Origin of the sequence: Nocardia spongicola (assembly GCF_047200775.1) — a bacterium.
Lineage (GTDB): Bacteria > Actinomycetota > Actinomycetes > Mycobacteriales > Mycobacteriaceae > Nocardia.
Genome location: NZ_JBJZOO010000014.1, coordinates 1 through 104,976 on the forward strand (window position 1 = coordinate 1; position 104,976 = coordinate 104,976).

Genomic DNA, 104,976 nt, shown 5'->3' on the forward strand with positions numbered 1-104,976 from the left:
GTATGCGTCACCGACGATCAGATGCAGATCGAACTGCGAGACGTCCAGATCGGCGTCGACACCTGTCACCACCAATCCCGGCAGTTCCAACGTGTTGTGCGCGATGTTCTGGAAGGACAGGCCCACCTGGAACAGCGGATGATGTGCGGTCGAGCGCGGCGGGTTGAGCACCTCCACCAAACGTTCGAACGGCACATCGGCATGGGCGAACGCCTGCAGATCGGTCTCGCGCTGCCTGGCGAGCAGTTCGGTGAACGACTCCCCCGCATCGACCCTGGTGCGGAACACCAGCGTATTGACGAACATCCCGATCAGATCGTCCAGTTCACGCTCACCGCGGCCTGCCACCGGTGTGCCGATAGCGATATCGCTGGTGCCGGACAGCCGGGCGAGCAGCACCGCGAATGCGGTGTGCACCACCATGAACAGCGTCGCGCCATGCGCACGCGCCAGGTCGACAAGACCCGCGTGGGTGGCCGCGTCGATCTCGATATCCACCCGAGCTCCGGCCATCGACGCCACCGCTGGCCGCGGCCGATCGCTCGGCAATTCCAACAGGTCGGGCAGATCGGCCAGCTCCGCACGCCAGAATCCGATCTGCTTCGCGGCAACCGAATCCGGATCGTCCTCCGCGCCGAGTACCGCACGCTGCCACACCGCGTAATCGGCGTACTGGATCTCCAGTGGCGCCCAGGTCGGCGCTTCACCCACCGACCGTGCCGCATACGCCGTCATCACATCCCGCACCAACGGGCCCATCGATGAAGCGTCCGCCGCGATGTGATGGACCACCACAGCAAGCACATACTCCCGCGGAGCCCCTGGCGCACCATCGACGACTTGCAGCAACCGCACCCGGATCGGCACTTCAGCGGTCACATCGAAAGGAGTCGAGGCGAGCGCGTGCACCTGGTCTGCGATCTCAGCCGCATCGACCTGGACCACAGCCGCGTCCAACCGCACCTGCCCTGCAGGCAATACCACCTGCACCGGCGCCTGCGCGGTCTGCGGATACACCGTGCGCAGCACCTCATGGCGTGCGACCACATCGGCCAAGGCCGCGTCCAGCGCCGCCACATCGAGCGCACCGGTCAGCCGCAGCGCGAACGGCAGGTTATAGGCCGCCAAGGCGACCTCATCGAGCCGATCGAACTGGTTGAGGAACCACATCCGCTGCTGCGCCAGCGACAACGGGATATCTTCCGGACGCGCGACAGCACCCAGCGCTATGCCGCGCTCACCATGGGTGTGTGATTCGATCGCCGCCGCCAACCCGGCCACTGTGGATGCCTGGAACACCGTTCGCACCGCGACGCGGGTATCCAATGCCGCGCCGATACGTGCCGCCAACCGGGTAGCGATAAGGGAATTACCACCGAGGTCGAAGAAGTCGTCGTCCGCGCCGACCCGCGCTATACCGAGTACCTCGGCGAATACGCCGGCGACGATCTCCTCCACCGGCGTAGCAGGGGCGCGGAATTCCCGCGCGGTGAAGACCGGCTCGGGCAGCGCCTTGCGATCGAGCTTGCCACTGGAATTCAGTGGGAACGCCTCGAGTACCACGATCGCGGCCGGAACCATATAGACAGGCAGCGTCGTACCGATCGCCGCGAGCAATCCGGTCTGGTCGATCGACCGGCCCGGCACCGCGACCACATAGGCCACCAGCTGATCCCCCAGCGCCGATGCGGCCACCAGCGCCACCGCCTGGCTCACCGAAGGCTGCGCAAGCAACGCTGTCTCGATCTCGCCGAGCTCGATCCGCTGCCCACGGAACTTCACCTGGAAATCGGTCCGGCCGAGGTAATCCAACCGAGGCGGCAGCATATCGGTCTTGTCCCGCCACACCACCAGGTCACCGGTGCGATACATCCGCTGCCCCTCGGCGAACGGATCGGCCACGAACCGGTCGGCGGTCAGATCCGGGCGCCGCGCATAACCGCGCGCCAGCTGATCGCCCGCCAGATACAACTCTCCCGCGACTCCCGCAGGCACCGGCCGCAACCATGAATCGAGCACATATACCTTGGTGTTCCATTGCGGTACACCGATCGGCACCGACCGCTCATCCACCGCCGACGCAGGCCAGTAGGTCACCGAGACCGCGGCCTCGGTCGGACCGTACAAATTGTGCACAGCCGCGTCGGATACCGCGGCCACCGCGGCCACCGTTTCCGGCGGCAACGCCTCACCGATCACGAAGATATCCCGCAACGAGGGGCACGAACCGGCAGCGATATTCGCCGCGAAGACCGACAGCATCGACGGCACGAAGTCGGTCACCGTCACACCCTGCGCGGCAATGGTTTCCGCGACATATACCGGATCGCGATGCCCGTCGTGCGTCGCGACGATCAGTTTGGCGCCTGCCCGCAACGGCAGGAAATAGCCCCACAACGACACATCGAATGTCGTCGCGGTCTTCTGCAGATACACATCATCGTGCCCCAGCGGATATGCCGCCGACATCCACTCGATCTGGTTGTTGATCGCCGCATGCGAGATCACCACCCCCTTGGGCCTGCCGGTCGAACCGGAGGTGAAGATCACGTAGGCCGGATGATGCGGTAATACCGGGCGCACCAGCTCCTCCGCACGCACTGCGGCAGTATCGAACCCGGTCAGATCCACCGTGTCCACCGCGACAACCGGAACCTCGTCCGGCAGGACCGCGGCATCCGAACTGGTCGTCACCACACACGTAGGACGAGCGGTATCCAGGACATGCGCGATCCGTTCCGCCGGATGATCCGGATCCAACGGCACATACGCCCCACCCGCCGTCACGATCGCGTACATCCCGACCACAAGGTCCAATGACCGGCGAATCGCCAATCCCACCAATGACTCCGCGCCGACACCCCGCGAAATCAACAACCGGGCCAGACGATTGACCCTGGCATCGAACTCCGCGTAGGTCAGCTCGACACCCTCATATCCCACTGCGATCGAATCCGGATACTCCGCGACAGTCCGGCGGAAACCATCCAGCAAGAGTTGTTCGGGCAACACATGATGGGTGTTGTTCCACTCGGACACCATGCGCACCCGCTCCGCGGGGGTCAGCAGATCGATCGCGCCGATCGCCCGATCCGGCTCCCCGGCGACAAGCGCGAGCAACTGCTCCAATCGCCCAGCGAAACCAGCGATCGTCGGCTCGTCGAACATGTCCGTGGCGTAGGTGAACATTGCCGCCAAACCCGCTTCCGGGCCCTCCTGTGGCGTCACTGTCAACTGCAGATCGAATTTCGCCACCGCGCCGTCGAACTCCACCGCCTGCGCGGAGAGTCCGGGCAACTCCAGTTGCGCCTGATCCATGTTCTGGAAGAACAACGCTACTTGGAACAGCGGATGATGTGCGGCCGACCGAACCGGATCCAGCACCTCGACCAATCGTTCGAACGGCAATTCCGTATGCGAAAACGCCGCCAGATCTCGCTCCTTGGTCGCCTCTAGCAACTCGGAGAACGACAACGCCGGATCGACCCTGGTCCGCAGCACCAACATATTCACGAACATGCCGACCAGATCATCGAGCTCACGCTCACCACGACCGGCCACCGGCGTGCCGATCGCAATATCATCGGTAGCCGAAAGCCGCGCCAGCAATACCGCGAAAGCGGTATGTACCACCATGAACAGCGAAGCACCACGAGCACGGGCGAGATCATCCAAGCCCGCCCTGGTCTGCGCATCGATAGCGAAGGAGAACACCGCACCACGCCCGGAAGCCGATGTAGGCCGCGGCCGGTCCATCGGTAGATCGAGCCGATCCGGAACTCCGGCCAACGCCGCGCGCCAGAACGCGATCTGCGCCGCTGCCGCCGAGTCCGGATCATCCTCTGCCCCGAGCACCGCGCGCTGCCACAGCGCGTAATCCGCGTACTGCACCGGCAACGGAGTCCAATCGGGCGCCGCGCCGGCGGCACGCGCGACATACGCGGTCATCAGGTCCCGCACCAGCGGCGCGATCGACGAACCGTCAGCCGCGATGTGATGGACCACTACAGCAAGCACATAGTCGTCCGGACCGAGCTCGGCCAGCGCGATACGCAACGGCACCTCGGCCGCCACATCGAAACCGGCCAGTCCGAACCCACTCAGCCAATCCAGCAGCTCGGACTCGTCGACCGGCTTCGGCGCAAGATCGGGGGCAGTTGCCGCCACGGGCACGATCAGCTGATAACCGGTACCGTCCAGCGCCGGATACATCGTCCGTAATGTCTCATGCCGCTCGAGCACATCCGCGACCGCCGACTGCAACGCGACAATATCCAGATCGCCGGACAAACGAATCGCGAACGGAATATTGTTCACCGCGGAACCGGTATCGAACTGATTCAAAAACCACATCCGCTGCTGCGCGAGCGACAACGGAATACGCTCCGGACGCGGACCGGCCACCAATGCCGGTCGCGCCGCACCACCATCGAATTCGGCCAGTCGTGCGGCCAGTTCGTTCACCGTCGGCGCCTCGAATACCGTCCGCGCCGGTATCCGCACACCGATCGCTGCCCCGAGCCGGGCCGCGACCTGTGTCGCGATCAGTGAATTACCCCCCAATGCGAAGAAATCATCATCCGCGCCCACCTGCTCGATACCGAGCACCGCGGCGAAAACCCCGGCCACCATCTCCTCGGCAGGCGTGGCGGGTGCACGGAATTCCCGTGCGATGAGCACCGGCTCCGGCAACGCCTTACGATCCAGCTTGCCCACCGGAGTCAACGGAATCTCCGACAGCACGGTAATCGAATCGGGCACCATATGCGCAGGCAGGCTTTGTTCGGCATGCGCGATCAGCACATCGGTATCGATCGAAAGATCAGTGGCCGCATGCACATAAGACGCGAGAATCGTCGCACCATTGTCCAGCCGATGCCCCACTGTGACCGCGAAATCGACACTCTCATGCGCAGCCAATACCGCATCGATCTCCCCCAATTCGATACGGAACCCCCGAATTTTCACCTGAAAATCATTACGTCCCAGATACTCCAGTTCACCATCCGCGGTCCACCGCACCACATCGCCGGTCCGATAAAGCCGGGAACCATCCCCTTCGAATGGATTCGCCACAAAACGTGCCGCCGTCAACTCCCGCCGCTCGTGGTAACCACGTGCCAACTGCGCCCCACCGATATACAGCTCACCCGCTACACCATCGGGAACCGGCACCAATCGCTCGTCCAAGACGAACTCGGTAACCCCTCGGATCGGCGCGCCGATGGTCACCGGTGCCCCCGCAGGCAACGGTCCACCGATATTCGTCATGATCGTGGTCTCCGTCGGCCCGTAGCCATTGAAGAACTCACGCACACCACCGGTGACCGGTCCCGTCCACCGCCGCACCAATTCCGGCGGACATGCCTCACCACCGACCACAACTACGCGCAGCTGATCCAAGCCCACCGGATCCACCGACGCCAATGCCGCCGGAGTCACGAACGCATGCGTTACCCCTTCCCGGCCCAGCACCGCGGCCAGCTCATCACCGCCGTACACCGACGGCGACACCACGACCATGGTCGCCGCGCCACCCAAGGCCAGCAACAGCTCCAGCACCGACGCGTCGAACGACGGGGAGGCGAAATGCAATGTCCGCGATGCCTCGGTCACCCCATACCGATCCCGCTGCTCGGCGCAGAACCCGGCCAATCCCGCCTGAGTGACCGACACCCCCTTCGGCAACCCGGTCGACCCCGACGTGTAGATGACATACGCCGGATGCTCCGCACGCAACACCCGCACCCGATCGGCATAGGTCACCGGCTCCGCCGAGAATTCCTCCAGCTGCCGCGCGCACTCCAGCGAATCGATCGACACCCACTCCACCGCATCCGGCAGACCAGCACGAGCCCCCGTAACGGTCAACCCGAAAACCACACCTGAGTCGGCGACCATATGCGCCACTCGATCAGCCGGATATTTCGGATCTATCGGCACAAAACCGGCACCGGTCTTGGCCACCGCCCATACCGCGACCACCGACTCCACCGAACGCGGTACACCCACCGCGACCAAATCCTCCGGCCCGATCCCACGATCGATCAACAACCGGGCCAATCGCGTCGACCGGATATCCAGCTCCGCATAACTCAACTCGGCAAGGGTGTCTGCCGCATCAGCCAGGACAACAGCGGTACCGGTCGGATTCTTCTCCACCGCCATCGCCATCAACTGCGGCAACGTAGTAACCCGGGAGCGACGAGTACGCGCGGGCCGCACACGCACCGAACGAGTCATGTGCGCACCGTCCCCCGCGGAATCGTCATGCCGCTGCCCGACCACCCGAACCATCGAGATACCTCACTCTGCCACTCATATGCGCATAACCCACGATGCACACAGTCAAGCTACCTTCCCGAGGAGCATCGACCGCACGCCCGCCGACCGTTACCGAGCCCGCTGACGCCCACGCACGTTCCTCCCGTGAAGTTCACGGTCGGAGCAGGCGTGTGCCGGATACCCGAGATACCCACCGGCCACCGGTGCGCCGCACGGTACGCGACCGTACTGCCACCGCGGCGACGCACCGGAACGCTACGTAGTGCGCATCGCACATCTGGCCGAATACCGTGCGTCCGGTACGCGATCAACTCCGCTCGGCCTGCGCTGTGCGGCGATACTCAACCGCGACGCAGGCCCGAACGGCAGTCACCCTACCGGGTACCACACAACTCGGTGAGTTCGATGAGCGCGGCCGCACCGGCCCATGGGCTCGCGGGAACAGCGGTGACACTGTGGTCGAGCACCACTGCCTGCAGGTCTTCCAGCTCCATCGGGTCGAGAGTGGTCAAACCGGCCTGATCGGTCAGCAAATGGCTCACCCATTCATCGGCGAGTGACTCCGTCAGCACACCACCCTCCTCGACCAGCACCACCGACGCACCCACTGTTCCAGCGGCGACCACCTCGATCAGCGCGGCAAGCGACTGTGGGCTACCGTGCTGGAAGGTGCGGGATTCGAAGGTCAATTCGGTACGCACGCGCAACCGCTCAGCAGCCGCGGCCAGCTCGTCGTAGCTGAGCACCTGTTCCCCTGCGAATGCCGGATCACCGCCACGGAGTGCGCGAGTCCGGTGCGCATAGGTGACCGGGCGGGACGACGCGGCAGCGATCTCCTCGCCGACAGCGGGATCGTCGAGTGCCAGCCAGTCGAGTTCGTCGTCCGAAGGCGCGCTGCCGAGCACGAGTCCGGCCATGATCTCCAGCCCGTCCGGCAGCCGCGCGTCGAGCTCACCGACCGGCACCACCGCGGCACCCGTTTTGAGCACAGCCCAGGTGGCGACAATCGCCTGGATACCGCGATCCAGCCGCATCGCGACCCCGACGCCAGGCCCGCAGCCACGCGCGATGAGCACCCGCGCCAACCGCGATGAGCGGGCATCGAGATCGTGGTAGAACAAGGCGTTGTCGCCGGAAACCACCGCAGGGCCATCCGGATCCGCTTCGACTGTGGCCGCCAGCGCCTGGGCCAATGCCGTACCCGCGGTCGCCGCGGGGGCTTCGACACTCACCGATTCGACCGCCACTGCCATCCGGTCCCGTTCAGCCTGCTCGAGGATATCGATATCACCGACCAGGATCTGCGGGTCGGTAGCCACCGTGGTCAGGATCCGCTCCAGCCGGTGGCCGAACGACCGCACAGTCGACTCATCGAAGATATCGACCGCGTAGGTGAAGCTGGTGACCAGTTCCGCGCACGAACCGTCGTCACGGTGCTGCGGATGCACGTTCACCTGCAGATCGAACTTCGCCGCGACCGCACCCGCATCCAGCGCGGTGATGGTGAGCCCAGGGAATTCCAGAGTGGGCTGTTCGTTGTTCTGGAAAGACAGCACCACCCCGAACAGCGGGTTCTGTGTATTCGCCCGGCCTGGCGCCACTACTTCGACCACTCGCTCGAACGGGATGTCCGCATTGGCGAAAGCGGCCAGATCCGCTTCCCGCGCCCGATCAACCAGATCACCGAAGGGCATGGTCTGCTCGACAGTGGTGCGCAGTGTCAGAGTGTTGACGAACATACCGACCAGATCATCGAGCACTCGTTCACCGCGACCTGCGATCGGGGTGCCGATAGTCACATCGGAAGTAGCGGACAACCTGGCGAGCAGCACTGCCAACGCCGCGTGCACCACCATGAACAGCGTCGAATTGTGCTTACGTGCCAGCGTGCTCAGCGCCTCGTGTACCTCGGGCGAGAGCGTGAGCCCGATATCGGCGCCACGCATGGTCGGCACCGCGGGACGCGGACGGTCCAGTGGCAGTTCCGATGCACCGGACAGCCCGCCGAGCTGATCGCGCCAGTACGCCAGCTGCCGCGCCGCCACCGAGTTCTCATCGTCATCGGTGCCGATAACACGGCGCTGCCAGATCGCGAAGTCCGCGTATTGCACCTCCAGCGGCGACCACCGCGGCGAATTGCCGCCGATCCTGGCCAGGTAGGCGGTCATCAGATCACGGGCAAGCGGAGCCATCGAGGCGCCGTCGGCGGCGATATGGTGCGCGACCACGGCCAGCAGATGCTCATCCGGACCGGATTCCAGTAGCAGCGCCCGCACCGGAACCTGTTCGGTCACATCGAAGCCGGTGCGCATCAACTCGGTGATCCGGCTGATCGGGTCGTCGGTAGCCGCCACTTCCAGACCGCTGGGCAGCGCGTCGGCAACGGACATGATCTCCTGGTAAGGCAATCCGCCCAGCCCGTCGGCCGGATAGCGAGTACGTAGCGACTCATGCCGCTCCAGGACATCCGCCATCGCATAGCGCAACGCGGAGACGTCGAGTACACCGGTCAACCGGATCGCCAGCGGGATGTTGTAGGCGGGCGAAGCCGGATCGAACTGATTGAGCACCCACATCCGCTGCTGCGCCAGCGACAGCGGCACCGGCTCTACCCGTTCGGTGCGAACCAGATGCGGTCGTGCGCCGGGGCCGCCATCGGCACCGGGCACCACTCTGGCAGCCAGCGCGGCGACGGTTGGCGCCTCGAACAATTCGCGCACCGCGAGATTCGCATCCAGCGCTTCATTGATCCGCGCGACCACTTTGGTTGCCAGCAGGGAATTACCGCCGAGCCCGAAGAAGTCGTCGTCGAGACCGACATCGGCCGCACCGAGCACTCCGGCGAAGACCTCGGCGACAGCCTGCTCCACCGGAGAACTCGGTGCGCGGAACTCCGCGGCACCCACGAACTCCGGTGCGGGCAGAGCTCTGCGGTCCAGCTTGCCGTTCGGCGTGAGCGGCAGCATATCGAGCAGCACGATGGCATCAGGAACCATGTAGCCGGTGAGGAACTCCGCTACCTGCGCACGCAGCACCACCGGGTCGAGCACCACGCCGGTATCGGCGACCACATATCCGATCAGGCGGTCACCGGCGTGTTCCTCGGAGCGGACCAGCGCCACAGCCTGGCTTACACCGGGACAGCGCAACAGTGCCGACTCGATCTCGCCGAGTTCGATCCGGAAACCACGTAACTGCACCTGCCGGTCACCACGGCCCACGTACTCGAGAGTGGCCTGACCACCGAAACCGACCCAGCGACCGATATCCCCGCTGCGGTACATCCGAGATCCCGGTGCGCCGAACGGATTCGCGACGAAACGCGCGGCGGCCAAACCTGGACGGCCGAGATAGCCGCGGGACATCTGAGCGCCGGCGATATACATCTCTCCGGCCACACCGACCGGTGCCGGATGCAGCCGGTCGTCGAGGACATAGGCGTCCAGACCTGGCAACGCGCGGCCGATCACACTCGCGGTGCCCGCTGCGTCGGAAGCATCCGCGGTGCTGGCGGTATCGGAAACACCTGTGGTGCTCGCGACGAGCTGCTCATCCAGCGACAGGAACGACACGTGCACTGTGGTCTCGGTGATTCCGTACATATTCACCAGCCACGGCGCGTGCACGGGGTGACGTTCGTACCAGCGTCGCAGCTGCCGCAGATCGAGCGCCTCACCACCGAAGATGATGTAGCGCAGTGCGAAGGTGTCCTGATCGGACGAGTGCGCGGCCCGGTCCACCTCGGCCAGCTGATAGAACGCCGACGGGGTCTGGTTGAGCACTGTGACCTGCTCACGAATCAGCAGCTCGCGGAACTGTTCCGGCGACCGGGAGGTCAGATAGTCGACCACGACCACAGTGCCGCCGCTGGCCAGTGCGCACCACAGCTCCCACACCGAGAAGTCGAATGCGAACGAATGGAACAGCGTCCATACATCCGACTCGTCGAACTCGAACAGCAACTGGGTGTTGGCGAACAACTCGATGATATTGCGGTGCGCGACACCAACGCCCTTGGGTGTACCGGTGGAGCCCGAAGTGTAGATGACATACGCCAGGTTGTCCGGGCGCAGCGGCGCGAGACGCTCAGCGTCGCTGAGCGGGGTGTCACTGAACTCGGTGGCCCTGGTGAGTGCCTCCTCGAGCAGAAGCACCGGGACATCATTCGCGGGTAACGCTTCCCGCTCCGCTGCCGTGGTCAGCACGCAGGTCGGCGCGGCATCGGCGAGCATGAACTCCAGTCGCTGTGCCGGATAGGAGGTGTCGATCGGCAGATACGCCGCACCCGCTGTCAGCACCGCCAAGAGCGCGACCGGCAATTCCTCGGTCCGCGCTACCGCGACGGCCACCACCGATTCCGGCCCAGCACCCTGCGCGATCAGCGCGCGGGCCACACGATTGGCACGGCGCTGCAACTCACCGAAGGTCAGTGTGACCTCGCCGAAACGGACGGCAGGGGCATCCGGCCGCCTGCGTGCCTGCGCACCGAGCAGCTCCACTATGGTCACCTCGGGGACCGAGGCACCTGCGGTGTTCCACTCATGCAGTACCAATTCGCGCTCACCGGGAGCCAGCACATCGATATCGCCGACAAGCACCGTGGCATCAGTGGCGACCGCGGTCAGGATCCGGCCGAAGCGATCCGCGAAGTCCTGCACGGTCGCCTCGTCGAACAAATCGGTAGCGTAGGTGAACGCTGCCGCGATGCCTCGCGCGGTGCCGTGTCCATCCAGGTGCTCCGCCAGGGTCAGCTGCAAGTCGAACTTCGCCAGTGGCACCGCCAGTTCCACGCCAGAGACCGAAAGACCTGGCAGTTCCAGCTCGGGAGCGGCCAGATTCTGGAAGGACAGCATGACCTGGAACAGCGGATGGCGCGCGGCCGACCGGACCGGGTCGAGTAGCTCGACCAGCCGCTCGAACGGGACATCGGCGTGGCCGAACGCTTCGATATCGACCGTGCGCACCGCACGCAAAAGCTCATCGAACTCCGCACCGGGGTCGACCTCGGTACGCAACACGAGCGTGTTGACGAACATGCCGATCAGATCGTCCAGAGCCGCCTCACCCCGGCCGGCCACCGGGGTGCCGATAGCGATATCCCTGGTACCGGACAAGCGGGCAAGCAGCACGGCAAGCGCGGCGTGCACCACCATGAACAACGTCGAATTATGGCGCTGCGCGAGACTGTTCAGCGCAGCGTGGACCTCGGCATCGATATCGAAGGCGAGCGTGGCGCCTTGGTTGGACGCGACCGCGGGACGGATACGGTCCGATGGCAGCTCCAACTGTTCGGGCAACGCGGCCAATCGGGTACGCCAGAAGTCGATCTGCTGTGCCAGGACCGACTCCGGGTCGTCCTCGGCGCCGAGGATCTCCCGCTGCCAGATCGCGAAATCGGCGTACTGCACCTCCAGAGCAGGCCACGCAGGCGCACCACCGCGCGTCCGTTCCACATAGGCGCTCATCAGATCCCGGGTCAACGGCCCAATGGAGAAGCCATCGCCCGCGATGTGGTGTACCACACAGATCAGCACATGCTCGGTGTCGCTCAGCGCCAGCAGCCGCACCCGCACCGGCGGGGCCGTTGTGACGTCGAATCCCTCGGTCACCACGGCGGCAATACGTGCTGGCACCTCGGCTTCCTCGGTCGGCTCGAGCACGAATTCCGGCACGGCACCGGGGTCGGTGGCAGACAGCACCAGCTGGTACCCCTCACCGTCGACTTCCGGGTACACCGTGCGCAGCACCTCGTGCCGCTCAGCGAGGTCACGAACCGCTGCGCGCAGTGCCTCGACCTCGAGGCGGCCGGACAGCCGCACCACGACCGGAATATTGTCGACCGCACTTGCCGGATCGAAGCGGTTCAGGAACCACATACGTTGCTGGGCATAGGACAGCGGCACCCGCTCCGGACGCGGACGTGCTCGCAGCGCCTGCCCAACAGCGGAACCAGCGTGCTGTTCGACACGCTCGGCGAGCGCGGCGACAGTGGTCGCCTCGAACAGCAGCTGCACCGGCACCCGCACCTCCAGTGCGGCGCCGATCCGTGCGGCGGCCTGCGCGGCGAGCAGCGAATTGCCGCCGAGTTCGAAGAAGTCGTCGTCCGCGCCGACGCTACCGTCCGCTTCCGGCACGAGCAGCGCGGCGAATACCTCGGCCACGATCTCCTCAACCGGTGTCGCGGGCGCGCGGAACGCGCGCGCGGCGAAAACCGGTTCGGGTAATGCCGCGCGGTCGAGCTTGCCGACCGGAGTGAGCGGAATCTCCGTCAGCGTCATGATGGCCGCGGGAACCATGTACGCGGGCAACGACTCGGCGAGGAACTCGGCAAGCGTGCCGGTGTCCACGTCGGTTCCCGGCCGCGGCAGCACATAGGACACCAAGGCAGGCGCACCCGACGGCAATGTTTTGCCGAGGGTGGCCGCGAAGTCGATGTCAGGATGGTTGGTGAGCGCGTTGTCGATCTCGCCGAGTTCGATGCGGAAACCGCGGATCTTCACCTGGAAGTCCGACCGGCCCAGATACTCGATGGCACCGCCGTCGTCGCCACCGGACTCGGTACGGCGCACCAGGTCTCCGGTGCGGTAGAGCCGCGTCCCCTGGCTTCCGCCATCGGCACCGAACGGATTGGCGACGAACCGTTCCGCGGTCAGACCTGGTCGCCCGAGATAGCCTTGTGCCAGCGCGGGCCCGGCCAGATACAGTTCGCCGACCACTCCGGCAGGCACCGGACGCAGTCGCGAGTCGAGGACGAACGCACCGATTCCCGGGTTGGTGGTACCGATGGTGATGAGCTCGCCTGGTGTCATCGGCGACGTACCGGTGACGAGGATCGTTGCCTCGGTGGGACCGTAGCAGTTGTAGAACTCACGCCCACCTGCCCAGCGGGCGACCAGTTCCGGCCCCAGCTTCTCCCCGACCGCTATCACGGCCCGGAGGTCGTCCAGACCGGTGGGATCCACCGATTCCAATGCGCCCGGTGTGATGAGCATATGCGTGACGCGCTCGCGCCGTAGCAGGTCCGCCAGCTCGAAACCACCGAACACCTTGGGTGGCGCGATCACCAGCGTCGCACCAGAGGAGAAGGCCAGCAACAGTTCGAGTACCGATACATCGAAGCTCGGCGAGCAGACATGCAGCACCCGCGATTCCTCGGTCACCCGATAGCGTTCGCGCTCCGCGGCCACCAGCGCGGCCAAACCGCTGTGCGGGACGACAACGCCCTTGGGCTTCCCGGTCGACCCCGAGGTGTAGATGACATAGGCCGGGTGCCGCTCGTCCAGCGGGCGAACCCGGTCGGAATAAGAGATGGGATGCCCGGGGCGCGCGTCGATCCGCGCGGACTGTACCGGGTCGTCCAACTCGATCCAATACACACCGGTGCCGAGCGTCGCGCGATGCGCCGAGGTGGTGAGCCCCATCATCGCGCCGGAATCACTGACGATGTGGTTGATCCGTTCCGCCGGGTAGGTCGGATCCACCGGCACATAGGCCGCGCCGGTCTTCGCGATGGCCCAGACCGCGAGCACCGACTCCACGCTGCGGGAGATGGCGATGGCGACCACATCGCCTGGTCCGACACCGCGTTCGATCAGTTCCCTGGCCAGCCGGGCAGACGCCGCGTCGAGTTCGGCATAGGTGAGCTCCCGGCCATCGGCGGGATCTCCGGTCGGGTTGAATCGGATCGCGATCTCGGTAGCGGCGGATTCGACCGCGGCGGTGAGCAACTGACCGAAAAGCGGACTGCCCGACCTGCGGCGACGACTACCACGTGCGGAACGACGGGCGGTTTCCATTCGAGTGCATTCACCTCTCGCATCGAGCTAAGCCCCGGGCTGCCCAGCTGAAAGCATGACGCCTGGGGCCAGCGCGGTCCGAGCAATCATATAAGGGACTGTCCGGTGATCCCGCGCGCTGTATTTGCCTTGCCACGGCTGCCGCTATCGCGGACCGCGCCCCCCGTTGTTTCGTACTTTCCTCTCATCGCACACCGTCCGATCCCCGGATGCGGTGTCCTACCTGATGTCTGTTGTCATAGCGCCACAAGGCCCTATCCTGTTGCCGGAATATCCAAAACAGTGATTTTGCTCATAGCCATCCACGTCGGCCCGCCTGCACCCCCGCCTGGAATCTGGTACTGGCGCCGAGGCGCTCCAGCAGCCGAGCGGTACGACGGACCACAGTGCGCCGGGACATACCGAGCCTGCGCGCGATGGTGTCATCGGTGGCGCCGAGCGACATCATGGTCAGAATCGCCCGATCCCGATCGTCCAATCCCTCCGCGACCGGATTGAGCGAGATGGGCGCAGCCATCGCCCACAGCACATCGAAGGTTCTGATCAGCAATTCGAGTGTGGGCGAACCCGAGATACGCAGCGCCATCGGATCGGGCCTGCGTTCATCGGCGTGCAGCACCAAACAGGCCCGCTCGTCATCACTGATGAGCAAAGTGAACGGCGGATCAGGCAGTGTTCTTGCCTGCGCCGAGCCGCCATTGGCCGACAATGCGTGCTGCAGACGCTCCTGGTCCTGATAAAAAGTGTCCTTATACATCGTCTGATAGCGGATACCTGCGCCGATCCTGGCTCGCTCCAGCTGAACCAGCTGCCGCGCACGCTCGGAATCGCCGAGATGAGCTTCGCGCTCGACACGCTTGACACAGGTGCGCGCGCCCACCTGCAACTCCTCGAAATCCGCGAGCATTTCCAGACGCTCGTACACCGGTACCACCACCCCGTCATCCCGCGCTGAACGACGCACCGAACGGTAGGTCTCGCTCAGTCGCGCCGCGACAGCATGCATCCGGCTGATCTCCTGTTGCCTACGCCGGGCTTCGGCTTCCGACAACGATTCCGGTGCATACGCGTCCCAGACCGGTTCATGCTCGGGCGATTCGATACGCACCGCGGCACGTAGCTCGCACAACACATCCAAGGAATCGGCGACGAGATGCTCCGCGGCTCCCAGTCGCTGAGCGATATCGGCAAGACTCGATCGCGGATGCTGCACCAGCACGGCGTATACGGGTCCGTGCGGTGATCCCGGCTCGAAGATATCGCCCAGTTCGGTCACGATCCGAGCCCGATGATCGACCCTCGCCCATGGGATGAGCAGGCACACAGCGCGCATCGAACGCTCCCCGTCTCACCTGGATACGGGAAGGACAACGGCTCGCGCTCGTGCACCGGCGGCAATAGCACGCGAAACGGAAGAGTCAGTGCGCCGAAGGGCCCCACTGCATCGGCACGCCCTTGGCGGCCAGATACGGCAGTGGATCGATTTTGGTACCGCCCTGATCCCAGATCTCCAGATGCAGATGCGGACCGGTGGACTGGCCACGGTTACCGACAGTGGCGATCACATCGCCCGAGTTCACCCGCTGCCCCTGCCGCACGAATATCTCGTTCACGTGGCCGTAGACCGCGGTGGTGCCGTCGTCCTGCAACACACGCACCCATAAGCCGAACCCGGAAGCCGGACCGGCCTCCAGCACGGTGCCGCTGCTGACCGAGTGAATCGGCGCACCGAGCGCATCGGCGAAATCGACGCCGTAGTGCATCCCGCCCCAGCGGCTACCGAAACCGGAGCTGATCGCACCGGCCACCGGACGCACCGCGGGCGCGGGCGCGACCCGCTGCTGTACGCCCTTGAGGGCCTGCTCGGCCTGCGCCAACGGCCCGGCGATCTCAGGCGGAAGATTCTGGAGGCCGAACGGGGCGGCGATCGGAGCGGCGACCTTGGCCGCGACCGGAGCCGGAGCGGCGACCTGCTCGGCGACGGCCTGCACTTCGGCGACCTGCTGAATCCCCCGGATGCTGTTGCCCTTGGCCGTGGCGGTAGCCGCCTCCTCATCGGTATCGGAGGCGTTGTGCAGCAGCGGGGCTGCCATGGCCGGGGCCATCTGTCCGGCGGAGCCGATCAACGCACCCGTGGCGACAGCGACGCCCGCCGCCACCCGTACCCGATCGATCGCGACGGACCCGGCGCGGTGCCGCGTCGGCCGCCCCGCGGCGGCCTCGCCGATGAGACTGACAACAGTAACGGAATCGGGACCTACCCGGTGCTGCGACAAAACTGCATCCTTGCGTCGAAGAACAGGGCCGGATACCGTTCCCGGCGTCCCGCTCGATAAAAATCTAGTGAAGCTGGACATATAACGGGTTTAGACCCCGTCGTGACGGGAACTCTACCTCGTCGTGACCATTTCGCAACCTACGATCCGAAAAACCAGGTGCGTCCTGGGTCACACACCCCGCCGAGTCACACTGGGACCGTGATCATCGACCACTTGGACGTCCCGATCGCACTTGCCCCTATGGCGGGCGGACCGTCCACACCCGAACTGGCCGTAGCGGTCACCGAAGCGGGTGGCTTCGGCCAGCTGGCAACCGGCTACCTGAGCGCCACCGACACCGCCGCACGCATCGCTGCCACCCGCGCCGCCACCGACAAGCCGTTCGGGGTGAACCTCTTCGTTCCCGGCCGCGCGACCCCCGCCGCGGGCATCGCGGACTATCTCGCCGAACTCGGCACGACCCATGAACTCGGAGAGCCGAAGTTCGACACCGACGACTGGGACGCCAAACTCGACCTGCTCGTGGCCGATCCGGTCGCGGCCGTATCATTCGCTTTCGGCTGCCCTGACGCCGCGCAGATCGCCCGATTGCACGCGGCGGGCTCGGAGGCCTGGGTCACCGTCACGTCGGTGCACGAGGCGCGCATCGCAGTGGACGCGGGTGCCGATGTGCTCATCGCTCAAGGCGCCGAAGCGGGCGGGCACCGCGCCACCTTCGTGGATCAGCCCGCCGACGACCCGATCGACCCGCTGGGCCTGCTGGCATTGGTGCAACTACTGACCACCACCACCGACCTGCCGGTGGTGGCCGCGGGCGGTATCACCACCGGCAGAGGTATCGCCGCGATGCTCGCGGCGGGAGCCGTGGCCGTACAACTCGGTACTGCTTTCTTGCGCTGTCCCGAAGCGGGCACCAACCAGGTGCACCGCGCCGCCCTGACCACAGACACCCCGACCATGCTCACCCGCGCCTTCACCGGGCGCCGAGCCCGCGGGCTCCGTAACCGGTTCCTGTTCGAGCACACCGCCACCGCGCCTGCCGGATACCCCGAAATCCACTACGCCACCGCCCCACTGCGGGCCGCGGCACGGGCGGCGGGCAATCCCGACGAGACCAACCTCTGGGCAGGACAAACCCACACTCTCACCACGGAGCTACCCGCGGGAGAACTGGTCCGAGCATTGGCAGCCGATACGAAAAGTGCACTGGAAAAGGCACTTTCACGCCGAATCCAGGCTTGTTGACAACGACTTCCGATTAGACTCGAGTGGCATCGCACCGACATCCACCCCGGAGGTGAGCGCCATGTCTCTTGATGTCCCCGCCGCACTGCTCGAACGCGCCGAACGCGGCGAAATCGATGACGCCGATTTCGTCGAGGTCGTCCGTACGTCACTGCCCTACGCCTGGGACGTTGTCAGCCGGATAGCCGACGAACTCCGTTCCGGCACCGTGGAATTCGCGGACAATACAGTTCCGCCGCCGGACGAGGCGGCCCGCGGCCAATTACTGCGGGCCATGGCCTCCGATGCCATTCGCGGCGGATTGGAACGGCACTTCGAGGTGAAACTCGCCTTTCAGAACTGCCATCGGGTCGCCGCATTCCCGCTCTCCGCGGTCGGCGGCGAAACCTACACCACGTTCATCGGCACAAGAGCCCAGCTGCTCAACCAGAGCCCGGAACTGCGAAACTGCTGATCAACGCATACGGACCCCCGACGCGGCACACCATTTCGGTCCGCGCCGGGGGTCTGCTCTCAGCAGGATCCGCGCACTCGCACGCCCCTACTGCGCACAGCAGGCCGCAGGCACTACCGTCGTGAGCAGATACCGAGCTCCGCTCAATCGAACGTCTGCACTTCCAGTTCACCGGCGGCGTACTGGGCGCGCAACCGCTTCTTGTCGAACTTGCCCACGCTGGTCTTGGGTACCTCCGCGATAAACGTCCAGCGCTCGGGAAGCTGCCATTTCGCGAACTTGTCGGCCAGGAAGTCGCGCAGCTCTTCCGGGTTCGCCGCAGCGCCCTCGACCGACACGATCGCCGCCAGCGGACGTTCGTCCCACTTCTCGTCCGGAACCCCGACCACCGCTGCCTCGGCGACCGAGGGATGAGCCATGATCGCGTTCTCCAGATCGACCGAGGAGATCCATTCCCCACCGGACTTGATCACATCCTTGGCGCGGTCGACCAGGGTGAGATAACCGTCTTTACTGATCTTGCCGACATCACCGGTACGCAACCAGCCATCGTGGAACTTCTCCGGGTCGACCGGTGTGCCATCCGGTGAGTAGTAGGAACCGGTGATCCACGGGCCGCGCACCTCCAGCTCACCCAATGCCACACCGTCATTGGGGACCACGCTGCCGTTGTCGGCGACCAGACGGGCCTGCACACCGGCGGAGAACTGGCCCTGTGTCACCCGATAGGCCCACTGCTCCTCCTCGGTGCGCGCGCTCGCAGGCGGATGCGCCATACTGCCCAACGGCGAAGTCTCGGTCATGCCCCACGCGTGCACCACTCGTATTCCGTGTTTGTCCTGGAAGGTGCGCATCATCGACGGCGGAACCGCCGAGCCGCCGACCACAACCGCGCGCAGATGCGTGATGTCCTGCGGATTGACCGCCAGTTCCGCCAGCACGCCACCCCAGATGGTCGGCACCGCGGCAGCGAAGGTGGGCTGCTGCGCCGCCATGCACTCCAACAGCGGACCCGGCTGCAGGAATCGGTCCGGCATGAGCAGATTCGCCCCCGACATCAGCGCCGCGTACGGCAGCCCCCAGGCGTTGGCGTGGAACAGCGGGACGATGGTCAAGATCGTATCGCTGTTGAACAGACCCATACCGTTGTTCATGTTGACCTGCATGGCGTGCAGCCAGTTGGAGCGGTGCGAGTACACCACGCCTTTCGGGTCACCGGTGGTGCCGGAGGTGTAGCACATCGCGGCGGCAGTGCGCTCGTCGAGTACCGGGAAGTCGTAGGTGTCCGGCTGTGCGGCGAGCAGCTCGGTATAGGAATGCACCTGAATGCCCTCCGGTGCGGTGAGCGTCGCCGCGTCACCGTTGACCACGATGACGTGGCGGACGGTTTTCAGGTTCGGCAGCAGCTGGGCGAACATCGGCACCAGCGTGCCATCCACCAGCACCACCTGGTCCTCGGCATGATTGGCCACATAGACGACCTGCTCGGCGAACAAACGGATGTTCAGCGCGTGCAGCACCGCACCCATCGCGGGCACCGCGATGTAGGCGACCAGGTGCTCGTTGTTGTTCCACATGAAGGTACCGACTCGATCGCCGACACCGATACCGAGCCCACGCAACGCATTCGCCAACCGTGCCGACTCGGCGCCCACCTCACGGTAGGTCATGGTGCGCAGACCGGTACCGGTCCACGTGGACACGGTGGAATCACCGGCGAACGTCGATGCGTAGCGCAACAACGTGGCCAGCGACAACGGCTCGTCCTGCATAGTGCTCAACATCGGAACTCCTTTTCTTCAGTGACTTCCGCTCAGAAAGCCAAGTCTGTTTCGGCCACTTTCGGGGTCTGTGCGGTTACCCCGTAGAGCAATCCGATCCAGCGGATCGCTTCGGGATACAGAATTGGTTTGCCACTGGTGAGCACTGCACACGACAAGGCACGCTCCGGATCGGCCCATACTACGTTGTTGGTGAAGCCGAGATGACCGAATGCGCGCCGGGTATCCGGGCCGAACAGGCTGATCAGGCGACCACCGAGCATCGGACCGTAGCCGAAGCCGAAGTTCATGCCAAGCATGAGATCGGGCTCGAGGCGAGACTGCGGCACCAGCGCCGCCGCGATGGTATCCGGCCGCATCACCCGCACCCCGTCGAGTTCACCACCACGGCGGAAGATCTCGTAGAAACGGGTGAGTTCGACCGCGGTGCTGACCACATTGGCAGACGGTGCGATGACATCCAGATAGGCCGGGTCGTTGCCGGTCTCGATGGCCTCGGCGAGGCCGACTCCGAGCAGTCGATTCAGCGCGAGGGACAGCGGCGGCACCGGCGGCATCCCGGTCAGGTAATTGCTGGCAATCTCCGGGAAATCCCGCCAGGACGCACCGTAGTTGGTCCACCGGAAGCCCAGCGGACGCAGGATTTCCTCGGCCAAGACGGTACGGATGTCCTTGCCGGTCGCTCGGTGCACCACCTCACCGAGAATGAATCCCCCCGTCAAAGCGTGATAGGACTGGAAGTGCCCTGGCGGCACCGAAGGGCGCACGGCGCACAGATTCCGTACCAGCAGTTCCCGATCCGCGACCGCCTCGGCGGTCAACGCATGTCTCGGCAGACTCGCCACCCCGGACCGATGCGAGAGCACCTGTCCGATGGTGATGGATTCCTTCCCGTGGCAACCGTACTCGGGGATATAGCGGCTGATCGGCGCGTGCAGCTCGAGCAGTCCGCGCTCGATCAGCAGGTGTACCACGAACGCCGTGATGCCCTTGGATACGGAGTAGGTGACGAAAGGAGTACGCGTATCGACCGGCACCTTCGGCGTATCCGGTCCGTCGTCGGGACCATTGCCACGCGCATGCCCCAACGCCCGGTCGAAGACTATCTGCCCGTGTCTGCGCACGCAGACCTGGATGGCTGGGTGGATACCGCTGCGGTACACCAGCCGCATACGCCGCCAGATACGCTCGGCGTAGTCGGGCGCCAGACCTACTTCGGTAGGGGCCACCTCGGCGCCGATCGAGGCGACAGAATCGAGATCCTGGGGAATATCACAGCGGCGGACCAGGTCGGAAAGTTTGGGTAAGACGGATATACGTGTCGGCAAGGTTCAACACACACAGAGCATGAGCCACATCACATCGGGGATGTTACCCAACAGTAGGCCACACTGGGCAAGTCGAGCCGAGATCCATGCCCACGTATTCGACAGCTGATATCGCTGTGTTCCAGCCGGTCAGCTCTGGGTGGTGAGTTCGGAGTGCGCCGGATAGGCGTGCACCACAGCGGTGCGCAGCTTCGGTATCACCCGGGTGAGTGCGCGCTCGGCATCGTGCGCGACCCGATGGGCATCGGAGAGGGTCGTGGTCGGCGCGACATCCAGTTCGACATCCGCGTGCAGGCGATGTCCGATCCAGCGCATCCGCAGGCTGCGCACACACTGCACACCCAATTCCGCGAGCAACGCCTGTTCGGCCGCAGTGACCAACTCCGGCTCCACCCCATCCATCAATCGGTGCACGACCGCACGCGCCGCAGTCCGCAGTATCACGAGGATCGCGAGGGTGATCAGCAGGCCGATGATCGGGTCGGCCAGCGGGAAGCCAAGAGCCACTCCCGCCGCACCGAACAATACCGCCAGCGAGGTGAACCCGTCGGTGCGCGCGTGCAAGCCGTCGGCGACCAACGCCGCCGAGCCGATCCGCCGCCCCACCCGGATCCGATACAGCGCGACCGCCTCATTGCCGACGAACCCGACCGCTCCCGCCGCGGCGACCAAGCCGAGATGATCGATCGGCACCGGATCGAGCAGCCTTCGCACCGCCTCGTACCCCGCGATCAGCGCCGACAGCGCGATCATCGCGACGACGAAGAGCCCGGCCAGATCCTCCGCCCTGCCGAACCCGTAGGTATAGCGCCTGGTCGCGGCTCTGCGCCCGAGCGCGAACGCGATCCACAACGGAACAGCGGTCAGCGCATCGGAGAAATTGTGGATAGTATCGGCCGCCAACGCCACCGAACCGGAGGCCAGGACGATCAGCATCTGGACCGCCGCGGTACCACCGAGGACGATCAAGCTGATCTTGACGGCACGGATGCCGATCGCACCGTCCGCCAGCGCATCGTCCATCCGATCCGCGATATCGTGCCCGTGCGGGACGATGCTGCCGCGCAGCGCGCCGAACCGGCCCACCCGATGCGCATGGTGGTGTGCGGTACGGCCATGGCGCTGCCGCCGGGCCGCTGCCGTATCACCCGCTCCGGAAGTGCGTTTCGCGCGGCTCATAACGTGCTCGCTCGGTCTCCGAGAAGCAGATCCCGCACCGCCCCTTCTCCACGATGATGGGGCGGAACGCCAGGCCCGGCATGCTCCGCGTTGTACACCGCGTCTACCACCAATTGCCGCACATGGTCATTCCCCAGCCGGTAGAAGATCGTGGTACCCGACCGCCTGGTATCGACCAGGCGTGCCATCCGCAGTTTCGCCAGATGCTGCGATACCGAGGGCGCGGGCTTGCCCACCTGGGTAGCCAGCTCGCTTACCGACAGCTCTCGGTCGACCAGCGCCCACAGCACCTGCACCCGCGTCGGATCGGCGAGCATCCGGAACACCTCGACCACCAGCCCCACCTGATCTTCCGCGAGCGGAGCTTGCATTTCCCGATTATCTGCATTCATACGCAGATAATAGAGTAATGAGGTTGTCTACTGCACTACTCATCTCGTACCGGTGTGACGGCAGCACCCCCTGCGTCGCCACCGGCACACCGGCACACCCTGTTCCCAACAGCTCTGTCTTAGCCGAGCACAGTGCGGACATGCCAGCCGAGCAAGCGGATATCACCCGAATGAAATAAACCGAAACTCACAGCCGCACCGACAATTTCGATTCCCATCCCCTGCACACCCGGCCGACCAGCATGAACAGCGAAACATCAGTACCGAAGCCCGGCGCATAGTGTGCACACAGCTGCACGTGCAATCACCCGCCCGACGCGAACACCTCGGATACGGAAGCTCCGCCGGTGCGCGCACATCAGCGGACAATCGGCTCCGCACCCTCGCGCAGCGCACTGGCCGCCCGCCACGGCATACCCACCGCGCCTGCTCCCGGACCGGCAGCAGCGACACCGGACACTACGCAGTTACGGTGAAACAGCAGAAGCACACCGAACGACCCCGCGGGAGTAACCGATATGCCAGTAGACCGCATGCTGCCGACCACGGAGGCGGGGGATCTGCTCGAACTGACCCGCGATATCGCCGATAAGGTGCTCGAACCGCGGGTGGCCGAATGCGAGAAGACCGGGACTTTTCCCGACGGTATCTTCTCGGCCCTCGGTGCCGCCGGCTTGCTCAGCCTGCCCTATCCCGAGGAATTCGGTGGCGGCGCCCAGCCCTACGAGGTGTACCTACAAGTCCTAGAGGAGCTCGCTGCCCGCTGGGCCGCCGTCGCCGTCGCCGTCAGTGTGCACAGCCTGTCCTGCTATCCCCTGTTCACATTCGGCACCGATGAACAGAAACAACGCTGGCTGGGCGAGTTGCTCTCCGGGCAGACCATCGGCGCCTACAGCTTGTCCGAACCGCACGCCGGCTCCGATGCCGCGGCACTGCGCTGCCGGGCCACCCCGGTCGACGGTGGCTACCGGATCAACGGCGCGAAAGCCTGGATCACCAACGGCGGACGCGCCGACTTCTACACACTGTTCGCCCGCACCGGCGAAGGCTCGCGCGGAATCTCCTGCTTCCTGGTCCCCGGCGGCACTGATGGACTCGACTTCGGCAAACCCGAGGAGAAGATGGGCCTACGCGCCGTGCCGACCACCGCCGCGACCTACGACGAGGTATTCCTGCCCACCGAGCGCCGTATCGGCGCCGAAGGCCAAGGGCTGTCGATCGCCTTCAGCGCCCTGGACTCCGGTCGCCTCGGCATCGCCGCGGTCGCCACCGGATTGGCGCAACGCGCCCTCGACGAGGCCGTCGGCTATGCCAAAGAACGCGAGACATTCGGCCGTCACATCATCGACCACCAAGGCCTCGGCTTCGTCCTCGCCGATATGGCAGCCGCCGTCGACTCCGCTCGCGCCACATATATCGATGCCGCGCGGCGACGTGACCGAGGACTGCCCTACTCACGCCAGGCCAGTGTGGCCAAGCTCGTCGCCACCGACGCCGCCATGAAGGTCACCACCGATGCCGTCCAAGTTTTCGGCGGCTACGGCTACACCAAGGACTTTCCGGTCGAACGCTATATGCGCGAGGCCAAAGTGATGCAGATCTTCGAAGGAACCAATCAAATCCAGCGCCTGGTTATCGCCAGGCAACTCGCCGAGAACTGAAAGGCACTAGCGGCCCGCACCACCGCCGTGGCCGAAAATATCGATTACATGACCGCAGTTATCTTCTGACCTGCGAGTACTCTCACGTACGCTGAATGAATGACATCGCCGACCATCATCATCATCGGAGCCGGATTCGGCGGACTCGGCATGGCGCTGGAGCTGCGCCGCGCCGGGGTAGACACTTTCACCATCCTGGAGCGCGCCGATGATCTCGGCGGCGTCTGGCGGGCGAACACCTACCCCGGCGCGGCCTGCGACGTGCCCTCCCCGCTGTACTCCTGGTCCTACGCGCCGAAATCCGATTGGCCACGGCGGTTTTCCGAACAACGCGATATCCACACCTATATGCGCGAGGTCACCACGAAGTACAACCTCCGGCGCTTCATCCGTTTCGGCACCGAGGTCACCGAGGCGCAGTTCGACGCGGACAGCGGCCGGTGGACCGTACACACCACAGACGGCGCGCAGCTGACCGCCGATATCCTCATTCCGGCGGTCGGTCAGCTGTCCCGTCCCGCCATGCCCGCGATCCCCGGCATCGACACCTTCGAAGGGCCCGCGTTCCACTCCGCCGAGTGGAACCACGATATCGATCTGACCGGCAAGCGCATCGCCTGCATCGGCACCGGCGCCAGCGCGATCCAGTACATCCCGCGCATCCAGCCACAGGCCGCCCACCTCACCTTGTTCCAGCGCTCGGCCGCCTGGGTACTACCGAAATCCGATACCGAGTACAGCGCGGGCCATCACGCGATGTTCCGATACTTCCCACCGAGCAGGCTCGCCGAGCGCTTCACCATCTGGCTGCTCTTCGAAGTGCTCGCCCTGGCACTGACCGACATCCCCGCACTACGGAACCCGGTGATCGCGCTGGCCGACCGGCATCGAACCGAACAGATCACCGATCCCGAGCTACGGGCGAAACTGACGCCCGACTATGCGGCAGGCTGTAAGCGAGGACTGTTCTCCAACGACTACTTTCCCGCGCTGACACAGCCTAATGTCACCGTGGAGACCACCTCCATCGAGTCCATCACGCCGACCGGCATTCGTACCGCCGACGGCGTGGAGCACGAGGTAGATGTGATCATCTACGGCACCGGGTTCAAAGGCACCGAATTCCTCGCACCGATGAACATCTACGGCCTCGACGGCCGCAAGCTGGCCGATGTCTGGGGTGAGGCAGGCGCTCGCGCCTATCTCGGTCTGTCTGTCCCCCACTTCCCGAACCTGTTCATCATGTACGGCCCGAACACCAACGTCGGTTCCGGTTCGATCATCTACATGCTCGAATCCCAGGCCCGCTATATCCGTCAGGTGGTGGAGTACCTCACCGGCCGTCCTGGCCACTACCTCGCCGCCCGTGCTGCCGCCGAGCAGCAGTGGGACGACTGGCTGCAACGCCGTTTGAAGGACACCCCGTGGAACTTCTGTTCCAGCTGGTATCGCAATGCCGCCGGGCGGATCACCAACAACTGGCCCGGTGCTACTGCGCTATACCGCTGGAAGACAAGAACTTTCGATCCAAGCGATTATGAACAGTCGCAAGCCGCCACAGCGTATCGGCCTGCCGGGCATTCACTGCCTCGGCGGCCGCGACACACCCCTTCCCGACTGCATTCGGGAAGCGATGCGGCTTCTGAGCCTCCGACCCGGTAGACTGCGGACGTCCCGGGCGGGCCCACAAGCCCACCACGACCAGCCTTCGTAGCTCAGGGGATAGAGCACCGCTCTCCTAAAGCGGGTGTCGCAGGTTCGAATCCTGCCGAGGGCACAGCATTGCCGCATGTCGAGCCATCTTCTTGTCCGCGAAGCGGATCTCCGTACCCGGTTCGGTACGCAATGAGTACACAGTAGCGAAGTCCGCCCGCGCGGCGTACTCGATCAGAATGGCGAGCCAAGGCCGATCTATACGAAAGGGCCGGACCCCTTCTGGGGCCCGGCCCGGAACTTCACCGTCGAATCAACGGGCGTTGCTCGTGCAAACAACCTCGACGATCCGTGCGCCGCTCAGGTTGGCTGAGCCGACATTGGCGAGCGGTGCCGTCGGAGTAATCTCCGCGAGATTCTGATAAGCCTCACGCTCGGCCTCCATGCGGTTCGGGCCCGACCCCGCGGCCACACCCTCGTTGCTCTCGACCAGCGCACCGCAGCCGTTCGCCCACGCCACCATAACCCTGCAGTCGGTGTAACCGCAGTTGGCGAGCGCCACGTTCTCTGCCTGGTCGAAGCCGGCCTCGTCGACGCTCACTCCGTATGTCCAGCCGCCGTTGCCCACAGCGATCGCCGCGTACTGACCCGCCGCGTTCGCCGATCCCGCGCCGAACACCGACCCCACCGCAAGGCTGGTCACCGCGAAAGCGAAGCCGACCTTACCCATCAATCTCATCAAATAATCCTTCTCGTCGGATGCGTCCCGAAACCGGAACCCCGCAATCATTACCGCTGACATCGAATCCGTCCAATGATGAGGCGAGTGATACCGCCCGGCCGAACACACCCACGAGTTCCACCCCATGGATCCGGGTGACCTTTTCATCCCGCCGTCCAAGGGCGTCAGTGGATCAGCAGGGCACTGGACCCGCACGAGGTACCAGCCATCCATGGCGATACCGAGCCACCGACCGCCGACCACCGAGAGGCCTCCTCCCGATACACAGAACTCAACACCCGACCACGAGGCACGAACCGGAATCCTTCCAACCAGCCGACTCATGGCGTACCGATCCCCTGACACCACCGCTCCACCATGCGCCGCCATCAGCGGACAACAGGTCGCGATCCCTCGAAACAAAATCGAGTTCAGGCGCCCATGCAACGCAATAAATTCATCATCAATGACTCGCAAATAAAAACATCCCCACCGACAAGGTTTGTGATAATGCAGAACTCGCACAGTGATTCTATCGAAATCAATTCGATAGAATCATACTATAGTTTACATACATTGCAATGTAGGAATGACTACATACACCTTGGATACGCGACATAATATTCGAGCACAGTAAATTTCTTGTATAGAAGTTGCAAAGCAGGCAAACAGCACAGGCCCCCTCACTGAAAGCGCCTACGCTGGCTGTAGCGTCCACATCATAGATATGTGAAAAAATGCCACCGCGACAGGGATGGAGCGCGTGGTCGACAAAGCGATTTAGCAGCCCAGGAGTCCAAGTGTCTGATATTGCCATTGTCGGTATCGGCTGCCACTATGCCGGTGGTATCGAATCCCCCGAAGCGTTCTGGAATCTCGTGGTCGACAAACGTGACGGGGTGTGTGAGATTCCGCCGGAGCGATGGGATTGGCGACGCTTCTACGATCCTGATAAACAAACACCCGCACGTATGTATGTGAAACGGGCGGCGTTCCTCGCGGGTGATCCCTGGGCGTTCGATCCGGATTTCTTCGGGATCTCCCCACGGGAAGCGGCAGGGATGGACCCCCAGCAGCGGCTGGTCCTCGAAACCGCGTGGGAGGCGTTCGACGACGCCGGGATCGCCGGCCGGATCGCGGGTTCCTCGCTCGGGGTGTACATGGGCGCGTTCACCGTGGACCAGATAGGTGTTATGACGACCCCACAAATGTTGCCGTTCGTCGATATGCATACGGCGTCGGGGGCGTCGTACACGATGATCTCCAACCGGCTGGCCTACGCGCTGAATCTGGTCGGGCCTGCGATCACGGTGGATACCGCGTGTTCCTCGTCGTTGGTGGCATTCCATCTGGCCTGTCAGGGCATCGAGAACGGCGATTGTGAGATGGCCGTGGCCGGTGGAGTGACTGTGCTGGCACAGCCGGAGACGTTCGTGTCGATGTGTAAGGGCGGGTTCCTGGCCGCGGATGGGCGCAGTAAGGCATTCGACGCCTCCGCTGATGGCTACGGTCGTGGGGAAGGTGTCGGGATGGTGGTGTTGAAGAAACTCGACGCCGCCGAGCGGGACGGGGACCGGATCTACGCGGTGGTCAAATCCACCGGCTCGAATCAGGACGGGCGCACCACCGCGATCACGGTCCCGAATGCCGATCTACAGGAGCGACTCGCCAAAGAGGTCACTCAGCGGGCCGGGATCGCCCCGCATGAGGTCACCTATGTCGAAGCCCACGGTACCGGCACCCCGGTCGGAGATCCGCTGGAGCTCAAAGCCATCGGCCATGCCTATGGGGCAGTCGAGGGACGCACCACACCGCTCGGGGTCGGGTCGGTGAAAACCCAGCTGGGGCACACCGAAGCCGCGGCGGGAATCGCGAGTGTGATCAAGTCCGCGTTGGCGATCTCCCATCGCACCCTTCCCCCACAGTTCTGGTTCGACACCCCGAATCCGGATATCCCGTTCGAGGAGCTGAATCTGCGGTTGCAGCAAGACGCCGAGCCGGTAGGGCCGGAGGTCGATCGGGTCACCATCGCGGTCAACGGGTTCGGCTATGGCGGTACCAATGGTCATGCGATCCTGCAGGAATACCGACCACCGGAGCACACCGGTGGCAATGGGCAGGTGCGTACGCCAAGGCATTTCGGGGTATTGCCGCTCTCGGCGCGTAGTGAGCAGGCGGTGCGGGAGCTGGCTGGTGGGTTCGCCGAGCGGCTCGCCGAGGGCGCTGATCCGGGGTGGTTGGCCGAGGCGGCGTGGACCCGGCGTAACCATCACCCGTATCGAGCCGGGATCACCTTTACCGACGAGGCCGAGTTGGTGCAGGGGCTGACCGAGTTCGCCGAGGGTAGCGGGCAGGTGAGCCGGACGATCACCAGTAAGGTGGCCGAGCCGGTGTTCGTGTTCACCGGGATGGGTCCGCAGTGGTGGGCGATGGCCCGTGGACTCCTGCAGGCGAGTGGGATGTTCGCCGCCGAGGCTGCGCGGATCGATACCGAGTTCCAGCAGATCGCGGGCTGGTCGATCATCGAGGAGTTGTTGCGGCCGGAGAGTGAGTCGCGGGCGACATCCACGGTGGTGGCACAGGCGGGCAATTTCCTGGTACAGGTGGCGTTGGTGGCCGAGCTGGAAGCGTTGGGCATCCGGCCGGCCGCGGTGATCGGCCACAGTGTCGGTGAAGTGGCCGCGGCGTATGTGGCCGGGGTGTTGTCGCTACATGACGCGCTACTGGTGAGTTATCACCGAGCGCGGTTGCAGGCCACCACTGCCGGATCCGGGGGGATGCTCGCGATCGGGTTACCGCTGGCAGAGGCAGAAGAACTCATCGCGGGGGATGCCCGGGTGGATATCGCGGCGGTCAACAGCCCCTCGGCGGTGACTTTGGCCGGAGACATCACCCGCCTCGACGAGATCGCCGAAACCCTCGTCGAAGAAGGGGTGTTCGCCAAACGCCTGCAGGTGGAGGTGCCTTATCACAGTCATCTGATGGACCCCATCCTCGACGAGCTGCGCAGCCTGCTGGCCGAACTACAACCCACCCCACCACGGATCCCGTTGTATTCCACGGTCACCGGCACCCGGATCACCGACCCAGTGATGGATGCCGACTACTGGTGCGACAACGTCCGCAGACCGGTGCGCTTCGCCGATGCGACCCGCGAGCTCATCACCGCGGGCAGCCGGATATTCCTGGAGATCGGCCCGCACCCGGTATTGGGTGCCAACATCCGCGAGATCCTGCGAGCGACCGGCGAAACCGGCACCACTCTCGCGACCCTCAATCGCAAACAGGACGACGCCGACAGTATCCGGAAAATAATCGCCGGGCTGTACGCCGCCGGGGTGCTGGATATCGCGGCGCGGTTCGCCGACCTGCCATCCCCGACCCCGCATATCGACCTACCGGTCTACCCCTGGCAACACACCCACCTACGCACCGGAATTCCACTCGAACAGCTCCGTCACCACGGCACCCCCGACGGATACAGCATGCTGGGCGACCAGCAGCCCGACGACAGCCTGAGCTGGCAACTGGAGTTGAGTACGCAGACGTTGCCGTGGCTGGCCGATCATGTGGTGGACGGTGCCAGGCTTCTGCCCGGTGCAGGCTATCTGGACGCCGCACTGAGTGCCGCGGTGCTGCGCACCGAATCCATGGGAGTGGGAGTAGAGGATGTGCGCTTCTTGGCTCCGCTGGTCGTCAAAGAGGGCGAGTTACCACTTATGCGAATGGATCTGGAGGAATCCACTCGCCGCTTCACCATCCGCTCCCGCAGTGCGGTCGGCTCGGTCTGGACGGTCAACGTCACCGGCAGGCTGATCGAAGGCACCTACGAGCAAACCAAAGCCGAGGTCCCGCTCACCACATCGATGGACGAGGTCGACCCGGCCGAGTTCTATACCGAACTGGCCGAGAACGGGCTCGATTACGGGCCTGCGTTCCAACGCATCACCTCACTCTGGGACTCGGACACAACGGCAGTGGCCATTCTGGATGGCACCGGCACCGACGAGGGTCGCTATGCCGCGCACCCAGCGGTCGTCGATTCCGCCTTCCAGTCCGTGGCCAACCTGCTCAGTGACAGCACCCAGGACAGTGCCCGGGTCCCGGTATCGGTCGACGAGGTGCGGCTGCTGGCGCCGCTACCGGATACGCTCACCGTAGTGGCGCGCCTGCGGCGGGATGCCGACCGCCGCGAGAGCGCGGATATCGACCTGCTCGATGCCGACCACAACACCTGCATGCGGATCATCGGGTTGAAGTTCGGTTTTCTCGCGCCGCGCCCGGCCCCGATGCAGCGCATGGCCGACTTCTTCTACCAAGAACTCTGGCAGATGCACGATCCCATCGATCCCGCTGCCCTGCCAACGACCAGAGAACTGTTCACCCTGATCGTGATGCTCGGCGATACGCCGAACCGGACCGCACAGCAGATCCGGCGCATCACTACCCCCGGCTCAGCAGGCACCGAATTGTTCGTCGTCGGCGATTCCGAGCGTGCCGACTTGGAAACCGAACTGGCCGAGCGACTGCGCGTGGCCCGCACCCGCGATGGTGTCGAGCGACTGCATCTGGTGGTAGTCGCGAACACCGACTGCGACGATCTGGACAACCTGTGGACCCTGCGTCGTATCGCGGTGACCGCCGCGCAGTTCCTCGATACTTGGCAGGAAGAACACGGGGTCGAGCGGGGATTCGTCGGTGACCTCGATATCGTCGGCTCCGGCGACGACACCTATTACGCCTCGCTGATCACAGAGAACGCGTTCACCCATCCGGAGACCGATACCGCGCCGAACCCGGGCCAGGCCGCGCTCGTCGGTGGTCGGCGGGTACTACTCAACGAGCAGCCCTCGCTGCGGTGGCGGTTGATCGATCTCGACGGCCATGTGGCTGATGCCGATCTCGCCGCGGAGTTGACGATTCCCGGCGCGTTCACCTACGACCATGCCGACGAAGTGTTCCTGCATGACGGAGCCCGGTGGGTCACGACGGTGAGCCGCCCACTACAGAATCATCTGGATGCCCTCGACGAGCCGATACCGCTCACCGATCCGGAAGCCAATTTCCGTCTGGAACTGCCCAAATCCAAGGCCTTTGCGCACCTGAACTGGCGGCAGTGCGACCGACGCGAGCCAGGCCCCGGCGAAGTCGAGGTGCGGATGGTCGCGATCGGCCTCGCCTACAAAGACGCGATGAAGGTCATGGGTGTGCTCGGCGAACGCGAACTCGCCCCCACCTTCTATGGCCTCGAACCAGGTATGGAAGGCGCGGGCATAGTAGCCCGCGTCGGCCCCGACGTCACCGGTTACGAGGTCGGCGACCGAGTCTCCGCGATCTGCCCGAACATGGTTCGCCGATACAACACGCTGAGCACGGAACTGGTTTCCCTCCTCCAGGAGCACGCCGAACCAGGTTGGGTCAGCAGTTTCACCTCGTTCCTCGCGGCGGAGCATGCGCTGCTGGACTTGGCTCGCCTACAACCAGGTGAGACGGTGCTGGTGCACGGCGCGGCCGGCGGGGTGGGCGCGGCTACGGTACAAGTCGCCAAACTGCACGGCGCCCGGGTGATCGGCACCGCGAGCACCGACGCCCGCCGCGCCTACGTGCTCGAACAAGGCGCCGACCACACGGTGAACTCCCGGTCGCTGAATTTCGTCGACGATGTGCTGTCCCTCACCGACGGTCAGGGCGCGGACGTAGTGATCAACACCGCTCCCGGCGAGATCGCTACCAGGAACTTCAACGCGGTCAAGGAATTCGGACGCATCGTCGAGCTCGGTAAAGCCGATATCTACTTCGGCGGTGCGCTCGAACTGCGGAACTTCGACAAGAACGTAACCTACTCGTCTCTCGATCTCGATCGAATGATGAAGCTGCAGACCAAGCGGGTCGTCGGAGACATCATCAACGTGCTGCACCAGCTGAGCGAGGGCACCTACCGGCCATTGCCCTATCAGATGTACGGCACGGCCGAGGTCGCGCAGGCCTTCGAGGAGGTCGCGCGCTCCACCCGGATCGGCCGCGTCGCATTGGATATGACCGAGCAGACACCATTGGTATGTCAGCGACTCCCGGAGGTGGTCATCGACTCCGATGCGCGGTACCTGATCACCGGCGGATTCGGCGGATTCGGCTTGGCCGTCGGCCGCTGGCTGGTCGATAAGGGCGCCCGTCACCTGACCCTGATCGGCCGACGGGGTGCCACCACCGATGACGCCCGCGACCAACTCACCACCTGGGAAAAGCAAGGTGTCGACGTGGTCACCGAATTGTCCGATGTCACCGATCCGGAGGCGATGGCCGTGGTCTGCGGCCGCGCGCACTCCCCCGAGCATCCGTTGAAAGGCGTCTTCCACGCCGCGGGCGTTCTGGACGACAAGCGCATCGGTGATGTGGAGCTGGCAGGCCTGACCAAGGTATTCCGGCCCAAGCTCACCGGCGCGCGCGCATTGTGGCATGGTGTCGAGGCGGCCGGAGCACGACCCGACCACTTCGTCTTGTTCTCCTCCGGTGCCTCCCTTTTCGGCACCATCGGCCAGTACTCCTACACTGCGGCCAACCTCGCGGTGGAAGCCTATGCGGAGGTGCTGGCTCGGCAGGGCATCCCCGCACAAGCAATCGGCTGGGGGCATATGGTCGGCGCGGGCATGTTGGCGGGCGACGACAATCTCACTCGTTATCTGATCAACATGGGGTTCGACCCCATGGATATGGACGAGGGGCCACAGTATCTGGAACAGGCACTTCGGCTCGATGTCACCAGGGCCGATATCTTCCCTATCGCCTGGAACCGCCTCGCGGCCAGCGGGTTCCAACTGTCGCATACCGGTCGACTCGAAGACATGATCGCGGCGGCGGCACAGCACGGCTCGGCTACGGCCCGGCTGCGGGCCGAGCTCACCGCACTCGACGAGGCCGAACGCACTGAAGTCATCGCGCTGATGCTCGCCAAACAGCTGGCGACGGTCATGGGGGTGGCCGCCGAATCGATCGACCTGGCCACGCAGGTCACGGAATTGGGTCTGGACTCGCTCATGGCCGTCGAATTCAACACCCTGGTCAGCCAATCCCTTGATATCGACCTGACCGCACTGAAACTCGGGCGGTCGTTCACCCTGGAGCAGGCAGGCGCGAAGGCGGCTGAAGTGATCATCGACGGCTCCGGCTCACTGGCAGCGGCCGTAACGACCGATACCGCAGCAACAACGGAGATTACGGTATGACCGAATCACCACAAGAAGTAGCGGACCGGCTCTTGGCTGGGAGCAACTCCGGCAAGGCTGCGCGGGGCATACCGGCACGGAAGGTGACCCCATCGAAACCCGCACGGTCGGCAGTGCCATCGCGCCCGCCAAGAGGCCCTGGTGAGCAGTTCACCGATCACCCGGACTTGGCGCTGGCTCTCCAGCGCAAGAAGATGCTCGCCGAGCTGAGTGAGCAGAACAATATGATGATCCCGGTGTTCCCGACCCGAACAGGGGCGAACAGCGCGACGATCCGGATCACCGACCCGAGACTCGCCGGAACCGACCTGGTGAACTTCAGTACCTACGATTACCTGGGACTGAACAATCATCCTCGGGTGATCGAGGCCTCCGCACAGGCGACCGAGCAATACGGCACCTCGGCCTCGGCCAGCCGCGCCGTCAGTGGTCAGACCCCGCTGCATCTGCAGCTGGAACGACAATTGGCCGATATCTTCGATGTCGGTGACGCGATGGTGACCCCGAGCGGCTACCTGACCAACGCCGCCACCATCGGATTCCTCCTCAAGCCCGGTGATGTCGTGGTCTGCGATGAGTTCATCCACACCAGTGTGGTCGCAGGCGTGCAATGGTCCGGCGCTCGGCGGCTCACCTTCCGGCACAACGACCCCGAATCGCTGCGCTCGGTGCTGCGGGCCTCGCGCAATACCTTCGACCGGGCCTTGGTGGTATTGGAAGGCCACTACAGCATGGACGGCACCGTCGGCCGAGTCGCCGAGGCGGTCGACGTCGCCCGTACCTACGACTGCGCGGTCATGGTCGACGAAGCACACTCCTTCGGCGTCTTCGGCGCACATGGTCACGGCATCCGCGAGCACTACGGCATGCCAGGTGACGCGGTGGACATCTGGATGGGCACCCTGTCGAAGGCACTGGCCGGCTCCGGTGGATACATCGCAGGTAGCACCAAGCTCATCGAAGCGATCAAATACAGTGCGACAGCCTTCACCGCCACCGGCAGCTCGACCCCGGCCAGCCTCGGGGCCGCGCAAGCAGCCCTGGACGTGATGCATGACGAACCGCGACGACTGACCCGGCTATGGGCCAACGCCGAGCAGTTCCACACCCTGCTCACCGAACGCGGCCTGGATCTCGGGATGTCCGAAGGCACCCCGATCTGCCCGGTTATCGTGTCGGGCGAACTGCGCTCCGGCTTCGTCTCCTCCACGCTGCTGCAGCAGGGCGTCTACGCTGCCTTCATCACCGCCCCGACAATTCCAGCGGGCCAAGAACGAATACGGTTCTTCCTGACCTCGGAACACACACCGGAACAACTGCTTTCGACAGCCGACCTGGTCGCGAAAACAGTGGCACAAGCGAAAGAAATCCCGGACCCTACGGCCGACACGTAATCGAAGCCGCACTCAGCATTCGCCACGTGCCCGTGGCTCCCCGGAATCCGCCCTGAGCACATCGCGCGACAGCCGATCCGCCAGCCGCGTGGTCTCGGGCAAGCGATAGCGGGGAGCCGCCGCCAATACCTGACGGCATGCCGTATCCAGATTGGTCCGATGCCCGACCGATACGAAGACCGGTTTGGTCCCGGTCCGAGTCCGTAACGCCCGGCCTACCGTTTCCCCATCGAATCGCAGTGCCGCACTGTCGCCTCGGTGCGGCCCCGGCGGATCGGAAGTCCCGACGAATGCCGTCTTACCGACACCGATACTCGGTAGTCCGGTCAACACCCCCACATGGCACGCCAAACCGAACCGACGCGGATGGGCGATACCGTATCCGTCGCAGATCAAAAGATCCGGCACAGTGGAGAGCCCCTCCAGTGCCCGCATCAGCGTCGGAAGTTCCCGGAACGCGAATAACCCAGGTACATAAGGAAACTCGGCTGTCCCGGTAGCTGTCGCCTGATCGACCACTGCCAATGTCCGCGCATCGAGCACAACCACTGCCGCCGCCACCCGATCGGATTCGGTCGCATAGGACACGTCCAATCCCGCGATCATCCTCGGCTCGTCCGGACCGGCTACATCCAGTTCCAAAAGCGGCCGCAACTGTTCCTGGATGCGCAGCGCCTCCTGCTCATCCGCAGGCCAGCGGTGCGGAACCGATATTTCCATGGGGTGAAACGCCTTTCCGGCACCGGGCATGCGTTCGATCAGTACAGCATTACGGTATGCGGTGACCGGACCACATACCGCATCTGTGTACGTCTCTCCTCATGATGGCAGCCCGAGCTCCCCGAAAGAACGTGGCACAGCGTGGTACGCTGTATACATGGCTGTTCCCGAAATGTCGCAGCCGACCGAGGTCAGCGTGCGCCAGTTTGTGAATGACTCCGGCGGTGTAACCCGCGGCCTGCGGGACGGTCGGCGCTACGTCCTGACCATGAACGGCGAACCGTTGGCAGAGGTGACACCGATCAGACGGCACTGTTTCGTCACCACCAGTCAGGCCCAAGCAATGTTCGCTACGGCTCCGACACTCGACTACACCGACCTACGACGCGACCTGGACGTGACGATCACCGACGAACTTTCCGACGATCCACTCGAAGGAACTGATCTGTGAGCCGTACCGCACGGGGCGTACTCGACACCGGCATCATCGCGGCCCTCGCCTTGTTCGATCCCGCCGAGCTGCCTGTCGAGTCCGCGATTACGGCGGTCACACTAGGCGAACTGTCCCGTGGACCGTATGCGACCGACGATCCGGTCAAACGTGCGCGCTGGATCGTCGTATTACAACACGCTGAGGCGACATTCGGGGAAGCGCTTCCCTACGACAGTGAAGCCGCGCGTGTCTTCGGCCTGATCTGCGCCTCGGTATACGCGGCCGGTCGGCAACCAAGACGGCGGACGGCTGACCTGATGATTGCCGCGATCGCCGCGCGAAACGGTTTGCCGCTGTACACAACCAACCCCAAAGACTTTGCCTGCCTCGACGATCTCGTCACGATCGTGCCGGTCACCCGCCCCGATGGCGCAACCGGCTGATGCCCAATACCGGCGAACGCACCCAATGCAGGTGGCAACTGAGCGTCGACAAGGAACCTGGAGAGGCCGTCCGCAGGATCGGATGATCTATCCACTCCGTGTCTATCGCAAGGGTTCAGGAACCGACCCACCCCCCGGAAAACGCGAACGGCGCCGCTCCCGAAGGAGCGGCGCCGTTCTCAGCGATTCAGTGAATCAACGAATCACTTGATGATCTTCGTGACGCGACCGGCGCCGACGGTGCGGCCACCCTCGCGGATCGCGAAGCGCAGACCCTCGTCCATGGCGACCGGCTGGATCAGCTTGACGGACATCTCGGTGTTGTCACCGGGCATGACCATCTCGGTGCCCTCGGGCAGGGTCACAACGCCCGTCACGTCAGTCGTACGGAAGTAGAACTGCGGACGGTAGTTGTTGAAGAACGGGGTGTGGCGGCCACCCTCGTCCTTCGCCAGGATGTACGCCTGGCCCTCGAACTCGGTGTGCGGGGTGGTGGTGCCCGGCTTCACGACGACCTGACCGCGCTCCACGTCCTCACGCTTCAGACCACGAACCAGCAGACCGACGTTGTCGCCCGCCTGGCCCTGGTCGAGCAGCTTGCGGAACATCTCGACACCGGTGACGGTGGTCTTGGTGGTCTTCTCCCGGATGCCGACGATCTCGACTTCCTCGTTCACGTTGATCACGCCACGCTCGACGCGACCGGTGACCACGGTGCCACGGCCGGTGATGGTGAAGACATCCTCGATCGGCATCAGGAACGGCTTGTCGGTCTCGCGCACCGGGTCCGGGATGGACTCGTCGACCGCGTTCATCAGTTCCAGCACCGCTTCGGACCACTTCGCGTCGCCCTCGAGCGCCTTCAGACCGGAAACCCGGACGACCGGCGCGTCCTCGTCGAACTCCTGCGAAGCCAGCAGCTCGCGGACCTCCATCTCGACGAGCTCGAGGATCTCCTCGTCGTCGACCATATCGGCCTTGTTCAGCGCGACCAGGATGTAGGGAACACCGACCTGACGGGCGAGCAGCACGTGCTCACGGGTCTGCGGCATCGGGCCGTCGGTGGCGGCGACCACCAGGATGGCACCGTCCATCTGCGCCGCACCGGTGATCATGTTCTTGATGTAGTCAGCGTGACCCGGGGCGTCGACGTGCGCGTAGTGGCGCTTCTCCGTCTGGTACTCGACGTGGGAGATGTTGATCGTGATACCACGAGCCTTCTCCTCCGGCGCCTTGTCGATCTGATCGAAAGCGAAGCTCTCGTTCAGATCCGGGTACTTCTCGGACAGCACCTTGGTGATCGCCGCGGTCAGCGTGGTCTTGCCGTGGTCGACGTGACCGATGGTGCCGATATTGACGTGCGGCTTCGTCCGCTCGAACTTCGCCTTCGCCACTTCTTGGTCCTCCTGGACTTGTTGGTGCGTGCAGTTGCAGCAGTGCTGGATCGGGAAAGGGTCTTACAAACGCCCGGGAGTTGTCTACTCGCCGGTCGCCTTGGCGATGATCTCCTTCGACACGTTGGCCGGAACCTCCGCGTACGAGTCGAACACCATGGAGTAGTTCGCCCGGCCCTGGGTCTTCGACCGCAGGTCACCGATATAACCGAACATCTCCGAGAGCGGAACCAGCGCCTTGACGACACGGGCACCACTGCGTTCCTCCATGGCCTGGATCTGACCACGGCGGGAGTTCAGGTCGCCGATCACATCACCCATGTAATCCTCGGGCGTGATGACCTCGACCGCCATCATCGGCTCGAGGATAACCGGACCGGCCTTGCGAGCCGCTTCCTTGAGCGCCTGCGCGCCGGCGATCTTGAACGCCATTTCCGACGAGTCCACGTCGTGGTATGCGCCGTCGAGCAGGGTGACCTTCATGTTCACCAACGGATAGCCCGCGAGCACGCCGTACTGCATGGCGTCCTGGGCACCGGCGTCCACCGAAGGGATGTACTCCTTCGGCACCCGGCCACCGGTGACCTTGTTCTCGAACTCGTAGTGCGCGCCGTCCTCGCCGACGAACGGTTCGAGGGCGATGATGACCTTCGCGAACTGGCCCGAACCACCCGTCTGCTTCTTATGGGTGAACTCGAGCTTCTCGACCTTCTTGGTGATCGTCTCGCGGTAGGCCACCTGCGGCTTGCCGACGTTCGCCTCGACCTTGAACTCGCGCTTCATGCGGTCGACCAGGATGTCGAGGTGCAGCTCGCCCATACCGCCGATGACGGTCTGGCCGGTCTCGGCGTCGAGCTTGACCGAGAAGGTCGGGTCCTCTTCGGAGAGACGCTGGATCGCGGTGCCCAGCTTCTCCTGGTCGGACTTGGTCTTCGGCTCGATGGAGACCTCGATGACCGGGTCCGGGAAGGTCATGGACTCCAGCACGACCTGGTTCTGCGGATCGCACAGGGTGTCACCGGTGGTGGTGTCCTTGAGGCCGATCACCGCGTAGATGTGGCCAGCCGAGGCGGCGCCGACCGGGTTCTCCTTGTTGGAGTGCATCTGGAACAGCTTGCCGAGCCGCTCCTTCTTGCCCTTGGTCGAGTTGATCACCTGGGCACCGGAGTCGACCTTGCCGGAGTACACGCGCACGTAGGTCAGCTTGCCGAAGAATGGGTGCACCGCGATCTTGAACGCCAGGGCCGCGAACGGCTCATCGGCATTCGGCTTGCGGGTCAGCAGCTCCTCTTCCTTACCTGGCACGTGGCCGGTGGTGGCCTCCACGTCCAGCGGCGAGGGCAGGTAGTCGATGACCGCGTCCAACATGGGCTGCACGCCCTTGTTCTTGAACGCCGAGCCACACAGCACCGGGTAGAGCTCGGAAGCCACCGTCATCTTGCGGATGGCGCCCTTGATCTCTTCGATGGTCAGCTCTTCGCCGCCGAAGAACTTCTCCAGCAGCGCCTCATCGGATTCGGCGACGGTCTCGAGCAGTTCCTGGCGGTACTGCTCGGCCTTCTCCTTCAGCTCCTCCGGGATCTCGACGACCTCGTACTGCTCACCGAGCTTGGTCTCGCCCCGCCAGACCTTGGCATTGTTCTCGATCAGGTCGACGATGCCGGTGAAGGTGTCCTCCGCGCCGATCGGCAGCTGGATGACCAGCGGCTTGGCGCCGAGGCGGTCCTTGATGGTCTGCACGGTGAAGTAGAAATCCGCACCGAGCTTGTCCATCTTGTTGACGAAGCAGATCCGCGGCACGTCGTACTTGTCGGCCTGACGCCACACCTGCTCGGACTGCGGCTCGACGCCCTCTTTGCCGTCGAACACCGCGACAGCGCCGTCGAGCACGCGCAGCGACCGCTCCACCTCCACGGTGAAGTCGACGTGCCCGGGGGTGTCGATGATGTTGATCTGGTTGTCTTTCCAGAAGCACGTGGTAGCCGCGGAGGTGATGGTGATACCACGCTCCTGCTCCTGCTCCATCCAGTCCATCGTGGCGGCGCCGTCGTGGACCTCACCGATCTTGTAGGTGATGCCGGTGTAGAAGAGGATGCGTTCAGTTGTGGTCGTCTTGCCCGCATCGATGTGGGCCATGATGCCGATGTTGCGGACCTTGTTCAGGTCGGTGAGCACGTCCTGTGCCACGGAAATCTTCCCCGCTCGTAGCTAGTTGGGATTATCGGGGACGACCCTGTGGTCGCCACTATGTCAACGCAGGAAGCGGCCGATGAGTGCCGCCTTCCGATTGCGCTTCCCGACCCGGACGACGGGCCGGGAAGACGTCACCAGCGGTAGTGCGCGAAGGCCCGGTTGGACTCGGCCATCTTGTGGGTGTCCTCCCGGCGCTTCACCGAGGCACCGAGACCGTTGCTGGCGTCGAGCAGTTCGTTGGCCAGCCGTTCGACCATGGTCTTCTCCCGGCGCGCCCGGGAGAAGTTGACCAGCCAGCGCAGCGCCAAGGTATTGGCCCGGCCCGGACGGACCTCGACCGGAACCTGGTAGGTGGCACCACCGACGCGGCGGGGCTTCACCTCCAGCGAAGGCTTCACATTGTCCAGCGCACGCTTGAGGGTGACCACCGGGTCGGTACCGGTCTTCTCCCGCGCCTGCTCCAGCGCACCGTAGACGATGCGCTCGGCGGTGGACTTCTTACCGTCCAGCAGGATCTTGTTGACCAGCTGCGTAACCAGCGGCGAACCGTAGACCGGGTCGTTGATCAGCGGACGCTTGGGTGCGGGGCCCTTGCGTGGCATATCAGCTCTTCTCCTTCTTGGCGCCGTAGCGGCTGCGGGCCTGCTTGCGGTTCTTCACACCCTGAGTGTCGAGCGAGCCGCGGATGATCTTGTAGCGAACACCGGGGAGGTCCTTCACACGACCGCCGCGGACGAGCACCATCGAGTGCTCCTGCAAGTTGTGGCCCTCACCCGGGATATAAGCCGTGACCTCGACCGCGCTGGTCAGGCGAACACGCGCGACCTTACGCAGCGCGGAGTTCGGCTTCTTCGGGGTGGTGGTGTACACGCGGGTGCACACGCCACGACGCTGCGGGCTCCCCTTCAGGGCCGCGGTCTTCGTCTTGGCGACCTTGTCGCGGCGACCCTTGCGGACCAGCTGGTTGATGGTTGGCATAGACCGGCTTTCCTTGTTGATTAACGCGGTGGCTGGAACTTCATGTCGGTGTTCAATTGGCGGCGCTCTGCGGGCTCGCGGTCGAGCTGCCGTTTCCGGGCCCGGCGTTCACGTCGCTGTCATCGAGCTTTCACTCGCACGTCCGGCCACGTTTCTCGCGTCCCGAGGTCGGGCGTGTCGCGCGCGGCGCGGAGCCCGAATTCCGGGCACGCTGGATTCGTCGGCCGCTCTCGCTGGCCTACGGTCACGCACGAACTTGCCCGCATGCTTCCGGGCACAGCCGTCCACGATACTCCCGGCCGGGACATAGGGTCAAAGCGGGACGGCACGGCGCTGCGCTACCTGGCCAGATTCAAGGTCATCTCCATGAGTTTCGTGGCGGCGCCACAAGGATCGGGATGCGCGGAGCCGGGACGGTAATTGATCCACCAGCCGATCACACCGTTATCCGGCGCACTGGCCGTCACACCACAGGAGTCGGGATCGTCCGGGCGCCGGATCTGCAGCGCGAGCACACTCTGCACGGTGATATTGGTGGTGAGATAGCCGAGTTTGTTGTTCGTCTGCTTCTCGTTGCTCAGCGTACCGTTCTCGTACCAGTTGAGGGTGGCCATGGCATTTCCCCCCGGCGCGCCGATCAGATCCCACATGCACACCGCGCCGAAGAACGAGTCGCGGACCTGGACACCCTCCCCGATGGCCTTGCCGATCTGCCCAGGGGACAGGATCTCACATTCCCGCAGCAGCTTGTCCAGCCTGGTATCGATCGGCCTGCTGCCACCCATCGGCTGCGCGGATCCGGGAATCACATTGCCGCAGCCACCCGCGGACAGCGCGACGACAGCCGCGGCCACCACGACCGCGCCTCGCCCGCCGAACCCTCTGACCTTGTTCATACGCCCCCTCACTGCAGCCGCTGCAGAGTCAACTCGGCGAGAGCACGGCTGCGGTCGCATGGGTTTCCGGATATCGTGGCGAACGTCCCACCATAGGTCGACCATTCGAAGAAATCATCACCGAGCTGTACCGCCAAGTCGCAGATCTGCCCGCTCGGGTCCAGCGCGGCGAATCCGGTGTGCCCAGCCACGGTGATCGGATCCGGCGCGCGGCCTTTGACTGTCACCCAAGCCCGTTCCCGTTCGATCGGACTACCCCGATAAGATGCGAAAGTGATGCTGGCAGAACCGATTCCAGCTGACTGCCAGTTACAGCCCACCCCGTTGCGGAACACTCCGGACAGTTGGCCGAGTCCACCGAGGTCGCGCACCTCCTCGTCGGTCACGTGCCCACACTCCCCGACGAAAGGACCCAAGGGGACCACCTTCGGCGCGGGGCGCGATGCCCCCTCACCCTCGGACTGCGCGCCCGAACCGCATCCAACCAGCGCGAGCACCAGGGCCGTCGCCACGACGATCGCCGACTTGATCCGCATGCCCGAGACTCTACCGAGGTACCGACGGAAGCGGTTCGACGAGATTTCCCGCCCGATCTCACTACGGAGCAGGAAGACGGGAGAATTCGAAGACGAGATAAGCCAGGGAAAACAACCTTGCCGGTGAAAGACTGTTATCTTATGCTGACATCCAACTGAAGCAGACTATTCCATGTCACTCGGATGAGGTGAACCATTTATCCAGGGGAGGGATTCCACACTGCACTCGGATATCACGGCTCGAGTATCACGCCACCACACTCCGGAAAACCGGGACTCGATATGAGCCGGGCATACATATCAGTAGACCATCTTGTACAAGCATGCATGGTGAAGGATTCGAAAATGAGACTCGGATTGACAGCCACTACCACCGGCATCCTGGCAGGTCTGGCACTCGCTGGAACCGCAGCACCAGCATCGGCGACATCTGCCATCATCGGCGTGTATCCGGATCGTTTCGCATGTGTCGAGGCGCGGGCGAAGATGTTCCCCGGACAATACGAAGATTTTTTCTGCGTGACCTACAATTCAGAAGATCCCTATAATCCGAATCAGCCCCATATATTGTATCGCGGAAAACTGCAACCCTGATAAGGGAGAAAATTGCGGTTCCAACGGCCCGCCGCGCAGCCGAATCCACGGCGGGCCGCTCTCCATGAAATATCTTCGGATGCACAGTTCGCAACCGATCATAAATTTCCGCGCGCCGCTTGTTCGATCTCGATGGCCTGGAAAAGGGCCTTGAAATTTCCCTTGCCGAAACCGAGAGAACCATGGCGCTCGATGAGTTCGAAGAAGACGGTAGGACGGTCGGTGAGCGGTTTGGTGAAGATCTGCAACAGATAGCCGTCTTCATCCCGGTCCACCAGGATGCCGCGGCGCTGGAGTTCCGCTACCGGGACGCGGACCCGACCGATGCGAGCACGTAATTCGGGGTCTTCGTAGTAAGCGGCCGGTGTCGTCAAGAACTCGACACCCGCACGGCGCAACGCATCGACACACGTGAGGATGTCACCGGTAGCGAGCGCGATGTGCTGCACCCCAGGACCACGATAGAAGTCCAGGTATTCATCGATCTGCGAGCGCTTCTTCCCGATGGCGGGCTCGTTGAGCGGAAACTTCACCCGGTGATTACCGTTGGCCACGACCTTGCTCATCAGCGCCGAGTAGTCGGTGGCGATATCGTCACCGACGAACTCGGCCATATTGGTGAAACCCATGACTCGCCGGTAGAACTCGACCCACTCGTCCATCTGCCCGAGTTCCACATTGCCCACGACATGGTCGATCGCTTGGAACAGCCGGGCCGGTGCGCCGTCCAGCGGCTGGTAGGTGGAGCGGCGGGCAATGTAGCCGGGCAGATAGGGCCCTTGATATCCGGACCGGTCGACCAGTGTATGTCTGGTCTCACCATAAGTGGCCAGTGCGGCGGAACGGACGGTGCCGAAGTCGTCGGTATCGTCATGTGGTTCGACCAGGACAGTAGCGCCGTGCGCACGGGCCCAGGCCACACAGCGGTCCACATCCGGCACTTCCAGTGCGATATCGACTACGCCATCGCCGTGCCGAGCATGCTGCGCGACCAGCGGGCTGTCCGGGTCCACTGCTCCGGTGATGACGAACCGCGCTGCGCCGCTGCGCAAAACGAACGCCTTGTGGTCGCGGTTGCCGGTTTCCGGTCCGGAATACGCTTCCAACCGCATACCGAAGGCGGATTCCAGGAAATGCGCGGTCTGCGTGGCATTACCCACTACCCAGACCAGAGCGTCCCACCCGATGACCGGGAAGGGGTCGCTACTGGTGTCGTGGTCGACCAGCCCGACGAGGGTGCGTAACTCACTGTCGTCGGGAACGACGCCGGACCGGGTATCAGGCAGGTTCTCGATGGTCATGCTCCAAGGAAAACGGTGACGCCGCGTGGTAGGCAACAACCCTGATTCCCACTAGGCAGTGTGGTGAATCCGGCTAGCAAGGAGGCCGAGATGCTGGACAATTTGAATAGCATCAGCAGGACAGGCAACAAGCCTGGCCGATGCCCGAACGGAGGCCGTCATGCCGGGCACACCCGCGAAGCTCGACGAACTCGATCTCGCCATCCTCACCGCGATGCACGAATATCAGAAGGCGGGCATTCTCGAGCTGTCCCGCCGGACCAAAGTCGCCAGGGCCACAGTACAAGCCCGGATCGCGCGCATGGAGGACTCCGGCGTGATCGCCTCCTATGATCCGCAGATCGACGTCACCGCCGCGGGGTTCGATGTGCAAGCATTCGTCACGCTGGAGATCGCCCAGGGAGCACTCGACACGGTAACGGCCGAACTCGACGCCATTCCCGGCGTGCTGGAGGCCTACGCCACCACCGGCTCCAGCGATGTCCTGTGCCGGATCGGCGCCGACTCACACTCCGGATTACAGACGGTGCTGCTTAGCATCGACCGGACCTCATCGGTCGTGCGCTCACACAGCGTCATTGTGCTGTCCACCGTGGTAGCTCGGCGAACGCTGCCCCTGCTGCGCACACTGCACCGGACCGGAACCACGAAGGCGCCCGCCTATCGGCATGTCCGCGAACCATAGCCGAGCCCGCGCGCATCGCTCGGTCGACCGAGCCGATCGGCGGGTACCTCCGGGATCTCGGCCACGCACCTGCTCGCCCGCCCGGAGAACGGCGCCGCGCCGAGGCGACTCGGCAGGTAGGCGGTGCGGCATCGCGTCCGTCGGCACAGTCGCCGGAGCGAGATCCACGATGCGATGACACGAGTGGGCAACCGTCCGGCGTACTGCTCTCCGCAGCCGTCAGCGCAGCGTGACCACAACCTTGCCGGTGGCGGTGCGGTTGTCCAACGAAGCGACTGCCTCAGCGGCTTTGTCCAGCGGGTACAGCACCGGATCCGGCGGCGCGATCACACCGGCGGCCAGCAGCGGTTCCACCTCGGCCCACTGTTGCTGCAGATAGCCCGGATGCGACATCACCCACTCACCCCATGCCGCGCCGATCACCTCGACGTTCTTCAGCAGCAGCCGGTTGACTTTGACGGTGGGGATCTCCCCCGCGGTGAAGCCGACCACCAGCAACCGGCCCGCCGAGGCGAGCGAACGAATGCTGTCGGTGAAACGATCGCCACCGACCGGGTCGAGCACGATATCGACACCGCGGCCACCGGTCAGCTCCTTGACCGCCGCGAGCCAGCCATCGGTCAGCACCACATCGGTGGCGCCATTGGCGCGAGCCACCTCGGCCTTCGCCTCGGTGCTCACCACCGCGATCACGCGCCCCGCACCGAGCGCGGCAGCCATCCGCAACGTCGAGGTACCGATCCCACCCGCGGCGCCGTGCACAAGCACGGTCTCGCCCGCAGCCAGCCTGCCCCTGGTACGCAGGCAGAAGTGCACGGTCAGGTCGTTGAACAGAATGCCTGCGCCCGCCTCCAGCGAAACATTGTCCGGCAGGCGGAACACCATCCGATCCGGTACCACCGCCGTCTCGGCCATGGCGTTGCCGAGCAGCGTCAGCGCGACCACCCGATCGCCTGCCCGCACATGCGCGTCCTCCGGAGCTGTGCGCACAATGCCCGCGACCTCACCTCCGACGACGAACGGCAACTCGGGTTTCATCTGATAGAGCCCGCGCGTCATCAGCACGTCCGGAAAAGCGACACCCGCCGCGTGCACGTCGATCACGACCCCACCCGGATAAGGCGTTGGTTCCGGGATGTCCACGATTCGAACCGCTTCCGGTCCGTCCAGCTTGTCGACCTGGGCTGCGCGCATGTGCTGACCTCTCTGTCCAGTGCGACGGCAGAATACGACGCCGTACCGACAACCTAACCGGCTACTGCGGGTACCTGTCCAGATCACCCGATTTTGCTATGCTGACCGCGGCCTCCCGGACGGGAGGGAAGGGGGATTCGTGGTCGAACGAAATCCACGGCGAACTGCGGCAATACGAACTGCGGTTACGATTCGGATCGATGCGGAAGCACTGCTGCATCCGGAGACACTGCGAGCGTGCGCGCGCCGGACCACAGCGGTCGCCGATCCGGACGAAGGCAAGGGCCTTTCGAGGACATCATCTATCGGCGACCGGTATTCGATCGACCGATACAGCTCATTCGACACTGCCCTCGGTGTGGCCGCGGTGAGCTCCGGCAGCGCTCATCAGGGCCACTGATCCATGCCCGCTCTACCGACAGCTCGTGCCCTTCCGGTAGTACCCGGCCCGGACGATGCGGCGAACGAAGGGAAGAGGTCCATCCCCTGGCAGCTCTGGCCCTGATAGGTACAGACGGACTATGAAGGAAGGTAGCGGCTCGAACGAGAGGGAACGGCATACGCCCCGTACAGTCGTCGTTACAACAGCAACGTATGAAGAAACGCGGCACGCAGTGCAGCGCGAGGAGCACCAGTGTCACTCGATGAGCCACTCGCCCCGCCTCCGCAGGAGGGCATCGGCTTTGCTTCGGCATGGCCCGTCCGGGCCGGCGATGTGGATCCCTACAATCGGTTGCGGTTCGATGCTGTCGCCCGCTACCTGCAAGATATCGCCTGGGAAAACGCGTACAAGACATTCTTCCACCAGACCGACCCCGATTGGATCGTCCGGCGGACGGTCATCGATGTCATCCGTCCGATCCTGTGGCCGGACGACATCCAGTTACTGCGGTGGTGCTCGGCCATGTCCACCCGATGGACCAATATGCGGGTACGCATCACCGGCGGAAACGGCGGCCTGATCGAGACCGAAAGTTTCTGGATCAATCTCAGCGAGTCGACCGGTATGCCCGCACGGATCAGCGATGAAGGACTCGCCCACCTGGCTCGTACGGCTGGGGAGCACCGTTTGCGGTGGCGTCCCTACCTGACCGACAACACGCCACCGGAGTCGGATGTCGACCTGCCGTTTCCGGTGCGCGCCACCGATATCGACCAGTACAACCACCTCAACAATGCCTTCTACTGGCAGGCGGTAGAGCAGTTCCTGGTCGAATACCCCAAGCTGCTCGCGCGGCCACACCGCGCGGTGATCGAATACGTGGCACCCGTGCTCGCACGTGAGCATGTCTCCGTGCGCAGCAGGTACGAGCCGGGCGATCGGACCGGACAGCCGGTGCTGCGGCTGTGGTTCGTGGTCGGCGGGACCACCACCACACTGGTCCGCATCATGCCGCTGCCCGCCTGAGTTACTCCAGCGCGGCACAGGCGGACGCCACGTCCCGATGGCCGGATCTCGTAGGACCCGGCCGATCCGAGGAACGATCAGTCGCCTGCGGCCCCGAGCAGATCTTCCCTGGTGGTGAACTTGACCCGCGGTCGGCCTGCGACCTTGCCCGCCGCCTTCTCCGCTTCGTCGATCGCTCGCCAGCCCGCCCGATCCACCAGATCGGCTCCACGTTCTTCGAGTAACGCCCGCAGTGCGGCGCGGTCGCCCTGCGGCGCGCCGAGCGTGCCCGCGACGAAATCCGCGATCAGCAGATCGACCGTCTCCGCTGAATCGTTCCGGTTCGAACCGATGACACCGCGAGGACCGCGCTTGATCCAGCCGCTGACGTACACACCGGGCAGCGGGTGGCCGTCCGCGCCGATCACCCGGCCGTTCTCATTGGGCACAATGCCACGGTCCTCGTCGAACGGCAGCTCGCCGACCGGCTCACCGCGATAACCGACCGAGCGCAGCACCAGCGTGGCAGCGATGCTCTCGGTGCGGTCGGTCGGCCTGGCTGTCGGCTGACCACCCGTATCGACCAACTCGTTGTGGACCAGCTCGACCGACTCGACCTGCTCGGTGCCGGTGAGCGCGGTGGGTGAGACCAGATAGCGGAATATGATCCGCTTATTGCCTTCGTCCCTGCGGCCTGCGGCGTATTCCTCGGCGAGCGTGTACTTCAAGGTCAGCGCGGGCTCGATCTGCGGATCGTCCAGCATCGCCTGGCTTACCTGGTCGAGTTCCAGATCGGCCTCGTCCACGATGATGTCGACACCCTCCAGATGGGTCAGGGCGAGGAACTCCGGTGAGGTATAGGCCGCCTGCAGCGGGCCACGTCTGCCGAGCACGACGACCTCGCGAATTTTGCTCTGCCGCAGCGCACTCAACGCGTGGTCGGCGATATCGGTTTTGGCCAGTTCCTCTGGGTCGACGGTCAGCACACGCGCCACATCAAGCGCTACATTGCCGTTGCCGACGATCACGGCCCGTTCCCCGGACAGATCGAAGGTCCGGTCCGCGTAGTCGGGGTGGCCGTTGTACCAGGCGACGAACTCGGTGGCGGAATGACTGCCTGCCAGATCTTCGCCGGGAATGCCGAGCCTACGGTCGGTCGAAGCACCAACCGCGTAGATCACGGCGTGGTGGTGGCGCATCAGTTCCTCATGCGATATGCGCGTGCCCACTTCGACATTGAGGTAATACTGCAACTTGTCCCGGCGGAACGCCGACTCGAACATATTCGACACCGTCTTGGTGCCGGGATGATCCGGGGCGACACCCGCGCGGACCAGACCCCACGGGGTCGGCAGCCGGTCGAACATCTCGACCTCGACCTCGGCCCTGCGCAGGAGTTCGTCGGCCGCGTAGCAGGCCGCGGGTCCGGTGCCGACGATCGCCACCCGCAGCGTGCCCAGTTCCTTCGGCGGACGCGCAGGCGTGATGATCGGATCGAAGTTCGACTCCAGTGGATGCCGCTGGAAGTAAGCGGCATTGATATCGCGGAATCGCGCCAACGATGCGGGCAAGTCGTCCTCGGCGAAGATGGCCTCCACCGGACACACATCGACGCAGGCGCCACAGTCGATGCAGGTGTCGGGGTCGATATAGAGCATCTCGGTCGTCGCGAACTCCGGCTGATCCGGGGTAGGACGGATGCAGTCGACCGGGCACTCGGAAACGCAGCTGGCGTCGTTGCAACAACGCTGCGTGATTACGTAGGCCATATTGTGCTGATCCTCGAAATACGTGGGCTGTGGCCAACCGTGGGATTACGGCGGACAGTCAGGGCGTCCGTCCCGTCCGCCGCAGGGGTCGCCCGCGAAGCCCGTGATGTGATGCCACCTTCAGTTTGCCTCGAGTGTGGTCCATACCTCACCCCGGAGCCCCGTACGGTATCCACATGGTGCGGAATCTGATTCTCCTGCGGCACGGTAAATCGGCCTATCCCGATGGTGTCGACGATCATGAGCGGCCATTGGCGCCACGAGGTCACCGTGAGGCCGGACTGGCCGGCCAGTGGCTGCGCGAAACCCAACCCCCGATCGACGCGGTGCGCTGCTCCACCGCTACCCGCACCAGGCAGACGCTCACCGCCACCGGAATCACCGCGCCGGTCGTCTTCGAGGACGCGATCTACGAAGCCACCCCCGCGACGCTCATCGAACTGATCCAGCTCAGCGCGGACGAGGTGACGACACTGCTGGTGATCGGGCACTCACCGGGGATGCCGTGGACAGCCTGGGAGCTGGCGAGCAATCGTGACTGCGCCCCCGCCGTCGAACTCAGCAGGAAATTCCCGACCTCGGCACTCGCGGTACTTCGCTTCGACCGCCCCTGGGCCGATATCGACCCTGGGACCGGGGAGCTGATCCACTTCCATATCCCGCGCTGACCGCATCGAACAACCACCACACCGTGCCGAGCGCAGGCACGAGCGGCGCGACCGCGATAGCGGTGATGACTGGGCTTCCGGTGTGACTGTGCTTGGGGTATGTTGTCGTTCGCACCGTTCGTCGGTGGAGGGGGCTGAAGAGTTGGCGGAGGAAGCATCATCGCTGTCGATCGTGACCGAGGACGTGGAAGCGTTGGGGCGGTTGGCATTCGATATCGCGAGTCAGTGTCGGGATGGTTACTCGGCGTTGGCGGTCGATGTGCGGGATGTGCTGGAGAGCTGGACGGGCAATAACGCGGGGGCTTTCGCGGCCGGGTGGGAGGAATTCCATCAGGGCGCGGTGCAGGTATGGGACGCGTTGTTCGCGTTGGCCGAGAAGCTGGGGATCACCGCCGAGACCGTGCGCCGCACCGATCGTGTGTTCGCTGCCGCGGTCAGCTCGCTGGATCTGCCCTGAATCAGGAAGCAGGTCTCTCATGTCAGCGGACGCGGAAGCTTTCGCGGTCGATCTCGACGCACTCGATAACCTGACCGCCCGGATCCGGGGTTTCGCCGGAGTGCTGGCCGAGCAACTCGCGGCACTCGAGCAGAAAGCGGTGGAAGTCGATGCCACCTCGACCGGTGCGGTGATGGCGGCCTATCGGGCGGCGCATACCGAGTGGTCGGCGGGTGCCGCCGAGGTCGAAGAAGGACTCACGGCATTGGCCGAGGCGGTAGGCCATGCTCATGAGCGCTATACCGAGGCGGTAGCCGAGGGCCTGCGGATTCTGGGCGTATGAGCCGGCTGGCGGTCGATCCGAAGGCGTACTACCAGGCCGCGACCAATTGTTTCGATGCCGCGTCGGCGCTGCGGGACAGCTTTCTGTCTATCTTCACGGAATTGTCCGGCTACGGGTCGATGGCCGGGGTGGATGACAACGGCCGGGAATGGGCACGCTCCTACGACAGCTCCGCCGCCGAGGCGGTTGGCTTCTTCCAGGACGTCCACACCACGCTGTACGCCTACGGCAGCGCGCTCAACGACATCGGATTCACCCACGCTCAAGCCGACGCCTCGCTGAAAGGGGCCGCGCAACCGGACCGGCCGGCAGATCCGGGGATGCCCGCTTTCGGACCGTTCTCGGTACCGGCGTCGGCGGGCGGGCCAGGACAGGGCATCATCGACAGCGGCATCGACATCATCAGCCATATCGGCATCCCCGTCCCCGATGGCGATACCGGCAAACTCGCCCAAGCCGCCGACGCCTGGGACCGGCTCGGCAGGATCTACCAGAACACCAACGCCAAAGACAAGATCACGATCGCGGCCGGACTGTTCGACGAAGTGACCGCCGCCGACGCCGGCTACATCCACGACGATCTGAAATCCCTCGCCGATTCCATCGATCAACTACTGACCGCCTGCACCCAGCTCAGCCGGTCCTGCCTCGACTACCGAGACGCGTTGAGCGAACTACGCGACGAGATCAAAAACTTCCTGACCGAACTGGCCCGCGACCTCGCCATCGACGCAGCCATCAGCATCGGGCTCGCGCTGATCAGCTTCGGCGCAGGCGCGGTCACCGCGGTCAAAGCGGTAGACACCGTGCGACGATGGGCCGGAAGAATCAAAGACGCCATCATCGCCTGGCGAGCCCGAAAAGCAACACAGATCGCCGGCCTCACACACGAAGCCAAAGACACCCTCGCCAAAGCCAGAAAAACAGTCACCGACCTGCGCGACCGACTGCGTAAGAAGATCGATGACTCTCCGAGACCGCCGAAAAGGTCTCTCAAAGAAGAGCTGGCCGACGCGCAGACGTGGACCGGGCGAAACCTACCGACTCAGGGTGGACCCCCGAATGGATACCTTGTCAAGCGGGATACTCAGGGAAACATCACGAACTATTCATATTTTGATGCTGATGGGATTGCTACCAGCCGAGTGGATCTTGTGGGGAAGCCGCACATGGACAAGTCGACAGGGCAGTACATTCCGACACCTCATGTTGTGGAAATTCAGAAAAACATCGACCCCGCTACAGGTCGAATATTTGCACGTACTCTTAATGACACTGTCAGGCCTGCTCTACCCGAGGAGATTCCATGATTAATGCGAACGATGGACATGTGGGCCTGAACGCTGCGTTATCACATTCGCGAAGCGTCGATGGCATGGTGCGGCTCCGCTCGATCTCGGAGTTGACTGCTTTGCTACCCGATGTCGAGGCACGCAGACGGCTCGTGGCGATGCTGGACGACGATGTAGTTACGATGCAAATCGAGGTCGCCGAGGCTCTTGTGCGATATGACGGAAAGGAAGGCCTGCTATCCGTACTGGAAGAATTGGGGCGGCGAGAGGATTCTGATGTGGATTACATTGCATACAGACTCAGCGATTTGGAAAACCTGGGTGATTTTCCGGTTCTAGATGCTGCGGCATCGATTGATGAATCAGAATTTTCACCGGATGCACGACGCGGTCTGAGCGATCTGCGTCAGCTCATGGGGCGATGAAGGAAAAACGGCTATCAGCGCGGTACTGGCCGAGCGGGGTGGGATGAGTCGTCGAATCATACCGATGTTGCTCGCCTTCCTGCTCTGAACTCAGGTAGCCGGTAGCTGCTGGTCTCCCCAGATTTTGCACTGTTGTTCCTGTTCGAGAACAGTTCCTCCGGTGTCGGATCGGTCAGGCTGCATCGGATGGTGTGTGGGCGGCGGTGAACAACTCGCGCCAGGCATGGTCAGTGTGCCGGTGCGGGAGGAGGTGTCATCGTGTCAGTGGGTCGTGGAATGCTCCGCGAATGGATTGGAAAATCGAGCTCGTCGCCATCCCGGTAACCGACGTCGACCGTGCCAAGGATTTCTACACCAAGATCGGCTTCAATGCCGACCACGATCACCGGGTCGATGAGAATCTGCGCTTCGTCCAGCTGACCCCACCCGGTTCGGGCTGTTCCATCTGTCTGGGTGAGGGCATCACCGAGGCAGAGCCCGGCAGCGTGCGCGGCATGCAGATGGTGGTCGCCGATGCCGAAAAGGCCTACCAGCAGTTGATCGCCGCCGGTGTGGACGCCACCCCGGTAGAAGACCTGAGCTGGGGACTCTTCACCTTCTTCACCGATCCGGACGGCAACAAGTGGGCCGTCCAGCAATTGCCCGACTACAGCCGCTGACCGGCCCGTATCGGTACACCGCCCGTGACCGAGCGCGGTGCACGCCATCGCGCGGGCCGCGCTCGCCATGAGCTGCTCGAACGTGCTCGGAGAATTCAGCTTGCTTGGAGTGCACTCCAGGTGATTAGCGTCATCGGTGTTCGACCGAGACAGTGGCCGACCAAGGAGGGCGAGTGCCGTGAGCGAGTCCGCACCACACCGGAGCCGGGACGACTGGCAACAACCGAGGTATTCGATCGGCGAGGTGGCTGAGCGATCGGGGCTGAGCCGGGACACATTGCGGTGGTACGAGCGAATCGGGCTGATGGATTACATCGACCGGGACCACACCGGCAAACGTCGGTTCAGTGCTCGTGATCTGGACTGGCTGGCACTGATCGGCAGGCTGCGCAACACCGGTATGCCGGTAGCGGACATGCTCCGCTACGCGGAGTTGGTGCGGCTGGGGGAATCCACAATCCCCCAGCGACTGGAGATGTTCCGGAACACCCGCGCCGAGGTACTGGCCAAGATCGACGAACTTCGCCGGACCCTGGACGTCCTGGATAACAAGATCGCCACCTACCAAGGCAGCGCCAGGGCAAGTCGGCCGACCGAAGTCACCGCGCACAACAGCGAAGGAATCAAGGTATGACCACCAACCACACGCTTCCTACCACCACACTTGGCACCGCAGGTATCGAAGTGGGAACGCAAGGGCTCGGCTGCATGGGGATGAGTGAGTTCTACGGCCCAAGCGACCTCACCGAGTCGCGGGCGACGCTGGACCTGGCACTGGAACTAGGTGTCACGCTGTTCGACACCGCCGATATGTACGGCTCCGGTCACAATGAGGAATTCCTCAGTGACTTCGTCAACGCCCACCGTGAGCGAGTGGTGATCGCCACCAAGTTCGGCATCGTCCGCAAAGCGGATGACCCGTCCTACCGGGGCTTCGACAACTCCCCCAGCTATATACGCCGCGCCGTGGAAAGCAGTCTGCGCAGGCTTCGGATCGACACCATCGACCTGTACTACATGCATCGCAAGGACCCCGCTGTCCCGATCGAGGACACCGTCGGCACGATGGCGGAATTGGTGCGAGAAGGCAAGGTTCGCGCACTGGGCCTGTCCGAAGTGACCGGGGCCGAACTGCGCGCAGCGCACGCGGTGCACCCGATCGCCGCGCTGCAGTCGGAGTGGTCGCTGTTCTCCAGGGACGTCGAGCAGACCGCGGTGCCCGCTGCCGCAGAACTCGGCGTGACGTTCGTGCCGTACTCCCCGCTGGGACGCGGCTTCCTCACCGGATCGTTCAACGGCAGCGCGGACGCGCGGGATTTCCGTTCCACGATGCCTCGCTTCTCCAGCGAGAACGCGGCACGCAACGCCGAATTGCTCGGACCACTACAGACCATCGCCGAAGCACGTGGCATCACCTCGGCACAGGTCGCGCTGGCTTGGGTGCATGCGCAAGCCAAGGTGCACAATCTCGCCGTAGTTCCGATTCCAGGTACCCGTAGCCGGGCCCGGCTCACAGACAATGTGGCGGCCGCGACCATGGCACTGACCGCAGACGAGCTGGCGACGCTGGAGCCGATCGCGGACAAAGTGGCCGGGGATCGTTACGCGGACATGTCCTTCACCTCGGCAGGCAGGGAATAACAACGCGGGAGCGCGATCTCGCAGAGTGCCTGTCCAGGTGCCTTGGTGGCGGCCTTCGCGAGTACTTTGGACCGCGTTCACATCGACGTCTCCGAATACTGGAGCCAGTATCGGCACGGATAGAAAGAGGATGCGGCCATGACCGAATCAGCTCCGGAATCCGAGGTGGTCCGCAACGCGGAGCAGAGCCGCTATGAGGTGCGCTATGGCGGGGAGCTGGCCGGCTTCGCCGAATATGAAGAACACGCGGACGAGACGGTGTTCACCCACACCACAATCGACGACGCGTTCTCCGGCAAGGGACTCGGCTCTCGATTGGCCGAGTACGCGATCGAAGACACCGTCGCGCGAGACCGTGTGATCCGGCCGCTGTGCTCATTCATCAAGGCATACCTGGACAAGCACCCCGACTACGACGCGCATGTGATCGGCAAGGGCGTCACGCGGTGAGCGATCCGGATCCCCCCGGCTCGAGGTGCCGCTGGGCGGCATCCGTGGCGTATACGTCGAAACGGGTGCTGCCGCAGCCGGATCTGCCAGCGGTGACCTGGCTGTTCAAAGGCCGCATCCGGCGCAGGGAGGGGCATTTGTTACGGCAGAACGTTGACGTATTCCAGTCCGGCGGTCCTTATCGCACGAAAATGACCATCAGCAGAAGCTATGTCCCGAACATCGAGTCGCTCGGCAATGGCGATGAGCGACGCGTCCGCAGCGCCGAGTGGAAAACTCGCAAACTGCTTCATCAGCTCGATGATCCGTGATGTGTCCGCTGCGACGAACTCCTCGCGAAAGACTCCGTCCCGTACCGCTTCCATGAACTGAATTTCAGCCTGTGCACCAGCATACTTCTGCAGCAGGTAGGTAACCTCGGCCACCACATAGGGCGTGATGACGAACTCGTCCGATCGGCCGGCCAAGAACGCGCTCATCTCCTGATGCCTCTTGTCCTTACGGTTCATCACCGCGACCAAGACGTTGGCATCGATGATCAGCGTCACCGATCCTCGAAAAGTTCAGCGTTCATTCGATCGCTGAGATCCTCTGGTCCGTCGAAGGAAGGCAGAACCGCAAGCCTATTGCTTGCGCCACCATGAACCAGGCGCAATAATGCCGCACGCGCGGCAGGCTCGGCCTCCGGCCGTAACTGTTCGACTAGACGGTGTAGCTCTGGGTAGTGGTCATCCGCCACACTCATGCCTCAACCATACCGTGCAGCCATGGCCGACGCCTTTGACCAGTGATGGCCTCTCGCACTTTCAGTCCCAGATTACATAGATCGAATCTAACTTAGATTCGATCTATGTAATCTGGGACTATCTTTCGGCGAGAGGTGGGCGGGTGGAATTCAAGGGTCGTGCGGCTGACCTCGGGTTGCTGAGGCGGCAGCTGGAGCTGGTGACGGATGGAACAGGCGCGACGCGGGGGCGAGCCGTAATCATGACCGGAAGGCGCCGTGTGGGGAAGTCGCGTCTGGTTCAGGAGTTCTGTGACCGCTCGGGGCTGCCTTATGTCGTGTTCCAGGCGACACGTGGGCGCAACCCTGGCACAGAGCGGGAGGACTTCGTCGCCACCTTGGCTCATTCGCCACTGCGGGGGGCACAGCTCATCGCGGGGATGTCGGCGGCGGATTGGAACCAAGCGTTGCGAACCTTGGCGATCGCCCTGCCGGACGATATCGCGAGCATTGTGGTGATCGACGAGGTGCCGTGGCTGGTGGCGCAGGATTCCGAGTTCGAAGGAGCTCTGCAGACGGTCTGGGATCGGCACCTTTCGGCCAAGCCGGTACTGCTGCTGCTGGTTGGCAGTGATATTTCGGTCATGGAGGCGTTGCAGTCACACGGTCGGCCGTTTTTCGGCCGCGCGACGAAGATGACCGTCGCACCGCTGCATCTGGCGGATGTACAGACCATGACCGAACTGTCGGCGGCCGAGTCGGTGGATGCGCTGTTGATCACCGGTGGTTTCCCTGAGATCGTCCAATCCTGGCGACCTGGAATGAGTCGCACGGATTTCCTGCGCGCGAGCACGACGAATCCGCTGTCCCCGTTACTGGTAGCGGGTGAACTGTCGTTGCTCGGTGAGTTTCCCGAGGCATCCCGTTCACGGGCTGTGCTGGAGGCGATCGGCAGTGGCGAACGCACCTTCAGCACTATCGCTGCCGCCGCGGGTGGAACGGGTGCGTTGCCTGCGGGCACACTGGTGCCTTTGCTGAACACCTTGCAGGCCAAGCGGATAGTTGCCGCGGATCTGCCATTGTCCACGAAACCGGACAGCAAGAACAAGCATTACCGCATCGCAGACTCCTACCTGCGGTTCTGGCTGGCCTTTCTACAGCGCGGAATCCCGCTCATCGAGCGTGGCCGGGGAGATCTGGCATTGGAGCGGATCGAACGTTCGTGGACATCGTGGCGTGGGCGCGCCGTGGAACCGGTGATCCGCGAATCATTGCTGCGTTCGCTGCCCGACGACCGGTGGCCGGAAACCGAAGCAGTAGGCGGTTGGTGGAATCGGCACAATAATCCGGAACTCGACCTGATCGGCGCTGACCGCGCACCCATCGCAGGTGCGGTGCATTTCGTCGGGTCGATCAAATGGCTCGAAGACCGACCGTTCGATCGCCACGACTACGATGCGCTCGCCCGCAGCGTGCTGGCTGTTCCTGGTGCGCGGACCGATACGCCGCTGGTAGCGGTCTCCAGGTCTGGAGTGGACAGCGATCTGCCGATCAGTGCCTACTGGGGGCCAGAGGATCTGCTGCGCGCATGGCAGTGAAGGACATCGCATACGTCGGGCCCAGCATCATGAATGACACGGACCGCTGTGGCCGTGGCATCGCTCCGTTGAAGGCTCACCCGAGCAGTTCATCTGCGTCGCGCCACATTCGCGCCACCACCTGACCCGCTGGCTCTTCTGTGGCCAGCGCGGCACTTTGCCCGGCCCAGTAGTTGGCCGGATCCACTCCCTCCTCGGCCCCTGTGCCGCGCCGCCACTGGGTGACCAGCCGCGACTGCTCCGGATAGGGTGCCGGGCGAGGTGCTCGAGGCTGCGTCCACGCCGTCAGATACGGCGTCTTGGCCGCACGTGCCGAGCGGCCGGTATAGGCGCGGGTGGTGATCGTGGCATCGGGGGCAAGACCGGCCAGCGTATCGGCCCATTCCTTGCTGATACCCGTCTCCGGGCAGCGCAGCAAGGCGGTGCCGACCTGCACGGCGCTGGCTCCCAGTGCCAACGCCGCCGCCACCCCGCGACCGTCCGCGATACCGCCTGCGGCGATGATCGGTACCCGCAGGTGGTCGGCGAACCAGGGGAGCAATGCGAACAGGCCGACATCGGTGCGCTCGGTGTCTTCTTGATCGAACGTGCCGCGATGGCCGCCTGCTTCCATACCCTGCGCGACGATCGCGTCGGCACCGGCATCCTGGCGGCCAGGGCATCGTCGAGCGTGGTGGCGCAGGCGAACCAGGAGATTCCCAGGTCGTGCATTCGGCGTACATAGTCCGGCTCGAATACGCCCATGATCGAGGAGATCACGGTGGGACGCACTGTAAGCATGGCCTCGCACTGCTCCGCGTAATCCTGCGGTGCGGCTACCGGCTCTCCTGGCGTGCCGAAGCGGCCGAGGAATTCGCGGGCCCGCTCGATCCGGCGCTGACGCTCATCAGGATCGACGAGAGAGGTATCCGGGATCCAGATGTTCAGCTGGAAGGCGCCGGACGTCGCACTGCGGAACCGCTCCGCCCATTGCGCGATGTTCGAGGGGCTCTCCCGAAGTACTCCGGTGGCGCCCATACCGCCTGCCTCGGCGACCGCGATGGCCAGCTCGGGTGGGCTGGAGCCTGCCATCGGCGCCTGCACGATCGGTACTTGCAGCCCGAACCGTTCACAGAACTGGAGTGCCCGCTGCCGTGCCTTGGTCATGGATGATCTCCTGCCTCGAGTGACTCTCCGACCTGTTGCGCAGCGCGACGTCGAGCCTCCTGCGGTGCCGCGCGCCTCGATGTCGTTGCGTTCATCCTCGAAGTTGCCCGATCATCGGGAACCGAACCCACCTGAGGCAGCGGCGCTCGGCCGAACCGGTTGGCCACTACATCACTTGACGAGATCGAATATCCGCTTCTAGCCTGCGCAGCTGTGCAGGCTTATGCGGCGATGGATCCGCGACTACCACTGGCAGCGGTTCCTGCCTACGCCCGACGTATCGAACAGTTGGGCTTCGACGGCCTGCATGTTCCCGAAACGATTCACGATTCACTCGCGGTGGCGCTGCTGGCGCTGGAGCACACTACGCGGCTCACCGTTCGTACGGCGGTAACGCTTGCGTTCGTGCGCAGCCCCACCCTGGTGGCCTACACCGCGTGGGATTTGTCGACGATGTCCGGCGGACGGTTCGAACTCGGGCTCGGCACCCAGATAAAGCAGAACATCGAGGGGCGTTTCGGTGTGCCGTGGAGTGAACCACGATCGCGGATGGCGGAGTACCTGGCGGCTCTGGATGCTTTGTTCACTGCGTTCCGCGACGGCGGCCCGCTGCACTACGAAGGCGATCATTACCGGCTGACCCGCATGCAGCCCTACTTCAATCCCGGACCGAGCGCTACCAGAACGCCACCCGTATGGTTGGGCGCGGTCAATGCCGGTATGTGCGAGCTGGCCGGTCGGATGGCGCACGGTGTCATCACGCATTCGACCAACGCCGATCCCGACTACCTGCGTGCCGTGGTGCTGCCGGCATTGGATCGGGGCGCAACCGACGCAGGCCGCCCCACTCGCCCCATGCTCCTGGCATCGCCACCCATCGCGATGGGGGCGAACGACGACAGCGTCCGGCAGGAACGGGAACGCCAGCGCCGCATGCTGGCATTCCTGTACTCCACACCGTCCTATGCGCCGACACTCGGCCGACGTGGCTGGACCGAGTTGCCGGAACAGCTTCGAGTGATGATCCGCGCGCAGCGGTGGGCGGATCTACCCGGGCTGATTACCGATGCGATGCTCGATGAACTGGTCATTTGTGGTCGTTACGAGCAGTTACCCGCCCTGCTGACGGAAAGGTACAGCGCAGTGGCCGATGGCGTCGTACTGCCGCCCCTCGGCGAGGGGCACGACGACCGCCTACTGCAGAAATGCGTTACCGCGCTGCGGCGGACACCGACCGAGAACGAGACATAGCGGTGTCCGCGGCGCTGCGCGCTACCATCACACCGATCAGGCCCGGCGCGGACGAAACACCGCCGTGAATCCCGCCGACGCCACGATCTTTCCGGTGCTGTCGGCGATATCCGCTGGCGCCTCGAACTCCACCGGTACTCGCGCCGCTACGTCCGCCTGGATCTTCGCCAGCAGCTCGGCAGAGAACGCCGAAGTGACGACAAACGGCCCCGTATCCCCCTTCGCGCGCGCCTTGTACTCGATCCGCCCGTCCCTGACCACGATGTAGGTCTCGTCCACCCAGTCACCGATCGCGGATACCGAGGCCCCCATCGCAGACGTTTCCGCGATCCCGAACAGCACCGCCGCATGCAGATCCTTGTTGTGGTTCAGATGCTCCGCACGCGGCGCCATCGACAGCACGCTGCGCCCCGGAGAGAACTCTTTCCACTGGACCCCCGAGTACTGCACGAAGCCCAATCTCCGCAATCCGGCCAGCACCGGATCCTCACTGGCCACGCTGTCCACCCAAACCTCCAGAACCAACTGAAACCTATTGCACTTTTTACAACGTACAGGCCGAGTGATCCAAAACACCAAGTGGTCCGAAACAACAGCTGAGCGGGTGCCACACTGGCCGAGCTCGCTGTGGCCACAGCGCCGGATACGGCCACAGTGCCGTGATGGCAGGGATGGCGAACCTGAAACAAGGTCCGAACCGAAAGACGAACGGCCCCCGCTCCGAAAGACGGAAGCGGGGGCCGCATGCTGTCGTGCTACGCGATCAGCGGTAGTCGCTGAAGCCGTAGTCGTCCAGCGGAACCGCGGCTCCGGTGGTCTGGCCGAAGCTGTCCGGGCTGTAGTAGGTGTCGTCATAGGACGGCACCGCGTACGCGGCGGCCCGAGCCTCTTCGGTCGGCTGCACCTGGATGTTCCGGTAACGGTTGATACCGGTACCGGCCGGGATCAGCTTGCCGATGATCACGTTCTCCTTGAGGCCGATGAGCTTATCGGAGCGGCAGTTGATCGCCGCGTCCGTCAGGACTCGGGTGGTCTCCTGGAAGGACGCCGCCGACAGCCACGAATCGGTGGCCAGCGATGCCTTGGTGATACCCATCAGCACCGGGCGGCCCGCCGCGGGCTCATTGCCCTCGGCGACGACGCGGCGGTTGGCAGCCTCGAACTCGGCGCGTTCGGTGAGCGAGCCGGGCAGGAACTCGGTCGCACCCGAATCGATGATGGTCACGCGACGCAGCATCTGGCGCACGATCACCTCGATGTGCTTGTCGTGGATCGACACACCCTGCGAACGGTAGACCTCCTGGACCTCGTGGACCAAGTGGACCTGTACCTGCCGGGGGCCCATGATGCGCAGCACCTCGTGCGGATCCGCCGCGCCTTCCAGCAGCTGCTGGCCGACCTCGACGTGATCACCGTCCGACAGCAACCGCTCGGTGCCGTCATCGTGCTTGAACACCCGCAGGCGCTGCCGCTTGGAGAGCTTGTCGTAGACGACTTCTTCGCCACCGTCATCCGGGATGATGGTGATCTTGTAGAAGCGATCGTCGTCTTCCATCCGCACCCGGCCGGAGACCTCGGCGATCGGCGCCTTGCCCTTCGGCACCCGCGCCTCGAACAGCTCCTGCACACGCGGCAGACCGCCGGTGATGTCGTCACCCGCGACACCACCCTGGTGGAAGGTACGCATGGTCAGCTGGGTACCCGGCTCACCGATGGACTGCGCGGCGACGATACCGACGGCCTCACCGATATCGACGAGCTTGCCGGTCGCCATGGAACGGCCGTAGCAGGTCGCACACACGCCGGTGCCGGTGGTGCAGGTCAGCACGGAGCGGACCTTCACCTCGGTGATGCCTGCGTCCAGCAGCGCCTCCAGCGCAGGGTCGCCGAGATCGGCGCCCTTACCGACGACGACATTGCCCTGCTCGTCGAGCGCATCCGCCGCGAGGGTACGCGCGTAGGTGGAGGTCTCCACATGCGCGTCGCGGATGATCGAGCCGTCGAGCTGCTTCTCGGCGATCGGCACCACGATGCCGCGCTCGGTGCCACAGTCGTGCTCGCGCACGATGACGTCCTGCGATACGTCCACCAGACGACGGGTCAGGTAACCCGAGTCGGCGGTACGCAGCGCGGTATCGGCCAGACCCTTACGCGCGCCGTGGGTGTTGATGAAGTACTCCAGAACCGTCAGGCCCTCGCGGAACGAGGACTTGATCGGCCGCGGGATGAACTCACCCTTCGGGTTGGTCACCAGACCCTTCATGCCTGCGAGGGTACGAGTCTGGGTGAAGTTACCCGTTGCGCCCGAGTCGACGATCGTGATGATCGGGTTGTCGGCCGGGTAATGCGCGCGCAGCGCCTTACCGACCTCTTCTGTCGCCTCCTGCCAGATCTTGACCAGGGCGTTGTTGCGCTCCTGGTGATCGAGCGCACCACGCTGGTACTTCTTCTCGATCTGATCCGACTGCGCCTCGTAGCGCTCCATGATCTCGGCCTTCTCCGGCGGCACGAGCACGTCGGACATCGAGACCGTGACGCCGGAACGGGTGGCCCAGTGGAAGCCGGCGTCCTTGAGCTTGTCGACGGTCTGCGCGACCACGATCATCGGATAGCGCTCGGCGAGATCGTTGATGATCGTCGCCTGCCGCTTCTTCGGCATCTGCTCGTTGATGAACGCGTAGTCCACCGGCAACAGCTCGTTGAACAGCACCCGGCCCAGCGTGGTCTCGATGGTCCACGCGTCGCCACGACGCCAGCCCTCGGGGAACACCGCCGCCTCGATATCCTTCGGCGGGCGCTGGTCGGTCAGCCGGACCTTGATCAGCGAACGCACGGTGAGCTCACCGCGGTCCACCGCCATCTGCGCCTCGGCGGGCGAGGAGTACACGCCCTGCTCCGGAGCCTCGCTGGTGGCAGGCTGATAGGAACCCCGTGCCCCCTCTTCGAGACGGGTCAAGTAGTACAGACCGGTCACCATGTCCAGACGCGGCATGGCCAGCGGACGACCCGACGCGGGCGAGAGGATGTTGTTCGACGACAGCATCAGCACGCGCGCCTCGGCCTGTGCCTCGGCCGACAGCGGCAGGTGCACCGCCATCTGGTCACCGTCGAAGTCGGCGTTGAACGCCTCACAGACCAGCGGGTGCAGCTGGATGGCCTTGCCTTCCACCAGCTGCGGCTCGAATGCCTGGATGCCGAGCCGGTGCAGGGTCGGCGCGCGGTTGAGCAGCACGGGGTGTTCGGCGATGACCTCTTCGAGGACGTCCCACACCTGCGGGCGCTGCCGCTCCACCATCCGCTTGGCCGACTTGATGTTCTGCGCGTGGTTCAAATCGACCAGGCGCTTCATCACGAACGGCTTGAACAGCTCCAGCGCCATCAGCTTGGGCAGACCGCACTGGTGCAGCTTCAGCTGCGGACCGACGACGATCACCGAACGGCCGGAGTAGTCGACACGCTTACCGAGCAGGTTCTGCCGGAACCGGCCCTGCTTGCCCTTGAGCAGATCCGACAGCGACTTCAGCGGACGGTTGCCCGGTCCGGTGACCGGACGGCCGCGACGACCGTTGTCGAACAGCGCGTCCACGGACTCCTGCAGCATCCGCTTCTCGTTGTTGACGATGATCTCGGGCGCGCCGAGGTCGATCAGTCGCTTGAGGCGGTTGTTGCGGTTGATCACGCGCCGGTACAGGTCGTTCAGGTCGGAGGTGGCGAAGCGGCCACCGTCGAGCTGAACCATCGGACGCAACTCCGGCGGAATCACCGGAACCGCGTCGAGCACCATGCCCATCGGCGAGTTGCCGTTGGCCTGGAACGCCGCGACGACCTTGAGCCGCTTGAGCGCGCGCAGCTTCTTCTGCCCCTTACCGGTGCGGATGGTCTCGCGCAGCGTCTCGGCCTCGGCCTCGATATCGAAGCTCTCCATCAGCTTCTGGATCGACTCCGCGCCCATGGCGCCGGTGAAGTACTCGCCGTAGCGGTCGACCAGCTCGCGGTAGAGCAGCTCGTCGACGATGAGCTGCTTGGGGGCCAGTTTGGTGAAGGTGTTCCAGATCTCCTCCAACCGGTCCAGATCGCGCTGAGCGCGGTCACGCAGCTGGCGCATCTCACGCTCGCCGCCGTCCTTGACCTTGCGGCGCACGTCGGCCTTGGCGCCCTCGGCTTCCAGTTCGGCCAAATCGGCTTCGAGCTTCTGCGCACGGGCCTCTAGATCGGCGTCACGCTGATCGGTGACCGACTTCTTCTCGACCTCCATCTCGGCCTCTAGCGTGGACAGCTCGTTGTGCCGCAGCTCCTCGTCGACGGCCACGATGACATAAGCGGCGAAGTAGATGATCTTTTCCAGATCCTTCGGCGCCAGATCGAGCAGGTACCCGAGGCGCGAGGGCACGCCCTTGAAGTACCAGATGTGGGTAACCGGAGCGGCAAGCTCGATATGGCCCATCCGTTCACGGCGCACCTTGGCGCGAGTCACCTCGACACCACAGCGCTCACAGATGATGCCCTTGAAGCGGACGCGCTTGTACTTACCGCAGTAGCATTCCCAGTCCCTGGTAGGACCGAAGATCTTCTCGCAGAACAGGCCGTCCTTCTCCGGCTTGAGCGTGCGGTAGTTGATGGTCTCCGGCTTCTTCACCTCACCGTAGGACCACTGGCGGATGTCTTCGGCGGTGGCGAGGCCGATCCGGAGTTCATCGAAGAAGTTGACGTCTAGCACGTAACTTCCTTTCCCCTGTGCGGGTCGAATTCGAGCAAAAGTTCACTAGTGGGTGGTTGCCGAGGCTTCGCTCGGCGAACCCCCAGGCAAAGCGCGGGGTGGCCGGCTGCCGCACTGCGGCGGCATCCGGCCCCTTTCCACCTAGTTCGCCAGATCGTCGACGGTGGCCGCTTCGTTCCTGGACAGGTTGATGCCCAGGTTGGCCGCCGCACGCTCCAGGTCCTCGTCGTCGCCGTCACGCATCTCGATCGCGGCGCCGTCGGACGACAGCACCTCGACGTTGAGGCATAGCGACTGGAGTTCCTTGAGCAAGACCTTGAACGACTCCGGAATGCCCGGCTCCGGGATGTTCTCGCCCTTGACGATCGCTTCGTAGACCTTCACACGACCGACCACGTCGTCGGACTTGATGGTCAGCAGTTCCTGCAGCGTGTACGCCGCACCGTAGGCCTGCATGGCCCAGCACTCCATTTCCCCGAAGCGCTGACCACCGAACTGCGCCTTACCACCGAGCGGCTGCTGGGTGATCATCGAGTACGGACCGGTCGAGCGCGCGTGGATCTTGTCGTCGACCAGGTGGTGCAGCTTCAGGATGTACATGTAGCCGACCGCGACGGGGTACGGGAACGGCTCGCCCGAACGGCCGTCGAACAGCGTGGCCTTACCGTCGTCGTTGACCATGCGCTCGCCGTCGCGGTTGGGCAGCGTCGAGCCGAGCAGGCCGGTCAGCTCTTCTTCGCGAGCACCGTCGAACACCGGCGTGGCGATATTCGAATCGGCCGGAGCCCCGAGCATCACTTCCGGCAGTGCCTTCGCCCATTCCGGACGGGTACCGTCGGCAGCCACATCGACCTGCCAGCCCGCTTTACCGATCCAGCCCAGATGGGTCTCCAGGATCTGGCCGATGTTCATACGACGCGGCACGCCGTGGGTGTTCAGGATGATGTCGACCGGGGTGCCGTCCGGAAGGAACGGCATGTCCTCGGTGGGCAGGATCTTGCCGATGACACCCTTGTTGCCGTGGCGACCGGCGAGCTTATCGCCGTCCTGGATCTTGCGCTTCTGCGCCACGTACACCCGGACCAGCTCGTTGACGCCGGGCGGCAGATCGTCGTCGTCGTCCCTCGAGAACACGCGGATGCCGATGACCTTGCCGGACTCACCGTGCGGCACCTTCAGCGAGGTATCGCGAACCTCACGCGCCTTCTCGCCGAAGATCGCGCGCAGCAGCCGCTCCTCCGGGGTCAGTTCGGTCTCACCCTTCGGGGTGACCTTGCCGACCAGGATGTCGCCATCGCGGACCTCGGCGCCGATCCGGACGATACCGCGCTCGTCCAGGTCGGCGAGCACCTCATCGGAGACGTTCGGGATATCCCTGGTGATCTCCTCGGCACCCAGTTTGGTGTCGCGGGCATCGATCTCGTGCTCCTCGATGTGGATCGAGGTGAGCACATCCTCTTCCACGAGGCGCTGCGACAGAATGATCGCGTCCTCGTAGTTGTGGCCTTCCCACGGCATGACCGCGACGAGCAGGTTCTTACCGAGCGCCATCTCACCGTTCTCGGTGCACGGGCCGTCGGCGAGGACCTGCCCCTGCTCCACTCGCTGCCCCTCGTCCACGATCGGACGCTGGTTCGAGCAGGTGCCCTGGTTCGAGCGGTTGAACTTGCGCATCCGGTAGCTCTTGCGCGTACCGTCGTCGGCCATCACGGTGACGTAGTCGGCGGAGACCTCCTCGACCACACCGGCCTTCTCGTTCACCACCACATCGCCCGCGTCGACGGCCGCGCGTAGCTCCATGCCGGTGCCGACGATCGGCGATTCGGAACGGATCAGCGGAACGGCCTGACGCTGCATGTTCGCACCCATCAGGGCACGGTTGGCGTCGTCGTGCTCCAGGAACGGGATCATGGCGGTCGCGACCGAGACCATCTGGCGCGGAGAGACGTCCATGAAGTCGACCTCGGTGGCCGAGACCAGCTCGTTCTCCTCGTTGCCTCGGCGGCACAGCACCCGGTCCTCGACGAAGCGACCGTCCGCGCCGATCGGCGAATTCGCCTGGGCGCGCACATGGCGGTCTTCTTCGTCCGCGGTCAGGTAGACCACCTCATCGGTGACCCTGCCGTCGACGACCTTCCGGTACGGCGTCTCGATGAACCCGAACGGATTCACCCGCGCGTACACCGACAGCGAACCGATCAGGCCGATGTTCGGGCCTTCCGGGGTCTCGATCGGGCACATACGGCCGTAGTGCGACGGGTGGACGTCACGGACTTCCAGACCGGCCCGCTCACGGGACAGGCCGCCGGGGCCCAGTGCCGAGAGACGGCGCTTGTGAGTCAGACCCGACAGCGGATTGTTCTGGTCCATGAACTGCGACAGCTGGGAGGTTCCGAAGAACTCCTTGATCGCGGCGACGACCGGACGGATGTTGATCAGGGTCTGCGGCGTGATCGCCTCGACATCCTGGGTGGTCATCCGCTCGCGGACCACACGCTCCATCCGGGACAGACCGACCCGGATCTGGTTCTGGATCAGCTCACCGACAGTACGCAGGCGGCGATTGCCGAAGTGGTCGATATCGTCCACTTCCACCGGAACCTCGACACCGCCGGGAGCGGTCATGACCTTATCGCCCGCATGCAGACGGACCAGGTACTCGATGGTGTTGACGATGTCTTCCTTCGTCAGCACCGAGCCTGTGATCTGCTCGCCCGCGTGGATGCCGAGCTTCTTGTTGATCTTGTAGCGACCCACGCGCGCCAGGTCGTAGCGCTTCTCCTTGAAGAACAGGTTCTCCAGCAGAGTCTGCGCCGACTCCTTGGTCGGCGGCTCGCCCGGACGCAGCTTGCGGTAGATGTCCAGCAGCGCCTCGTCCTGACCGGCGGTGTTGTCCTTCTCCAAGGTCGACATCATGATCTCGGAGAAGCCGAAGCGCTCGACGATCTCCTCGGTGGTCCAGCCGAGCGCCTTCAGCAGCACGGTGACCGGCTGGCGACGCTTGCGGTCGATACGCACACCGACGGTGTCGCGCTTGTCCACATCGAATTCCAGCCACGCGCCGCGGCTCGGGATGACGCGCACACTGTGCAGGTCCTTCTCCGTGCCCTTGTCGACGGTGTGATCGAAGTAGACACCCGGCGAACGCACCAGCTGCGAGACGACTACACGCTCGGTGCCGTTGATGATGAACGTGCCCTTATCGGTCATCATCGGGAAATCACCCATGAAGACCGTCTGGCTCTTGATCTCACCGGTGTTGTTGTTGATGAACTCCGCGGTGACGAACAGCGGCGCCGCGTAGGTCATGTCCTTGTCTTTGCACTCGTCGATCGAGGCCTTGACCTCTTCGAAGCGCGGACCGGAGAAGGACAGGGACATCGAACCGGAGAAGTCCTCGATCGGGGAGAGCTCCTCGAGTACCTCTTCGAGGCCACCGACTAGGCCGACGTCACCGCGCTCGGCGGCACGCGCGCGCCACTCCGGCGAACCGACCAACCAGGCGAACGATTCCGTTTGTAGATCGAGAAGTCCGGGCACCTCCAAGGGTTCACGGATCTTTGCGAAAGACACCCGCAACGGGGCTCCGGGGATTCCGGCAACTGCCTTGGTCTGGGTGGAGACTGCCAAGATGCGTCCTTCCAGCACCTCACGCGCGTCGCGTGGTGGTCCGCGACCGTCGCTCTGTCTGCTACGAATTCCGCTGGTTACAACCCGAACGAAACTCGAACAGGCACCACCGAAAGTAACACCGGGAGGGTGAACTTACGTGTGCACATCGAGGTATGGACAGGAGGCAGCCAGCGCAACGTCCAAAACTACACCCATATCCACGGGGGTGTCAAAGTACCACCCGCGTGATCGCCCACATGGCTGGCGCGCCGGGCCTGATTCGCTGGCTACCTCATGAGCCGCGGTGCGCCTAAGCCACTGTGACAGCTGCCGCTGTTGTGAATAGCGTGACGGGTCGGACGAAACTCGTCAAGTGGCAGACCCGACCGAAGCACCGACGAGATGCCATGGCGCGCTGGACTATCCCGGCTCATCGGCCGGGATGTGCGCAATGCGTGGACCACAGTGTTATCAGAAAGCCACGGATTGTCAGAGAGCCAGTTCGCTGACCAGCCAGCGACCGTCCACCTTCTGCATGTGCAGGACGACACTGGCCGAGACACTCGGCTGAGCCGACCCATCCCTGGTGGCACTCTGTGTCACGTTGGCGAGCAATTCGGCACGATCATCGGTCAGCAATGTCACAGCCACTTCGGCGTCGGCATCGACGACGACCTTGCCCTGCGCGACCGCCGAAGCAGTGGTCGGGGTGAACTTGTCGGCTTCGGCGAGCATCTTTCCGGTGATCACCTGTCCGATAGCGTCCCGGTAACCGTCCACATCATTCGCGTCATAAGCGAAGATGGTCCGCAATGCGTGGTCAGCCGCCGACCGCACCTCTTGCGTGAGCTCATTGTCCACGAATGCGCGATTCGATGTATCCACCCCTGGCCGCTGTGCGGCGAACCAGGAAAAGGCACCGAGCACCATCGCGGCAAGCACCATCACCGCGACAACTCCCCAGCGCGGCTTCCCGGTTTTCTCGCGAGGCCCGCGATCCTGCGCACCCGACCGGACTCGACGCCATCGCGACGGTCCGGCTTCCCGCTCTCGCCGCTTTCCGGCGCGGGCAGGGGCCGCTGCCGCGGTAGGCCGGGAGACACCTGCCACGCGCGGCTTACGGCTCGGTCCGGCAGGCGCGTTCCGCGCGGAACCACGGCGAGCGGATTGCCCGGCGAGCGGGCGGCGCGTCGAGGTGACCCGGTTGACCGGTCGGCGCGACGTCATAGGGCTCCTCCTACGATCCCGGTTTCGGCGGGGCCTGCGGCTGATCCGCCGCCGGTGCGGGCGGCTGGTCCGCCTGCGGCACGATCGGCTGCCGAGCCGGTCCTTCACTCAGCAATACCTGCTCGCCGTGCTGATAGACCTGCTCCGCCTTCCAGACGCCATCGACCTTGGTCATATCGATGCTCCAGGTGAGCAGCGATTCGATGGGCGGCCGGTCCTTGCCTGTTTCGGTCAACTGGAATACCACCAGTGCGGAGGCTCTATCCAGCTCGCTGTTGAGCGAGGTGAGCGCGGCGCTGCGCACAGTCGAACTCGACTCGAGCCCCTTCTGCTGCGCCCACTGCTCGGGCTGGTCGGCGTATTCGTCGAGCGAGTCCAGCAGCGCACCGGTCATCGAAGACTTGGCCAGTGCGAGCGAACCGGGCACGTCATCGAGGTTCATCGTGGTCGTATTCAGCACGAACTGGCGCGCACCTGCCACAGCGGCTTCGCGCTCATCGGCGCGCGGGCCATCGCTGAGCGCGGCATGAACCCAGCCGACCCCGAACCACGTTGCGGCGACCACAGCCACCACGAGCACCGCGGCCGAACCGAAGAACGCCACCGTGCTCAGTACCGATGCGGCGCCTGTGCGCTCTGCTATGCCTCGGTCCGATGCTTCCCGCGGTGTCCCGGCGGACTGCTCGGCATCGGAGCTCATGACAACACCTCACTGCTGACCGGCTGCGCCACGGCCAAGAGATTTACGCCCATGATCTCCTCGCTCCAGTCGCTCACGCGAGCCACTCCAATGCCTTCGCCCCTGTTCACCGTTTCGCCGTAACCCCGAGCAAAGCCGACAACTGCACCGCGGCCGGAGTCAGATTCAGCTTTTCCGGGTCTTTCTTCGGATTGTCATCCCACGGCTGGGTAATGGCCGGGTCAGCGTATTCGGCGCGGGCACCACCCCGGACAGCCGTCGGATTGCCGAACGGCACCAAACATTTGGCGTCCTTGTTGAACGGGAATTCATCACGTGTGTCGTCGAAGTCCGGATTCTGCGCCTTCATCTGTTCGAGAATCCGCTGTGTACCCTCGTAGCCCACGGTACAGGCAGGCGGATTGTTGGTCTCCAGCACCAAGCCGAAATGGCTGGTCCCGTCGCCGGGCGCGGTAGAGGAACCACCGACCGACAACAGCGGAATCAGCTGCAACAACGGCTTCAGCGCGTAGAACTTCGGTGAGATCGCCTGCAGAAGCAGCCGCAGATTGCCCAGATCCTCGGTGAGCGCACCGCCGCTCTGCGCCACCAATGCGCCGAGCTGCGCACCCGCGTCGGTTCCGGTACCGATCAATCTGCGCACGTCGGGATCGCTGGAGCGCAGCTGAGCGGTGAGCTTGTCGAGTCCATCGCTGAACTCGCGGATGGCGCTTGACTGCTCGGCCTGGGTACCGAGCGCGATCCGGCCGTCCTGGATCAACTGAATGGTTTGCGGCAGCGTTTCGTGAAAAGTTTCGGTGAAGGTGTTCAACGAATCGATCAGCACCTGCAGATCGTCGCCTTTACCGTCGAAAGCCTTCCCGAGTTCGCGGATCGTGGTGCTGAGGGCGGTCAGATCCACCGAATCGGCCAATCCATCCACACTGGCCAGCAACTCGTCGACCGGAACAGGCAAGGTCGCCACGGTGATCACCGAATTTTCGCGCAGGTACGGCCCCTCCTCGGAATCGGGCTGCAAATCGACATACTGCTCGCCGATCGCGGATCGGTTCGCCACCACGGCTTTGGCCGAGGCGGGGATCTCCGGGGTATCCGAATCAATCCGCAAGTACATCACCACGCCGTCGTCGGTGAGCTCCGACTCACCGACGCGACCGACCGGGACACCGCGATAAGTTACCTCGGCGCCCTTGTAGATGCCGCCGGTCCGCTCCGACTGCAGCTTCACCGTGTACTCGCCGAACCCGAACATGTGATCGAGGCGGATGTACTTGGCACCGACAAACGCGACTCCGACCACCGCGATCACCACGAACGCGATCAGCTGCCACCGAACCAGACGGGTCACCGCGGGCCACCCCCTATGCCGAGTTGCTCGAGAATCCCCGCGACCGGGCCTGGCTGCTCCGGAACGGGCGGCTGCGGCAAAATCGGTGGCAGCGGCAAAATCGATACCGTGGGCCAGCCCGGCCGCGGACCATTGCCGTTGTAGTACGGGTTGGTCGGGTCCACCCGGACCGGCCTGCCATTCGGTGGGATATACACCGGATCCGGTTTACCCACACCGAGATTGCTGAGGGTGACGCCGATCTGCTGATCTACCGACAACCAGGCGTTCACCTGTCCACCGAAGGTGGCGGCCAAGGACGAGTCGGGGAACGGATAGGTCGGGATCAGCGGGAAAGCGGTCACCAGATCCGGCGCCGCGCTACCGAGTTCCTGCAAGGTCGGCCGCAATGCGGTGAGATCGCGGATCAAATCGTCTTTCGAAGTATTCAGTACGTCGAAACCTGTCTGGCCGAGCCGATCCAGCTGGGCGAGCAGGGCGACCAGCTGCGGACGCTGCTCACGCAGGATCGTAATACCCTCCGGCAGTTCGTCGAGGATCTTGCCGATCTGATCGGTCTGCGCACTGACCCTGCTGCTGAGCACATCGAGGCCATCCAGCGCCCGCGTGATGTCGTCCACTTGCTGATTCAGTCCATCGATCAGTGTGCTCGCCTGCTCGATCAGCGAGCGTACTCGGTCCTCACGACCACCGAACGCCTTGTTCAACTCGGTGACGATCGGCTCGAGCTGTGCCACACCGCCACCGTTGAGCAGCAACGACAGCGCGCCGAGCACCTGCTCGACCTCGGTCGCGTGCCTGGTGCGATCGATCGGGATCACCGCGCCGTCACCGAGCCGCCGCTGCTCCGGATCGGCAACCGGGCTCGATAGTTCGATGAACTTCTCACCGAGCAGATTCGTCTGCTTGACCTCGGCACGCGCGTTCGCAGGCAGATCTACCGACGAGTTCACCAGGGTGCGCACCATGGCGGTCCATTGGTCCTCGCCGATGGCGATCTCCTCGACCCGGCCGACCGGTACCCCCTCGACCTTGACCATGGACTGCGGCACCAGATCGAGCACATCATCGAACTGGATATCGATCCGCATAGGGTGTTCGCCGAGCTCGGCGCCACCGGGCAACGGCAGGCTGTAGATACCATCGGCGGCACACGAGGTGACCAGCACGGCAGACAGGCCGAGCACCAGCGCGGCACCGAGCCCGCGCGCGGCGGAACGGATTCGAGCGGTCATCTCCCCTCCTCCTGCTGCGACGGCGGAAGCCGATCCGACGGTGTACCAGGCACCGTGCCGGGCACCGGGTCACGCTGCTCGTTCTCACCACTGAGAATGCCGAAGGGCAAGATCAGCGTCGGGGTCTTCACCCCAGCGGTGATCTGGTCGCTGATCTCATGGCAATGGTCGAGGATCGGGCGCATCTGTCTGCCGAGCGCCTCGAACTCCGGATCACCCGGCCGCAGCTTGGACAGATCGAGCAGCTTGCACACCACCCCGAACGGATCCTGCAGTTCGGGGAAGTTCGCGCGCATGTCGAGGGTGCCCGATTCGGCATTGTGGACATTCACCAGGTTGCTCAGCGCCACCGGCAGCACCGGCAACGCGGCGGCCAGGTCCTCGCGCTGATCGGCCAGTGTCCTGGTGAGCTCGATCAGCCCCTCGGCATTGCTCGCGACCAGATCCCGGTTGGCATCGATGAACCGTGCGACATCCCCCAGCGCGATCGAGAGCAGATTCAACGCGGCACCGAGGTCCTCGCGTTCCTCGGCCAGGAAGGTCGACAGATCGGCCAGCTGGATATTGAACTGCCGCACCTGCTGGTCGTTCTGCGCCAGCATGGTGACGAAGACTTGCAGATTCTTGACCGTATCGAAGATATCTTCACGGGAATCGGATAGATACCGCGCCGCCCTCGACAGCTGGGTGATGCTGTTGGCCAGCGCTTCGCCGTTACCCGCCAGATTCTCCGCGCCGGTGCGCACCAAATCGTTCAACGCGCCGTCGGCGTTGGCTCCATTCGGACCCAACGCCTCCGACAGCTCGGTAACGCTTTTGTACAACTGGTCGATCTCGACGGGGGTGGCCGTACGCTCCCGCGGGATCGTCCCGTTACGGGGCATCTTCGGCCCTCCGGTATAGACCGGTGTCAGCTGGATATAGCGGTCCGACACCACGGAGGGCGTGATCTGCACGGCCCGCGCACCAGCGGGCACGTCGTATTCGCGGTCCACGCTCATGACGATCTCGACCTGATCACCCTGTGGTTCCACCGAGTCCACCGAGCCGACCGGCACCCCGAGAATCCGCACATCGGAGCCCTCGTAAATACCTACCGAGCGGTCGAAATAGGCAGTGATCTTCGTGGTGTTCCGCCGGTCGAACAGCCACCACAACACTCCGGCGATCAACACCGCGAGGACGACGACCAACGCGATGCCGATTCTGGTGCCCCGGCTGGAGTTACGCACCGCGCCGAGCGGGGCGCCGCGCCAGTTCCCCGCCACGTCAGTTACCTCCCATAGTGCGGACCGGCGGACGATAACCAGGGATCTCCGGTAAGGCGGGCGGAATCACATTGACGATCACCGCGTCGAACCAGCGCCCCGTGCCGAGCACGTTGGCGTAGAGGGTATAGAACGGCGCAGCGAGTTCCAGTGTCTTGGAAATGTTCTGCTGGTTGGCGTTGAGCAGATCGATCGAGGCACGCAGATTCGTCAACGCGGGCCCGATCTGCTCCTCGTTGTCACGCACCAGCGCACTCAACTCCACTGCGACCGTCTGGGCACCCGACAGCAGCTGCTCGATGGACTGCTGCCGGATATTCAGCTCGGCGAACAACTGCCCCCCTGAGGCAAGCAGCTGCTCGAACTCCGCGTTGCGATCGGCGAGGATCTGCGTGGTCTGCCTGGTCGCGGCGAACAACTTCTTCAGTTCTTCGTCCCGCTTGGCCAGTGTCTCCGATAAACGGGCTACCCCATCGATGGAACCGCGGATCTCCGGCGGAGTCGTCGCGAACGCATCGGAGAGTACCCGCATACTGGTGGCCAGCTGCGCGGTATCGATCTGGTCGATAGTGGTCGCCGCGTCGCTGAACGCGTCGACCACGTCGTAGGGCGAGACCGTGCGCGATAACGGAATCCGCTGCTCCGGATCAGCAGGCTCGGCACCTCTCGGTTCCAATGCGAGGTACTTCTGCCCGAGCAGCGTCTTGATCTCGATGGAAGCGGTGGTCTCGTCGCCTATCCACGCGTCCTTGGTACGGAAGGCCACGACGACCCGGTCACCGTCGAGCCGGATATCGGATACCGAACCGACCTTGACACCCGCGATCCGAACCTCATTGCCCTTCTTCAGGCCTGCGGCCTCGGAGAACTCGGCGGTGTACTTGGTACCCGCACCGATAATCGGCAACCGGTCGAGGAAGAACGCCGACACCGTCACCAAGAGCACCATGACGAGACCGAGTACGCCCATGAATGCGGGGCTGCGACTGCCGAGCAGGATGCGGTCGTCCATCAGCGAGCCTCCCCATGGCAGCGCGGCGCCGCGTTGGTGTATATCGGTTGGTTGATCGTCGGCAATCCGGCGGGCAGATTGAGCTGCGGCGCATCGACCGCACCCGGCCCGACGACAATATCGATGCCACACAAATAGAACTGGAACCATGAGCCGTAGCTGCCGACCCTGCCGAGCTTCTCCATCTTGATCGGCAAGGTGTACAGCGCTTCGTTCACATCGTCGCTGCGGGCGTCGAGGGTCCCGGCGAGCTGACTCAGTCCGGCGATGGACCCCTGCAGTGTGGGGCGGACCGGCACGAGCAAATCGGAAGTAGCCGAGGTCAGCTGGGCCAGCGAGGTCACAGAACGACCGATCGTGTCACGGTCCTCGGCAAGGCCGCTGATCAGCGCCGAGGTGTTCACGATCAGCTGGTCGAACTGGTCGTCGCGCGCATTGACGGTATCCAGCACCTCGGTCAGATTCCGGATCAGCTCGCCGATCACAGCATCCTTGTCCGCGATCTTGTTGGTCAGATTCGCCGTACTGGCGACCAGATCGCGGATAGTGCCCTGCTCACCCTGGAAGACCTGGATGATCTCGAAGGAGAGCTGGTTCACGTCCTCGGCGCTCAAGGTGCGGAACAGCGGGCGGAAACCGTTGAACAGCGTGGTCAGATTCAGCGCGGGTTCGGTGCGCTCCAAAGGGATGAGGCCACCCGCGTGTAGCTTGCGGCCCTGCTCCCCGGTCCCCTGTTCCAAGGCGAGATAACGCTGGCCGACCAAGTTGCGGTACCTGATCGTGGCGGTGACCGAGGCAGGCAACCAGTCCCGATCGGTGAGATCGAAAGTCACCTCGGCCAGCCGCTTGTCCACGATCGCGACATCGGTGATCTTGCCGACCCGCACCCCGGCGATACGCACCTCGTCGCCGGGGTTGAGCGAGGTGGCGTCGGTGAATCTGGCCTTGAACTCCGTACCCGCACCGCTGTAGTTGGCGATGGACAGCGCGAGCACCGTGGTGACGAACACCGTCACCACGATGAAGGTGCCCAGCTTGATCAGCGTTCCGCTCAGGCCGCGCAGGTGCTGCCGCATGGCACTCATCGCAGGCCCACCTCGCTTCCGCGGAAGGCGGGCGCCCCGGCCAAGGTCACCCAGCCAGGTACCTGATCCGGCGCGACACCATTGGCCGCGCCATAGATCGCGGCGAGCGACTGCTGCTCCATCGGCGAACCAGCGAGCGTTGGTATCGTGCCCGCCGGATAGACCCCGTACTGCGGCGGCTCGAGTTTGCCGCTCTCCTGATCACCGGGGTTACGGCTGGGTACGGCATAGGAACCGTCATTGGGCGGGCCGCCGGGATACTGGCCGACGTCGACACCCAAGGGCGGCTCGGGGACACACCACGGCCCCCTGTCGTCCAGCCAGCGCGGTTCATCCTGGTTGGGCAGGTACTTACCGCGTGGATTGGTCAGCTCCAGAGTCACTCGCGAGCCGGGTCGATCGGTACCGACGCCGAAGATCTGGTCGATCCGCGGCTTCAGCTTCGCGAAGTTCGCCAACGCGCAGGCATAGCTCGGCGAATAGTAAGCCAGCTGTTCCAGCGCGGGGCGAGCGTCGGCGGCCACATCGATGATGTTGTCCCGGTTGGCGATCAGGAAGTCGGCGGTATTCGACGAAGTCGGCGTCAGCGTCGCGTAGAGCACATCGATATCGGTACGCCGCTGCACGATCGTGGCATTGGTCGTGCGCAAGGTGTCCAGAGCCTGGATCAGCTGTGGCAACGCATCGGAATAGGTGGCGGCTACCTGGGCGAAACTGCGCAGGTCCGCGCGCAGATCCGGAAGCACACCGTTGAGCTGACCGAAGATCTCGTCCAGCTTGTCTATGCTCTCGCCCAGCGCGGCGCCCCGGCCGTCCAATGCCTGGGACAGTGCGCCGAGGGTAGTGGCGAGATCCTGCGGCGGAATAGCCTGCAGCAGCGGCAACAGATCGTCGAGCAGCTTGGTCAGCTCGACAGCATTGCCGCTGGCATCCTGATACAGCGTCACGCCGTCGGCCAGATGCTGTGTACTGGGCTCGGCCGGGAATACCAGATCCACATAGCGCTCGCCGAATAATGTCTTGGGCAACAGCCGCGCGGTCGTATTGACCGGAATCCGGCTCGCTTTCTCCGGATCGATAGCCAAGTCCAAGGTCACATCGCTGCCATCGGCGCGGCTGGAGCGCACCTCACCGACAGTGACGCCACGCATCTTCACATCCGCGTTGCGAGTCAACGCGTTGCCCACACTGTCTGTCACCAGCTCGACGCGCACGACCTGTACGAACTGCTTGTTGTAGATCGCGATCGTCGTCCACAGAAACAACGCGACCACAGCGAAGAACACGATGCCGAGGATTCGAATTCGCAGTTTCTGCGTCGAACGCGCGATTCTCGTCCCGCGGCTCATCCGGCCACCCGTACCGTGGTCGTGGTACCCCAGATCGCGAGGCTGAGAAAGAAGTCGAGCACGTTCACCAGGACAATCGCGGTACGAACCGCACGACCCACCGCGATGCCGACGCCCGCGGGTCCACCGGTGGCATGGAATCCGTAGTAGCAGTGCACCAAGATGATGACGAACGCGAAGATCAATACTTTGAGGAACGAATAGAGCACGTCCTCCGGTGGTAAGAACAGGCTGAAGTAGTGGTCATAGGACCCGCTGGACTGCCCGTTGAACCAGATACTGATCGACCGCGACGCCAGGAACGCACCGAGCAGGCCGACGATGTACAGCGGGATCACCGCGAGGAACCCGGCGATCAGGCGACTGGTGACCAGGAACGGCACGCCGGGCACCGCCATCACTTCCAGCGCGTCGATCTCCTCGGAGATCCGCATCGCGCCAAGCTGTGCGGTGAAGCCGCAACCGACGGTCGCCGAAAGTGCGAGCGCGGCGACCAGCGGCGCGATCTCGCGGGTATTGATATAGGCGGTGAGGAAGCCGGTCAGCACCGAGGTGCCGAGGGCATCGAGGGCCTTGAAACCCTGCAATCCGACGACGACGCCGACCGAACCGGACATGAACACGATGACGCCGACGGTGCCACCGATCACCGCGAGCGCGCCGCTGCCGAAGGTGACCTCGGCGAGCAGCCGCATGACCTCCTTGCGGTAGTGCACCATGGTGCGCGGAATCCACGCGATCGTCCGCGAGTAGAACGACATCTGCTCGCCCGCGCGATCGATGATGTTCAGCGGGCTGCGAACGACTCCACCCACCCGGCGCATGGTCCTGGCGACCGGGGTGCGATATGTCGTTGCCATCGGTCAGGCGCCCTTGGCCGGGACAACCTGTAGATATACCAAGGTCAAAACCAGGTTCACGAAGAACAGCACCAGGAATGTGATAACCACGGACTGGTTCACCGCGTCACCGACTCCTTTCGGACCCCCCTTGGGATGCAGCCCCTTGTACGCGGCGATAACGCCGGCGAGCAGGCCGAACACCGCCGCCTTGATCTCACCGATCCATAGATCCGGCAGTTGTGCGAGGGCGGAGAACGACGCCAGATAGGCGCCGGGAGTGCCTCCTTGCAGCAGCACGTTGAAGAAATAACCGCCCGCGATACCGATCACCGAGACGAGCCCGTTGAGCAGCAGCGCCACCAGCATCATGCCGAGCACCCGTGGCACCACCAGCTTCCGCACGGGGTCGATACCGAGTACTTCCAGCGCGTCGATCTCCTCGCGGATGGTGCGCGAGCCGAGATCCGCGGCCACCGCCGATCCGGCCGCGCCCGCGATGATCAACGCTGTGACGACGGGCGCCGCCTGCTGGACCGTCGCAAGCACACTGGTTGCGCCGGTGAATGCCTCGGCACCCAGCTGTTTGATGAGCGAGCCGGTCTGCAAGGCCACGACCGCGCCGAACGGAATCGCGACCAAAGTACTCGGCAGGATCGAGACACTCGCGATGAACCACGACTGCTCGATGAATTCTCGCCACTCGAAGGGCCTGCGGAATGTCTTGCGCGCGACATCGATCATCAGCGCGAAGATGTTGCCGACCTGAGCGAACCCCGATTCCAGAGGGGCTCGCCAGCGCTCCAGGGTGGAATTCACGGTCGGGGGGTGTTACCCGGTAGTAGGGTTGTGACGTACGGTTGTCTCGTACGAAGCACCTGGGTAACTCGCCAGGTCACCACTGTTATACGAGATCACCTGAGTGTCATCGCTCTCCGCGAGCGACTCACGAATCGCATCCTGCGCAGCGCTCGGCAGCGTGTGCATGATCTCGCGGACACGCTGCTTACGCCGCAGCACAGCCTGCCGCACCGGCATCCCCGGCTGCGCGCGCATCTGCGGGATGATCCCCTCGACCTCCTCGGCACCGCCATGATGATGGCCTGCGTCCACGAGCGCCTGCTCGCGCGCCATCTGTGCCTCGTCCTTCTCCTCGGACATACCGATCGGGCCGATCATGCGACCGTTGAGGAATTGTTTGACCACCGGTTCCTCGGAGGTGAGCAGCACCTCGCGTGGGCCGAACATAACCAGCTGCCTGCGGAAGAGCATGCCGATGTTATCCGGCACGGTACGAGCCAAATTGATGTTGTGCGTGACGATCAGGATGGTGGCATCGATCTGCGCGTTGATATCGATCAGCAGCTGACTCAGATATGAGGTACGCACCGGGTCGAGGCCCGAGTCCGGCTCGTCGACCAGGATGATCTGCGGATCCAGCACCAACGCTCTGGCCAGCCCGGCACGCTTGCGCATACCACCGGAGATCTCACCGGGCAGCTTGTTCTCGGCCCCGAGCAGACCGGTCATCTCCAGCTTCTCCAGCACGATCTTCTTGATCTCGGATTCGCTCTTCTTGGTGTGCTCGCGCAGCGGGAAAGCCACATTGTCGAACAGATTCATCGAGCCGAACAGCGCACCGTCCTGGAACAGCACTCCGAACAGCTTGCGGATCTCATAGAGCTGCTTATTGGAACACGTGGTGATATCCGTGCCATCGATGTAGATAGAGCCGCGTTCCGGCCGTAACAAACCGATCAGCGACTTCAAGAACACCGATTTACCGGTACCAGACGGGCCAAGAAGCGCACTGACTTCGCCCGACGGCAATGTCAGAGATACGTCCTGCCAAATTCGCTGTGGACCGAAGGATTTGGTTACCCCCTCGGTCCTGACCTCGACGCCCACGACGACCTCCACAATTCTCAACGATCTGCCCACCCTGCGCCCCGCGCGCTCGGCCATCGCGGTGCACCACGTCATAGTGGGCCCGGTCACTGTAACCCATGTGAGAGGCCGGGCACACCCCGAACATGAACGGAGAGTAACCCGCACAGCGGTTCCTATTCATCACAGCGATCAGTTGTTGAAAAAAGTGAACGGGCGGCCCCCGAAAAGGGGACCGCCCGTTCGCTGTGTTTTCGATCTGGAATTACTTGACCGAAACCTTGGCGCCGGCCTCTTCCAGCTTCGCCTTGGCGGCCTCGGCGGCATCCTTGGCGACCTTCTCCAGGATCGGCTTGGGCGCACCCTCGACCAGGTCCTTGGCTTCCTTCAGGCCCAGGCCGGAGACGATCTCACGGACCACCTTGATGACCTGGATCTTCTTATCGCCCGCACCCTCGAGGATGACGTCGAACTCGTCCTGCTCCTCAGCGGCCTCGGCCGGAGCGGCAGCACCGCCGACAGCGGCGACCGCGACCGGAGCAGCCGCGGTGACCTCGAACTTCTCCTCGAACTTCTTCACGAACTCCGACAGCTCGAGCAGGGTCATATTGCCGAAGGTCTCGAGCAGTTCGTCAACGTTGGCCATTGTTGTTTTCCTTTCGGTAGTTGATGTCTATGCGGGCGACTCGTGCCGCACCGGTATTACTCGGCGGAAGCTCCGCCTTCTTCGGCCTGCTTCTTCTCCTGCAGCGCGGCGGCGAGGCGAGCCACCTGCGAAGCGGGAGCGTTGAACAGACCGGCGGCCTTGGTGAGGTTGCCCTTCAGCGCGCCTGCCAGCTTGGCCAGCAGAACCTCGCGGGTCTCCAGGTCGGCGATCCGCTCGACCTCGGCCACGGACAGCGCGGCGCCGTCCATGTAGCCGCCCTTGATGACAAGCGCCTTGTTGTCCTTGGCGAAGGTCTTCAGGGCCTTGGCCGCGTTGACCGGCTCACCCGCAATGAAGGTGATCGCGGTCGGTCCGACGAACAGATCGTCGAGGCCTTCCACGCCTGCCTCGGCGGCAGCCCGCTTGACCAGGGTGTTCTTGGCGACGGAGTACGTGGCGTCGGCGCCGAGCGCGCGCCGCAGCTCGGTGAGCTTACCGACCGACAGGCCACGGTATTCCGTGACGACGGTGGCCGTCGAGCTCCGGAACTGCTCCGCGATCTCCGCGACCGCGGTGACCTTCTCTTGGTTTGCCATACTTCGCCTCCTCTCTGAGGGTCGGTTCGTATATACGACCTACCGATCAGGGGCCGGCGACAAAACGAACGCCCCGAACGCAGAGCGTTCCGGGGCGTAACAGAAAACCGGTCCGGGATATCCCCGGATCAATTCCCAGCCTCGGCTCTCCCTGCGTGGGCCGCCGGCAATGTCGCCGGACCTTCGACCGAACCCATGTGGGAACGGCGACCAACGGTCTTCGGTAGAACGGATTGGGTAGCGATCGAGCATATCGACATCGAATATCGACATCGATCGCATCGACAACTGAGAACAGAGTACCTGCCGCACCCTCGATCCGCCAAAATGCAATCTGCCATGACAGGTCCCGCAACCGCCGACGACGTCGGCCAAGCCCTGCGGCAGCTGCGGCAGCAACGCCGCGCGTCCTAGCCGTCGCGACGGGACACCCTGAGCCGCAACGCCTCCGGCTTCAACGTAATCGTCTCTTTCACCCGCAACTCATAGCCGGGCTCCGGGGTCAGCTCGAAGCTCCGCAGTAGCGTCGCCAGGATCAGAACCATTTCATGCTGCGCGAACTGCCGACCGATACAGGCCCGCATACCCACCCCGAACGGCCGATAGAGCTCAGGATGACGGCCGCGGATTCGCTCGGGCAGAAACCGGTCGGGATCGAATGCCTCGGGATCACCACCCCACAGCTCATGCCGGTGCAATTGCAACAACACTATGAACACCCACTCGTTGCGCTCGAACGGGTATCGGCCCCCGAGCATCGTGTCCCGACGCGCCTTCCGAAAATATCCAGGAGCCGTCGGCCACAACCGTAACGTCTCATCGACGACACGCCGTACATAGCGCAGCTTCGCGACCTGATCGAAAGCCAGATCCGTACCGGTCGAGACCGTGGCGATCTCCTGCCGAGCACGATCGGCGATCTCCGGGTGCACCGACAAATAGTGCAGCGCGAACGCCAGCACACCCGCCGTGGTCTCGTGGCCCGCGGTAAGGAAGGTGAGAATCTGGTGCCGGACATTGGTCGGATCGAGTAACTGTCCCGTCTCCGGATCCGGCACCGTCAGCATCCGGTCGAGCAGGTCGCCGTGGCCACCGGTGCCCGTCCGCATCCGGTGCGCGATCACATCGTCGATCGTCTCGTTGACGAACTCGACATCGCGCTGGTGTTGGGCACGCTGCTCGCGGAAGATCGTTTTCTCCACCAGCGGATGCGAATACGCCGCGCGGTTGAGGTAGGTCAGTGTCCGCAGCATCGCGGTGACGACCGGATGTTCTTCGGTGCGGGTGAACGACTGGAATTCGTACCCGAACGCGGTGCGCCCGATCACTTCGAGTGCCACCTTGTTCGTGTCCGCGGGCACGTCGACCCACTCATCGGGTCGAGCCGACCAGTACTCGACCAACTCAGCGGCACAGGCTTGCATGGTGGCGTGATAACCGCGCATCGCGGCCGCCGTGAACGACGGTGCGAGGACAGCGTGCGCCTTGGCCCAGTTCGGCTCGCTGTTGTGCGCCGTGAACAGCCCGTCTCCGGCAACCTTGCGGAGATCACGAATGGGCACACCGAGGAACTTCGCCCATAACGAGTCGTCGTTGATCTCGCGCAGCAGGTCCGGATCCGACACATATGTCACACGAGTACCGAGGATGTCGCGCTCATAGATGCCGCCGTACTTCTGCGCTCCGCGCATCCCCCACTGACTCGAGTCGGTGACGTGCAAATCCCACACATCACCGAGGAGCGGCAACCGGTATGGCGGATGGGGTAGTTGCCTGTCACCAGCCCTGATCCGTCGCTGGGTCGGGTTCGTCGTCTCGAATTCCAAACGATCCCTCACTCCATATCACGACACTTGCCAGGCTCGCCCCGACCTGGTCCCCGGCTGCCCTGTCCGGCTCACCGAATGCAGTGGGCCCATCAGTCATGAGGAGAGTATCCCGCTGTCGGATCTGTTGCGAAGTAGAAGACCTACCGAAAAGCCTATGGGCGGGAACGCGTTACGCGTTCCCGCCCATAGATGCCTGTTCAGATATTGCTTACGCGTCCTCCTCCAGGAGGTTGCGGGTGCGGTTCGGGTCCACCGGGATGCCCGGTCCGGTGTTCGTCGAAACCGTCACCTTCTTGACGTAGCGCCCTTTGGCGGTCGACGGCTTGATACGCAGGATCTCCTCCAGCGCGGCACCGTAGTTCTCCACCAGCTTGCTGTCGTCGAAGGACGCCTTGCCGATAACGAAGTGCAGGTTGGCCTGCTTATCGACGCGGAAATTGATCTTGCCGCCCTTGATGTCGTTGACGGCCTTGGTCACATCGGTGGTGACCGTACCGGTCTTCGGGTTCGGCATCAGACCGCGCGGGCCGAGGACGCGCGCGATGCGGCCGACCTTGGCCATCTGGTCCGGGGTGGCGATCGCGGCGTCGAAGTCCAGCCAGCCGCCCTGAATCCGCTCGATCAGGTCTTCGGCGCCGACCGCGTCAGCACCAGCGGCCTCCGCCTCGGCCGCCTTCTCACCCGCGGCGAACACGATGACGCGGGCGGTCTTACCGGTGCCGTGCGGCAGGTTGACCGTGCCACGGACCATCTGATCGGCCTTACGTGGGTCCACACCGAGACGCACGGCGACCTCGACGGTCGCGTCGGTCTTGGCAGTAGCGGTCTCCTTCGCCAGACGCGCGGCAGCCAGCGGCGAGTAGAGCTTGCTGCGATCGACCTTCTCGGCCGCGGCGAGGTACGCCTTGCTTCGTTTTGCCATGTTTCTCTGTCCTTGTCCATTCGGCGGCGCTTCCGGGATCCGCTGTGTTCACCAGGGTGCCCATCGCTCGCGCCGGGGTATTCGTGGTTCAGATGTGGTTCTCGGGCCTGGCAGGCCCTCCCACCGGTTGTGCGCTCGGCCCACGGTTCGAATCGCGGGCCTGACCGCTCAGCCTTCGACGGTGATACCCATCGAACGCGCGGTACCCGCGATGATCTTGGCCGCCTGCTCGATATCGTTGGCGTTCAGATCTTCCTGCTTGGTCTGGGCGATCTCCCGCACCTGATCCATGGTCACCTTGGCGACCTTGTTCCGGTGCGGCTCCGCCGAACCCTTCTGCACACCCGCTGCCTTGAGCAGCAGCTTGGCCGCAGGCGGCGTCTTCAGCTTGAAGTCGAAGGACCGGTCCTCGTATACCGAGATCTCGACCGGGATGACGTTGCCACGCTGCGACTCGGTCGCGGCGTTGTACGCCTTGCAGAACTCCATGATGTTGACGCCGTGCTGACCGAGCGCGGGGCCGACCGGAGGAGCCGGATTCGCCTGGCCGGCCTGGATCTGAAGCTTGATGATCCCGGCGAGCTTCTTCTTCTTGGGGGGCATCTTTCTTTCCTAAGTGTTTGTTGTCCTTGCTCTTTGCAAGTCGTAGTGAACCGACCCGAGGCACGGGCCGATCCATCCCGTCGATGACGGAACCCCGATCAACGGAACCTAGATCTTTGCCACCTGGGTGAACGCCAGCTCGACCGGAGTCTCGCGGCCGAAGATCGACACGAGCACCTTGAGCTTCTGCTGCTCGGCGTTCACTTCGGAGATACTGGCGGGCAGCGTGGCGAAGGGCCCGTCCATCACGGTCACCGACTCGCCGACCTCGAAATCGACCTCGATGGCAGGCTTCGGAGCGATCTCGCCACCGGTGTCCTCGGCGGGTGTCGCCGCAGCGGCCGCAGCAGGCTTCTTCTTCTGTTCCGCGGCCGGGACGAGGAACTTCACCACATCGTTGATGGAAAGTGGCGAAGGGCGCGAGGTGGCGCCGACGAATCCGGTGACGCCAGGAGTATTGCGTACCGCGCCCCAGGACTCGTCGTTGAGTTCCATCCGGACCAGAATGTAACCGGGGAGCACCTTACGGTTGACGTTCTTGCGCTGCCCGTTCTTGATCTCGGTTACTTCTTCGGTTGGCACCTCGACCTGGAAGATGTACTCCTCCAGACCCAGGTTCTGCACCCTGGTCTCCAGGTTGGTCTTCACCTTGTTCTCATAACCCGCATAGGAGTGGATCACGTACCACTCGCCGGGGGCGCGGCGCAGCGCTGCCTTCATCTCGGCCACGGGATCAGCAGGAGCGGCATCGATAGCAGCGGCGGGTGCGGACTCAGCGGGCGCCGATTCCTCGGCCGATGAGTCAACCGACTCGCCGGCCGCGGGCTCCTCGACAGCATCGGTTGGCTCAGCAGCGTCGGTTGGCTCAGCCACGACATCGTCGACCGGGAACTCGTCGTGTGTGTCGTTCTCCGGGGTGCTCACTGGGGCACTCGCTTCCTGTGTCGTCACGTACATCCTCTGCGCGCCGGGACGAGCGCGGCGCAATTGCTTCCACCCGTGTCCGCCCCGGGATCGACTACCGGCGTCAGCGTCGTTCAGCTAGCCGAACAGCCAGCTGACACCCTTGATGAACGCCAGATCCAACCCGCTGATGAACGCGACCATGAAGATCACGAACACCAGAACAACGCTCGTATAGGTGACCATCTGCTTCCGATTGGGCCAGATCACCTTGCGGAGTTCCGCGATGACCTCACGCAGGAACTTGATCAAACGCTTGAACGGATTACCCGGCTTCTTGCGTGCGGTCCGATCGGCTGTCTTGGGTGCCTTCTGCGACGGCCGGTCGAGCGTTGCGAGCGCGCCCGTGTCGGTCCGCGGAGATGACTTCTGCGGAGACGACCCAGCGCGAGTCCGCCGGGCGGATCGCTTACCACTCGGCCGGATCGTTGCGGCGGTGCCATCGCCTTCGTCGGCCGCATGTGCGCCGCGGCGAGTGTCCCGCTCGTCGCTCACGTCGATCCTCTCTCGTCGCTGGCATCCAGGGCAGGGGCGACAGGACTTGAACCTGCAACCTGCGGTTTTGGAGACCGCTGCTCTGCCAATTGAGCTACGCCCCTTCGGTCGGACGGTATCGACTATCCGACCACTGTTCGATATTCGGTTGTATCCGGAGTCACGCAACACACGCTGTCACACAACACACGCGCCACCCCGGCAGTTGCCGGCCCCGTAGCGGTTCTCGTGAACCGCGTGGAACCAGCCCTACAGAGCAGCGCGCAACGGCTGGTGACCCCAGAGACCTGAGTGTACTTTACCGAGCACGCTATTCGCCAATCCGGGGGCGCTCGACCAGGTCAGGCCAGTTGTACCGTCGCGGTCGCACGGCCGAAGATCTTCTTTCCCGCCGACTTGGCAACGATGGCGATGACCGCGGTCTTGCTCTCCGGATCGACCGATTTCACCTTACCCGTGTACTGGACCTCGGCGGCCGCATCGGTGCCGACGAAAACCGGACTGGTGAATCGGACGTTGTACTCCTTGATCGCACCGGGATCACCGAGCCACGAGGTGATGAATCCGCCGCCGAAACCCATGGTGAGCATGCCATGCGCGACAACATCGTCGAGACCGACCAGCTTCACGATCTCGTCACTCCAATGGATCGGGTTCGCATCACCGGAGACGCCCGCGTAGTTGACCAGATCACCCCGGGTTACCCGGACAGTACGCGGAGGAAGCTCGTCGCCGACCGAGACATCGTCGAAGGCGATAGCGTGTTTGGTAGGCGTCGGCGCGGTATTCGCAACAGGGCTGGTCTGCGCAGGTGTCCGGCTCGTGGAGACCGCGATGTCGTCCGAGCGACCCTCCCCCTCGTCCGCACCGATACCGTGCATCAACACGTTGCTGACGGCACTGGCGAGATTCGGGTCGATATCGCCACCGCTGCGGCCGACGAGGGTGGTGTAGGTGGTGAGCACCGGCTCGTCGTTCTGCGCGGTGACAATGTTCTTGGTCACGATGATGTCGCCACCGAACGCCTGCCGGAACGAATGCAGGTAGACATCGCAGACGAGCTGGTCGCCGACCTCGATCGGGCGATGGAACTCGAGAATCTGGTCGGTCTGCATGATCTGGCTGAGGTCATAGCCGGTGACGACCTGTTCGAACAGTCTGCGCTGCGCCAGAATCCCGACCAGGGAAATGAAGGTGACCGGGGCGAGTAGGTTGTCGTAGCCGTATTCCCGCGCCGCGCTCTCGTCCCAATGCACCGGATGGTAGTCCTGCACGGCACGCGCGTATTCCCGTACCTTTTCCCGACCGATCTCGTAGTAGTCGTCGACACGGTAGTGATGCCCGACCATCGCCGCGGCATTGGCCGCGGGGTCGAACTCCGTACCCGCCTCCGTACCCGACTGGACCACTTCGTCTATACCGGTGTTGATTGTCACGGGAGGACTGTACCTATCTGACCCCGTAGCCCGGGGTCGGCGGAGCGTTTTACCACCGCACCCACACCGTGAAATGCGTCAGGGCCGGACAAAGTCCGGCCCTCGCGGTACCACGGCCCGAGATTCCGGGATATGCCCCGGCGCTACACCACGCGGTGGCGTACGCGTAGCGGAACTAGCGGGATTCGCGGTGCGCCCGATGCGTGCCGCAATTCGGGCAGAACTTCTTCAGCTCGAGCCGATCCGGATCATTACGCCGGTTCTTCTTGGTGATGTAGTTGCGGTGCTTGCACTGCTCGCAGGCCAAGGTGATCTTTGGCCGGACATCGGTGGACTTCGCGGCCACGATATGCCTTCTTTCCGGTACCTGATGGGCTTGATCGATTGTGGTAGCGATGGCCGGACTTGAACCGGCGACACAACGATTATGAGTCGTTTGCTCTACCGACTGAGCTACACCGCCACGGCGTCGCATTGCCATGGTGCCGAGCCCAACCCGCAGCTACGGAAGCGATGCCGAGTCGGTCACCACCGGCAATCCGGCGAGCCCCCTAACGGAATCGAACCGTTGACCTTTTCCTTACCATGGAAACGCTCTGCCGACTGAGCTAAGGGGGCATGACTACTTCCGCACCGAGCTCGAACGCTCGACCTCAGCGCGGTGAAGTCTTGAACGAGATTACACACTCACCGGTCCCACCACCAAACCAGCTGTTCAGAGGGCGTTTTGTTGTACCAGGGGTCGCGTTGCGGGGAGACTCGTTTCTGTGACGGAACAGGGGTCGGAAGGGTTGTCGACCACTGAACGGGAGAGGGATCGACCTGCGCGGGACACTCGAAGTGAGCACATACAAAATGAGCCTTGGACGCGGAATCCGTGTCCAAGGCTCACTGAGTGAACGGCGGTGGCAGGTGTAGGATTCGAACCTACGTAGGCTTTCACCGACAGATTTACAGTCTGCTCCCATTGGCCGCTCGGGCAACCTGCCGTTCGCGCATTGTTTCTGTGCGCTGAGGCAGAATACATCGAACCCACACCCCTAATGCAAACCGGCTGGCTATCGGCCATGCGGCGCGACTATTCTCGGGCCTTCCGGGTAGAACTGACGATGGCCGGAGATATCCGGTTCAGCTGATCCGCAGGACCATCAGAACAGGAGCGCAGTGTGGCTGATTCGTCTTTCGACGTCGTGAGCAAGGTCGACCGACAGGAGGTCGACAATGCCCTGCATCAGGCGGAGAAGGAGCTCAACACCCGCTACGACTTCCGAGGCACCGGCGCGTCCATCGAATGGTCCGGTGAGGACAAGATCGTGCTCACCGCCGAGGCGGAGGAACGGGTGAAAGCCGCATTGGAGGTATTCAAGGAGAAGCTGATTCGCCGCGATATCTCACTGAAGGCGTTCGATGCGGGTGAGCCCGCCTCCTCCGGCAAGGTGTACAAGATCACAGGTTCGTTGGTGCAAGGTATCGACTCCGAGCACGCGAAGAAGATCTCCAAGAAGATCCGCGATGAGGGCCCCAAGGGCGTGAAGGCGCAGATCCAGGGAGATGAGCTGCGGGTGAGCAGTAAGAAGCGCGATGATCTGCAAGCGGTCATCGCCCTACTGAAGGGCGAGGACTTCGGTATCGCTCTGCAGTTCGTCAACTACCGCTGACGCCGGGGCACACCACCGGAGCGAGCCGTGATGGCCGGGCCGGGACAGCCGAGGACAGACCTGCCGCGGCCGCTCGGCACCGGCCGGATCGGTCCGGAGTGATCAATACCACCGCGGGCCACCCGACATCTCCTCTAAACGAGTGATGCGTTCGGCCATGGGCGGGTGCGTGGAGAACCAGCGCGCGGCCCGCTCGCCTACCCGAAACGGGTTGGCGATCATCAGATGCGACTGCGCCGCCAGTTGCGGCTCCGGCGGGAGCGGGGCGGCCTGCACGCCTTGTTCCAATTTACGCAAGGCGGAGGCCAGAGCCAGTGGGTCACCGGTGAGTTCGGCACCGGACTGATCGGCCTGGAATTCGCGCGAGCGGGACACCGCCAATTTGATCAGAGTCGCGGCGATCGGGCCGAGTAGTGACACCAGTAGCACTCCAAGGATGTTCGGGCCCTCACCGTTGCGATTGCCACCGAACATGGAAGCGAAGAAAGCGAGGTTGGCCAGACCGGAGATCACCGCGGCGAGCGCACCCGCGACCGAAGAGATGAGGATATCGCGGTTGTAGACGTGCGAGAGCTCATGGCCTAACACCGCGCGCAGTTCTCGCTCGTCCAAGATCTGCAGAATGCCACTGGTGCAGCAGACCGCGGCATGCCGAGGATTGCGGCCGGTGGCGAACGCGTTGGGCGCGTTCGTCGGGCTGATGTACAGCCGCGGCATCGGCTGACGTGCGATGGTGGCCAGCTCACGCACGATCCGGTACATACCGGGTGCCTCCAGCTCACTGACCGGTTGCGCGTGCATCGCTTTCAACGCGATCTTGTCGCTGTTGAAGTACGCGTACGCGTTCATTCCCACTGCGAGCAGGATTGCGATCATCAGGATCGTCGGGCTACGGAACATCGCCCCCGCGAACACGATCAGGGCCGAGAGGCCCACCATGAGCCCGAAGGTCTTCACTCCATTCGCGTACCCGTGCATCTGCGCATCTCCGCCTCTCCGGGTCTTCGAGCCGTACCGGTTCGGGTGGCACGAAGTCACATTCAGGTCCTGCGCTGAAAGCCACTTCCGCTGGGCGTACCCGGCGAGTTACCGAGGTACTCGTGGAGTCGAGGAGTTACCTCTGTCCCGGCCCGGTGCCACCGCATCGTCGATTGCCTTACACAAGGATTGCCTTACACAAAGTCAACGACGAGCGCTCGATCAAGGTTCCGGACCGATCGGAAAGCTTGCTGCGACGGATCGCATTCGATGCCGGCACTGTGCGCCTCGGCCGAGCTCACCGACGAACGAAACGCGAGCACGCACTGCCGGCGACCGGTAACCGCGAGCATGCCGGAGGAGCGCTACCGGCTACCGGTCGGCACACCATGGGCGGTGCATACCGCAGGAGGCCGTGGACGCGCCACCCGCGTGACCGACAGCTCAACCCACGCGTTCGATGGTGTAGCGGACCAGTCGCGCGAGGGCGTGGTTGGCGGCCACATCCGGCAGGGCGGACAGCTCTGCGTGCGCCAAGTCGGCGTAGCCCTGCAGCTTCTCCTTGGCCAGCACCATGCCGCGAGAACGAGCCAGCAGCTCGAGCGCTTCCGCCACCTCGTCGTCGGTCTCCAGTGGCCGGGCGAGCAGCGTGCGCAAGCGGTCACCTTCGGTGCCCGCTTCACGCAGCGCGTACAGCACCGGCAAGGTGTGCACGCCTTCCCGCAGATCGGTACCTGGGGTCTTGCCGGACTGCTCCGCTGCCGAGGAGATGTCGATGATGTCATCGGAGATCTGGAAGGCCGTCCCGACCGCGTCGCCGAGCCTGGCCAATCGCTCGACGTGCTCGGGGTCGGCGCCGGAGAAGGTACCACCGAACCGGCCGGCGGCGGCGATGAGCGAACCGGTCTTCTCCCATACCACGCGCAGGTAGTGCTCGACCGGATCTTGGGACTCGCGAGCACCGATGGTCTCCCGCATCTGCCCGGTGACGAGTTCGGCGAAGGTCTCGGCGATGATGCGGACCGCATCGGGGCCGAGGGTAGAGGTAAGCCGGGAGGCGTGTGCGAAGAGATAGTCCCCCGCGAGGATCGCGACATTGTTGTTCCACCGCGAATTCACGCTCGGAGCACCCCGGCGCATCGGGGCCTCGTCCATCACGTCGTCGTGGTACAGCGTGGCCAGATGCACCAGTTCGACCACGGTGCCCGCGGTGATCAAGGCTGGATCGGTCGGCCGAGGGCCGAGCTGCCCGGTGAGGATGGTGAACAACGGACGGAATCGCTTACCGCCCGCTCTGGCCAGATGCAACGCCGCTTCCTGAAGGAATTCCGCACCGTCGGACAGCTCATCGACCAAGAGCTGCTCTACCTTGTCCAGTCCGGTGCGCACCGTCGCGGCGAGCTCGGGGTCACCGAGATCGACGCCTGCGACCACAGTGCGCATCTCGCGCTCACCTCCGCCGTCCGCACCGGGCGCTATATCCGTAATTCGCTCGCTGCGCTCGCTCATGGCTGATCTGCTCATCTCTTCTCCCAGCGATGCGTCCGACCCCACGGTAGAGAACCTAGCGTGTCTCCAGCCGAAGGCCCATCACACCATCGCTCTTGGAGGGAGTCGACCGCTGCCATCGGTGCTCGCGGGCGACTCCGAATGCGACCGCCGTCGACGGGAACCAGGCGGCCCTGCCAGTATTGAGCGCATGGGTGCACCGGAAACGACTCCCGCGGGCGATGAGCACGCATTGCCCAGCCGAACCGAGGTGCTGGTGGTCGGCGCGGGCCCCGCGGGCTCAGCGGCCGCTACCTGGGCAGCGCGGGCCGGACGAGATGTGTTGCTCATCGATGCCGCGGTGTTTCCGAGGGATAAGACCTGCGGTGACGGCCTGACCCCGCGAGCGACCGCTGAGCTGGAGCAGCTCGGCCTCGGCGAGTGGGTACGCGCACATGTGGTCAATCACGGCCTCCGAATGACCGGCTTCGGCCACGAGGCCCTGCTGAACTGGCCCAACGGTTCCTTCCCCAGTTACGGAAGCGCCATTCCGCGAACCGAACTCGATGACAAACTGCGCGAGACCGCGGTGAAGTCCGGCGCGCGCATGGTGGACGGAACAAGCGTGATAGATATCACCCGCGCGGGTGATCGAGTGACGGGCGTCGTGGTACGAACGGCAACCGGCACACGAACGATCACCTGCCGGACTCTGGTGGTCGCCGATGGGGTGCGCTCACCGGTCGGCAGACTGCTCGGCCGCACCTGGCACCGGCAGTACGCCTACGGCACAGCAGCACGGGCCTACATCAAATCCGGCCGGAGTGACGATCAGTGGATCACCTCGCATCTCGAGCTACGCGATGCCTCCGGCAAGCTGGTTCCCGGCTACGGCTGGGTGTTCCCCTTGGGCAACGGCGAGGTGAACATCGGCGTCGGATCCTTGGCTACCCAGCGGCGACCCTCGCATATCGCACTGAAACCACTCCTGGCGCATTACACCGCGTTACGCAGGGAGGAATGGCAATTCGAAGGATCGCCACGGGCGGTGGCCTCGGCGCTGCTCCCTATGGGCGGCGCGGTTTCCGATATCGCGGGACGCAACTGGGCACTGCTCGGCGATGCCGCGGGCTGTGTGAATCCACTCAACGGTGAAGGCATCGATTACGGCTTGGAAGGCGGCCACATCCTGGCCGGCCTACTGGATGAACCCGACCTCACCGCAGTATGGCCCCAGGTATTGCTGGCACGCTATGGACGCACGTTCTCGGTTGCGCGCCGGATCGCAGGCCTGGCGACCCATCCCCGCGTTGTTCCACTCGGCGGACCCGCGGTACTGCGTTCGAAGTACTTGCGAAGCACCGCTGTTCGCGTGATGGGCAATCTCGTCACCGATGAGGATCTCGACCTGACGGCACGAGCCTGGCGAGCGGCGGGCATGGCATCGCTGCGCTTCGACGAGCGGCAACCGTTCACCTAGGAGATCGCGGCGGCGCTCATCGCGCGACCGCACGGTCAGGAGGTCCGTCACCCCGATATACGGCGAGGCAACGGACCTCGTCGGCCGGTCAGCCGGTCGGCTCGGTGGTCAGCCACTCCTCGACGAATTTCTGCTCGCTGTTGAGCACCCGATGGTGCAACTGCTCGGCGAGCCGTTCGATGGCGCCACCGACCATGGACACCTTCACGTCCACGATTCCCGCCACCTCGATCTCGGAACCTTCGGCGGTAGGACGCATTTCGTAGGTTCCGGACATATCACTGTTGATGCCACCCGTGACGACCTCGAAAGTACCCTTGGCCACCTCGCCGACGAGTGGCTGCCAATTGTCGGTACGGGCGAAGGTGAGCTCACTCTTGAGTACCTTCCGCACCAAGGCAGGCACCTTGTCGGCTGCGGGCTTTTCGGTCATGTGGACACAGATAGTGCCCGCACCCGCGGGCTGCGACACCTCTAGCGTCGCCGTTTCGGCATCGGCGAGCCTGGCCCGCCAGATGTCCTCGGTGGTGAGTGCCCGGTGGAGATCTTCGACCGGGACAGCGTATGACACGGTGAAGCTGAATTTTCGGGACATGGCCGCTACCGTAGCCGAGTCGGTGGGTAACCTGTGGCAGTGTCGGAAACCAGCCAGCCAACCAGGCCCTCGACGCGCCTGCGGCGGGCCGAGGTATCGGTACTGATCACCGCCACGGTGATCAGCGTGCTGGTCGGGCTGCTCGTGCTGGCCGCGTGGCGCAATGACTACCTGATCAGCACCGACAAGGGCAGCGCAACAGCCGAGGTACTCTCGGCAGGTCGGCTGCGCTCGGCAGTGATGTATGTCACTCCGGATGGTGAGACGCACAATCCCAAGGTCGGCGTGCTTTACCCGACCAACCTCACCGCGGGTGAGCGCATCCGGGTGGAGTATCGCCGCAGTGATCCCGACCTGGTAAGGGTCGAGGGTCGCGATGTGCGGGTCGCCATAATGCCTGCGCTATCGGTTCTCGTGGTGGTCTGGGGAGTCGCGTTGTCCGCACTCTGGCTGCTCAGCCGCATGGGTAGGCGCCGGTCACAATGATGCGTTATCTCCGCCGTGAACGACAGAACCCGCACGCTACGGACCTCGGCCACCGGGCTGATCACTCGGCGAAACCCATCCGCAGCGCATAACCTACGGACTGCGGCACGCTGGGTTAGCCGGAACTTTTCGCGTTCTTCACTTCAGTGTGGCGGCGTGGCGCGGTGCGTCGGTCAGGCTGGAAGCGTGCGAGTAGCGATTGTCACGGAGTCGTTTCTGCCGAATATGAACGGCGTCGTCAACTCTGTGCTGCGGGTGCTGGAGCATTTGGACCAGCACGGACACGATGCGCTGATCATCGCCCCCGACACCCCGCGCGGACTGCCTGCCGCAGCGCGCGGCTATGAACGATTCCCGGTCCACCGGGTACCCGCGGTGATGGTCCCGAGGATCAGTTCGCTGCCGGTCGGGCTGCCCCAGCCAGGTATCGTCTCGACCATCGCCGATTTCGACGCCGACGTGGTCCATCTGGCTTCTCCGTTCCTGCTCGGCGCAGGCGGGCTCGGCGCAGCCATGCGACTGGACCTGCCGACCGTGGCGGTGTATCAAACCGACGTGGCCGGTTTCGCCAAGAGCTACGGGCTCGGGCTGGCGAGCCGGGCGGCTTGGGGATGGACCCGGCGCATCCACGAGGGCGCCACCCGTACTCTCGCTCCTTCCCGGGCCGCGGCCGAGGACCTGGTCAGGCACGGTATCCCGCGAGTACATCGCTGGGGGCGCGGAGTCGACATCACCCGCTTCACCCCGAGCGCCCGCTCGGCCCGGCTGCGTGCGGCCTGGCTTGCCGGGCGGGAACGGCTCCTGGTCGGCTTCGTCGGGCGGCTGGCGCCGGAGAAACATGTCGAGCGGCTCGCGGTGCTCGCTACCGACCCTGATATCCAATTGGTGATCGTCGGTGCGGGTCCGGAGCGTAAACGGCTGGCGAAGCTGATGCCGGATGCCGTCTTCACCGGCGAGCTCGGCGGTGCGGAACTCGCCGAGGCGTACGCGAGCCTGGACGTGATGGTGCACGCGGGCGAACACGAGACGTTCTGCCAGGGTGTCCAAGAGGCACTCGCCTCGGGCATCCCGGTGATCGGCCCGGACGCGGGCGGTCCGCGCGATCTGATCGCGCACTGCCGCAACGGCTATCTGCTTCCTGTCGAACGGTTCTGCGAGCTGCTCCCGAGCGCAGTCGGGGCGCTCCATGATCCGGCTCTACGGATACGGTTCGCGAGTGCGGCCCGTAAGTCGGTGTTGTCGCGTACCTGGCCTGCTATCTGCACCCAGCTGATGGGGCATTACGTCGAGGTGACCGGAACGCGGATCCAGTTGCCGCATACGGCGTGAGCCAGGGTACGAACGTGACCGACCTATCCTCCGGCCACACTCCGGCAGGCACTGGCTGCGCGTTAGGGTCTTGACGTGGCGAAGACGCAATCGAATCGGGCCTCGTTGGACAAGCAGCCGCGCGAGGTCGCGTCGATGTTCGACGATGTCGCCCGGCGGTACGACCTGACCAATACAGTGATTTCCGCGGGACAGGATCGTTACTGGCGCTGGGCAACCCGCAGGGCCCTCGCGCCACGGCCGGGTGAGCGATTACTCGATCTCGCCGCGGGGACCGGAGTATCCACCCTGGAGTTGCAGAAATCCGGTGCTTGGTGTCTGGCCGCCGACTTCTCGAAGGGCATGCTCGCCGCGGGGCAGTTCCGCGCTGTGCCGATGGTGGCGGCCGATGCCATGGCGTTGCCGTTCGCCGATAACTCCTTCGATGCGGTGACCATCTCGTTCGGGCTGCGCAACGTCGCCGATACCGACCTCGCGCTGCGCGAGATGCTCCGGGTCACCAAACCCGGCGGCAGGTTGGTGGTGTGTGAATTCTCCACACCAGTGGTTCCGGTCTTCCGCACGGTGTACATGGAGTACTTGATGAAGGCGCTGCCCGCAGTGGCCCGAACGGTGAGCAGCAATCCCGACGCGTACGTCTACCTGGCGGAATCCATCAGGGATTGGCCGAATCAGCGCAGACTCGCGCTGCGGATCGCGGCCAACGGGTGGTCGACGGTGCAATGGCACAACCTCACCGGCGGTGTAGTCGCCCTGCACCGGGCATACAAGCTCGGCTGAGCTGGGTCCTGTAGTACCTCACAGCCGGATACCCCCGCGGTGAGGAGGAATGTCACCTATCGATAACGCGAGGTAAATCCCGCGCAATCGGCGATAAGCATCATCGAAGATATGTCTGACGCAGTGACCGGCCGCGGCGACAGTACCGTCAAAACGGCATGCTCGTACTGCGGTGTGGGTTGCGGGATCACGGTAAAGACCGCCACCGGCACCGCGGGAGAACCTGTGATCGCCACGGTCAGCGGCGACCGGTTACACCCGGCGAATGCGGGACGGCTGTGCACCAAGGGCGCGACACACGCAGAGCTGATGCGCACCTCCGGCCGGATGGAAACCGCTTACCGGCGTTCGGCGCGCGGGCAGGTTCCCGTGCCGTTTCCGGTAGACCACGCCGTGCACGAGGCTGCGACCAGACTACGGGCGATTCTGGACGAGCACGGCCCTGACGCGATCGCGATGTATGTCTCGGGGCAGATGTCGCTGGAGGCACAGTATCTCGCGACCAAACTCGCCAAAGGCCATCTGCGCACCGTGCACCTGGAGGCCAACTCCCGACTGTGCATGGCCAGCGCGGGAACCGGGTACAAACAGTCGCTCGGGGCGGATGGACCACCCGGTTCCTACGACGACTTCGAGCATGCCGACCTGTTCTTCGTGATCGGTGCGAATATGGCCGACTGCCACCCGATCCTGTTCTTGCGCATGGCCGATCGGCTCAAGTCCGGTGCGAAACTCATCGTGGTCGATCCGCGCCGCACCGAAACCGCGGTGCGTGCCGACCTGTTCCTGCAGATCGCCCCCGGTACGGATATCGCATTGCTCAATGGGTTGCTGCACCTGCTTGTCGATAACGGCGATATCGATGCGGAGTTCATCGCCGAGCACACCGAGGGCTGGGAGACCATGCCGGAATTCCTGGCCGACTACCCACCGGATCGAGTGGCCGAGATCACCGGGCTCGCCGAGGCCGATATCCGCACCGCCGCACAATGGATCGGCGCCGCGGGCGAATGGATGTCGTTGTGGACGATGGGGCTGAATCAATCCACGCACGGCACGTGGAATACCAACGCCCTGTGCAATTTGCATTTGGCCACCGGCGCTATCTGCCGTCCGGGAAGCGGACCGTTCTCACTCACCGGTCAGCCGAATGCGATGGGTGGGCGGGAGATGGGCTACATGGGGCCCGGCCTACCCGGCCAGCGCAGCCTGCTCAGCGCCGAGGACCGCGCATTCGTCGAGGCCGAATGGGATCTGGCGCCGGGCACCCTACGTACCGAAGCCGGGCCAGGCACCGTGGAGATGTTCCGCGAGCTGGCCGAGGACAAGATCAAAGCGGTATGGATCATCTGTACTAATCCCGTTGCCACCGTGTCCAACCGGAAAACGGTGATCGCGGGCTTGGAGGCGGCCGAGCTGGTGATCGCCCAGGACGCGTACACCGAGACCGCGACCAACGCGTATGCCGACCTGCTGCTGCCCGCCACACTGTGGGCGGAAACCGATGCGGTGATGGTGAACTCCGAACGCACTCTCACCCTCCTGCAACAGTCGGTCCCGCCCATCGGCGACGCCAGGCCGGATTGGCGGCTGATCGCCGATATCGCCACCGCGATGGGTTTCCCCGGTTTCGATTTCGCCTCCAGCGCAGAGGTCTTCGAGGAGATCAAACGATTCGCGAATCCGGCGACCGGCTACGACTTGCGCGGCATGAGCTACCAGGGGCTGCGCGATGGGCCGATGCAGTGGCCGTGCGCGCAGCCCGAACGCAAGCGTAATCCGATCCGATACCGCAATGACGGCAGCAGCCAGCCGCTGTTCGTCGATGCCGAAGGGAAGCAGCCCCGGCTCGCCTTCGCCACACCTAGCCGCCGTGCGGTGTTCTGGCCGCGACCACACCTGATGCCGCAGGAGATGCCGGACGACGACTACCCCTTCCTACTCAACACCGGTCGCCTGCAGCATCAGTGGCACACGATGACCAAGACCGGCAAAATCGGGAAGTTGACCAAGCTGAACGGCACGCCGTTCGTCGAAGTGCATCCGGCCGATGCCGAGCGCCTCGGCCTGACCGCAGGCGATCAACTGGAGATCGCCTCACGCCGCGGCCGAGCCGTATTGCCCGCGCGGGTCAGCGACCGAGTTCGCCGCGGCGATTGCTTCGTGCCGTTTCACTGGAACGATGAGCAGGGCGAATACCTGACTATCAACGCCGTAACCAACGATGCGGTCGATCCGGCCGCGCTGCAACCGGAATTCAAGGCGTGTGCGGTAGCGCTGCGCCGGGTCGCCGCGGTGCCGCAGCCCGAAGCTCCCGCCGCGCTGCCAACGGCCGAGCCTGCACATCCGCTGGCGGCCGTACTCGGCCTCGGCAACGGCACCGCACCCACCCTCAGCGAGACCGAGCAGATCTACCTGAGCGGCTATCTGACCGCGCTGCAGACACTTCCGGTGACCGGACAGCCGGTGCTCCCTGAGTCGGCGCCGATATCCGCACCCGGCAGGCTATGGGTCGACGGGCTGCTGGCCGGGATGTACTCGCGCGCTACGACGACTCCCGCCACCGCGGCGAACACAAGTGACACCACTCACACGATCACCGTGCTGTGGGCATCACAAACCGGCACCGCGGAAGAACTCGCCCACACCGTCGCCGCACATCTCACCCAGAACGGTTTCACACCGCGGCTGCTGGAACTGGATTCCTGCGACCTCGGGGCGATCACAGGAGATGTACTGGTCATCAGCAGTACCTTCGGCGATGGGGGACCACCGGACAACGGCGCCGATTTCCGGGAGCGGCTGACCGAGAGCACAGTGCGGCTGACCGGTGTGCGGTACGCGGTGTTCGCACTCGGCGACTCCTCCTACGACGATTTCTGCGGTTACGGCCGCACACTCGATCAGAAATTCACCGACCTGGGCGCGCGGCGAATGCTCCCCCGCGTCGACAGCGAACCCGACTACGCGGACGCGGCACAGCACTGGCTGGATGATGTGTGTGCCGCATTCGGCACCGAGCCGCCCGAGCCGTCCGGCGAGTCCGGCTCCCCCGCCAACCCTCCGGTACCCGGTGGGAACGGCGCAACGCGTGGCGCCCCCCGTGGCAATTCGGTATCCACGATGACGGTGCCGAGCGCCGCTCCCGCACTCGACCGCACCCGCAGCGCACCCGCGCCGTTCACCCGCGCCGCACCGCTGCGTGCCCCGCTGATTCGCAACGAATTACTCTCGATAGGCGATTCGCCGAAAGAGGTACGCAGATTCGGATTCGATCTGCGCGGTCTGGAGGCCGGCTATCAGGTGGGCGATGCCCTCGGCGTCTGGCCGGTGAACTGTGCCTCGCTCGTCACCGAATGGCTGGCTGTCACCGGTCTTGACGGCCGCTGCCTCGTCGAGGTGGACAACCGTGAGATGCCGCTGACCGAGGCGCTGCGCAGGCACTACGACATCACCAAGATCAGCCAGGACCTGCTCGGCTTCCTCGCCGAACGCAATCAGAGCGGCCGACTGGCCAAACTGTTGCGCCGGGACAATCGCAACGAATTGGCCAACTATCTATGGGACCGGCAGGCCGTCGATGTACTGCGTGATTTTCCGGTGCGCGCGGATCTGGTGGAGTGGCTCGGCACGTTGCGCACCCTGCAGCCGCGGCAGTATTCGATCTCGTCCAGCCCACTGGTCAGCCCGGACGAGGTAGAGCTCACCGTCGGCATCGTGCGCTACGGCGACCAAGCGGCCACCGATGCCCCGGCCCGGCGCGGCGGGGTGTGCTCGACCTTCCTCGCCGACCGAACAGGCCAAGGGCACGCGGAGACGGCGGCTCCGATATTCCTGCATCGGGCGCCGCATTTCCGTCCGCCTGCCGATCCGTCGACACCGATGATCATGGTAGGACCCGGCACCGGTATCGCGCCGTTCCGCGGGTTCCTCCAGGAACGCAGGGCGCTCGGCTGCACCGGACGCAACTGGCTGTTCTTCGGCGATCAGCACGCAGCACAGCATTTCTACTATCGCGCCGAACTGGAAGACATGTTCCGCTCCGGCTTTTTGACCCGCCTCGACCTGGCCTTCTCCCGCGACCAGCGGGAACGGATCTACGTGCAACACCGGATGATCGAACACGGCGCGGAGTTGTGGTCGTGGTTATGTGAGGGAGCCCACTTCTACGTCTGTGGCGATGCGGGTCGCATGGCCAAGGATGTCGACGACGCGCTGCTGCGAATCGCCCGAATCCACGGCAAGCTCGACGAGCAGGGCGCGCTGGCGTTCAAAAAACAGTTGGTCGCCGAAAAACGCTATGTCCGGGACATCTACTGAGTGCCTACTGAACGACGGCTACCAGGTGGAGGAAAAACCGACACCTGGAGCCAGGAAATGGTTGCTCGAGGCCGGAGCACCGGGCATCCTCGATGCTGTCGGAATTGGTCGTCCGCCTCCGAGCGGCATGCCCCGAGAGGTACGTCGCACGCGAGGTCTACACGGAGAGGAGCGCACGATGACAGATCCCCTTGCGGACGCGATTCCCGAGGCTGATCTCGCGGAGCAGTCCACCCCGGCGTATCCAGACGATACCGTGCTACCCGACGATCGGCCGGAGCCGGGCGAAGGTGTCGGGCGAGCGGTCGACGCATCCAGTGCCTTGGAAGCGAACCCCGCCGACGTCGTCGAGCAATCCATCCCGGTACCACTGCTCGATGACGAGCCGGAGGACGAACTCGGCTACTGATCCGCGGTATCCACTCTCGATCACGGCTGGATCTTGGCCCGTACTGCCGCGTGCAGTTCCCGCAGACTCGACCGTTCGGTGGCGACTTCGAGTACTCGTATGCCATGCGCGTGCCCGGCCAGCTCGACCTCGAGCTGCTTCGGATCGACCTGTCGGTGCGGGATACGGTACGCGGCGCACAGTGCGGCCAGATCCATGCCGTGTGGGGTGCCGAAGATTCGTTCGAACACCCCCGCGTACTGCGGATCGCCTTGCTCCAGCAGCTCGAAGATACCGCCACCGTCGTCGTTGGCGACCACGATGGTCAGATCGTTCGGCCGCGGCTCACCTGGCCCGATGAGCAGCCCGGACGCATCGTGCAGGAACGTGAGATCACCGATCAGGGCGATCGTGCGGCCCTCATGGTGCAGTGCCGCGCCGACTGCCGTCGACACCGTTCCGTCGATACCGGCGACACCGCGATTCGACAGCACCGTGATCCCCGGCCTCGGATGTGCGACCAACGCGGCATCGCGCACAGGATTCGACGCGCCGAGTAGTAACTGGTCACCGTCGCGCAGTGCGTCCATTACCACCGCCGCGACATGCAGTCCGGTCGGCTTCGGGTGCTGCGCGAGCTCGGCGCGCACCATCTGGCTCGCTTTCGTATCCAGTTCCCGGCAGCGCCGCAGCCATGCCGCACTCGGCGCGCCGGTGATAACCGCCCTTGTGCCGGTACCGACCACATTGCCGGATACATCGGGCCAGCGCGGTCCAGTGGTGAGCGCGTACACACGGACAGCGGGATCGGCGAGCACCTTCGATACCTGACGGTGCAAGGTGGGACGGCCGGTGATGATCGCTTGCCGAGGCCGCAGCAGCGGCAGAGCGAGCGGGTGCAGCGCAGGGCCGTGCATGGGTGCGGTTGGCTCGGCAACGGTAGGCAGCGCCGCCAGTTCCGGCCGCAATCCAGCACCGTGTCCGGAGATCACCACGGTATCGGGGGAAAGATCGAGATCGAGTGGCACATCCAGCGTCGCGTACTGGGTCTCGGTCCACGCGCGCGCACCGGCGCGGCCCGCGGGAACCGATTCGTCCGGCAGCGGATCCGGGACGAGCGGCTCACGCAGCGGAACATCGAAGTGCACCGGTCCCGCGTTCCCTGAGCGGGTGCCGCGGGCAGCGGCCAGCACCCGGCATACCGCGGAACGCCACTGACTGTTCTGCCGCCCGTAAGGCGGCTGATCTTCCTCCTCTTCCGCGAGACCGAGCGAAATAGCGGCCCGGACCTGGCTACCGAACAAACCGAACTGTTCGATGGTCTGGTTGGCGCCGGAACCGAGCAGTTCATAGGGCCGGTTCGCGCTGAGTACCACCAGCGGGACTCTGGCGTAGTTGGCTTCGAGCACGGCGGGCCCCAGATTGGCCACCGCGGTACCCGAGGTCATGACAACCGGAACCGGGCAGCGGCTCGCGATAGCCAGCCCGACAGCCAGGAAACCCGCCGTTCGTTCGTCGATCCGCAGATGCAGCCGCACCCGCCCGGCCGCGTCGGCGGCCTGTAGGGCGAAGGCCAGCGGAGCGTTCCTGGAGCCGGGGCATAGGACAACATCCCGCACTCCCCCGCGCACGAGTTCGTCGACGACGACCTGCGCTTGTGCTGTAGACGGGTTCACAACTCCAGCCTGGCAGACCGTATCTCCGCCGTCGCTATCGGGAGGTGTCTGTTTCGCCACGTATTCGCGGCAGTCGTGCGCACGCAGCACCTCGCCCGACCGGATCCAGCCCGGTCGGGCGATTACCGCCGCTGGACGCGATTGCCTGGTACGGGTAGTGCACCGCTCGGCCGGAAATGCCGACGCGTCCGTAGCGCAGGCGCGCCCGTGCGAATCAGTTGGCGTGCTTCTCGATCAAGTTACCGACCCGAGGCAGTGCCTCGGCGACGTTCTTCTTCGCCGAGGAGCGCATGGAGGAATAGACCTTCTTCAGAGCGGGCCGGGTGGAGGCATCGGCGCGTGCGTCGGTGACGGTCAGCAAGGCCTCGGAAACCTGATCGGACTTGGCCACCAGCAGATCGGCGAAGGTACCCGACCCCGACGCGGTGTACTCCTGCCAGAACGGCTCCAGCTGGGCGAGAAGCTTGGGCGCCAAGGACTCCAACGCATCGGGCACGATGGAAGGGCCGATCTTCTTGACCGCCGCGTAGCCACCCTTCACAGCCAGGCCGGACGCACCGCCTTTGTCCGAGACCTCGGCATCGAGAACCTCGACGGCATCGGCAAGGAATGCCGGACGCTTGGCGTCGTCGAGCAGGGATTCAGACAGTGCTGCAACCACTTTCAGGTTCCTCCGGATAGATAAGAGATAAACGAGCGAGGGCAACTATACGCACCTACGCCAGCGTTCGTCCGGCTACGGCTGCCAAGACAGCAGCTGCACCATCAATCCTTCACAGTCAGCGAGCAGATTTCCCTGTTCATCGAGCAGTTCCGCCACTACGAAAGTTTTACGCCCTTCGATCCGGTCGACCCGCCCGCGAACCGTCAGCGAGGTCTCCAACGGAGTGATCTTGCGATAGTTCACATGCAGATACGCGGTGCGACTGATCGGCCGCCCGGCGTAATGCACGATCATGCCGAACAAATCGTCGAACAGCAGTGGGAGCACACCGCCGTGCACCGCGCCATTGCCGCCTAGGTGGAAACGGCGGAACACACCGGTCATCTCGATGCCATCAGGTCCAGCCGCGACCACCTGCCATGGCGGCAGCAACAGACTCCCCCGCCCTGGTAATTCGACCGCGCGACCCGCTGGTCCCTGCAATTCCGGCGCACGATAGGGCTCCAGCAGATCGATCAGCTCGCCTGCTTTGGTCAGCGCCGCCCCGAAAACGTCATCCGGCGCGTCCACGGACACCGCGAGATCCTGCAGTGTCCGCATCGCCGCTACATACGCGCCGAAGTTCGGACCGACCTGCGCCCGGGAGACCTTGGGAAATCCGCCGTGCTCCTCGTACCGGGATTCATTCACCGCGCTCCGGTCTATAACAGGTTTCACTCGTTCGCTCATACTTGCACGGTAACGCGTGGTTATACACCGTCAATCCGAAGCCGGGTCGCACCGCGTGGCATGCGTACTCGCCGCTACCGCGGCACCGG

Annotated in this window: 80 protein-coding genes, 5 tRNA genes and 1 pseudogene; 30 read left to right on the plus strand and 56 right to left on the minus strand. The window is 64.1% G+C overall.

Translation table 11 applies throughout. The features are described 5' to 3' along the window. The 4 genes from ACL02S_RS19730 to ACL02S_RS19745 all read right to left on the minus strand — a co-directional run. A partial coding sequence (locus ACL02S_RS19730) for a non-ribosomal peptide synthetase (protein ID WP_412803944.1) occupies positions 1 to 6,297 on the minus strand: 6,297 nt, incomplete at its 3' end. A 362-nt stretch (positions 6,298 to 6,659) separates the two neighbouring features. Then, positions 6,660 to 14,081 (minus strand): non-ribosomal peptide synthetase, encoded by a 7,422-nt coding sequence (locus ACL02S_RS19735; protein WP_412803945.1) that lies wholly within the window; start codon positions 14,079 to 14,081, stop codon positions 6,660 to 6,662. A 292-nt stretch (positions 14,082 to 14,373) separates the two neighbouring features. After that, positions 14,374 to 15,414, minus strand: a complete 1,041-nt coding sequence (locus tag ACL02S_RS19740) for a LuxR C-terminal-related transcriptional regulator (protein ID WP_412803946.1) — start codon at positions 15,412 to 15,414, stop codon at positions 14,374 to 14,376. An 85-nt stretch (positions 15,415 to 15,499) separates the two neighbouring features. Further along, positions 15,500 to 16,357, minus strand: coding sequence for a M23 family metallopeptidase (locus tag ACL02S_RS19745; RefSeq protein ID WP_412803947.1), 858 nt, complete (start codon positions 16,355 to 16,357; stop codon positions 15,500 to 15,502). A 201-nt stretch (positions 16,358 to 16,558) separates the two neighbouring features. Here ACL02S_RS19745 and ACL02S_RS19750 point away from each other — a divergent pair, with 201 nt between their 5' ends. After that, a complete protein-coding gene (locus ACL02S_RS19750; protein WP_412803948.1) occupies positions 16,559 to 17,605 on the plus strand; it encodes a nitronate monooxygenase in 1,047 nt (348 codons plus the stop codon). 61 nt (positions 17,606 to 17,666) lie between these two features. Beyond that, a complete protein-coding gene (locus ACL02S_RS19755; protein ID WP_412803949.1) occupies positions 17,667 to 18,059 on the plus strand; it encodes an SCO5389 family protein in 393 nt (130 codons plus the stop codon). A 143-nt stretch (positions 18,060 to 18,202) separates the two neighbouring features. On the opposite strand, the gene ACL02S_RS19760 is transcribed toward ACL02S_RS19755, so the two are convergent. From ACL02S_RS19760 to ACL02S_RS19775, 4 genes are all read right to left on the minus strand, one after another. Continuing rightward, positions 18,203 to 19,843 carry a long-chain fatty acid--CoA ligase gene (locus ACL02S_RS19760; RefSeq protein ID WP_412803950.1) on the minus strand — a complete coding sequence of 547 codons (1,641 nt, stop codon included), beginning with the start codon at positions 19,841 to 19,843 and terminating at the stop codon, positions 18,203 to 18,205. A gap of 29 nt (positions 19,844 to 19,872) precedes the next feature. Then, positions 19,873 to 21,168, minus strand: coding sequence for a serine hydrolase domain-containing protein (locus ACL02S_RS19765; RefSeq protein ID WP_412803951.1), 1,296 nt, complete (start codon positions 21,166 to 21,168; stop codon positions 19,873 to 19,875). A gap of 129 nt (positions 21,169 to 21,297) precedes the next feature. Continuing rightward, entirely contained in the window at positions 21,298 to 22,347 is a 1,050-nt protein-coding gene (locus tag ACL02S_RS19770) for a cation diffusion facilitator family transporter (protein WP_412803952.1), read from the minus strand. Beyond that, positions 22,344 to 22,718 (minus strand): ArsR/SmtB family transcription factor, encoded by a 375-nt coding sequence (locus ACL02S_RS19775; RefSeq protein ID WP_412804012.1) that lies wholly within the window; start codon positions 22,716 to 22,718, stop codon positions 22,344 to 22,346. Before ACL02S_RS19775 ends, ACL02S_RS19770 begins: the two co-directional genes overlap by 4 nt. 539 nt (positions 22,719 to 23,257) lie before the next feature. On the opposite strand from ACL02S_RS19775, the gene ACL02S_RS19780 reads away from it, so the two are divergent. The 3 genes from ACL02S_RS19780 (at position 23,258) to ACL02S_RS19790 (ending at position 26,177) form a co-directional block, all read left to right on the plus strand. Next, positions 23,258 to 24,400 (plus strand): acyl-CoA dehydrogenase family protein, encoded by a 1,143-nt coding sequence (locus ACL02S_RS19780; protein WP_412803953.1) that lies wholly within the window; start codon positions 23,258 to 23,260, stop codon positions 24,398 to 24,400. 99 nt (positions 24,401 to 24,499) lie between these two features. After that, a complete protein-coding gene (locus ACL02S_RS19785; protein WP_412803954.1) occupies positions 24,500 to 26,062 on the plus strand; it encodes a flavin-containing monooxygenase in 1,563 nt (520 codons plus the stop codon). 42 nt (positions 26,063 to 26,104) lie between these two features. Further along, positions 26,105 to 26,177: transfer RNA gene (locus ACL02S_RS19790), tRNA-Arg, on the plus strand. A 189-nt stretch (positions 26,178 to 26,366) separates the two neighbouring features. On the opposite strand, the gene ACL02S_RS19795 is transcribed toward ACL02S_RS19790, so the two are convergent. Beyond that, a complete protein-coding gene (locus ACL02S_RS19795; RefSeq protein WP_412803955.1) occupies positions 26,367 to 26,783 on the minus strand; it encodes a DUF4189 domain-containing protein in 417 nt (138 codons plus the stop codon). 791 nt (positions 26,784 to 27,574) lie between these two features. On the opposite strand from ACL02S_RS19795, the gene ACL02S_RS19800 reads away from it, so the two are divergent. After that, the gene (locus tag ACL02S_RS19800; RefSeq protein ID WP_412803956.1) at positions 27,575 to 33,997 is read left to right on the plus strand and encodes a type I polyketide synthase; all 6,423 of its coding nucleotides are present in this window, start codon (positions 27,575 to 27,577) and stop codon (positions 33,995 to 33,997) included. Further along, positions 33,994 to 35,391 (plus strand): aminotransferase class I/II-fold pyridoxal phosphate-dependent enzyme, encoded by a 1,398-nt coding sequence (locus ACL02S_RS19805; protein ID WP_412803957.1) that lies wholly within the window; start codon positions 33,994 to 33,996, stop codon positions 35,389 to 35,391. Before ACL02S_RS19800 ends, ACL02S_RS19805 begins: the two co-directional genes overlap by 4 nt. Positions 35,392 to 35,403: 12 nt before the next feature. Here the strand turns inward: ACL02S_RS19805 and ACL02S_RS19810 are convergent, their stop codons facing one another. Continuing rightward, positions 35,404 to 36,111, minus strand: a complete 708-nt coding sequence (locus ACL02S_RS19810; RefSeq protein ID WP_412803958.1) for an endonuclease V — start codon at positions 36,109 to 36,111, stop codon at positions 35,404 to 35,406. A 157-nt stretch (positions 36,112 to 36,268) separates the two neighbouring features. Between ACL02S_RS19810 and ACL02S_RS19815 the strand changes: the two genes are divergently transcribed. Then, positions 36,269 to 36,562 (plus strand): hypothetical protein, encoded by a 294-nt coding sequence (locus tag ACL02S_RS19815; RefSeq protein WP_412803959.1) that lies wholly within the window; start codon positions 36,269 to 36,271, stop codon positions 36,560 to 36,562. Beyond that, positions 36,559 to 36,987, plus strand: coding sequence for a type II toxin-antitoxin system VapC family toxin (locus ACL02S_RS19820; RefSeq protein ID WP_412803960.1), 429 nt, complete (start codon positions 36,559 to 36,561; stop codon positions 36,985 to 36,987). Before ACL02S_RS19815 ends, ACL02S_RS19820 begins: the two co-directional genes overlap by 4 nt. 203 nt (positions 36,988 to 37,190) lie before the next feature. Here ACL02S_RS19820 and tuf read toward each other — a convergent pair whose 3' ends face one another. From tuf to ACL02S_RS19850, 6 genes are all read right to left on the minus strand, one after another. Further along, positions 37,191 to 38,381 (minus strand): elongation factor Tu, encoded by a 1,191-nt coding sequence (gene tuf / locus ACL02S_RS19825; RefSeq protein ID WP_412803961.1) that lies wholly within the window; start codon positions 38,379 to 38,381, stop codon positions 37,191 to 37,193. Between the two features lie 84 nt (positions 38,382 to 38,465). Continuing rightward, a complete protein-coding gene (fusA, locus tag ACL02S_RS19830) occupies positions 38,466 to 40,568 on the minus strand; it encodes an elongation factor G (RefSeq protein WP_412803962.1) in 2,103 nt (700 codons plus the stop codon). Between the two features lie 137 nt (positions 40,569 to 40,705). Beyond that, complete coding sequence (gene rpsG / locus ACL02S_RS19835) at positions 40,706 to 41,176, minus strand: 30S ribosomal protein S7 (protein ID WP_014353063.1); 471 nt, start codon at positions 41,174 to 41,176, stop codon at positions 40,706 to 40,708. A 1-nt stretch (position 41,177) separates the two neighbouring features. Continuing rightward, entirely contained in the window at positions 41,178 to 41,552 is a 375-nt protein-coding gene (gene rpsL / locus ACL02S_RS19840; RefSeq protein WP_014353064.1) for a 30S ribosomal protein S12, read from the minus strand. A 338-nt stretch (positions 41,553 to 41,890) separates the two neighbouring features. Continuing rightward, entirely contained in the window at positions 41,891 to 42,448 is a 558-nt protein-coding gene (locus ACL02S_RS19845) for a DUF3558 domain-containing protein (RefSeq protein ID WP_412803963.1), read from the minus strand. Between the two features lie 8 nt (positions 42,449 to 42,456). Beyond that, complete coding sequence (locus ACL02S_RS19850; RefSeq protein ID WP_412803964.1) at positions 42,457 to 42,984, minus strand: DUF3558 domain-containing protein; 528 nt, start codon at positions 42,982 to 42,984, stop codon at positions 42,457 to 42,459. Between the two features lie 345 nt (positions 42,985 to 43,329). On the opposite strand from ACL02S_RS19850, the gene ACL02S_RS19855 reads away from it, so the two are divergent. Continuing rightward, positions 43,330 to 43,578: a hypothetical protein gene (locus ACL02S_RS19855; RefSeq protein WP_412803965.1), complete on the plus strand. Its 249-nt coding sequence runs from the start codon at positions 43,330 to 43,332 to the stop codon at positions 43,576 to 43,578. Between the two features lie 98 nt (positions 43,579 to 43,676). Here the strand turns inward: ACL02S_RS19855 and hppD are convergent, their stop codons facing one another. Continuing rightward, positions 43,677 to 44,879, minus strand: coding sequence for a 4-hydroxyphenylpyruvate dioxygenase (hppD, locus tag ACL02S_RS19860; protein ID WP_412803966.1), 1,203 nt, complete (start codon positions 44,877 to 44,879; stop codon positions 43,677 to 43,679). A gap of 160 nt (positions 44,880 to 45,039) precedes the next feature. Between hppD and ACL02S_RS19865 the strand changes: the two genes are divergently transcribed. Beyond that, entirely contained in the window at positions 45,040 to 45,564 is a 525-nt protein-coding gene (locus ACL02S_RS19865) for an Lrp/AsnC family transcriptional regulator (RefSeq protein WP_412803967.1), read from the plus strand. A gap of 219 nt (positions 45,565 to 45,783) precedes the next feature. Here the strand turns inward: ACL02S_RS19865 and ACL02S_RS19870 are convergent, their stop codons facing one another. Continuing rightward, a complete protein-coding gene (locus tag ACL02S_RS19870) occupies positions 45,784 to 46,758 on the minus strand; it encodes an NADPH:quinone oxidoreductase family protein (protein WP_412803968.1) in 975 nt (324 codons plus the stop codon). A 634-nt stretch (positions 46,759 to 47,392) separates the two neighbouring features. Between ACL02S_RS19870 and ACL02S_RS19875 the strand changes: the two genes are divergently transcribed. Then, positions 47,393 to 48,166: an acyl-[acyl-carrier-protein] thioesterase gene (locus ACL02S_RS19875; protein WP_412803969.1), complete on the plus strand. Its 774-nt coding sequence runs from the start codon at positions 47,393 to 47,395 to the stop codon at positions 48,164 to 48,166. 77 nt (positions 48,167 to 48,243) lie between these two features. Here ACL02S_RS19875 and ACL02S_RS19880 read toward each other — a convergent pair whose 3' ends face one another. Then, on the minus strand, positions 48,244 to 49,914 hold the full coding sequence (locus tag ACL02S_RS19880) for an FAD-dependent oxidoreductase (RefSeq protein ID WP_412803970.1): 1,671 nt from the start codon (positions 49,912 to 49,914) through the stop codon (positions 48,244 to 48,246). Between the two features lie 176 nt (positions 49,915 to 50,090). Here ACL02S_RS19880 and ACL02S_RS19885 point away from each other — a divergent pair, with 176 nt between their 5' ends. From ACL02S_RS19885 to ACL02S_RS19925, 9 genes are all read left to right on the plus strand, one after another. Beyond that, the gene (locus tag ACL02S_RS19885) at positions 50,091 to 50,582 is read left to right on the plus strand and encodes a SixA phosphatase family protein (RefSeq protein WP_412803971.1); all 492 of its coding nucleotides are present in this window, start codon (positions 50,091 to 50,093) and stop codon (positions 50,580 to 50,582) included. Between the two features lie 124 nt (positions 50,583 to 50,706). Continuing rightward, a complete protein-coding gene (locus ACL02S_RS19890; protein ID WP_412803972.1) occupies positions 50,707 to 51,039 on the plus strand; it encodes a WXG100 family type VII secretion target in 333 nt (110 codons plus the stop codon). Between the two features lie 19 nt (positions 51,040 to 51,058). Further along, positions 51,059 to 51,361, plus strand: coding sequence for a WXG100 family type VII secretion target (locus ACL02S_RS19895; RefSeq protein WP_412803973.1), 303 nt, complete (start codon positions 51,059 to 51,061; stop codon positions 51,359 to 51,361). Further along, positions 51,358 to 52,671, plus strand: a complete 1,314-nt coding sequence (locus tag ACL02S_RS19900; RefSeq protein WP_412803974.1) for a polymorphic toxin type 24 domain-containing protein — start codon at positions 51,358 to 51,360, stop codon at positions 52,669 to 52,671. Before ACL02S_RS19895 ends, ACL02S_RS19900 begins: the two co-directional genes overlap by 4 nt. Then, complete coding sequence (locus ACL02S_RS19905; RefSeq protein ID WP_412803975.1) at positions 52,668 to 53,078, plus strand: hypothetical protein; 411 nt, start codon at positions 52,668 to 52,670, stop codon at positions 53,076 to 53,078. The genes ACL02S_RS19900 and ACL02S_RS19905 overlap by 4 nt, the downstream gene beginning before the upstream one ends. A gap of 287 nt (positions 53,079 to 53,365) precedes the next feature. Beyond that, complete coding sequence (locus ACL02S_RS19910) at positions 53,366 to 53,737, plus strand: glyoxalase superfamily protein (protein ID WP_412803976.1); 372 nt, start codon at positions 53,366 to 53,368, stop codon at positions 53,735 to 53,737. Between the two features lie 178 nt (positions 53,738 to 53,915). After that, a complete protein-coding gene (locus ACL02S_RS19915; RefSeq protein WP_412803977.1) occupies positions 53,916 to 54,371 on the plus strand; it encodes a MerR family transcriptional regulator in 456 nt (151 codons plus the stop codon). Continuing rightward, the gene (locus ACL02S_RS19920; protein ID WP_412803978.1) at positions 54,368 to 55,378 is read left to right on the plus strand and encodes an aldo/keto reductase; all 1,011 of its coding nucleotides are present in this window, start codon (positions 54,368 to 54,370) and stop codon (positions 55,376 to 55,378) included. Before ACL02S_RS19915 ends, ACL02S_RS19920 begins: the two co-directional genes overlap by 4 nt. Positions 55,379 to 55,516: 138 nt before the next feature. Next, a complete protein-coding gene (locus ACL02S_RS19925) occupies positions 55,517 to 55,828 on the plus strand; it encodes a GNAT family N-acetyltransferase (protein ID WP_412803979.1) in 312 nt (103 codons plus the stop codon). A gap of 140 nt (positions 55,829 to 55,968) precedes the next feature. Here the strand turns inward: ACL02S_RS19925 and ACL02S_RS19930 are convergent, their stop codons facing one another. Both ACL02S_RS19930 and ACL02S_RS19935 read right to left on the minus strand, forming a co-directional pair. Beyond that, positions 55,969 to 56,376 (minus strand): type II toxin-antitoxin system VapC family toxin, encoded by a 408-nt coding sequence (locus ACL02S_RS19930; RefSeq protein WP_412803980.1) that lies wholly within the window; start codon positions 56,374 to 56,376, stop codon positions 55,969 to 55,971. Continuing rightward, positions 56,373 to 56,573: a hypothetical protein gene (locus tag ACL02S_RS19935; protein ID WP_412803981.1), complete on the minus strand. Its 201-nt coding sequence runs from the start codon at positions 56,571 to 56,573 to the stop codon at positions 56,373 to 56,375. The genes ACL02S_RS19930 and ACL02S_RS19935 overlap by 4 nt, the downstream gene beginning before the upstream one ends. Before the next feature lie 260 nt (positions 56,574 to 56,833). Here ACL02S_RS19935 and ACL02S_RS19940 point away from each other — a divergent pair, with 260 nt between their 5' ends. Continuing rightward, positions 56,834 to 58,150, plus strand: coding sequence for an ATP-binding protein (locus ACL02S_RS19940; RefSeq protein WP_412803982.1), 1,317 nt, complete (start codon positions 56,834 to 56,836; stop codon positions 58,148 to 58,150). Positions 58,151 to 58,226: 76 nt separating this feature from the next. On the opposite strand, the gene ACL02S_RS19945 is transcribed toward ACL02S_RS19940, so the two are convergent. Beyond that, a complete protein-coding gene (locus ACL02S_RS19945; RefSeq protein ID WP_412804013.1) occupies positions 58,227 to 58,886 on the minus strand; it encodes an NAD(P)H-dependent flavin oxidoreductase in 660 nt (219 codons plus the stop codon). Continuing rightward, a pseudogene (locus tag ACL02S_RS19950) lies at positions 58,811 to 59,296 on the minus strand (nitronate monooxygenase); the annotation flags it as partial. The pseudogene ACL02S_RS19950 and the gene ACL02S_RS19945, both read right to left, overlap by 76 nt. Before the next feature lie 213 nt (positions 59,297 to 59,509). Here ACL02S_RS19950 and ACL02S_RS19955 point away from each other — a divergent pair. Beyond that, positions 59,510 to 60,547, plus strand: a complete 1,038-nt coding sequence (locus tag ACL02S_RS19955) for a TIGR03617 family F420-dependent LLM class oxidoreductase (RefSeq protein ID WP_412803983.1) — start codon at positions 59,510 to 59,512, stop codon at positions 60,545 to 60,547. A 36-nt stretch (positions 60,548 to 60,583) separates the two neighbouring features. Here ACL02S_RS19955 and ACL02S_RS19960 read toward each other — a convergent pair whose 3' ends face one another. The 27 genes from ACL02S_RS19960 to ACL02S_RS20090 all read right to left on the minus strand — a co-directional run bounded on the left by ACL02S_RS19960 (position 60,584) and on the right by ACL02S_RS20090 (position 89,305). After that, complete coding sequence (locus tag ACL02S_RS19960; RefSeq protein ID WP_412803984.1) at positions 60,584 to 61,045, minus strand: PaaI family thioesterase; 462 nt, start codon at positions 61,043 to 61,045, stop codon at positions 60,584 to 60,586. A 265-nt stretch (positions 61,046 to 61,310) separates the two neighbouring features. Continuing rightward, positions 61,311 to 65,264 carry a DNA-directed RNA polymerase subunit beta' gene (locus ACL02S_RS19965; RefSeq protein ID WP_412803985.1) on the minus strand — a complete coding sequence of 1,318 codons (3,954 nt, stop codon included), beginning with the start codon at positions 65,262 to 65,264 and terminating at the stop codon, positions 61,311 to 61,313. A gap of 141 nt (positions 65,265 to 65,405) precedes the next feature. Further along, positions 65,406 to 68,912: a DNA-directed RNA polymerase subunit beta gene (rpoB, locus tag ACL02S_RS19970; RefSeq protein WP_412803986.1), complete on the minus strand. Its 3,507-nt coding sequence runs from the start codon at positions 68,910 to 68,912 to the stop codon at positions 65,406 to 65,408. 453 nt (positions 68,913 to 69,365) lie between these two features. Continuing rightward, the gene (locus ACL02S_RS19975) at positions 69,366 to 70,103 is read right to left on the minus strand and encodes a hypothetical protein (protein ID WP_412803987.1); all 738 of its coding nucleotides are present in this window, start codon (positions 70,101 to 70,103) and stop codon (positions 69,366 to 69,368) included. Between the two features lie 10 nt (positions 70,104 to 70,113). Beyond that, positions 70,114 to 70,803: a hypothetical protein gene (locus ACL02S_RS19980; RefSeq protein WP_412803988.1), complete on the minus strand. Its 690-nt coding sequence runs from the start codon at positions 70,801 to 70,803 to the stop codon at positions 70,114 to 70,116. Positions 70,804 to 70,909: 106 nt separating this feature from the next. Further along, positions 70,910 to 72,151: an MCE family protein gene (locus tag ACL02S_RS19985; RefSeq protein WP_412803989.1), complete on the minus strand. Its 1,242-nt coding sequence runs from the start codon at positions 72,149 to 72,151 to the stop codon at positions 70,910 to 70,912. Beyond that, positions 72,148 to 73,386, minus strand: coding sequence for an MCE family protein (locus ACL02S_RS19990; RefSeq protein ID WP_412803990.1), 1,239 nt, complete (start codon positions 73,384 to 73,386; stop codon positions 72,148 to 72,150). Before ACL02S_RS19990 ends, ACL02S_RS19985 begins: the two co-directional genes overlap by 4 nt. Continuing rightward, a complete protein-coding gene (locus tag ACL02S_RS19995) occupies positions 73,383 to 74,618 on the minus strand; it encodes an MCE family protein (protein WP_412804014.1) in 1,236 nt (411 codons plus the stop codon). The genes ACL02S_RS19990 and ACL02S_RS19995 overlap by 4 nt, the downstream gene beginning before the upstream one ends. A 37-nt stretch (positions 74,619 to 74,655) precedes the next feature. Beyond that, positions 74,656 to 75,666, minus strand: coding sequence for an MCE family protein (locus tag ACL02S_RS20000; protein WP_412803991.1), 1,011 nt, complete (start codon positions 75,664 to 75,666; stop codon positions 74,656 to 74,658). Beyond that, a complete protein-coding gene (locus tag ACL02S_RS20005) occupies positions 75,666 to 76,742 on the minus strand; it encodes an MCE family protein (RefSeq protein WP_412804015.1) in 1,077 nt (358 codons plus the stop codon). Before ACL02S_RS20005 ends, ACL02S_RS20000 begins: the two co-directional genes overlap by 1 nt. A gap of 5 nt (positions 76,743 to 76,747) precedes the next feature. After that, entirely contained in the window at positions 76,748 to 78,100 is a 1,353-nt protein-coding gene (locus tag ACL02S_RS20010) for an MCE family protein (RefSeq protein WP_412803992.1), read from the minus strand. Further along, on the minus strand, positions 78,097 to 78,960 hold the full coding sequence (locus tag ACL02S_RS20015; protein ID WP_412803993.1) for an MlaE family ABC transporter permease: 864 nt from the start codon (positions 78,958 to 78,960) through the stop codon (positions 78,097 to 78,099). Before ACL02S_RS20015 ends, ACL02S_RS20010 begins: the two co-directional genes overlap by 4 nt. 3 nt (positions 78,961 to 78,963) lie before the next feature. Then, on the minus strand, positions 78,964 to 79,683 hold the full coding sequence (locus ACL02S_RS20020; RefSeq protein WP_412804016.1) for an MlaE family ABC transporter permease: 720 nt from the start codon (positions 79,681 to 79,683) through the stop codon (positions 78,964 to 78,966). Positions 79,684 to 79,770: 87 nt separating this feature from the next. Continuing rightward, positions 79,771 to 80,904 carry an ABC transporter ATP-binding protein gene (locus tag ACL02S_RS20025; protein WP_412804017.1) on the minus strand — a complete coding sequence of 378 codons (1,134 nt, stop codon included), beginning with the start codon at positions 80,902 to 80,904 and terminating at the stop codon, positions 79,771 to 79,773. A 187-nt stretch (positions 80,905 to 81,091) separates the two neighbouring features. After that, a complete protein-coding gene (gene rplL / locus ACL02S_RS20030; RefSeq protein ID WP_412803994.1) occupies positions 81,092 to 81,472 on the minus strand; it encodes a 50S ribosomal protein L7/L12 in 381 nt (126 codons plus the stop codon). Positions 81,473 to 81,528: 56 nt separating this feature from the next. Continuing rightward, entirely contained in the window at positions 81,529 to 82,068 is a 540-nt protein-coding gene (gene rplJ, locus ACL02S_RS20035) for a 50S ribosomal protein L10 (RefSeq protein WP_412803995.1), read from the minus strand. Positions 82,069 to 82,478: 410 nt separating this feature from the next. Next, the gene (locus ACL02S_RS20040) at positions 82,479 to 83,894 is read right to left on the minus strand and encodes a cytochrome P450 (RefSeq protein WP_412803996.1); all 1,416 of its coding nucleotides are present in this window, start codon (positions 83,892 to 83,894) and stop codon (positions 82,479 to 82,481) included. Between the two features lie 211 nt (positions 83,895 to 84,105). After that, positions 84,106 to 84,819, minus strand: a complete 714-nt coding sequence (gene rplA / locus ACL02S_RS20045) for a 50S ribosomal protein L1 (protein ID WP_412803997.1) — start codon at positions 84,817 to 84,819, stop codon at positions 84,106 to 84,108. 168 nt (positions 84,820 to 84,987) lie between these two features. After that, positions 84,988 to 85,422, minus strand: coding sequence for a 50S ribosomal protein L11 (rplK, locus tag ACL02S_RS20050; protein ID WP_412803998.1), 435 nt, complete (start codon positions 85,420 to 85,422; stop codon positions 84,988 to 84,990). Between the two features lie 108 nt (positions 85,423 to 85,530). After that, positions 85,531 to 86,346 (minus strand): transcription termination/antitermination protein NusG, encoded by an 816-nt coding sequence (gene nusG, locus ACL02S_RS20055; protein ID WP_412804018.1) that lies wholly within the window; start codon positions 86,344 to 86,346, stop codon positions 85,531 to 85,533. A gap of 117 nt (positions 86,347 to 86,463) precedes the next feature. Beyond that, positions 86,464 to 86,880, minus strand: coding sequence for a preprotein translocase subunit SecE (secE, locus tag ACL02S_RS20060; RefSeq protein WP_412803999.1), 417 nt, complete (start codon positions 86,878 to 86,880; stop codon positions 86,464 to 86,466). Between the two features lie 31 nt (positions 86,881 to 86,911). Further along, a tRNA-Trp gene (locus ACL02S_RS20065) sits at positions 86,912 to 86,984 on the minus strand. A gap of 237 nt (positions 86,985 to 87,221) precedes the next feature. Continuing rightward, complete coding sequence (locus tag ACL02S_RS20070) at positions 87,222 to 88,310, minus strand: fused (3R)-hydroxyacyl-ACP dehydratase subunits HadA/HadB (RefSeq protein WP_412804019.1); 1,089 nt, start codon at positions 88,308 to 88,310, stop codon at positions 87,222 to 87,224. A gap of 181 nt (positions 88,311 to 88,491) precedes the next feature. Continuing rightward, on the minus strand, positions 88,492 to 88,662 hold the full coding sequence (gene rpmG, locus ACL02S_RS20075; protein WP_011211653.1) for a 50S ribosomal protein L33: 171 nt from the start codon (positions 88,660 to 88,662) through the stop codon (positions 88,492 to 88,494). 41 nt (positions 88,663 to 88,703) lie between these two features. Then, positions 88,704 to 88,779 (minus strand) — tRNA-Met (locus ACL02S_RS20080). Between the two features lie 82 nt (positions 88,780 to 88,861). After that, positions 88,862 to 88,934 (minus strand) — tRNA-Thr (locus tag ACL02S_RS20085). A 288-nt stretch (positions 88,935 to 89,222) separates the two neighbouring features. Then, positions 89,223 to 89,305 (minus strand) — tRNA-Tyr (locus tag ACL02S_RS20090). A gap of 177 nt (positions 89,306 to 89,482) precedes the next feature. Between ACL02S_RS20090 and ACL02S_RS20095 the strand changes: the two genes are divergently transcribed. Then, a complete protein-coding gene (locus ACL02S_RS20095; RefSeq protein ID WP_412804000.1) occupies positions 89,483 to 89,974 on the plus strand; it encodes a YajQ family cyclic di-GMP-binding protein in 492 nt (163 codons plus the stop codon). Positions 89,975 to 90,076: 102 nt separating this feature from the next. Here the strand turns inward: ACL02S_RS20095 and htpX are convergent, their stop codons facing one another. Both htpX and ACL02S_RS20105 read right to left on the minus strand, forming a co-directional pair. Then, positions 90,077 to 90,952 carry a zinc metalloprotease HtpX gene (gene htpX / locus ACL02S_RS20100; protein ID WP_412804001.1) on the minus strand — a complete coding sequence of 292 codons (876 nt, stop codon included), beginning with the start codon at positions 90,950 to 90,952 and terminating at the stop codon, positions 90,077 to 90,079. A 444-nt stretch (positions 90,953 to 91,396) separates the two neighbouring features. After that, the gene (locus ACL02S_RS20105) at positions 91,397 to 92,395 is read right to left on the minus strand and encodes a polyprenyl synthetase family protein (RefSeq protein WP_412804020.1); all 999 of its coding nucleotides are present in this window, start codon (positions 92,393 to 92,395) and stop codon (positions 91,397 to 91,399) included. Between the two features lie 256 nt (positions 92,396 to 92,651). Here ACL02S_RS20105 and ACL02S_RS20110 point away from each other — a divergent pair, with 256 nt between their 5' ends. Further along, the gene (locus ACL02S_RS20110; RefSeq protein ID WP_412804002.1) at positions 92,652 to 93,920 is read left to right on the plus strand and encodes a geranylgeranyl reductase family protein; all 1,269 of its coding nucleotides are present in this window, start codon (positions 92,652 to 92,654) and stop codon (positions 93,918 to 93,920) included. Between the two features lie 88 nt (positions 93,921 to 94,008). Here the strand turns inward: ACL02S_RS20110 and ACL02S_RS20115 are convergent, their stop codons facing one another. Next, the gene (locus ACL02S_RS20115; RefSeq protein WP_412804003.1) at positions 94,009 to 94,515 is read right to left on the minus strand and encodes a DUF2505 domain-containing protein; all 507 of its coding nucleotides are present in this window, start codon (positions 94,513 to 94,515) and stop codon (positions 94,009 to 94,011) included. 39 nt (positions 94,516 to 94,554) lie between these two features. Here ACL02S_RS20115 and ACL02S_RS20120 point away from each other — a divergent pair, with 39 nt between their 5' ends. The 5 genes from ACL02S_RS20120 (at position 94,555) to ACL02S_RS20140 (ending at position 101,839) form a co-directional block, all read left to right on the plus strand. Beyond that, a complete protein-coding gene (locus ACL02S_RS20120) occupies positions 94,555 to 95,001 on the plus strand; it encodes a DUF3592 domain-containing protein (RefSeq protein ID WP_412804004.1) in 447 nt (148 codons plus the stop codon). Positions 95,002 to 95,187: 186 nt separating this feature from the next. Further along, on the plus strand, positions 95,188 to 96,330 hold the full coding sequence (locus tag ACL02S_RS20125) for a glycosyltransferase family 4 protein (protein WP_412804005.1): 1,143 nt from the start codon (positions 95,188 to 95,190) through the stop codon (positions 96,328 to 96,330). Between the two features lie 75 nt (positions 96,331 to 96,405). After that, positions 96,406 to 97,110 carry a demethylmenaquinone methyltransferase gene (locus tag ACL02S_RS20130; RefSeq protein WP_412804006.1) on the plus strand — a complete coding sequence of 235 codons (705 nt, stop codon included), beginning with the start codon at positions 96,406 to 96,408 and terminating at the stop codon, positions 97,108 to 97,110. Positions 97,111 to 97,221: 111 nt separating this feature from the next. Continuing rightward, positions 97,222 to 101,430, plus strand: coding sequence for a bifunctional nitrate reductase/sulfite reductase flavoprotein subunit alpha (locus ACL02S_RS20135; protein WP_412804007.1), 4,209 nt, complete (start codon positions 97,222 to 97,224; stop codon positions 101,428 to 101,430). Between the two features lie 178 nt (positions 101,431 to 101,608). Then, positions 101,609 to 101,839, plus strand: a complete 231-nt coding sequence (locus ACL02S_RS20140; RefSeq protein ID WP_412804008.1) for an Rv3202a family protein — start codon at positions 101,609 to 101,611, stop codon at positions 101,837 to 101,839. A 20-nt stretch (positions 101,840 to 101,859) separates the two neighbouring features. On the opposite strand, the gene menD is transcribed toward ACL02S_RS20140, so the two are convergent. The 3 genes from menD to ACL02S_RS20155 form a co-directional block, all read right to left on the minus strand. Then, positions 101,860 to 103,494 (minus strand): 2-succinyl-5-enolpyruvyl-6-hydroxy-3-cyclohexene-1-carboxylic-acid synthase, encoded by a 1,635-nt coding sequence (gene menD, locus ACL02S_RS20145; RefSeq protein ID WP_412804009.1) that lies wholly within the window; start codon positions 103,492 to 103,494, stop codon positions 101,860 to 101,862. Positions 103,495 to 103,708: 214 nt separating this feature from the next. Next, positions 103,709 to 104,155, minus strand: coding sequence for a DUF6918 family protein (locus ACL02S_RS20150; protein WP_412804010.1), 447 nt, complete (start codon positions 104,153 to 104,155; stop codon positions 103,709 to 103,711). 75 nt (positions 104,156 to 104,230) lie between these two features. Further along, complete coding sequence (locus ACL02S_RS20155; RefSeq protein ID WP_412804011.1) at positions 104,231 to 104,887, minus strand: PaaI family thioesterase; 657 nt, start codon at positions 104,885 to 104,887, stop codon at positions 104,231 to 104,233. Positions 104,888 to 104,976 lie beyond the last annotated feature (89 nt).

What these genes read in the sequence shown, in the direction of transcription:
- ACL02S_RS19735 (WP_412803945.1), bottom strand. Translation starts at nt 14,081, where the DNA reads ATGGAAACCGCCCGTCGTTCCGCACGTGGTAGTCGTCGCCGCAGGTCG.
- ACL02S_RS19740 (WP_412803946.1), bottom strand. Translation starts at nt 15,414, where the DNA reads ATGCGCGCTGTGTGCCTGCTCATCCCATGGGCGAGGGTCGATCATCGG.
- ACL02S_RS19755 (WP_412803949.1), top strand. Translation starts at nt 17,667, where the DNA reads ATGTCTCTTGATGTCCCCGCCGCACTGCTCGAACGCGCCGAACGCGGC.
- ACL02S_RS19760 (WP_412803950.1), bottom strand. Translation starts at nt 19,843, where the DNA reads ATGTTGAGCACTATGCAGGACGAGCCGTTGTCGCTGGCCACGTTGTTG.
- ACL02S_RS19770 (WP_412803952.1), bottom strand. Translation starts at nt 22,347, where the DNA reads ATGAGCCGCGCGAAACGCACTTCCGGAGCGGGTGATACGGCAGCGGCC.
- ACL02S_RS19775 (WP_412804012.1), bottom strand. Translation starts at nt 22,718, where the DNA reads ATGCAAGCTCCGCTCGCGGAAGATCAGGTGGGGCTGGTGGTCGAGGTG.
- ACL02S_RS19780 (WP_412803953.1), top strand. Translation starts at nt 23,258, where the DNA reads ATGCCAGTAGACCGCATGCTGCCGACCACGGAGGCGGGGGATCTGCTC.
- ACL02S_RS19785 (WP_412803954.1), top strand. Translation starts at nt 24,500, where the DNA reads ATGACATCGCCGACCATCATCATCATCGGAGCCGGATTCGGCGGACTC.
- ACL02S_RS19795 (WP_412803955.1), bottom strand. Translation starts at nt 26,783, where the DNA reads ATGGGTAAGGTCGGCTTCGCTTTCGCGGTGACCAGCCTTGCGGTGGGG.
- ACL02S_RS19805 (WP_412803957.1), top strand. Translation starts at nt 33,994, where the DNA reads ATGACCGAATCACCACAAGAAGTAGCGGACCGGCTCTTGGCTGGGAGC.
- ACL02S_RS19810 (WP_412803958.1), bottom strand. Translation starts at nt 36,111, where the DNA reads ATGGAAATATCGGTTCCGCACCGCTGGCCTGCGGATGAGCAGGAGGCG.
- ACL02S_RS19815 (WP_412803959.1), top strand. Translation starts at nt 36,269, where the DNA reads ATGGCTGTTCCCGAAATGTCGCAGCCGACCGAGGTCAGCGTGCGCCAG.
- rpsG (WP_014353063.1), bottom strand. Translation starts at nt 41,176, where the DNA reads ATGCCACGCAAGGGCCCCGCACCCAAGCGTCCGCTGATCAACGACCCG.
- rpsL (WP_014353064.1), bottom strand. Translation starts at nt 41,552, where the DNA reads ATGCCAACCATCAACCAGCTGGTCCGCAAGGGTCGCCGCGACAAGGTC.
- ACL02S_RS19845 (WP_412803963.1), bottom strand. Translation starts at nt 42,448, where the DNA reads ATGAACAAGGTCAGAGGGTTCGGCGGGCGAGGCGCGGTCGTGGTGGCC.
- ACL02S_RS19850 (WP_412803964.1), bottom strand. Translation starts at nt 42,984, where the DNA reads ATGCGGATCAAGTCGGCGATCGTCGTGGCGACGGCCCTGGTGCTCGCG.
- ACL02S_RS19855 (WP_412803965.1), top strand. Translation starts at nt 43,330, where the DNA reads ATGAGACTCGGATTGACAGCCACTACCACCGGCATCCTGGCAGGTCTG.
- hppD (WP_412803966.1), bottom strand. Translation starts at nt 44,879, where the DNA reads ATGACCATCGAGAACCTGCCTGATACCCGGTCCGGCGTCGTTCCCGAC.
- ACL02S_RS19865 (WP_412803967.1), top strand. Translation starts at nt 45,040, where the DNA reads ATGCCGGGCACACCCGCGAAGCTCGACGAACTCGATCTCGCCATCCTC.
- ACL02S_RS19870 (WP_412803968.1), bottom strand. Translation starts at nt 46,758, where the DNA reads ATGCGCGCAGCCCAGGTCGACAAGCTGGACGGACCGGAAGCGGTTCGA.
- ACL02S_RS19880 (WP_412803970.1), bottom strand. Translation starts at nt 49,914, where the DNA reads ATGGCCTACGTAATCACGCAGCGTTGTTGCAACGACGCCAGCTGCGTT.
- ACL02S_RS19885 (WP_412803971.1), top strand. Translation starts at nt 50,091, where the DNA reads ATGGTGCGGAATCTGATTCTCCTGCGGCACGGTAAATCGGCCTATCCC.
- ACL02S_RS19895 (WP_412803973.1), top strand. Translation starts at nt 51,059, where the DNA reads ATGTCAGCGGACGCGGAAGCTTTCGCGGTCGATCTCGACGCACTCGAT.
- ACL02S_RS19900 (WP_412803974.1), top strand. Translation starts at nt 51,358, where the DNA reads ATGAGCCGGCTGGCGGTCGATCCGAAGGCGTACTACCAGGCCGCGACC.
- ACL02S_RS19905 (WP_412803975.1), top strand. Translation starts at nt 52,668, where the DNA reads ATGATTAATGCGAACGATGGACATGTGGGCCTGAACGCTGCGTTATCA.
- ACL02S_RS19910 (WP_412803976.1), top strand. Translation starts at nt 53,366, where the DNA reads ATGGATTGGAAAATCGAGCTCGTCGCCATCCCGGTAACCGACGTCGAC.
- ACL02S_RS19920 (WP_412803978.1), top strand. Translation starts at nt 54,368, where the DNA reads ATGACCACCAACCACACGCTTCCTACCACCACACTTGGCACCGCAGGT.
- ACL02S_RS19925 (WP_412803979.1), top strand. Translation starts at nt 55,517, where the DNA reads ATGACCGAATCAGCTCCGGAATCCGAGGTGGTCCGCAACGCGGAGCAG.
- ACL02S_RS19935 (WP_412803981.1), bottom strand. Translation starts at nt 56,573, where the DNA reads ATGAGTGTGGCGGATGACCACTACCCAGAGCTACACCGTCTAGTCGAA.
- ACL02S_RS19975 (WP_412803987.1), bottom strand. Translation starts at nt 70,103, where the DNA reads ATGACGTCGCGCCGACCGGTCAACCGGGTCACCTCGACGCGCCGCCCG.
- ACL02S_RS19980 (WP_412803988.1), bottom strand. Translation starts at nt 70,803, where the DNA reads ATGAGCTCCGATGCCGAGCAGTCCGCCGGGACACCGCGGGAAGCATCG.
- ACL02S_RS19990 (WP_412803990.1), bottom strand. Translation starts at nt 73,386, where the DNA reads ATGACCGCTCGAATCCGTTCCGCCGCGCGCGGGCTCGGTGCCGCGCTG.
- ACL02S_RS20000 (WP_412803991.1), bottom strand. Translation starts at nt 75,666, where the DNA reads ATGGACGACCGCATCCTGCTCGGCAGTCGCAGCCCCGCATTCATGGGC.
- ACL02S_RS20005 (WP_412804015.1), bottom strand. Translation starts at nt 76,742, where the DNA reads ATGCGGCAGCACCTGCGCGGCCTGAGCGGAACGCTGATCAAGCTGGGC.
- ACL02S_RS20010 (WP_412803992.1), bottom strand. Translation starts at nt 78,100, where the DNA reads ATGAGCCGCGGGACGAGAATCGCGCGTTCGACGCAGAAACTGCGAATT.
- ACL02S_RS20015 (WP_412803993.1), bottom strand. Translation starts at nt 78,960, where the DNA reads ATGGCAACGACATATCGCACCCCGGTCGCCAGGACCATGCGCCGGGTG.
- ACL02S_RS20020 (WP_412804016.1), bottom strand. Translation starts at nt 79,683, where the DNA reads ATGATCGATGTCGCGCGCAAGACATTCCGCAGGCCCTTCGAGTGGCGA.
- ACL02S_RS20025 (WP_412804017.1), bottom strand. Translation starts at nt 80,904, where the DNA reads ATGGCCGAGCGCGCGGGGCGCAGGGTGGGCAGATCGTTGAGAATTGTG.
- rplL (WP_412803994.1), bottom strand. Translation starts at nt 81,472, where the DNA reads ATGGCCAACGTTGACGAACTGCTCGAGACCTTCGGCAATATGACCCTG.
- rplJ (WP_412803995.1), bottom strand. Translation starts at nt 82,068, where the DNA reads ATGGCAAACCAAGAGAAGGTCACCGCGGTCGCGGAGATCGCGGAGCAG.
- rplA (WP_412803997.1), bottom strand. Translation starts at nt 84,819, where the DNA reads ATGGCAAAACGAAGCAAGGCGTACCTCGCCGCGGCCGAGAAGGTCGAT.
- rplK (WP_412803998.1), bottom strand. Translation starts at nt 85,422, where the DNA reads ATGCCCCCCAAGAAGAAGAAGCTCGCCGGGATCATCAAGCTTCAGATC.
- htpX (WP_412804001.1), bottom strand. Translation starts at nt 90,952, where the DNA reads ATGCACGGGTACGCGAATGGAGTGAAGACCTTCGGGCTCATGGTGGGC.
- ACL02S_RS20105 (WP_412804020.1), bottom strand. Translation starts at nt 92,395, where the DNA reads ATGCGCACTGTGGTCGCAGGCGTCGATCTCGGTGACCCCGAGCTCGCC.
- ACL02S_RS20110 (WP_412804002.1), top strand. Translation starts at nt 92,652, where the DNA reads ATGGGTGCACCGGAAACGACTCCCGCGGGCGATGAGCACGCATTGCCC.
- ACL02S_RS20115 (WP_412804003.1), bottom strand. Translation starts at nt 94,515, where the DNA reads ATGTCCCGAAAATTCAGCTTCACCGTGTCATACGCTGTCCCGGTCGAA.
- ACL02S_RS20135 (WP_412804007.1), top strand. Translation starts at nt 97,222, where the DNA reads ATGTCTGACGCAGTGACCGGCCGCGGCGACAGTACCGTCAAAACGGCA.
- ACL02S_RS20140 (WP_412804008.1), top strand. Translation starts at nt 101,609, where the DNA reads ATGACAGATCCCCTTGCGGACGCGATTCCCGAGGCTGATCTCGCGGAG.
- ACL02S_RS20155 (WP_412804011.1), bottom strand. Translation starts at nt 104,887, where the DNA reads ATGAGCGAACGAGTGAAACCTGTTATAGACCGGAGCGCGGTGAATGAA.